Here is a 115,343-nt window from a genome sequence, read left to right as displayed (position 1 = left end):
GAATGCGTTCCGGTACAGGTAAAGCACGCTGAACAGCGTGGCATTATTCGGTCCTCCCGCAGTCATGATGAAGCCTTCGGTGAATACCTGAAGCGCGCCAATGATCCCTGTAATCAGATTGAAGAAAATGACAGGCGACAGCATCGGGATCGTAATGTGAAAAAATTGTTTCCGCTTGTTTGCGCCGTCGATCTCAGCCGCTTCGTATAAATCCGTTGGAATACCCTGCAAGCCTGCCAGATATATCAGCATGCTCCCTCCAACTCCCCAAAGACTCATGATAATGATGGGCGGGAGCGCCCACTGCTCCTCGATGAACCACTTCGGTCCGTCAATGCCCACAAATCCGAGAGCCCAGTTTGCCAATCCGAAGTCGGGGTTAAAGATCCATTTCCATAGCAGAGCGACAGCGACGCCGGACATGACCGCGGGCAAATAGAAGATCGTCCGGAAGATGAAGATTCCACGCAAGTTGCGGTTCAGCAATATCGCCAGGAATAAAGCAATAATGAGTCCTGAAGGCACACTTACAATCGAGTAGATCAGTGTCACCTTGAGCGACTGCCAAAAAAGCGGATCCTGAAGCAGCTCCTTGTAATTGTCCAACCCGATCCACGTCGGAGATCCCAATATGTCATATTCCGTAAAACTGAAATAAGCGGATGCTGCAATTGGCCCAATCATAAAAATCAGAAGGCCGAGAATGGCCGGACTCATAAATACATAGCAGTCTAATGCTTCTCTGCGTGTACGGGTCATCCATTTGCGCCGAGATCTCATATTTCGCCACTCACCTCCAAAATTGTATACGCTTCCATTAGTGGATGTCATAAAAATGTCGTTAAATGGTGACTAAATAACCTGATCCTTCATCACGGCGTCCTCCACTGATTCAATCCCAATTCCGGCCACACGGTCCGCTGTCAATGGCTTTTTGGTCCAGTAAACACCTGCCTATTGGTAGAATTTTCACAAAGTATACGATGGATTTGTAATATTGTCAACAATCTTATTGGTAACTGTATTTTTGACATGAAGGAGCCCCATATCTTATGATGAATGCATTAAAGACGAGGAAGGGAGAGATTTAATGGAATGAAGCCATTCAGCTTTAAAGAGCAGAAACCCGTTTCTCTTCGGCATCGGATAACCAATGATATCCGCGATGCCATTCTGAACGGGCAATTAAAACCGGGTGACCGGCTGCGGGAGATTACGATCTCCAAAGAAATGGGCGTAAGCCGCGGACCGATCCGGGAAGCAATACGTACGCTGGAACAAGAGGGCTTGCTCCTCTCCTCCCCTTATAAAGAAACGGTAGTTGCCGAATTCTCCAAAGCCGAGGTTATCGAGGTTCTTATTCCCATCCGGCTCAGTATTGAATTATTTGCGATCCGTTCTGGACTGTCCCTGATGAATGGGGATGATTTTCAGCGCTTGTCCGAATTTGTCGAGGGGATGAAGGAAGGTATTCTGAAGAAAGATTTAACCCGAATTGTAGAGTATGATATCGCCTTCCATGAATATATCATTCAGGCTTCCAACGCCAGCAACTTAATGAACATCTGGTCAAGCATCGTTAACCGGATCCGATTGCATTTCTTTATGCAGGGAACCATGTATGCTGATCAGAAGCAGATTTATGAAGAGCATGTTGTTCTTCTGCAGGCCATGAAAGCCAAGGATGTGGAGCAGGTCTGCCACCTGATGAAGAAACATATATATGATGAAAATGTTTGTATCCTGCAGCCGGATGACATATAGGCAATCTTTCAAGCTTTGATCATGAGAGGGCGCAACCAAAATTAAGCTGGCGCCGATAGATTCCGGCGCCAGCTTGTTGTCGAGGGCTTATCAATTATCCACTAATGCCTGTTCTCCACTATATATCGTAGTGCTGTCCTGAGGAATGGGAACACCCAGACCGGCAGCGCCCAATTCGGATGTCTTCAATTCAGGGGCATACCGCTTCAGGAGCTCAAGTCCCAAATAAGCGCGTCTTACCCGCTCCCTGCTTAGCGAAATGTTAACCGGTTCCAGATGGGATCCGCTGGGGTAAACATCGGGATGATTGCGCAAACCGAACTTGATATAGATCGGAGACAGAATCCTGATCAGTTCGGGGATTTCGTAATGACGGATAAATCCGCCAAGACCGTCCGGTGCTTCTACATAAACATCCAATGGGATGTCGATGGCCTGCCGGGCAGAGGCAAGCTTGGGCAAGGTTAATCCGGTCGGCACATTATACGTATCCGCTCCGAGATCCTGCATAAGCTTGATGGAGACCGGGTTAGCCGCCATCATCTGGACAGAGACCTTCACGACAAAGCCGGGATCCAGCATGGATCTCTTTTTCATTTCGCCGGTCAACAGGAGCAAGCCCTCATCCGCGACCAGCGCCCCCCTTACACCAAGCCGGTTCGCCCTTTGAAGGTCTTCCATCGCATATACGAGTTGATCCACGCCTTCATGCCGGAGCGCGATCGCCTTACCGGCAGGAGTCAGCGGCTGCGCGCTGATATCCCAAGTTCCCCGCGGACCTACGAATAGACTCAATTCAACCCCTCGAGAGGCGCATAGATTCACCATCTCGGTAATCTCTTCATCCGTGAGCAGCATAATTCCGCTTCCCTGTGAGACGCGGTGTATCGTTATGCCATAACGGTCTGCTTCTTGAAACACGGCCTTCAGCGACTCCGGACCTTCTACACTGGGAATCTCTACCCGATATTGGGCCCCATCAGGAAATCGCTTATCTGAATCCGGCAGATCATAGGCTTCCCGGTCCAGAAAGCCCAGTTCTCTTAACAATGCTCTCGACTTCTCCATACTCATCGGCTCCTTCCCATTTTACGCTTCCCTCACCCAATCCCGGTCCGCTTCCAGAGCAATTCCCATGGGAACGACCCCTCGGGACGCATCTGTGCAGTCCCGCATGCGGTTAGAAGCGGCAACAAGCTTCTGTCTCCCCCGCATCCGGAGCAATCTCTCCTCTCCAAGATCACTGCGCCCGCTTCGTATATCGCCTTGATAGCCTTCGATCAAGCCTAGTTCAAAAGCCTTCTGATCCAACAGATCGATCCTGCGGGCACGGAATTGCAGATGAAGCAGGTCGCCATGCTGAAGATACAGCAGACCCCCGCCATGAAAGGCTTCCGGAGTCATGTGACCCACAGCGGCGCCGAAGGTTACCCCGGAATATCGCCCGTCGCTGATTAACGTGGCCAGCCGCTTCAGCTTCCGATGTCCGTTGATGTACTGCATCGGTGTGAACATCTCCGGCATCCCGAACGCTTCCGGCCCTTGTCCTGCGATGATCACTGCAAGCCGCATCCACTCCCGGTCGGTCATCAAGTCAAAGAGCTCCGGATATGCGATGTCTTCCAATTCCTGTACGCTGCATTCGGATGAGTTGTAGATGGCCATACGCTTCATATGTTCCGCCGGAAATACTCTGTTTGCCTTCAGCTCCTGCATGAAATCCACGTCAAGGAGCTTCCGGTTCGCTTCTTCCTCGTTCTCGAAATAGAGAACGAATGCGGCTTTATCGTCAAAATGGTTCAGTTGAGTGGTTGACATTCCGCTTATCTTAACCACGGCATTATTAAAGAAATTCCCCCTAAGCACGTCTACGCCGCTGAACGAGCGCTTCGGCGAGCTGAGGATGATCGGATTATCCGTGACGCCGTCTGCACTTAAACCGGTTGTATCCGATAACCGTTCCCGCCAGGTCTGCCCGGTTACGGTCGGGGCATCCAGATCCATCGGGACACCATTGCGGGTAAGCTCGTAGATCAGCGTCTCCATGCCGCGGATTTGTCCCGAGCAGCACTGCTGGGCCAACGCATAGATATCCCGTCCCTCCGTCAGGCTGTAATCAAACAGATCGGGTATTTCACATTGCCTTGCAATCGCTTCCAAATGATCAAGTGTAAAATTGTAGCCGGCATACACCATCGCACCGATGATATGCATCATAAGGTTGGAGGAGCCGCCTGATGAGCTGTGGATGCGGATGGCATTTGCGATGTTGGCCGCCAGCAGTTCACTTACGCCGCATTCCTGCCTGTGCATGATGGCAAACAGCCCTTCAACCGCCTGCTCCACCTGATGCATTGCCGGGGGTTCTGTCAGAAGCTCCACGGCAGGGTGAACCAGACCGAGTCCTGCCGTAATGTCGCGCGAGCTGTTGCCTGTTCCATGAAACGCACAGATGCCGCCTTTGGCGTCGCATGTACTGATGGCGAGCAGCTTCTCAAAATCCTTGTGCTCCACATCACTCAGCAGACCATATTCGACTGCACGCTCCAGAACACCCTGAAATGTAGTGTTGGAAGAGCACTGGAGAATATAACTGACCGCATCCCGGATATCTGCCGCGATATCGGGGTGACCGGCGAATTCGGCCTTCGCGGCAAGCTCAGCAAGGCCTGCCTTAACGTCGTCGGGTATCGTCCCCCCCTTCAATACATGAGATGGGCTGAACGTAGCAAACACATGATGTTCTCCCCGATAACGGCGAAGCCGGTCCAGCAGAGCCAGACCGCTCAGCACGCCAAGCGGCTGTTTGTCGCAGCCTTGAATGACGAACGCGGCATGATAAGAATGCGCTTCCATTTGATTGACCACGACTTCGGCTATAACATTGCGGCTCTGCAGCGAATAGGACATGCCCATATTGTTCTGCGCAGTCCCGTCGCAAAGTACAGGAGTACTGAAATAAAAAGGAATGCCCCCTTTATTCCAGATGGTCAGTGCGGCTTTATAAACGGTTTCGTGGTCCAGTATGTGGGCAGGATGGTCGGAGGATCCGCCTATGATGGCAATGCGGGGAGCATTGTGTTCCAGACGGTCATAAATCCTGTCGAGGCTCCAGTCCGGAACCGCGGCTCCATAATCGGAGCCCAAGCCTTTCTTGGCACGATCCAGCAAGCCTGCCACGGTAATGGGTTCGTTGGCCTTCCCCTGCACATTGCCGCGGTAAGGATTAACCGAATTTGGAATTGCGATCATCGTCATCGTTTCCCTCACTCCTTCGATCTGTCATTTGCTTTCGGTGATTCCTTGACCCGCTGCAAGTCTTCCCTCACGTCCTTGAGATGAAGCTTCATCGTATCTCTGGCAAGCGCGGGATTGCGCTGCTCGATCGCCAGGGCGATCAGCATATGAAAATGCGAAGCCCGCTGCGCGCTTCCCGGAATCCGCATCGTTTGTCTGCGGCTCTCCAGCATCAGATCAGAGATGCCCTGCATCACGCTTTGCATCACTTCGTTGGAGCTGGCCTCCGCAATATGCGCATGAAAGGCTAAGTCAGCTGTAAAATAATCCTCTCTATTGGCCAGGTTTTCGATCATCATTGCCGCGGCGGCTTTGATGTTGACGATCTGCCCCGGTGATCCGCGTTCCGCTGCCAGCGCAGCGAGTTCCGGTTCCAGCAATTCACGAAACTCCAGCAATGACGCCAGACTCCCCTCCTGCAAATTCCCGATGTCCATTGAATCATCTCTGCGCCAATGCGAGGGACTCCTGACAAACATCCCCCTCCCTTGCTCGATGAGAAGATAACCCCTGTTCTCCAGGATGCGCAATGCCTCGCGTATTGTCGATACGCCAGCACCGTATTCCCCGGCAAGTGAGGACAATGACGGCAGCTTATGCCCCGGCTTCCATTCCTCTCCCTCAATCCTTTGCTCAAGATTGGACAAAATGGCTGCGCTAAGCGGTTTTTTTGAAATGATCCTCACCCACTCATCTGATAGGTTAATATACTCATCGTATCACTTTATCCAGTGGAGAACAACCAGATATTTCCTCTCCGCTCTATAAAAAAAACCCGGCACCGCGAAGCGGTACCAGGTTTCCTCTATCATGAAACGGCTCACAATCCTGGTGATCCGATCTTTCTGCGGATCAGTTCACGATGTGCTTCTCAACGGAATCCGGACCGTACCTGTAGGGACGCGCCGTGACCGGCAGAGGCTTCTCGACTGTAAAAGAGGGATCGTGTTTTTGCTTTCTCAGGGCAGCAGTCACTTCCTTTAATGCAGCGAACAGACCCGGCCGGGCAGCCGGACAATCGCCCTTCATCTCTTCATGCAGCCTATGAAGCGCATGATACGGAACCATCGGGAACATATGGTGCTCGATGTGGTAATTCATGTTCCAGTACAGAAACCGCAGGACCGGATTCATGTAGATGGTGCGGGTATTAAGCCGGTGATCCAGTACATCTTCATGGAGGCCCAAATGCTGGGTGACGCCGAACAGAATAACGACAATTCCGCCGTAAAAGGAAGGCAGAAAGACGAACATGGCCGGCAGGATAGTGCCAAAATAAATACAAGCGGCGATGACCAACAAAATAATCAGCAAATAAATGCGGGCTTCGCGATACGTTTTCCGGCGCTCCGTCGGAGGAATATATTCCTGTTCCGCAGAATCCAGCCTGCCGAAGCAGTGCATGATGAACCGTTTGATCTCAATCGGACCGCCGTAGAGGTGGAAGATCTGCATGAGCAGTATTCGCCATACCGGCGGACGTTCCGTAATGATCTCCGGGTCGCGGCCGACAATAATGGTGTCCGTATGATGGCGGGAATGGCTCCAGCGCCAGGGTGTCGCCGATCTTAACACCATGAACGAAGCGATCTGATAGACCGCCTCGTTCATCCACATGGTCTTGAACGCGGTGCCATGTCCGCATTCATGCCATCTGGAGTCGCCCGGAGTGGCATATAGTATCCCATAAGCGAGAAACGCCGGAACGGCCCACCAGCTCCCCCAGGACAGATACGCGATATATCCGACAACAATCAAGAGACCGAACCAAATCAGCGTATCGCGGATGGCCGGACCGTCCCTCCGCTTCATCAGCTCCTTCATCCGCTGGCGGGGAATGGGGCTCACATACCATTCCGCAGTCGCAAGTCCCCTCTCCTGCGCCCGCTGATTCTCCGGACCGCTAATACTGTAATCCCTTTTTGCGCGGGCTTCTGCCATGATTTCGATTCCTCCTTCTCCTGCTGTTAGCCGCCAATAGCCTTTAACTTCCCGTCGATAAACCGTTTTGCCCGGGGGATGTCAGTCTCATCCAGATGCTCAATAATAATCGGAATATTCGGGTGAATCCTGGATAAGCGCTGCAAATACAAGTCGTAATTCAGGATGCCAAGCCCGGGCGCGGGCAGTTCAACGGCACCTGCTCCACGGAACGTGTGCGACTCGCTGGCATCGATCGCGGCATGCTTCTCCGATTCATCCTGTGCGGGCATGCAGTCCTTGGCGTGGGCGATTTTGATTTTATCCCCAAGAATATTGAAGATCCGGTCGATCTCCTCGTCGACGCGGCCGATATTCGTATCGGTGAAATAGTTCGTCGGGTCCATCAGCAAGCCAAGGCCGGGATGGGATACATCCGCAAATAAACGGGTCAATTGATCCACGGAACCGATGACATTGTTGACGTAATTTTCTACGAGAAACATCGAGCCATGATCGTATGCGAACTTCGCCAGGTCCTCCAGCTGTCTGCACACTTCCTCATACGCTTCCTCGGTGCCGTTTTTCGGATCCCATACCCAGTCGCTCTCGGGGTTGAACGTGCCGGTTTCGCTAATCACATAAGGGGAGCCGAGATCGCGTGCGAACTCCAGAAGCTTCTTCAAATTGAAGATATTATCCGCCCGTTTGACCGGATCCGGATGAATGATATTCGTGTAGCCGGAGATGCAGACGATCGGCAGATTGGCATCCCGGAACGCATCCCGAATCCGATGGGCTTGCTCCCGGTTCAGCGTTCCCGGCGTTACGTCCATGTCCTTGAACGACAGATCAAGCTGGACGCAGGACATGCCGTCCTTCTGGATTCGGGCAATGCTCTCCGCCAGCGAATAAGGATAATAACCGTTAAAAATACCTACTGATATCATGGACGATTCCTCCTTGGAATTGGGTTTTCTAACAAATCAGGAAAGCGCTTCCGAAAATGTGACCGTACGCCCTTCGGCAATCGACTTGTAGCAGGCTTCAACCAGTGCCATCGTCCGCAAATTGTCCCTGCCGCCTATTTCCGGCTCCGAATCCGTCTCGACGGCGCGGAGCAGCTGTGCCATCGTCCCTTGGAATGCATCGGGAAACCATACGCCCTCCCATGTTGGCCGGAACCATTCCTTCGGCGACTGTTTGGTGGTGAACTCCATTGTGCTCTGCGTTCTCTTGGGATAATCCGGCCAGCCAATCGTACCTTGAGCCATGCCCTCCAGCCCTTCGACCCTCCATTTGATGTAGATATCCTTCTCGGCTCCTTCTCCAGGCCAAGCCCATGTGTCATCAAGGCTTGTCGCCATCAGCTCGCTGCCATACTGGAATGAGTATTGAGAAATGCCGTCGATGTGCTTGAACTTTATCCGGGGATCCCGCCTTGTAACGGCTGTAATCTTCTCCGGGTCGCCGAACAGATAGCGAAAGGCATCAATATGGTGTATGCCCATATTAAGAATGCCGATGGTGTCGTAATTGGCGAGGAAATCCTGCCAATGCGGTATCGCCCGCATTTCAATCGTCGCCAGAACTGGTTCGCCCAGGTAGCCGCGCTCTAGTACCGTCTTCAAAGCGCGAATCGACTGGTCGTATCTCATATTGGAATTCACCCCGAGCTTGATCCCGGCTTCCCCGCAGAGCTCGACAATCTCCCGTGCCTCTCCGAAATTCATCGCGAGCGGCTTCTGGCATAAAATCCCTCTGATGTGAGGGTACTTGACCGCATACCGCACGATCTCCAGCTGACGGTCCGGCGGAACCGCGATATCCAGTATCTCCACCCGGTCGTCCTGAATCAGTTCTTCCCAGGTCCGGTACACATGAGGAATTCCTCTAAGCTCCGCAGCCGCCTTGGCATTCTCAAACGTTCTCGAGCTTATTGCAAAAGGGTGAAAGCCCGCATCGCGGTAAGCCACAAGATGGCAATCCCGCATGATAAAGCCGGAGCCGATGCAGCCAATCCGATAATCCTTTCGCTCAGGCATTTCCGGTTCGACATTCAGATTCAAATCGATCATTCCCACGATTCCTCCTACTGATTGATTTTCAAACGGAATCAACCCAAATGCTGGCCGACAGCTTGATGACTTCCCCCGGCTCGATCCCTCGCGCTCCCGTCAACTCCTCTCCATAGGGCAGGTTAAACGGGTCCGTCAGGCATGTGTAGGGTTCTATGGAGTAAGCTGCTCCCCAGTCGGGACGGAACAGGACAACATACGGAAAACCTTCACCTATACGAAAAGCGATCGAATAACCCTGTTCCCCGATTCCGATCCGGCATGTTCGCTCCCCTTCGCTTAAGGCGATTAATGAACAGTCGAGCGGCGGAATCTCGGCGAGCGCGGCTCCCTCATTCAGCGCAGCGGCGAATGGCGTCACGGAAGGCAATCCCGTTACGAAAGCCTGATTCGTTACCGGCCATTCTTCCTTGGCGGGAACGTTCAGGGTCAGGCGTTCACCCGCATCGAAGGGGATGTTGAAATAGGGATGAAGTCCGAACGCGAAGGGAGCCGCTTCCTTCCCTTCGTTCACGATCGTGCCGTGAAAATACAGCCGTCCTTCATAAAGGCGGTACTTGACGGTGAAGACGAGCTCATGCGGAAAGTACGCCAACAAATCCGGATGGTCCGCATATCGAAACCGGCTGATCAGATAAGCCCCTTCCTCCTGCGAGGCCCCGCTCCCGACAACCTCCCAGGCTCTTGAGCACAGCTCCCCATGCAGATGATGATCGGGCGGCTCGTTGATCGGCAGACGGTAGCTTCTGCCCCGGAAACGGTATGTTCCATTCTTGATCCGGTTGGGCGGGAACAGAATCGGCGTACCGTATTTGAAGCTCGCCATAGGCTCGCTTTTCAAGGCGGACAGGCTGTCCGGAGACAGCATAACCTGGCGGCCGTCACATTCGAAGCGGTAGAGATTATTGCCCGCCTCCGGTATGATTTCTACGGTTGAACGGCTTTGGGAATCGCTTAATTCATAAATCTGCAGGCCCATTTTTTCCAACGGTTTTGCTGAATACGTTTTCATTTCATGGCGCTCCTCCTTTGCATGAAGTTAACTGCCTATCTGTATCCAAACCTTGCCGTCCTCGATCTTCACGGGGTATGTGCGCAAATCAACGCAGACGGGAGCGCGCTTGGCCTGGCCCGTGGGAATATCGAATTTGCCGTTATGCTTCGGGCATTCGATGATTTGGCCGATAACGAGCCCGTTCGATAAATGAATTTGCTCGTGGGTGCAAAATCCGTCGGTCGCGTAGTAATCTCCCTTATCCGTACGATAAATCGCATACGTTCCCTCTCCATGGTCAAACCGGATGACGTCCTCGACCTCAATGTCGTTATCCGCGCATGCTTCAATCCAATTCTGCAGGCTCATCACATTGGCTCCTTCTACTAAGTTGAAATGATGCTTTTTTATTCCGTGCCCGGGCACGATTTGAGGTAAAAAAAATCACATACTCTCCGGGATAATAATATGTGTCTCTGTAAAATAGTATTCCTGCTCCGGAGGCTTGCCCAGGAAGCGGTGATCGAACAGAATTCGCAGCGCCCGGTAGCCCTGCATGGATGGATTCTGAACGATGGTAAAGTCGATGATGCCTTCCCTCATGCCCCGCTCCGTTTCCGGCAGCAGATCATTGCATACGACTCTCACTTTCCCCTCCCTTTTATGGCGTTTTATGGCATCTATACATGCGCCGACATCGCCGGTTGCCATATAAATTCCTGCAATTCCGGGTTCCTGCACGAAAGCCTGGTCGATCTGCGAAAAGGTAAGCTCGTATTGATCGAACCCTTCGGCTACTCTCACGATTTCGATGCCGCTCTTCTCCAGGTTGTTCTCAAAGCCCTCCACTCTGGAACGATGAGCGTGGAAATTCAAGCTGCCGGTGACGACGAGAACCTTGGAATGCGTTTTCAAAACCCTGCTCATCAGGCCTGCTGCAATCCGTCCGCTTCTGGAAAGATCCTGGCCGACAAAGCAAATTCGCCTTGAGTGCTCCACGTCCGAATTGAACGTGACGACCGGTACTCCCTGGCTGGCCGCGCGATCGATGCTGGCTCTGGTAAGATCGTCATCCATCGCCGCAAACAAAATGCCGTCCGCCCCCATGTCTACCAGCTTGTCGATGGCGGAAGCGCCCTCTTCATGCTTGCGGTTGTCCACATATTCGTATTCCAGACGAATTCCCAAGTCCTTCAATTCCTCGGCGGCTTGCTGAATCCCATGTCTGACTTCGTCAAAAAAGCTGATCTCCCGCGGCGGCATCACCACCCCGAATAATATGGGCTTCTTGCTGTAAGCCAATGCTTTCGCGGCCACGTTCGGCGAATAATCCATCTCCTTGGCAATCGCTAGTATTCTCTCTCTAACGTCCGGCTTGACGCCTGCGCGTCCGTTGAGCACCCGGTCTACCGTGCCCCTCGAAACTCCGGCCTTGTCGGCGATATGCCTGATCGTGATTGTCATTGTTTCTCTCCTTGGTTGTCTTCGTGCCCGCGCACATTTCCAATTATGAGGGAGGTCCGGAAGGATTTCAAGCATTTTTTTCGTTCGCCGTTATTTCCGGCCAGAACTGCCAATCGAGACTATCCGTACTAAAGCACGCTGTATTCTATCGGCAGGGATAATAAAAGAAGAAGTCCGGGCGCATTCAGGCCGCAATCGGACTTCTTCCAATTCGTGTTCAGCCGCGTTCAACGATGAGACCGTAGTCCGACGTTTCCTTCCATTCATACGTCAGCAGCGAGGCAAGGAATACAAGCGCCAATCCCTGTCCCCAGCCTTGAACTCTTCGGCGGGGCACCTCTTTATAGCCGTCGGCGTTATTCATCACAGCTGTTCCCGCAGAAACATCCGCAACAGAACCGTTTTCCGTAATGCTGCCGAGAATGCCCGCAATCGACTTTTGAATATAGGTATTGTAGAGTGGGCTGCCTATTGCTTCGTTATAGCGCACCAACGCTGCCGCAATTCCGGACGAACCCGACATCTCGGCATAGGAGCTATCATCCTGCAGAACCGTATGCCACAAGCCTTCGTCCGACTGCAATCGGACAAGCGTGCTTAACTGGTCTCGAAGCGAATCGTAAATTCTCATATAGGACGGATGGGTGACTTCCACCTCCTTCAAAGCCATAACCATCGTATAGGCCGCCCAGCTGTTGCCTCTCGCCCAGAAGACAGCCGACATATTGCTCTTGGCAAGATGATCCCAGCCGTGATAATACAAATTCGTATCGGCATCCTGCAGAAAGTCCTCATGCCCGTGATACTGCAGCAGGCCATCCTCCATATAATCGCTGTTCTTCAGCAGCGCTCCCATCCGCACCAGAAAATAACCGGCCATAAACATCGTATCCACCCAGGCTTGCTCCGGAAAGCTGTAGTTCTGGGAGACCGTATGCTGAAAAATGCCGCCCGCAAAGCGCGGTGCTTCCGTCCGCAAATATTCCGCCATGCTGATTGCAGCATTCAAATATTTTTCCTGCTTCGTTTCTTTATACAAGTGAATCAATGTATGCCCGATGGAGACGGCATTGACCGTTAATCTCGGGATGCCCTCTTCCAGCTGCTCATCCGTCCAGCGGACCAGGGACTCCAGATAATGCTGCTGCCCGGTGGCTTCATGGACCCTGGATACCCCATATAATGCAACTCCTGCAGGCCAATCCCATGTGAAATCCATGCGGAACACCCGCTCCGTCACCCGGTTGATCGCCTCTTTAACCGCTATCTCGTTGAGCTGCAGCTTTGGCAAACTCCAAACCTCCCTTTCGAAACCCGGTCATAAGCTTTCCCGGTCAATCAGACTATTTTTGGAAATCTGTAGTTTTCGGGCAGCACAAGCTCGGGCAGCTGCGTGATATCCTCGGGAATATCCGCCAGATAGAGATTGCCGTAGCCGTTCTTGTCGCTTGTGTACAGAAGCTTGTTGCCATCCGGCGTAAATAAAGGATGCGCATGAACCTTCTGCACATGGAAGCTGCAGCGGTGATCGAGCAGGACGCGCGGCCCGGCGAAGCTGTCTCCCTCCCTTTGCCACAGGCACATGGAAGTGACCGTATCCCTGCTGTCGACAACGACGCGGGAGAAATCGCTGGAGTACGAGTGCCAGGTCGTAAACGGGAATTCCACTTCTTCCAGTCCTGTATTGTCCGGTCGGATTCTGCCGAAGAAATTAACGCCGCTTTCCCGCATGCCGTGGTAGCCTACGTATTCTCCTCCAGCCAGCCAGTATTCATGGCCCACCATCTCCATCGGCTGGGTCCGGCTGCGGATTTTCCATTTCCGGCCCGTATCCAGATCCAGACCCCAGATCCGGTGATCGACGATATTCCAGGGGCCCTCATGGCAGAAGGTCAACAGATTCGATGCGGTGGGGGAAGCGTTGATATGGCCGATGAAGCATTCATCCTCGAACACCGTCTCCACTTCTCCGGTTTGCAGCGATATGCGAAGAATGCGGCTCAGCGGGCGTGCCCGCATGACTTCTTCGAACCCGACATAGCCGTTCTTCAAATCCGACTCCACCCTGGAGGAAATATCTTCGCCCAGTGCCAGCAGCAGGTGGCCGCCATCCGCCGTACAATTGAAGCTGCCGATATTGAAGCCCTCCGGCTTTTCATATAAGATCCGCTGCTCCAATGTCTCCAGATCAAGGGCAACCAGGGAATGGTTATGGTGAAAATAGACCTCGCTTCCTTGCGGATGAAGACAAGCGCTCAGGTAGGAAGGTCCTTTCCCCAGATCGGTCAGCTGGAGAATATGGCCGGTTTGCAAATCGATGCTGAACAGGTTCGAGGTATTGTCCCGGTCAGACCGGAAGACCAGATTTCTTCCCTCGTTATACCACCCCTTCTCCGTAAAGTAAAGATGATAGCTGTGGCCCATATAATTCGTTAATTGGCAGATGTTCACGCCTGTCGTCCGGTCCTTGGCGAAGGACCATTCCGGCGCCCATATTTTTCCTTTGCCCATATTCGTCAAACCTCCTGTAATTATAATCGGGATCATATCTTCTCCTTATTTCTGCTGGCTGGCGGCATAGGCTTCATTCATTTCTTTCACGTACTCATCCCCGCCGCTTTTCTTCCACAAATCCATATCGGCTTGAAATCCCGCTTCGTCGATTTTGCCGACGATAAACTTGATTCTGGCATCGGCCGCGATCGTATCCAGTTGTGCGCCCTTCTCCGTGTAAGTTGCCGAGTATAACGGCTCGCCGGGATTCGGCACGACGATGTCCAGGTTGGCTTCCTGCACCTCCTGCACTTTGCCGCGCAGCGGAGTAGCCGGTTTAAAGGCGGTTGTGAGCACATCCGGAACTCCGATCAACAATTGGTTGAAGCTCTTGATATTGATATTTGCGGGCTGCGGGTCCGTATTCAGCAGGATCGGAATCATTTTGCCGTCCTCTACCTTGTAATGCTTGCCTTCAATGCCGTATGAAATCAGAATCTGCATATCCTTGTCTTCGATTTTGTCGAAGAAGCTCAGCACCTTTTTCAGATCCGCTTCTGTCTTCACCGATGACTTGGATATAAGGAAAACGCCGCCGTATCCGGTTGTCGGGAGGTTGTGCAGCCCTGTCGGTCCGCTCACGGCCCCGAACAGATCAATCGAGGCGGTCGTGTCGGGCTTAGCCGTCTTCATCGCTTCTTCGATTTGATAGGAGCGGTCGGCAACGTCAACGGCAACCCCGGCCTGGTCATTAATGATCGGGTCGTTCCACTTGGCGGAATCATAGACGGCAAAATCGGGATTGACCAGCTTCTCGTCATACAGCTTCTTGAAAAATTTAAGCGCTTCCATATACTCCGGCGTAAATTCCGCTTTTACCAGCTTGCCGTCCCCGCCCACGCCCCATTGATTCGGAACGCCGAACCAGGTCTGCATCATATCCCACGGTCCCGCATATTTCGTGACGACCATGCCATACGTATCGTTCTTGCCGTCCTTATCCGGATCGTTGTTCGTAAAGGCCTTCAGCATGTTATAAAAGTCGTCTATCGTCTTTGGTTCCGTAAGCCCCACATTGTCGAGCCAATCCTTGCGGTAGGATACGCCCAGTCTGCCGAGCGCCCTGGAGGTATATAAGCCGTAAACCTTGCCCTCTGTGGAAATGTTGTTGAGAATGGTCGGATTCATTTGACTGAGATTCGGATAATCCTTCAGGTAGGGACCGACTTCCCAGAAGGCGCCTGATTTGATCGCATTAGCTATGCTCGAAATTTTCACGTTGGGAGCGAACATTACCATCGGCATCGAACCCGAGGCCAGCGTAATATTCATCTTGTCCAGATAGCCGGCATCCGGCGTAAATGAAATAGACAGCTTGGTATTGGTATATTCCTCCGTCTGCTTCCAGATGGTACTCTGCGATGTAATCATGTCATTATTAAAGCTTCTCATCATTACGCTTATGGGAAACGGAGCTTCTTCATTCGCCTGCGTTCCGCCCGCCGCCTGGTCCCCATCGGGTGTACCCGCTGTATTGGCGGTCTTCCCCGAGCTGCAGCCTGCCGCGGATACAGCAAGCGCCAGCACCAGGCTTGCGAGAACAATAAATGATCGTTTGGACTTCATCTTTTTTATCATTTTCATCGTTCCTCCCTTTATTATGGATCAAGCAGCTGCTGAGCCCTTCTAACCTTTCACGGCGCCAATCAGCACCCCTTTGGCAAAATGCTTCTGCAAAAACGGATACACCAGCAGAATGGGCAGGGTGCCCACGACAATGACCGCCATTTTGATCGATTGATCCGGTGGTTTGACGTAGTTCGGATCCATCGTCGAGATATCAAGCGCTCCGGAGGAAACAAGAATGATTTGCCGGAGCAGCACCTGAATCGGCCACATTTTCGGATCGTTCAGATAGAGCAGCGCATTGAAGAAATCATTCCAGTTCGTCACCGCGTAGAAAAGCGCGAACGTGGCGATCACCGGCTTGGATAACGGCAGCACAATGCGCCATAGAATGCCGATATCGGAGCAGCCGTCTATTTTTCCGGAATCAATCAGCTCTCCCGGAATCTCCTGAAAGAACGATTTCACAATAATCAGGTTAAAGGCGCTGATCGCAGCGGGCAGCAGCACGGCAAAATATGAATTCAAGAGACCCAGGCTCTTCACGACCAGAAAGGTTGGAATAATTCCGCCGCTGAATACCAGGGTGAAGATTATCATATTCATGAATACGGTTCTCCCCAGCATATCCCGGCGGGACAGCGCATAGGCCATCGTAAAAGTAAAAAAGAGATTGATCAGCGTACCCGTAACCGTGACGAATACCGATACAAGCAGGCTTCTGGGGAAGGTAGCGTCGTGAAAGACGTACTTGTACGCATCAAACGAAATGGTCTCCGGGATGATGAAGAAAGCCCTCTTGATCATATCCGCTTCGGTTGCAAACGATCCCGCCGCGATGTACATAATCGGTATGATCATTACTGCCGCAATAACCGCAAGCAGCGCATAGTTGGCGGCATCGAATATTTTCCCGCCTATCGTGTTGTTTCTCATGATCCTCTCTCCCCCGATCAGTAGATGCCCGGATGGCCTGCCCGTTTGGCAAGATAATTAGACAGCAGGACAAGCATGATCCCGATCGCCGCTTTGAACAATCCGGCAGCCGTACTGTAGCTGAACGCGCCCTGCGTGATCCCGACCGTATAGACATACGTATCGAATACATTCGCGACTTCCCGGTTCAGCGCATTGCCCATCAGCAAAACCTGCTCAAAGCCGCGGTCCAAAAAGTTCCCTGTGCGCAGGATCAGCAGCACAACAATCGTTCCCCGGATGGCGGGAAGCGTAATATGCCATAATTGGCGGAGTCTGCTTGCGCCATCCACAATGGAAGCCTCATACTGCTCCTGGTCGACTCCTGCAAGTGCGGCAAGAAATATAATCGTTCCCCAGCCGGCTTCTTTCCAAATCGTCTGGCCGATGATCATCGGACGAAACCAGGCTTCGCTCGTGAGAAAGTCAAAACGGTGACCCAGCAATTTGAAAAGCAGCTCGTTAATGACGCCTCCCTCCGTCGTCAGGAGGAGAAAAGAAATGCTGGCCACGATCACCATGGAAATAAAGTGGGGAACATAGATAAGCGTTTGAATGAACCGCTTGTAGCCGGAGATGCGGATTTCGTTCAACATCAAGGCCAGAACCAGCGGAGCAGGGAAGAAGAAAATCATGTCGTAGAGGCCAAGCAGGAATGTATTGCGCATTAAATTCAGAAAAATCGGGTCCTGTATAAATTGTCTGAAGTTGTCCAGTCCTACCCATTCGCTCTTGAAAAACCCGAGAAACGGCTGGTAATTCTTGAAGGCGATCAAGAGCCCCCACATCGGCAAATACTTGAATACGATAAAATAGATAAGTCCCGGCAGTACAAGCAGCAGCAGCCATTTATCCTTCTTCACCCGTGAAAGCAAGCGCCGCCGGTTTTTATGGGGATCGGCTCTTTGGATCAAGCTCCCCATGGGTTCGATACGCCCACTCATTGTTATCACTCCTTCGCATCTTATTTTGGGATTGCTCTGCCTTCGGTTTCACCATACGCACTGGCCGTTTTTCCCGCAACCGTACTTTTTTGATCAGGTGATTACTGGCCTGAACAGCCCGATAGGATTATTTTTCCGGACTTTGCCTTTCTTGCAAACGCCATTATATTTCCCTGCTGGACTCCCGGTACTGGCCGGGTGTAATGCCCTGCTGCTTCTTGAAGATGCGGTTAAAATAACTCTGCTGGTAGCCCACGCCCTCGGCGACGTCGTTGATTTTCAGCTGCGTATCCCGCAGGAGCTCTCTGGCCTTGTCCATGCGCAGCTCCGTCAAATAATCGATGAAATTTTTGCCGGACACCTGTTTGAAAATCTTGCTTAGCGTGACCGGATTCGTCCCGATGTGCTCGGCGCAGCTGTCAAGCGAGATATCCTTCATATAATGGTTCTGCAAATAAATCATGCCTGCCTCGACCATTTTCTTTACATGCACATCCGCTCTGGCTTCGAATTCGCGCACAAAGGTTTGCACCACGTTAAATTTGAACCAGTTGAACATTTTTTGCGGCTCGCGGATTTGCGACAGCTGCTCATACATATTGACCGACTTGAAGATACGGCCCGGACTCATCCCCGCTTGGCGAATCGCATGCTGAATGCTGCCCAGCAGCTGCAGCATTCCCTGCTGCACTTCGATCTCATTCGAGCCTGTCAGTATAAGCGCGTCCATAAAGGCGGTAATGAACTCCTCCGCTTCCTCCCGCTTGCCGGTCCGGATCGCCTGGATAATTTCCCGTTCCAGCACAAAAGGATAACGGAGCTCGCCCGAATCCTCCCAGACATTCTGTGATTTTAAATCGATGAGTTGATTCTGGCTTCCGAATCTCCGGTAGCCCGAGGCCTGCTTCGCCTCTTCAAAAAGGGAAGGAATTCCAATAATCGAGTTGGAGGATTGTCCGATGGTGATGCAAACATGCAGTTTCAACAGCTGATTAACTGCCTGCGTCAGTTCTTCGCTGAAAGCGCTGACCGCGTTATGGAAGGGCTGCTCATCCGGCAGCATCATGATCAAGCCGATCGTTAAGTCGTGAAAATTAATAACATCCGCCTGCTCCAGCATATTGGTCGCCACCTCAGCCGTAATATTGGCGGCCGCGAAGGTAACCAGACCTTCATCCCCTTGCGTGAAGCGGTCCTCCAGATTCTCGAAGCCTGTCAATTGAATATGCAGCACGAGGAATTGGCGGCCATCTATTGCCCAACCGTAACTGCGCATCCTCTCCCGTATGTCCTCTTCGGAGTAGGAGTACAGGAACCCCTGGAGCAGCTGCAGCAGAAAACCCTCCTTCACGTGAGGCAGCTGCTGCGCGAGCTTATGCTGAAGCGTCGTGCTCTCCCGGGTCAGATGCTGCCACTGCTTTTCAATCATCAGAAACTCGTCCCGGTGCTCCAGCATTTCGCCGGCAAGCGGCTTGCCGCCTGTCAACAAATGAACCAGCCGGTTCACGGGAGAATATATTTTTCTGGAGGCCAGCCAGGACAGCAATGCAGCAAGAAGCAGCGAGGCCATGCTTAAGGAAATAATAAATTTGGAAATCAGCACAACCGGCTTGGTGATAACGCCGATCGGCGCTGCCGAAACGTATTTCCAGTTGACGCCAATTCTTGAGAAGGTTCCATACGATACGGTATAGGTATTGTGATTCCAGCTGTAGAGAAACGAACCTGCCTCGCTGTCCTGCAGGAATACCTGCTTTTTCAAAGCTTCATCGAAGGCGGAGGAATCGACTGTGCTCGAGTTGGAAATCAAGGTGCTCCCGTTTTCCTCCATCATGAAGGTGTCGCCGTCGTTATACGGCGTTAACGTTTTTAAGAGGCCTGCCGCCTTGTCCTGATCCAGACGGACCATGATAAAGCCGATCGGATGCAGATCATAACCCGGTATTTTATGAATGAGGGCCAGATCGGAGGTGCCGGGATTGTCCGGACTCGCCGCCTCCATCGACCAGAAGACCTGGTTTCCTTCCGTCAGCAGCGCATTATAGCTCTGCGCCAGCGGCTCATCGCGCATTACATCGTATTCCGGCGTGAATCTTACCGGCTGATCCTTGTTAATATACAGCTCCACCTGCCTCGCCAGGGGGTTCGAGCCCTGCATAATCTGAAGCGTCTTGGTAATATCCCGGGCCACTTGGAAATCCCGGATGAAGTCAACATTTTTAATGCTGTTGGAGAACTTGGGATCGAAGGCCCAGTGCGCCAGCGATAATTCCAAATACGAGAATTGATCGTCCATATTGGAGGCTCTTTGCCTGATCTGATTGGCATGCAGCTTCAACAGCTCGGTCTCCATCCGTCCGCCGGCCAGCCAATAAATAATGCCCCCGATAATGAGACCGGGTATGCTGGAAATAATCAGGATCAGAATCAAGCTTTTACGATAATGCCTGCTTTTTAACAATTCATCTCACCTCCGGCTAAAATGACGGCATGATTTTCAGACGGATACATGTTGCGGGAACAGGTCTACAGTAAGCGTTTACATTTATTCATTTGACAAGCATCTAATCACACTTTTTGCAGCTTCATCCGGAGCCTCCTTTCTTCTCACAGGCTGTCAGTCGCGTTTGTTAACCTCCAGTATGTAATGCAGCGCTTTTTCCTGCAAGTGGACTTTTTTGAAAACTCGCATTATCTTGTCCATTCCTTCCCTGCGGGTTGATTCAGCGGGCATTCGAGCCCTTGGGATACTACCGCACTCAAGTTCCTGAAGAGGGGTACCAAATAGTGAACAGAAAAAGGCGCCCCCTTAAGCACAGGGAGCGCCAGCCATATAATTGCAGCCTTCTCACAGAAATCCGGGCAAACCGGTCAACTAAGTTCGCCGTCAAGGACAGCGATAGCCGTTTCTTCTTGCCGAGGTTCATTCAGATTGTTGCAGGTGTGTAGACATCCGACGGTTTCAATGCATTAAGCATTGGCGCTCCAGTGCGATACCGCCTGACGTTCTCGCAGATAATATCCAGAGACCGTCCAGTGCGGTCAGGAACCTGCGGCGAAGTATGAGGTGTAATAAGCGTGCGCGGAGCATCCCATAAGGGATTATCGGCCGGAAGCGGTTCCTGTGCGAAGGTATCCAGACCGGCTCCGCCCAGCTTGCCGGCATTCAGTGCAGCAATCAGGGCAGCTTCGTCGACTACTGCTCCGCGGGCCATATTGATGAGGTATGATCCAGGCTTCATCAAAGCAAGCTCCCTCTCGCCAATGAGATGATGTGTGGCGTTCGTAAGCGGCAGCGCGAGCACAACAAAATCGCACTCCGGCAGCATATCCTCCAATCTCCCGCCCTGCTCCTGGCAGAACAGACGATCAACTCCCGGCGGAAGCTCGCCCGGGCTTCGGCGATAACCGAGGACCTCCATGCCCATCGCCTTCGCCCGGATGGCCAGTTCCGTGCCGGTATGACCCATGCCGACAATTCCGACTACCCTGCCATACAATCCGCGCAGCTGTTCCTGATCCGCAATGCCCCACCGGCGGGCCCGCTGCGCGTCCAGGAAATCCGGATACCGGTACGCCAGAGCCAGCATGAAGAACAGAGCATGCTCCGCCAATGCCGGCGCAGACCGTCCAGCAGAGCTGGTCACCAGGAGACCGCGCTCGAACAATTCGGGCCATGCGCATTTGTTCAATCCCGCATGGTCGCAATGAATCCACCTCAGCAGCGGCGCATTCAAAAACCGCTCATCCAGATCGCCGCTCAGAACGGCCGCGTCCGCCCGTTCCAGGGCCGCTTCGATTCCTGAAGAATCGTCCGGACGAAGCCGGATGATTTCGGCTGGCGCGAATGCTTGGCAGAGTCTGTCCCAATGCTCATTCTCATACGGCACGGTTGTCAGGACAACATGAATAGGATTCATTTTTTACCTCCATTAGTAAAATTTATTTTCAGCCTCTTTATATACTATACTAGCTCCGCTATCCGGCATCATATAGTCATTTAATGATTTCGTCCTTTTCGTGCTGATTATATTACACGCCGGAAAGTATAAAATTTGGCCTATAATTGCCGCCGGCAGGCCATTACGGGGCACATATTCCCTGCAATACAGGACTTTTATCCACTTCACCTCGCCTATCCAGGACCGTTTATGACCTTTCATCCCTGAAACCTGTTTATTCTGACAATGTCATAGGAAGTCCATTGAATGCCGAAGGGTTAAACCAATATGCTTATTATGCGGACTTGATCTACGACCAATAAAACGAGTCAAGGAGGGATCCCGCCTGCTTTTGGACGATCGCAGGAACAAATGTCAGGGATTTATTCTTCGCATGATGGTGCAGCGGACCAAGAGTTTAGTCACTAAGGAACAATAATCCATGAATGTATCGGAGGTATTCGTTCAATGTCCAAATCAATAGAAGCGGAAAGCAGACCGAATTGGTGGGCCATGCGCCCATGGAGACAAATTCAGACGAACTTGCGGGAAATCGATATGATGGATATCAATGCCGAACAGTTCGTCGCGGATCTCCAGGAATTTAAAGCAACCTCTGTATTGCTTAATGCAGCGGGCATTATCGCCAGTTATCCGACCAAGCTCCCCTTTCAGTTCCAAAGTCCGTTTCTGCAGGGAGACAGTCTGCAGGACATCATTGAAGCCTGCCATAAAGCGGATATAGTCGTGACGGCCAGAACCGACTTCTCCAAGGTCCGCAGACCGGTCTATGAGCAGCATCCCGAATGGGCATACAAGAGCGTCCAGGGGAATATCGTCGATTACAATGGCGATGTCCATGTGTGCCTGAACAGCGACTACCAGCAGGACTATGCTATCGAGATCATCCGCGAATTGCTGACCACTCATGACTTTGACGGTATTTTCTTCAACATGGGCGGGTATCAGGTGAAGGATTACAGCTACAATTATCATGGAATCTGCCAATGCGACAACTGCCAACGAAAATTCAAAGCTATGTTTGACCTGCCGCTGCCCATTAAGGAGGACATGAAGGATCCGGTATTCCGCAAATACAAGGTATTCAAAAACATTACGCTGCAGGAGCACTCCAAACGAATTTATGACGCGATCACAAGCATCAATCCCAACCTGCTCATCTCCAACAACCTTAATCAGCGCAGCGTGTACAGACAGGAATCCAACACGGCGATTGCCCGCTCTTTGCCCCATTGGCAATATGATGCTTCCGATAACACCAAATTTGTACTCGGCTCCTATAAGCCCATGATTTCATTAAATACTACGGTTGATTTCATAGATTATCAATACCGTCATGTCGCCGTATCCCCTCATCAGCAGGAGCTCAGGCTGTACCAAAACCTGACCAACGGCGGCGGACTCGATTATTATCTGATTGGGCGGCTCGACAACCACGAGGATAAATCAGGCTATGAACGGATCAAGAAGGCTTTTCATTACCATGCCGAGCATCAGGACGAATACAAGGATATTACCTCCAGGTCGACCATTGCATTGCTTAGAGGTCCTGACGGCAGCACAAGCGAATATCAAGGCTGGTTCCGGTTCCTGGCGGAAAATCATTATATGTTCGACGCCATCATGGTGCCGGTGGCCGCCGAGGTGCCGTGGGACAAATTCAAAGCGGTCATTGTCCCGGATTACCAGGCGATCAGCGACGAACTTGCACGCAAGCTCGACGCCTTCGCTGAAGAAGGAGGCATTGTCATCTCGGTATCGCGCGGCGGCTTTTCCGATGACACCTACGAGAGACGATCTTCTCCCGCTCTCAAGTGTCTGGGTATTGAGAGAGTGAACGAGATTGTAGAGGATATGACCTCCTCCTGCTTCAAGCTGACCGACAAAACCGGATTCAGCCGTTTCCCTGTGACGGACCTGGCTTATATCGACGGAAGCTATATTTACGCTGACTATGAAGACAAGGTGGAGAAGCATCTGTCCCTGATTCCCCCTCATATGTTCGGACCTCCGGAACGCTGTTATTATACGCTGGTTACGGATCATCCCGGATTTACAGTCAATCCGTACGGCAAAGGAAAAGGCATCTTCATTCCCTGGCGGCCAGGGTCTCTGTTTCACCGCCAAGGACATACAAACACGATAGATCTGATCGCGGATTTGCTGGAGCATACCGCCGGGTTGAAGCGCATTGAGGGCAATCTTTCGCCGATGGTCGAAGCCGCCTTGTTTGCCAAGGAGGACGGTTCTTCGGAGCTGCTTCATCTGGTGAACGGGTCGGGGCATTTTGGCGTAACCTTCTATGCTCCGGTTCCGATGTACAATCTTGAAGTCACGATTCCATATGATAAGGAGCAAAAACCGCAATCCGTCAAAAGCCTTGTCACCGGCAAAGATTACGAGTTTTCAGCAGACAGCGGGTCTTTATCAGTTAAGGTCCCGAGTCTTGAGCTGTTCGAGGCAATAAAAATCAGCTGATGAAGAGGCTGGCCGCAAGCCGCTATTGAACGGACTCCCGGCCCGGAGATCTGCTGCAGAGAGGGCTCCTTCGGGTCGGGAAACAGGATCCGTCGTGGATCACACTAACTCAATCGAGGTGTTCCGAGATGACAAGGAAATGGGTCAAAATCAGCCTCCCGTTCATTCTCAGCCTGCTTGTTCTAAATGGCTGCAGCGGAGGCGCAGGCAAGGAGACTGAAGAGACAGCCGACGGGACGGGTACGGCGGCTGAAGCAGAAGCAGGGCCCTTGCCCATCGAAATCATGACCAATTTTACCAATACCATACCCAAGCTGGATAACGCGTATTATTCCGAATTGCAAAAGCTCACAAACACCAAGCTCAATATTACTTTCGTTCTGGATGGAAGCGATTACAATTCGAAGCTGGATCTTGTGCTTGCTTCCGGTGATATTCCCGAAGTATTGAAGGCGGATTTTACCCGGCCAACTTTGGTCAACGCGATCAAAGAAGGCGCCTTTTGGGATTTGACTCCTTTTCTCGGCGATTTCTCCAGCTATCCGAATTTACGTGACAATATGGTTCCAGGCTCCTGGAATTACGTCAAGTATGACGGCAAAATTATGGGAATTCCGAGAAGCAGGGCGCAGATTGACAATACGATCATGATCCGTAAGGATTGGCTGGATAAAGCCAATATTCCGATGCCCGCAACCGTCGACGAGTTTAAAGAGGCGCTGAAAGCGGTCGTGAAAAGCAACCCGGCCGGCGGCAACGGTACGATCGGTTATGACATTGCCGATGCGGTGAGCTCCCCTTCCCTGAATGCGGCATTTGGCGTGCCTGAACCGACCTATGATGCGGATGGCGGTCTGATGTATTCGTACTTGACTCCGCAGTTCACCGAGCTGGTGGAGTGGTTCAGGGAGCTTTACGCGGAAGGGCTGATCGCGAAGGAATTCTCCGCTCTCACGGTCACGCAGCAAAAAGATTTGTTCAGCTCGGGCAGAGCATTCGCATTCGATGCCAGCGCCTATTACAGCTTCGTATATACGGATAATGTGAAGAAAACCCAGCCCGAAGGAAACGTAGTGTCCCTGCAGCCTTTGAAAGGTCCCGGAGGCGACGGAGCGATGCTTGATATCGGAACCCGCGGCGGCCAGTACATCAGCAAGAAGGTACCCGAGGAAAAGGTATCGAAAATATTGGACTTTTTCGAAAAAACCGCATCCAGGGAGATCACTGATCTGGGTTACTACGGAAAGGAAGGCGTGCATTACAACAACGTCAATGGCGAGAAGGTCTTGACCGACCTGGGTAAACAGGAAATTACGGTCGACAGCATTGCTGCGCTGACTCCCGCATACTCCAAATGGGGAAAAGTGGCTTATGCCGGAGCATCCAAGGCTGCAAATGAGGCGAAACAAAAGGATATGGAGATTTATGGCCAAATCGGCAGGACCGACGTGTTCGGCTATTTATATTCCCCAACCTGGGTCGATGTATGGCCAACCTACGAAGCGGAATTGAAAAGCACCCGAATCAAGGCCATTGTGGGCCAAATTACAATGGATCAATATAAGCAATATGTCGATAAGGTTAACGCCGATCCGAAAATCAAGAATGCCTATCAGGAATTTGCCAAGGATCTTAAGTCGCGTACACAGCAATAGCCAAATCATGATCTCAATTTAAAGACTTCTGTAAGAAGGGTTGGATCTGTCAAGGTCTTTTAAAGACTCAAGCTTATCCAACTCTCCTTACCGTTTCGAATGGAGGCTTGTAATGGAGCGAATACTGCCAAATCACAAACGATGGGCCAGAATAAAAAGGAACCGCTACATTTACCTGATGATGTCGGCGGGAATCATCTATTTCTTCCTGTTTAAATTTATACCTGTCTGGGGCCTTCTTCTCTCGTTTCAGGATTACAGCCCGTTCAAGGGCTTCCTCGGCAGCAGCTGGGTTGGATTCAAGCATTTTTCCGATTTATTTCAAAGCGGGCAATTCTATATAATGGCCAGAAATACATTTGTTATCAGTATATTAAACCTTGTTTTCTTCTTTCCTTTGCCTATTCTGCTGGCGTTAATGCTGAATGAGGTGAGACATGAATTATTCAAGAAAGTAAATCAGTCGATTGTCTATCTCCCCCATTTTTTATCATGGGTCATATTGGTCAGTCTCACTTTCTTTGTGTTCTCTTCGGATATCGGCATCGTCAACAAGCTGATTGTCGCTTCAGGTAACCAGCCCGTTTTATTCCTCTCCGAGCCCAAGTTCTTCTGGATCCTGCTGACGCTGCAAAATATATGGAAGGATGCCGGATGGGGCACTATTATTTTTCTGGCTGCCATCGCCGGGGTCGATCCTGCCCGCTATGAAGCTGCCGTAATTGACGGAGCCAGCCGCTTTAGGCAAATCTGGCATATTACACTCCCGGCGATCCGGCCCACCATTATCATTTTATTGATTCTCCGTTTTGGAAACATGGCGGATGTCGGGTTCGAGCAGGTTCTGTTAATGATGAATCCATTGGTCAGCTCCGTGGCGGATGTGTTTGATACGTATTCGTATACCCAGGGCATTGTGGGCGGAAAAATCAGCGTAGGCATAGCCGTCGGGATGTTTAAAGGAGTAGTCGGACTCGTTATGGTTGTAACCGCGAATAAAATTGTCAAAAAATTGGGATATGAAGGAATTTACTAGTTTTTCATGGATCGACCATTTAACGCGAAGAAGGTGGATTGGATGAGCTTCGTTTACAAAAAAAGGCTGACAGCAGCAGATTGGGTCAACTACAGTGTGCTGACTGCCCTCTCCTTGATATGCATCTTTCCGTTTATCTATATTTTCAGCGTTTCATTCACGGACCCTGCCGTTTACGTGCCTTTGAAATTTTATCTTTTTCCTCCCAAATGGTCACTTGATGCTTATCAATACATTTTGTCTACGCAAAGCTTTATAAATTCCATCAAGAGCACGGCTTTTATTACAGTGGTAGGCACCATTCTGCAGGTTGCCGTTACGTTTACAATGGCTTACGGATTGACGAGGAAAGATCTGGACGGAAGAAAGATCATGCTTGGCTTCGTCATCTTTACACTTGTTTTTCACGCAGGCATCGTGCCGAACTATCTGGTTGTGAAAAGTCTTGGCCTGCTCAATTCCTACTGGTCGCTGATCTGGCCCAATCTGACCAATGCATGGACGCTGATTGTCGTAAAAAGCTTCCTGGATTCACTGCCTCCAGAGCTTGAGGAATCGGCAAAGATTGACGGAAGCAATGATGTCGGCATATTTTTCAAAATTGTTCTCCCCCTGTCCATGCCCGCCATTGCAGCCTTCACTCTGTTTTTTGCCGTTTCGCAGTGGAATATTTATTTTAATGCCCTGATCTATATATCCGACGCCAACAAGTGGACATTACAGGTGCTGATTAAAGCGCTTGTTCTGGATTCCACACCGCTCGGCGCTTCCGGGACAGCCGCAGACGGCATTCCCCCTTTGGAAACCGTCCGTATGGCCGCGGTAACCTTTGCGATGGCGCCGATTCTGATCGTTTACCCGTTCCTGCAAAAATATTTCGCCAAAGGCGTTATGCTCGGCTCGGTCAAAGGATAAAGCCAGCCTAACGGTGATGGTTCCGGTAATCGCTGGGCGACATCTCGAATAAACGCTGGAAGACGCGATTGAAGGAACGGTGCGAAAACCCTGTTTTTGCGGCGATTTGACTAATGGTTTGGTCGCTGTCGAGCAGCAGCCTTGTGGCTTCCTTTAATTTGCATTGGGTCAGATAATCATGAAAGGAAACACCCGTTTCTTTTTTAAACAACCGGCTCAAATAGGAGACATTGATATGAAACAAGGAAGAGCATTCCGTCAGGGAAATATCTTTTTCCAGATTCTCGCCAATATATCTGCATACTTCCTTCACTGCTGCCTTGCCTGCCGTATTATTGCTCTCTCTCATGATCTTCAGATACAAAGGCAGCACCGAGTCGATGAACCATAAGCATATTTCTTCCGAGCTCTGATACGTTCTCAATTGATCAAACAGATCATACTCCAATATTCCCAGCGCTGTGCCGCATTTTTTCTCCGCCGAAGACACTAGGGCAGCCAGCAGAACATGATAGCTTTGGTAAACAAAATAGTAGGACTCGGTTCTGAGCACGGTTTCGTTGAATTCCCGTACCCCTTGTTCGAATTGGCCGGAGTCGCCGTTAAACAGCGCTTCCGTAATCATCGCTTCAACCTCATGCGGATACTTGGGGAACGTCTGCTTGTCAGTCAGGTTGTCATCATAGGACAGAATGGATTCCGAATCCTTCAGCAAACGAAATTGCAAGGCAAGCTGGGCTTCACGGTAGGACAACGCGATATCCGCAATATGCGGATAAGACCTCCCAATGCCTATGGATGCACGGATATTCAGGTAGGTTTGCAAAGCGGACTGAACCCTTCCGGCATATTTCCCGGCTTCTTGAAGCACGAAATCCGGCACAGCGTCGTGATCGAAGCATAGAACAGCTATGCCATAGCCGCGGAAGTCATGCAGGACGTATCCCTTCTGAGACAGCAGCTCATTCATCACATTCGATAAAGCATAGATCAGCAGCGGTTTATCCTTAGACTGAAAACGTCCGCTTTTCCCGAAATCCTCAACTCTGACGAGCAGCACAATATAGGTACAGTCGGCATGAATGCCGTATTCGCTGCAGTCTTTGTGCAAGGTGCCAGAGGACAAATAATCTCCTTCCAATAGCTGCTGCATGAATTTTTCGATCAGGGAGAGCTCCGATTTGGCGATCCGCGCGCTCGATAATTGCAGCTGAGTGTTGAAATATTCAAGGCATTCGCCAATAAACGATATTTCTTCCTTGTGAATGCCGATCTTGTTTTTGCTCAGCCGTTTGCCGAAGTCTACCAATTGGCCAATCGGATGGTAAGCCCGCCTGGAGTTGAAAATAGTCAGAATAATGCCCAGCGCCAGAAATATCGTAACCGCAAATATCGTTGTCCAGAATATCCAGCGCAGATCCTTTACAATCTCGGAGCGGGAAATAATGGACACGTACGTAATCCCAAGACTGGACTTTCGATAGGAATAAAAGTATTCGTTTCCATTGACATCCATAACCGAGGCATTGCTCGATTGCAGCCGGCTGGAAGCGATCGAACGCGTGACCTCCTCTCCCACCAGCCTGTCAGTGCTGGTCTGCCTATTGGACTGAAACAAGATTTGGTCTGTCCTGTTCACAACAAATATGGACTCATTCCGGGTGAGCGACAAAATCGTGGAAAGATAGTCATTTATTTGTTCGACTCCCACTTGCGCCACGAGCATTCCCTGGGGATTCAGCGACGTTGTGGGCAATGTCATAATTAATGAGATATAACCGTCTCTTTGGCTTGCCGGAAGATAGCGCCAATATGTAGTCTTATGAACATTGCCCAGAACAGCAAGATCATCTCTATACTTGAAATACGACTCATGCACATTACCCTGCTCGCTGGATAGGATGAGCCTTGAATTCATGTTCATGTAGTAGACGTTTTTGATGAATTTGTTGCGGTTAAGCAGCGCGGAGACCTCCGTTAATATGGAAATATTGTTCTGGACTCTCGATGGTTCATCCAGCGTTAAGAAGGATTCGTATATGGCAGGGTCCAAAGCGCTCTTGGACAATTCCTCTACCACGTCGAACATGGCATCATCGATAAACCGTTCAATGATGTCCAGCGAATCCTGGTTATTCGTCTGAATATGTGCAATTTCCCGCTTCATTGAAGTGTTGTAATAGACGATGCTGGCCAGCACAAGAGGCAGACAGACGGATAGACAGCCGAGCCAGATCAGACGATACAAGTAAGATTTCATACCGCACGTCCTCCTTTAGCACTTCATGCTACACAGCTTGATTCTATTCCCGGCAGTCGTCGGACTTCAATGGACAATTATTTACCTTATCCCTTAATAGCGCGATTTTGGCGGATTTATTGGTTTTTTCAACGCCTGGCCAGCCTGTCTCCTTATATATATTAATCTTCACCTTTTAATAACACGCGGGTGACGCAGCCGGTAAGCGGCAATCGCTGCTCCCAGACAAGCCAGAAAGCATAATCCGAACAAAATTCTCAGGCGCAGCTCTCCCTTTACGGAGGCTCCGGCCTCCAGGTTCAATTGCCCCAGCAGCAGAGCGGCCAGGCCGATTCCGGCGATTTGCCCGAAATAACGGACCATGGCCAGCAGGCTGCCCGCCAGGCTGATTTTGCCGTCCGGGGCTGCGCTCATGATATCGGCGTTGTTCGCGGAATGAAACAGCCCTGTGCCGATGCCGAATAAAACCAGCTGCAGGACGATCGCCCACACGGTTATTTGCGGCATGCAGGCGATGAACAGCATGGACAAGGCACAGCAGGCCGCTCCGCCAGCGATCGGTATCAGACTGCCGTGCCTGTCGCGGAATGAACCGGCAAAAGGAGCGACAATTCCCACCAGCAGCGGCTGCGCCATGAGCACTCCGCCCGCAGCGGCCACCGGCAAGCGTAACGGCCCCTGCAGATAAAAGGTGATCGGGATCAATGAGGCGCTCAGCGCCATATTGATGAGAAACGAGCTGAGGTTGCCGAGCCGCACCGTCCTCACGCTCAGCAGGGCGCGGTCCAGAATGCCGGATTGGACGCGTCTGCCGTACAACGCCAGCACAATCAACACGGCGACGCCCCCCGCAGCCTCGACCGCAGCCATCGGGGATGTGCTGCCGCTGGCGGTGTCGGCAGCAAGCAGCAGCAGTATGGTGCCCAACGCCAGAAGCAGCGTTCCGGCAATATCCAGGCGGGCGCCGGCGGATCTGACGCTCTCGCGGGGAAACAGGCGCAGCCCGAGCAGGAACGCTGACAGACCGATCGGGACGTTGATCCAGAACAGCCACTGCCAAGCAGCCCAGCTCAGCACGAGGCCGCCGGCGGCCGGACCCATTAATGTTCCCGCGGCAATGACAACGGCGTTAAGTCCGAGCGCACGTCCCCGTTCATGCTCAGGGAACACCTGGCGTACCATCGCCTGGCTGTTGGCCATGATCATTGCCGCACCGATGCCCTGCAGGCAGCGGGAAGCGATGATCGCGGCAAGACCGGAAGACAGTGCTGCGCATAAAGATCCTGCGGCGAACAACAGGAAGCCGAGGCCGTATACCTTTCTCCGGCTCCAGATGTCTGACAATCTTCCGAAGAAAGGCAGCAGTGCGGCCATGACGAGCAGGTAGCTGGTCGCGATCCACTGGATTTGAGCCAGGGAAATTCCAAGCTGCAGTGACATCGTCGGCATGCTGATATTAACGATGCCGACATCCAGAGTGGACATGAATGTACCCATGTTGACGATCAGCAGCACGGTCCATTTGGAGGAGTCAGATGGAATGACCGTTAACGTTTTCTCCTTGCTGGTCACATTGTATTGACCTTTCTCCAACAGGTATCACCCTCTCCATTACCTTGTTCACACCTTGCCTCAAGAGAATTCAAAACAACCCAGCACCGGATTGGCGCTGGGCATACAGCTTGCAGGCTTGTACGGTTCTCCGTCTTATTTCTGGGCGCTCAGGGAGCGGTCATAGGCCGTTTGATAAACACTGACGATTTTGTCGACGCCGATCTCTTTTAATTCCTCCACATAGCTGTCCCATTCGCTCAAATTCCGCTGGCCGGTAATAAATTTGGCCAGATTCTGGTCGCGGGTTTTCTGCAGCGTTTGGCCTACGGTCGAAATCGTCTCCAGCTCCTCCTGCGTCATCGCGGGCCGCGGCTGCTGCTCGCTGTCATATTTGGGCGCCTGCTCGTAAGCATCCTGAAGCTCCGGCGACGAAAGCGAGAGATGCGCGTCATAATCGAACCACGTATACGTTCCATCCGTGGAGAGACCGGTTTTCTTGCGCATGTCGGACACATCCGTATAGCCTCCGGTAAATTGCTTCTTGCCGTTGTCGTCCTTGTACGTTTCGCCAGCCTTACCCCAGCTGACCAGCGTCTTGCCTTCCTCGGAGTAGAAGAAATCCATATAATGCATGATTTCTTTAATTTTTTTCGAAGTCGTCGTCACCATTATGCCATTCTCCAGGAACTGTGTATAAGCATTTTTCTGCGGACCGTCCGGCCAGCCTGCCGGTGTCGGCATGAACAGCAGGTTGTACTGCGGATTCTGCTTGCGCATCGGCAGATTGAAGAAGTCGACACGGCTGATATAGTCGGCGGTGACAAAGGCGCGGTCGGTGGACATGAGGTCCTGCCACTGCTTCGTGTCGATGGTGAGGAAATCGGGCGGTATCAACCCTTCTTTATAAAAGGTGTTCAAATACGTAATCATCGTCTTGAAGTTGTCTTCGATTGGTCCGTAGCGCCATTCCTTCTTGTCGAAATCAAAATACACATCATTGGTGCCGTCGTTGCTGTTGGTGCCGAATGCCGGAGCAAAGTTGCGCAAATACTGGAGCCCCTGCCGCCATGCCATGGGGAAGCTGTCCGGATACGCCTCTTTCAGCTTCTTCAGAGCGGCGTGCAGCTCGTCCCAGTTGGCCGGCGCGGTCAGGCCGTTAGCCTCGAAAATATCGGCGCGGTACATCCAGTTCATCCGGTTGGTTTCGCCGATGCCGTTATTCGGAAAAATATACATTTTGCCGTCGGCTGACATGGCGTTCTGCGAATCGATCGGGAACTGCTCCATCCAATTTTTCAGGTTGGGCATCTCGTCCAGATAATCCAGGATGTTGACAAGCGCCCCCTGCTGCCCGAATTTATCGGCTGTCTGCTTGTTTTGCGTATACAGCATATCCGGCATATCGCCTGATGCCACGGTCAGGTTAAGCGCGTTGTCCAGCTGCGCGTCGGGAGGAACCTGCACATCCAGCGTGACCCCGGTATTTTCCTTGATGTATTTCCATACCGGCCAATCCTTGTTGTACGGCCAGCTGGCGTTGGAATAATCAAGGAACGTGAACGTTTGCTCCTTGGGGGCAGCTGCCGCATTGTCATTGCCTGGCGCCGCCGCGTTGCCTGACGATGGTTCGTTGCTCCCGCTTTGATTGGCGCAGCCTGCCAGCATGGCTGTCGTGAGCGAGGCGGCCAGTACCCACATCTTCATCTTCTTCATTGCGATCAATCTCCTTTTTGGTTTCATCTGCACCTCTACCCCTTCACCGATCCAATTAAGGCTCCCTTGACAAAATACTTCTGGAGAAACGGATAAACCAGCAGGATGGGAACCGTTGAAACGATAATGGTCGCATACTTGAGCGGCTCGTCCAGAACCTGGTTGTCTCCCACATTGGTGCCGCCGCTTGTGACCATCTGCGAAGCCATGACGATATTGCGCAGCACCACCTGAAGCGGATACAGCTGGTCGTTGCGCAAATACAGCAGAGCCGAGTAAAAATTGTTCCAGATGCCGACGGCGTAGAACAGCCCGATCGTCGCGAGAGAAGCGGTGGACAGCGGGAGCACGATGCGCACGAAGATGCCGATATCGTTCAGGCCGTCGATTTTGCCCGATTCCTCGACCTCCCTCGGCAGGCCGAGAAAGAAGGTGCGCATAATGATCAAATTCCACGTGCTGATCGCCGTCGGCACAATCATCGACCAGAACGAGTCGACGAGGCCCAGGCTCTTGACGACGAGGAAGGTGGGAATCATCCCCCCGTTGAAGAACATGGTGAATACGACGAGCATGGTGAACGATTTGTGGAACACCATTTCCTTCTTGGCCAGCGCATACGCCCCCGCCGCCGTAACCAGCAGGGAGAGCGGCGTCCCGACTGCTGCATACAGGATCGTATTGCGGTATGACGACCACAGCCGGGGATCGGTCAGCACGGCATCATAGGCACGGAGGTTAAGCCCGCGCGGCAAAAAATTGATCTGGTTCTTGATCACATACACGTCGCTGCTTAGCGAAACCGAGATCATATAAAGAAAGGGATAGACCGTGGCAAGAATGATGCCAAGCAAGAAAATAACAATCAACACACGGGATACGGACCAGCTGCGATTCACAGGTTACTCCCCCTCTCTACCACAAGCTCGTTTCGCTGATTTTGCGGCTTATATAATTGACCGTATAGATGAAGAACAGGCTGATTATACCCGTAAACAAATCTACCGTCGTGCCATAGCTGTAATTGCCCAGCGTCAAGCCCGTCCGGTACACGAACGTGCTGAAAATATCGGCGGTCTCATACGTGGCAGGGTTCATCAGCAGGAACACCTTCTCGAAGCCGATGTCGATAATATGGCCAACGTTCAGAATCAGCATAATGACGATGGCCGGGGTGATGCCCGGAATCGTCACATTCCAGAGCTGCTTCCAGCGGCTGGCCCCGTCAATCTCCGCCGCTTCATACAGCTGAGGGTCAATCGCGGTAAGCGCGGCAAGGAAAATGATGGACCCCCACCCGGCATGCTGCCAAATATCGGCCAGCACATAGATCGGGCGGAACCATTCCGGCTGCACCAGCAAATTCACGGGCTGCAGGCCGAACATTTTCACGAAGTGGGCGACGATGCCGGTTGTGGGGGACAGAAACATAACGACCATCCCGACGACCACAACATTGGAAATAAAATGAGGCACATAGCTTACGGTCTGCACGAACCGTTTGAACAGCACCTGCTTGACTTCGTTCAGGCACAGCGCCAGGATAATCGGCATCGGAAAGCCGAACACGACGTTGAAGACGCCAAGCAGGAACGTGTTGCGGAACAGCTGGAAGAATTCGGGGCTTTCGAAAAACATATGGTAATACTTCAGCCCCACCCAGTCGCTGGCCCAAACCCCTTTAAACAGATTGTAATCCTTAAATGAGATAACGAGGCCGAACATCGGCAAATATTTGAACAGGATGTAATACACAAGACAAGGCAGGAATAACAGCAGCAGGTATTTGCTCTGGTTCAGCCTCTTGAAGAATAGGCTCCTCCCGCCACGCTGCGAAGCGGGTACCGTCCATGATTGATCCGCCGGTTTGACCTGCTCCATATGCTTTCCTCCCTTTACGTTGATGAATGCTCCTCCTGATTGCCAGGAACTCATTGTGCGGAGAAGACGCTGCGATAATCATCGAAGCTGCTCCTGCCGCATGTGCCGCTGCAGCTGTGCCAAGCTTTTTGCTGCCGGTTATATAACCCCTTCTGCAGCTGCCGCTCACTTTCACGGGAGCATATCCGAATTTGAGGCATTTGCTTATCGCTTGTCACCTTCCGGCTCGTTGTTCCATGCCGAGTTCGCCAAGCAGAGCAAGCAAGCTCTCTACACACTGTGCGGAGGCTTCCCTGCCGCCGTCCGAGAACGAATTGCCCATGGGGCGCTTCAGCTGTTCCTCGGTCAACTTCGAGTGCAGGCGGTAGTGGGTCTCGACCATGACACAGCCTTCATACCGGTCCTCGGCCAGCCTCCGGAACAATGCCCTGTAATCGACTTGCCCTGTCCCGATAGCTACCGCCTCCACGCCATTTGCTGTCTTCACTGCATCCTTGAGATGTATATGGCCAATCTTCCCCGCCAAATGATCATAACCGTCCGGGTAAGGGAGCTCGCCGTCCGGGTCCCACATGTCGTTGCCCGGATCATAGAGCGCCTTCACGGCAGGGGAGGCAACGGCGTCGACGAGCAGGCCGACCTTGCGGGCATTACAGGCGTGCACACCGGGATCGAACTCCAGCACGAATGTAATGCCCGCTTGTTCGAAGCTAGGCGCAATCCGCTTGATCTGTTCGGCGACCCGCGGCAGCGCCTCCTCGAATGGAGCGCTCGTCCAGAAGCTGAAGCCTCTCACCAGCTTCACCTCCAGTTGACTGGCAATGGCGATATACCGCTGCGCCAAGGCAATATGCCGCTCTACCTCTGCCGCTTCGTCCAATTCACATTTGAAAATCGGAGCCGACAGCGCGCAGACCGTAAGGCCGCTGTTATCCGCCAGAGCCTTGACAGCCCTAATCGCCTCATCGTCCAGCTCGTGAACAGGCTTGTCGTTCACCGAGCGGAGCTCTATCGCTTCCAGTCCGTACTGTTTGGCGAAGGCTATCGCATCGCCTGCGTCCTGGGACACCTCATCTGTCAATATCCCCAGACGAAACCGCCTCATAATGCCACCGTCAGCCCACTTGCACGGCTTTCATTGGCGGCTTCGAGGAAACGGATGATTTCCAGCGTCTCTACGACGGCGACGTCGGGGCTGCCGTCCTTGAACATCTCCATCACATGTTCAAGCAGACTGGCGTAATAGGGCTTGCTTGAAGCGTTGTAGTCGACGAAGGATGTGCCTTTCTCGCGATGCACCAGCCCGCCGAACGTCTTGTTCCCTTTGCGGTTGCCGCGAATCGTCCCGACTCTGCCGTCCGCCCACACTCCGACCACCTGGTCGTGATCGTCGTTCGTCGTTACCGTCACCCGGGCGCATCCCGTTCCGAGCGTGCGGTACAGCATCTCTGCGGTATGAATGCCGTACCAGAAAAATCCCGGCTGAGTAGGCTGGATTTCCATCGGACCATAATAATCGGCGCCAATGATGCTTCCCTCCCCTTCAGCCAGAAGCGCCTGGCTGAGTGCTTCGGCATACCGCAGCGCCGAGCAGCTCATCAGGGGAAATCCGTATTCGGCGGCGAGTTCAGCCATCCCGCGGGCATCCTCCGAGCTCACGGCAAACGGTTTGTCGACGAAGACCGGCCGCCTTAAGGGGGCGATCCGCCGCAGCTGCTCCAGATGAACGCGGCCGTCCACGGACAGCAGCAGCACCGCGTCGCTCTGCTCGGCAGCCTGCTCGGGAGATTCCACAATATTGACGCCGTAAGCGTCAACAAGCTCTTTCTTAAAGCCCGGCAGCCGCGACCAGCTCATCGCAAAATCGGGCGAGCCCCCCGGGAAAGCAGCCGTCACACGTCCTCCAGGGACATGGTGCTGCTGCCCTGGATCGTTCAGAAGTCTGGCAAAAGCCGTTACATGCGACGTATCGAGGCCAATCATACCGATATTCAACAGCTTCTCCAAACGGCTCACTCCTTGTCTTTTTAGTTAAGTTTGATCTCTCTTCCCGTTCTTGCCGATTCGTAAATGGACAGAATGAGGTCAACCGATTTCCTGGCTTCCTCCCCGTTCACGAGCGGCTCGCGGTTATATTTCACCGCGCTTAGAATATCGTCGACAAAGATATAATGTCCGTCAGTCGACATATCCTCCGGCTTCGTGCGTCCCATGGTTGCCAGTGATTCTACATGCGGAGCCTGCTCGTCCGTATCTATCATTTTCCACTGCAGGATGCCGCTGTCGCCCACGATGATCGTCCCTTTCTCGCCGTGCAGCTCGAAGCGCGTTTCCTGATTCGGATACACCGACGTTGTACCCTGAATGACGCCGAACGCACCGTTGTTGTACTTCAATACGGCTACTGCCGTGTCCTCAACCTCGATATCACGCACGAGCGGAGCGGCATAGGCAAATACGGAAGCCGCGCCTCCCATCAAATACTGAATCACATCGATGCCGTGCACCCCTTGATTCATGAGCGCGCCTCCGCCGTCCCACTGCCACGTCCCCCGCCAGCCTGCGCTTTTGTAGTATTCCGGACTCCGGTAATATTTGAGATAGGCATCGCCAAGCACCAGCTTGCCGAGCTTGCCCTCGACAATCGCCTGACGAGCCGCCGCTACCGACGGCATAATCCGGCGCTGAAAGACGCAGCCCAGCTTCACGTTATAGCGGCGGGCGGCGTCAATCATCTGCGACATCTTCTCCTTCGTAATGTCAAGCGGCTTCTCGCACAGGATATGCTTCCCCGCCTGCGCCGCAGCGATCGCAACCTCCGCATGCATGCCGCTTGGTACGCACACTGACACGATGTCGATATCGTCGCGCTTCAGCAGCTCCTCATAATCGGCATATACACTCGGAATGCCATATTCCCCGGCCATTTGCCGGGCTTTGTCCGGGACGACGTCGGATATGGCCGCAAGCTCCGCTTCCGGATGGTGAGCAATCGCTCTGGCGTGAAAGGGAGAGATAACCCCTGCGCCTATTACAGCAAATCGAATTTTGGACATCGTGCTTTCGTCACCTCATCTTTCAGACTAAAATCTCATTTTCCGTTACTGCCAATTGCGGGCGTCACTCCGCTGCAGTGGCGCTGACCGAAGCTCAGGAATGCTGCGTTACCTCCCCTTTCGCATGACCTTCATAACGCTGCGGACTGCAGCGTGCATGTACCTCGATTGTACGCACCAGGGAGCCTGGCGCCTATCGTCTATATTTCGGAATATTCTCTCTATTGCGAAAAATCCGCAAAATAGTGAAGTTTTCGTAAAAGAGAGGATCCGCAAATTTTTCTTCCTATGGTATACTTTGTACTAAATTAAGTTGAAGGGTGGGTTTTGCGTGGAGCTGATAAAACCTTTCCTGAAATTAAAAGCGAATTCGTTATTTATCAGGCTGTTCACAAGCTTCTTAATCGTGATCGTCATGCTGGTGTCCTTCAACTTCTTCTCGATGACCTTCTCCAAGAACAAGATCCACGACGAAATTATCAACTACAATATGCTGAACCTGACGACCACAACTGACAGCTATGAGAAAGAATTCGAGCTGATCCGCAACCAGCTGCTCACCTTCTTCTTCAATGAGAACGTGCAGCAGATTTATTTTGATCAGCAGGCCGTTAATTACGACACGGCAGCCAAAACGGTGCAGGACATTCGCCAAATGACCCTGAATCCCCTCCTGTACGTAAACAACGTTATTCTCTATTACAAGAAAACCTCGCTCGTGCTGGACAAGAGCTCGGTATCGAAAGACAGCACGTTTTTCAGCAAATTTTACGCCAGCTACGACTACCCGTCCGAATTTTGGAGCAGACAGTTTGACAAAGACACACGCTTTGAAGTATACCCGCCCGCTTCCTTCTACGAAATCCCCTTCCAGGGCGAATACAACCCGCTTGGACAGCAAATCCCGGTCGTGGTGAAAGCAAGCCTGTATCAGGATTTCTATATGGCCGCCTTCCTGGATGTACAGAAAATGTTCCAGGCTTTTCACTTGTCCATCAACGACAACTTCTTCATCCTTGACGGCAGGGGCAGAAAGCTGTTCTCCTCTTCGTCAGCCTCCGATATCGGGTCCTTGCCGGCGTTCGATAACACGAAGACCTACCTCAAGAAGGGGAATTACTATTTCTTCTATAAGAAAGGCTCCTTATCGGGACTTACGTATGTAAACGTCGTTCCCGATGCCTATGTGGCGTCTCAGGTACGGCTCAACGTATCCCTTGTAACCCTGCTCATTTTCACAATCGGCATCAGTATCGTCACCTCGCTATTGTTCAGCATCAGCTTCAACAATCCAATCCAGCGCATAATCCAGTCGATTAAACAGCTTAACGCGCTCGTTCCGATACGCAGCCGGATCAGTGAATTCAATACGATCAGCAGTCAGATCAACAATATTCACAAAGACTTGAACCATAAAAATTCGCAGCTGAAGAGCTTCGCCTATATCAGCAGCCTGAAAAGAATCCACAATAACATCGAGATGGACTTTACGGACCAGTCGTTTGTATTCGTTGTTTTCGAATTAACGTATAAGGGGCGCAGCGGCGACTGGAAGCGGACGGAGCAAAATTGGGCGTACTATGTGAAGGAGTTTGTCGATTACAACTTCAAGCTGCATTTCCGGGAGCCGCTCACCTTCCAGATCGAAACCAATCAGGTGCTGTCGTTTGTTTTTATGGATGAAACGGACAAGCCGGCGCTGCAAGGCCTGCTTGAGAAATTGAAGCAGGTGTTTGAAATCGACAAGGAGGAGGGCTTCATCACGATCGCGGTCAGCTCGCTGTATGCCCATGCGGCGCCAATGACCGAGGCATACGAGGAAGCGCTCAGTCTGATCAGGCAGCGCAGCCTGAACGGTGATACCCAAATCATTACAAGCGGGCAAGCGGCGGAGCCTGCGCCCATGCTGCTGTCGCCGCAGCAGGAGCAGGAGTTTTACTTGAATTTACAAGCCGGCAACGAGAGCGAAACGCTTCAGATCGTACAGCGTCTGCTGCTGCAGCTGAATAAACGGTCGGCTTCGTCCGCCCAGTTTTACCACTTCGCAGAAGAAATTATCCAGAAAACGGTGAAGACGCTCACCAGCATGCAGGTTGCCTTCCATCATCTGACGACGCCGGTCCCGCTGCAGGAACGGCTGAGCTGCTGCTACAGCTATGAACAGCTCTCTTCCTTTCTCGATGAATTTCTGAGAGCGGCGACAGAGCTGGTTAACAAGAAGAAGGGGGAACGTGATCCGATCACGGCTTTCGTGGTGGAATATTTGGAGCAGCATTACGACGGAGATATTACGCTGGACCTGATCGCCGACAAGCTCGGCATCACGAGCGGCTACTTATCGACCTACTTCAAGGATAAAACGGGGGTTAACTTCATTGACTTCCTGAACGACCTGCGGATACGCAAAGCCAAAGAGATGCTTCTTTATTCCAATTGCAAAATCCAGGAAGTCGCCCGCAAGGCGGGCTACCAGAATATGAACTCATTCAACCGGATGTTCAAAAAATTCTCCGGCATTACGCCTGGAGAATTCCGCAAATCCCCGTCGTATGGACAGGGAATCAGAGATTCAATCGTCAAAAAAGAGGCGTAATCGCTCACGCCTCTTTTACTGAAAATAGTTTTCGCTATGCAAGAGCATAGTCCTTCAAGATGTCTTTCACCTTCACAGGGGCGCCAAGCTCCATGCTTCGTTCCATGGCCGCCATAATTGCCAGCGTATGACAGCCTTCTTGCAGATCAGGCTTCGGCACCTCGCCCTTATCCAGACACTCCGCAAAATATTCAATGTAATTCTGATATTCGCCCGCATGATGGCTCTCCCGCTCGAAGCGGAAATAATACGGATGCTTGTCTTCGAACGAATGCGTAACAGCCGGCTCCGGCGGAAAATGAGTATGGTACAGCAGCTTGGAATAGACCGCGCGGCTTGTTCCCTTCGTTCCCCGCAGCGTGCAGCTGATTCCCGGATCGACGTTGCGGAGCGCCGGCTTCGTATAGGAGCCGCTCACCTGGGCGATGCGTCCCTCGGTGTCCTTCAGGAGAAATCTCATTGTATCGGGAACGGTCAAGCCGAACTCCTTGTTTGTCGTGCTGGAATGCCCATAGCCGAATACCTCCTCAATATCCGGCAAATACCATGCAGCCAGATCCACCGCGTGAATCATAAAGTTGTACATCCAGCTGAAGCCCTGTTGCCGGCTCCAGCCCTTCTTCAGAAACCACCGGGAGTCCGAGATATAATACGTCTCGACCGTATCGATTTCGCCGTGACGGCCGGCCAGATAGTCGCTGCGCTGATGAAGCATCGGCTCGAAGAAGCGGCTGCTTTGCCCGACAAACAGATGTTTTCCGGACACCTCCGCACTCTTGAGCAGCTCCCGGGCCTCATCCAGCGAAGTCAGCATCGGCTTCGTCACAATGACGTGCTTGCCCGCATCCAATGCCTGCTTGATATGCCGGCCATGCAGCTGGTCGGGCGTGTATATCGCGATGACATCAATATCCGGATCATTCAGCAATTCCTCATAGTCAAGGGTGTAACGGTCCAGCCCGAATTCGGCAGCGCGGGTTTTGCAGGCTTCTTCATTAATATCGCACATGTTGACAAGCTCCCAACGGCCGCTCTGGATCGCCGCTGACAGAATGCTGCGCCCTTCCCCAAGTCCTATGACGCCCAAACGGTATTTTTTTAGCATCGTGTCCATTCATCTCCATTGCATAATAGGTTCAGCCGTACAGCCAATCCAGGGAACGGGCGCTCTCGCTTAGCGGGGATACGTCCCGCTCATTTACAGGCTGGTCGGCCGGGATGATCCCGACAATCGTATAAGCGCCTTTGCCGAGATTAAGCGTATGCCGCCCGGCTTCATACAGGAATGCATGAACGTTGACGCTCGGGTAGAAGCCCGGCTTCACGCCCTTGCGCAGCAGCGGCGCGAGGCCTCCGCGGTCGTCGGCATGCGTATTCTCGTCAAGCGTCGGCACCTGCAGCCATTGCTGCTCTGCCGAGTTGAAGTACCCCACAAGCACGCGGGCCGGCACGTTTATTTCAAACTCGACGGCAATGCCCTTCTTTGCCGCCTCTTCGCGGCTGAACCGGATTCCGGTCAGTCCGCCCAGCTCCTCTGCGCAGCTTTGCGCAAACACATCCCCGTCGGTAAACAGGCAGCTGTTTTTTTGGACTGTATACGTTTCGGCATACGGAGACAGCAGCGTGAAGGCTGCCTGCCGGTACGGCTCGATTGTTTCCTCGCTCGTCACCTTCATCGGAAGCTTGCCGGCCTTCAAGTCATTCACGCGGGCGGCAAAATGGTTGAACTCGTCCTCATATACGGGGAGACAATCCGTCCAGTGCTTATACTTCTGCCCGTTCGGAACCGGAATTTTGCGGTGCGGCGTCTGCATGCTGTTCGCATACAGATAGGTTTTCCCGGTCAAGTCCGTCAGCTTCCGGTACCACTCCAGGCTCTCCTTCAAATAGACCGCAGCCTCTTCCAATATATCCACCCGCTCCGTGTAACTGCCGTTGACCGTATTCTTGAACAGCAGCACCTTGACGGCGGCCCGCACCTTGGCTCCGTATGAGGAGACCATGTATCGGATCGCCTCAATATCAGTTGCGATTCGCTCGAACTCCTCCGCGTTGCGGCTGACGTGAGGACGTGCCCGTACAATCGCCTTCCAGGCGATATCGGCAAACATCTCGGCCGCCTCCACCACATCAAGCGGCGTCTCCCCGATATGCGGCTCTCCCTTGACCTCCCTCTCGGCGTATAGCTCCAGTCTCTCGCCCTGCGGCGCATGGTCCTCCCACAGCGCCTTGTAGGGCGAGTACCGGTCCGGATTGGTCAGCTGGCTCATCGTCATGCCGAGCGACAGCGTCTGCCGGTTGCCCTCCGTAATGCCGAACCGGCGCAGCAGCCGCGGCGCGCATTCGCCAAACGCATCATAGGCTTCCAGCAAAGCGGCCCCCGCTTCCCGCGAACCGAACCTGTCGGCCAGCTCATCTGTCCAGTAATACTGTTCGGTTTCCGCATCGCGGTCCGGATTCCAGGCATATCGTGCCCAGGCGGCGTACCAGATCCAATCGCGGTCCGCCTGCTTGAGTCTTGGCGTTACCTTATCCGCGCTGTACGGCCAGTCCCAATAGAACAGCGGGTAAACATGCAGGCCGTTCGCCTGCTGCCGGTGCTTCGCCGCCTGCATGCTCTTCTGAATGAAGGACGGCGCTCCGTAGCGGAACGGCTCCAGATTGGCCAGAATGTGAATGTTGACGATATGGACCGACTTCATGGAGCTGAGATTATTATGCGTCTCCACCCACCCGCCTCTCGGCGTCCAGGTCGTCAAGGATTCCCCGTTGTATTTCGCTTCGGTATACAGATTCGAGTACAGCGGCAGCGCCTCCTCGATAATCGGCTCGGCTTTGACCGCATGCGCCCTGAGAATAATTGGAGGATTCTCCTTCACGCTCACATCCTTGAGCCCCTCCTTCATTCCGGCAATGATCGTTTCCCTGAACCATTCGGAGCCGTATACGCCCCCATGAAGCGCTTCGCCCAGACAAAGCATGATGCCGACGTTCGGGAACGACCGGACGAATTCGGCGATGGATTTGCGCGTATAATCCGAGGTAATCGGGAGCGGTTTCGGCTGATGCAGATCGAGCCTGTGCTTCTCGGCAAAGGGGAGGGGGATATGAATATTATAGAAATTCAATACGACCCAAATCCCGCGTTTGTCCGCCTCGGCCGTCAGCCAATGGAACATCGAAACATTGAGCCGGTACTCCTCCTCCGTAACCTCCAGCGCCTCCGGATAGTCCTTCAGCTTCACAAGCGAAGCGAACGGGTGTCCCGACCAGATATAGACGACGTTGCTCCGCTGTCCGCAAAGCATATCCAGATAGTCCAGCCACATGTCCTTATCATAAAACCACGGGAAGCGCTCCGGCGTAATCGGGTACTCATAGGTTCGGCGCGGCGGCTCGATCTGCGTCTTCTGCAGGCCCAGCACCGGCCCGCGAAGCGTGAATTTCGGCGTTTCTCCCTGCGCGAGAAGCTCCGGAATCCGCCCGGCCCTGCGGATTTGCCGCGCCAGCTCCTGTGCGCCGTACAAAGCCCCGGTATCGCCTCCTCCCGCCACGACAACAATATTCCCCGGGAGCGTCGCCAGGTAGAAGCCTTCCTTGCCCGGCGCTTCCGAATGATAAATGAGAACCTCCTGTTCCTCCAGCGCGCGGATGAACGCCGACTCTTCCCGGCTGCCGACATAAATCTTGATTCCCTGCTGCTCCCGGTATGAATAGGCCGTCCATGGCGCATCCGCCCGCTCTGCCCGATAGCCGCAATCCTGCAGACCTTCCGTCAACAGCTTCAAGCCGTGAATCAATCGCGGCGAAGCATTGTCCTGTACGTTCAGATATACCTTCTGCATGCCTAACCTCCAGCGTTATGATTGAACTTCCGTACCGGCCAAGATCCAATATTTGGGCCGGTTTATACGATTCCCCGCATCAGCTGCGTCTGCTCCCAACAAAATCACTATTTGGCGGTATGCACTTCGGCGTGCAGGGTCCGCCCGGTCTCATCTGCTTTGCAGAAACGGATTTCGGTATCGCCAAACCGCTGGCGCCAGCTGTCTGCTGTCCCCAGATAGGGGGCGGCAAGCTCGCGCACGTCATCGCTCAGAAAATCCCTGGCGGCAAGCCATACGCCGCCGTTTGCGAAGCGCCGGCTTTCCTTCATGGAAGCGGGGAAAAGCCACTCGGCGGCGATGACGACGGCCCCTTCCTCCGACCGGCGTCTGATTGCGGCGAGCGTACCGGCCGAGAGCCGGGAACCTGCCGCGATGATCAGCTTCGGGCTGCCAAGCTGCTCTTCCCGGACATGCTCGTCGAAGACAAGGACATTGTTCACGGGATGGAACAGCGGATGCATGGAAGTCTGCGGCAGCTCCGCGCAGCCGCCGGGGAGCGGATAGTTCGCCGACGGTATCCGCGTCTTCAGCTCATGACGCGGAAACGAATAACCGGGGATATGCATGCAGCTGCCGTGCGGCGGAATCGTCCCGTGGCTGAGCAGATGCCATACCGCGAACAGGCTTGCCGACGTCTGCGGCGCGGCAAGCTCCCGGTTGCCGTACAAGCGGTCGTTCTGGCCGTAATTACTGTCCTCCGAGACAATGACGGCAATATCCGCATCGGCTTGGCTGTGCCGCCAGGCAAGCGGATGATTGGGTACATAATCCTTCACGAACCGCTCCCATACCTCACCGAATTCCGTCAGGGCAAACCGGTTGTCCATGCGGTGCAGCAGTACGTCGACGTTCTCCGTGAAGAGATGCGTCGGGGCCATCAGGTATCCCATCCGCAGAGCCGATTCGAACTCCTGTGGAGAATGGCCGGGAAAGCCCGATATGCGGGTAAACCAATGACCGATGTCGGGTCCCCACAAATCGGCGCAGATCCACATCGGACAGCCGTATTGCTTCGCGGCCCCCAGTGCGGTTCCCAGCTGGAGCGGCTGAAACGATTCCTTCATGATCTTCGGACATACGGCCATGCCGGCCCGCGCCTTCGCATGAAACAGAACCGGAAACACATGCTCTGACACAAGCGGTGCCGCTCCAGGATCCAGCCCCTGCTCCGCCAGCAGCTGCCGGACATGCTCTGTCCGGCGGCTGACCTCTGTCACCACATGGGTATACGACTCTTCAAGTCCCATCCCGTCGGTCGCTCCCCAATGCGGGAACCAGCCGTCCTTCCGGTACTGCCTTGCATTGATTTGCAGATGCTCAGGCTCATCGTAGAGGAGCCCGATCAGCCGTCCGCTCCGGGCCGCTTCCAATATGGCTTCATCCGGCACATCCCACCGGTTCGTCCCTTCCGTCCACGGACCGTTGATATTGCCGTATTCGTTGCCGAGGCAGACGTCCATACCGAGCCTGACCATGTCGCGGAGCATATCCGTATGGCCCTCCAGCCCCGGCAGCATATGGTGCACATAGAAATCCGCGCCCAAACTCTGGAGAGCCCTGACAAACTCTTCCCCAGTCGGCGCCGGATCCTGTGACAGATAAATCCTTCCCGTTCCGGTGCGCATAATCCGGTCGGAAGCCTCCCCCGCCCACGGATCCTGCCACGCCAGGACGGGACCCTGGATGCCAAGCTTTGGCCGCCGCTCCGGCTGAGACGGTAATTGCACCATAATTGTCCTCCCTCCTATTATTGGGCTGCTCCCTCGAATATCACGGTTTCGCCGGCACGAAGCGCAAGCACGATCCGCTTCTCCGCAGTCCCGACCATAACGCCGTCCCGATGCCAATTCGCCCTGCCCTCGAACGGATTGACCAGCCGCAGCGTTTCGTCCCGTTCACTGAATACCGTGACGGTACGGACCCGACCGCCTTCCTTCAAGCCGGACAGCAGGAACGCGCCTTCCGTGCGGATGCCGGAGAACGAAGCGTCCCCGAAGCGCCGGGCGAGCCCGCTGAACACGCGTACCTCCCCCCGGACGCACTGCACATACATTTCGAGAACGGCAGCCGCTGCGGCGATTGAAGCCTCGACCTGCATGGTATCGCCGCCGGTAAATTGGCAAAATCCGTTATAATTCGCATTGTGCCGCGTCGCGTATCCCGGCATCATGTAGACGTCCCTCAGCAAATGCAGCGACATAAGCGCCATATCGGAGCTGCCAAGACGGTTGTGCAGAATGGAAGCCCATGGCATCGACCAGCCTGCCCAACGGCCCATCCCCCGATCGACCCACGACTTGTAGGAATTCGATATAAGCTCCCGCTGCTCCGGATCCGACGGATCCATCGTATCGAACGGGAATATCCCGGCAAGATGCGAATGATGGCGGTGGGATTCAGCGAGAGGCTGCCCTTCCCACAGATACAGCTCGAGGCCCGGCCTGCCCCCGAACTCCTGATACTGCCGCGGTCCTGCCGTGTATGGGGGCAGCTTCGTCCGAATGTCGGCGACGAACGCCGCATAATCCGCGTCCAGCCGGTATTTGTCCTCAAGCTCCAATAGCTTCTCGCACAGGAACCGCACATTAACGAGGAAGAAGGTGGAATTGCGTCCAAGCCCATTGGGCGATGATCCGCCGTATTCCGGGGAAACCGACACCGGTAGCGAATAAACCCCGTCTTCCTTGTCCATCATTGCATGAAACACATTGAGTGTTTTCCTCATGAACGGATACACCTCGCTGATGAGGTATTCCTCGTCGCCCGCATATGTGGCGTACTGCCACATCATCTGCGCGACCCACGAGGTGTTCGCCTGATCGATCGTGCCCGTCCACATCCCGCCGACCGGCCGCCCGCGGTCATCGACGGAATGCCCGAGCATATAGCCGTCGTCAATGCCGGCGAACTGCCTGGCATTCAACCCCAGCACGGGCTTCCAGCCGTCGATCATCCTGAAGAGCGGCTTCAGGCTGTCCAGCAGATTGGAGCCGTATGCCGGCCACAAGCATTCCTGGACATTGATATTAAAATGGTAATCGCAGCTCCAGGGAGGATTGCGGTACTCCTCGGCCCATGGACCCTGAAGCGTCGGGGCCAGCTTCCCGGGCATCGAGCATCCGAGCATCCGGTATATTCCCAAATAGTACATGTTCTCAATCTCGCGGTCCGGCAGCGCGATGTCAGCCGCCTGATCCCACAAGGCGCGCCAATGCCGCTTCGTTTCGTATAAAGCTTCTTCATAGCCGGCCCGCTTGACGGCATCCAGCTGAGACTGGGCCGCCTGGACGGCCTGTTCCGCTGTTTCCCCGTATTCGGCGGAAATTGCCATCAGGTTTCCTGACAGCCCCGGCAATACCGCGCACGCCGGATCCTCCGGCAGCTCCTGTACCCATCCGTTCCCGTCCTGCAAATGCAGCACCTGCGGAGCCGGAATGCCAAAATCGTCGAAATAGGCCTTGACCTTCGCGAATGAATAGGACGGCATCGCCTCAACGCACTCAACCATGCCCGCGTCAGCCGTCAGCAGCAGTACCGGCCGGTCGATTGGTATGCTGATGCGGATGGTTTCCGCCTTCCCGTCCAGGAGGCAGCGAATGACTGCCTCTCCTTCATCCAGAACGAGCGAGGCGGATTCAATCTTCACTCCCGGCCGCAATTTAATGTCGTACCGGCCCATCGCGAGCCTTGTCGGCCGTTTTTCTTTGCCGTTCATCTCCATCGTCGGATAGAGCCGGCGGGCACCCTCGAAGTCGCCGCTTTGCAGCAGCGTTTTCAAGCGGTCGTACGTACAATCATCAGCCCGGACGGTTCCTCCGCGATGGTCCCAGTAATCGGCCCTGTTGACGGTGAGCCTGACGGTTTGCTCCTGAAACCAGACCAGGGCGCCGAACACGCCATTGGACAGCGGCATCCCTTCATGGCAGTGGCCAGTTGCGAGCGGCCATTGTATTTCATAAGCCGGTTTGATCGGTATGGCCTTCATACCGCTCCACTCCCTTCCAATCCTTTCTCTACAAGACAGACGGCAGATAAGCTCAAAACAAGCCGGGCTTCAGAAACAGCTCGATCACCGGCACCGCGACATCCGGCTTCTTGACGGGAATGCTCAGCGAGACGGTCCCGGCATCCCGGCCTTCGCTGAATGCTCCCGCTGTCATCGTGCTCTGTCTTGCGCCCTGCTTCATACGGATTTCCGAAGCGTCGTTAAGCAGCTGCGCATATTCGATTTTTCCCGCCAGGCCCTTCAGATGGATCGTCTTGAACGGCCAGCTTAATACGTGCAGGTAAAGCCGATTGGTCACGGGATTATATGTAAACCGGCAATCGTCTGGAGATTCAATGCCTTCCGGTGCGGCCGTACAGCCATAGATCGACCGGCTGTGACGTCTCATCCAGGCGCCTATTCCCTTCAACCGGTCCAGCGCCCGCTCGTCAATTTCGCCACGTCCCGTGGGACCGATATTAAGCAGCAGATTGCCGCCCTTGCTCACGCTTTCGATCAGCATTTTGACGAGCATATCGACACTCTTCCACGACTCCTCGTCGCGGTAATATCCCCACGAGCCGCTAAACGTATGGCAAGCCTCCCAGACGACGGGACGGCCGTCCACCTTCACCCACTCCTTCGGCATATACTGCTCAGGCGTGGTGATGTCGCCCTGCACTTCCAGCCGGTCGTTCATCAGAATGTTCGGCTGCAGCCCGCGGACCATCTGCACGAACTTCTCGCTCTGCCACTCGTTCTTGCCCTTGCCGGGGAAGCCTTCCTCGGCGGCAATGGAGAAATCGAGAAACAGCAGATCGATTTGCCCGTAGTTGGTAAGCAGCTCCCGCGTCTGCCCGAACATATAATCGACATAGCGCTGAAATTGGCGCTCCCGGTCCAGCGCTACATATTCGCTGTTATAGCGCAGCGGATGCTTGACATCGACGGTGTAATCCGGATGATGCCAGTCGAGCAAGGAGTAGTATAGGCCCGTCTTCATATTCCGGGCGCGGAAAGCGTCCACCATCGGCCTCAGCAGATCACGCCCCGCCGGAGTGCGCGTCGCTTTGTACTCCGTCAGCTCCGAGTCCCAGAGGCAGAAGCCCTCGTGATGCTTGGTCGTCACGACGAAATAATTCATCCCCGCATCCGCCGCCGCCTGCGCCCAAAGCTCGGGATCGTACAGGTCGGGGTCGAACCTCCGGAAATACTTGTCGTACTGCTCCGTGCTCATGAATTCACGCGACTTGAGCCATTCATGGCGGGCGCCAAGCGTATACAAGCCCCAATGGATAAACAGGCCGAACCGGTCATGCGTGAACCAGTCGGAACGTCCGGCCGTTTCAATATTCGTACTCGCAGTCATCTTCTAATATCCTCCTTCATTGCCGCTTGTTCTGTCCTGCAGCTTCGCTTTCTTCTGATTTTCCCAATTGATACTGCCAATACGCCGGATCCGCTTGGCCTGCTGCCCCGTCGATGTCCATTCCAAGCCCGGGCATTGAGCTATTGGCACAAGCAGGATGCAAAACTTATTCCGCCTTCTGCAGCGCGGACCGGCCGCCGTCGACGACAAGCGTCGTCCCGGTAATGAACGCGGCCTCGTCCGACGCCAGGAAGGCGGCTGCCGCCGCTACGTCCTCCGGCTGTCCGAAGCGGCCGATGGGACACGTCGCAAGCATCGCCTTCGTCTTCTCCTCGCGGTTCGCAAACTGCCGCATATGCGCTTCCGAGAGCGGCGTTTCAATAAAGCCCGGGCATATGCTGTTCGCCCGGATGCCCTGCCCTCCGAAATCGACGCATATTCCGTAAGCCATCGCAATCATGCCGGATTTCGAGGAATGGTACGGAAAATGATTTGCCTGCGTGCGGTAGGCATGCGTGGAGGAGATGTTCAAGATGCTCCCGCCGCCGCACTCAATCATGAACGGAATGGCGTATTTGCTGCAGTACCAGCTCCCCTTCAGATTAATCTCCATGATCCGGTCCCAATCCTCATCCTCGGCCATGACGACCGACTTCCCTCCGGATACTCCGGCGTTGTTGACGAGAATATGCAGAGCGCCGTAATGATCGTACGCCGCCTGCATCAATGAAGCCGCTTCGTTCTTCCGCCGCAGATCCGCCTTGAAGAACAGCGCGCTGCCGCCGGCTGCAGCTATTTCGCCGGCAACGTCCCGACCGGCATCGGCAATGTCGTTCACTACGACATTAGCCCCTTCCGCGGCAAAGCGGAGGGCGATCGCCATGCCGATACCGGAACCCGAACCGGTCACGACGGCCGTCTTGCGTTCCAGTCTCCCGCCGGACATAGTCTTCCACCTCTTTCTCCAGCCTTTATTTCGTCCCAAGGAGCAGGGCATCCCCCCGAATGGAGCGGATGCCCTGCTTCATCGATCGCTTCTGTTTATTTCATCGCTTTCTCATAGATGGCCATCGCCTTGTCCAGACCGACCTTGTTCAGATCGGCAAGATAATCCTTCCAGACATCATCCTTGTTGATGTCCACAACACCCATGATCGCCTTCGTCGCGAACTGGTCCGCTTCGCTCCAAACGCCGGTCATGACCGAATTCACCGTATTCGTCTCGTCCTCGGTCAGATTGGCGCTTTGCGCATACAGCGTCTCCATCGCTTTAAAGGCCGGTGCCGCCTCCTGGTCAAGCTGGAAGGCGGGGTCGCCCTTCTGCGCATCGTCGTTCTTCGTCAGGTAATAGTCAAATCCGTACTGCTCGAGCACCTTCTTGCGGTCCAGACCCTCCTTGTAGACGGGAATTCCGTCCTTCATCTCGTAAGTCAGGCCCTCTACGCCCATCTGATTGAAGAGTGTGCCTTCCGGCGTCGCTGACCAGTCGAGGTATTCGAGCAGACGGTTCAGCTTATCCGGCTGATCGACCAGCTTGCTGCTGAAGATCGAGCCGAACAGCGCGAAGTCCGGTCCCTTGAACATGACGGGCGTCCTGCCGCTTGCCTGATCCTCGACGAAGTAAGACGAATATTCCCAGTCGGCGGCCGCATTGTCTTTCTCCAGGCTGATGATTTGGCTCACCCATTGGAAATCGATGACGTCCTTGCCGTTTTGCCGGTTCTGATTGAACTGGTCTTCGGTCGCTGTGGCGAAATCCTTCTGGATCAGGCCCGCCTTGTACAGCTTCGCCAGATAAGCGAGCAGCGCCCGCTGCTTGTCGGTTGCCGGGGCAAACACGAGCTGACCGTTAAAATCGGGATCATGCCAGAAGCCGGTCCAGCCATTCGAGCCTCCGAAATCCGGCGGAATGCGGAACGTATTGCCGAACGCCATTTCCAGATTTTTGACGCCTCCGCGCACCCCGATTCCAATGAAGCCGGGATTTTGCTCCTTGATTTTCTGCAGCGCCTCATACAGCTCATCCGTCGTTTTCGGGAAGGCCGTGATGCCTGCCTTGTCGAACACATCCTTGCGGTAAATCCAGGTCATCGGGTCGAAGGTCGTCGTAATAAACGGCATCATATACACTTTTCCATTCACATTCGTGAATTCCTGGAGCATCTGCCACTGGTCGTCGGTGTACAGCTTGCGGTAGTTCGGCAGCTTGTCGATGTAGTCCCCGATCGGCAGCAGATAGCCGGCGGCGGCCCATTTCTTGACCGCATTCCATTGATTCATGTTCGGGATAAAATCGGGATAATCGCCTGATACGAACATGACATTGTACTTATCCATGCCGGCCGAAAGCGGGATCGCCTGATAATCCCATTTCATATTGAATTTCTGCCCGGTCTGTTTCGTATATTCGTTTGGAACCGAATTTGGCGCGTATTTGGTTTGGCTGACGACCGTAAGATTGACCGTTTGGTCCGCGCTGTCCGCATTCGAGGCGGCGTTTGCCGGGCTGGTGTTTTCTCCCGTTCCGCCGTTATTCGTATTCGAGCTGCATGCGGCTACTGCGATCATCGCCGACAGGGCCAGCACTGTGGTGACCCATTTCCTTTTCCTCATTGTTCTTCGCCTCTCTTTGATTGGAATGAATGCCCGACTTCCCTTTGAATGTTCCTTCCCCGCCGCCGCACCGGAGTGCTGCACAATCCTGACACGGAATCGGCGGCTCCCGCTATAAGCGACGATCCCCCCTTTCTCCCCAAGCGTCCGGAATAAGCCGCGAAGACTTGCTCCAAATTTGCGCGGACGGCCTAGCCCTTGAGCGAGCCGATCATGATCCCCTTGACGAAATATTTCTGGATGAAGGGATAGATGATCAGCATGGGAATAATGGAGATGACAAGCGTCGCATACTGCACGCTTTGCGGGGTAATCGCCGACTGAACATCCTGCGCCAGCGTTACGTTCCCCTGAGCGGCCAGCTGCTCGGCCAGCGAGTTCTCCAGCACGATGTCCCGCAATATAAGCTGGAGAGGGTATTTTTGGAAATCATTCAAAAACATCATCGCCGAGAAAAACGAGTTCCAGTGAGAGACGGCATAGAAAAGCGAAATGGTGGCTACCGGAGCGGCAGATAGCGGCAGCACGATGCGAATCAGCGCGCCGAAGTCGCTGCAGCCGTCGATCCTGGCCGCCTCCTCCAGCTCCACCGGGAACGACCGGAAGAAGGAAATCATGATGATCAGCCACCAAGGGCTCATCAGATAGGGAATAATGAGCGCCGAATAGGAGCCCACCATGCCGAGCGCCTTCACGACCAGGAACAAGGGGATGATTCCCCCGCCGAAAAACATCGGAATGACGACGTAGGTCATGAAGAAGCCGCGAAGCACCAAATATTTTTTGGATAAGGAATAAGCGGTAATCGTCGTCAGAATCACATTCAGGATCGTTCCGGCAACCGTGATGCCCACCGAATTGACGAATGACCTCGGAATGTGGACGTCTTCGAATAAAATGGTATGGTACGCGCTTAAATTGAACCCCTTCGGAAGCAGCGTGACTTCCCCGCCGGCCACGCTTTGCGGATCGCTCAGCGACACCGCCACGATATTCAATACGGGAAGCAGCGTTGCGATAACGACAATAACCATCACGATATGGATAACAATATCAAGCACCCTGGAGCCCAGTGTCGTGTCTCTGACCAATGTCCTCTCTCCTCTCCCGCATGCTTACCATAGACTTTCCTCCGTCACCTTCCGGGCCAAGAAATTGGCGCTGACCAGAAAAATGACATTGATGACGGAATTGAACAGATCAACGGCTGCGCCGAGGCTGAAGTCCATGCTGACCAATCCTTGGCGATAGACATAGGTCGAGAACACATCGGCGGTATCGTAGGTAAGCGGCGAATACATCAGCAGCACCTTCTCCGCGCCGACGCTGAGCACGCCCGATAAGCTGAGAATCAAGGTAATGACAATGACGGGCTTGATGGCCGGCAGCGTAATATGACGCATCTGCTGGAGGCGGGTCGCCCCGTCGAGAACGGCCGACTCGTACTGCTCGGCGTCCACCTTCGACAAGGCGGCCAGATAGATGACAGCCCCCATGCCGAGATCCTTCCATATATGCGAGCCGATGAATAAGCTGCGGAACCACCCCGGAACGCCGAAGAAGTAGATCGGCTCAAGCCCCAGCTTGATGAGCAGAAGATTGACGATTCCGGATTCGGGAGCGAGCATCAGCTTCATCATCCCGACGACGGCGACAATGGAAAGGAAGTACGGCAGGTAGCTGACAGTCTGGACAAAGCTCTTGTAATACCGGCTGCGGAGCTCGTTCAGCAGCAGGGCAAACAGGATGGGAACCGGAAAGCCGAAAACGATGGAATAGACGCCAAGCAGAAACGTGTTGCGCAATAGCTGCCAAAAATACGGTCCGTTGATAAAGGTTTTGAAATTGTCCAATCCAAGCGTCCCCGCCCAGGGCGAAGAGAGAATGCTGCTGACAAAATTTTGTCCCGCCTGCAGCTGAAATTGTTTGAATGCGATCAGGACGCCGTACATTGGCACATACGAAAAGAGAAAGAAATAGAACAGTCCCGGGACGAGCAGCAAAAGCAGCACTTTCTGCTGTTTCATCCGTTTCCACATATTCGCTTCGCGCCTTGCCTTACGGATCGTTCCGGCAGCAAGTGTATTCTGACCTGTACCCATGAACCAGTGGTCACCAGCCCTTCCAGTAGATTGAGCGTGAATGAAAACGCTTTATTGGCCCTAACTCTACCGGAACAAGGCTGAAATCGTAAAGGAACAGTTCATTTCGGGCATACATTGTTTGCAAAAATCGGGCAGAAACCCAATAATGGCGCGGTTTGTTAGAGGTTGGGCCGCATATATGCCCTCACCTGCCGGAATTAGTCCATTAATGGGGGGAACAATTCATTTGCGGCATCCATTTCATTGTTAGCGCTCTCTTTTTTCCAGTTAAGCCTCAGGATTTAAGCGATTCCCGGTACGTGGTCGGCTGCAGCCCGACCGCGCGCTTGAAGGCGCGCCGAAACGTCTTGTCGCTGTTATATCCGACCTCTGATGCGATATCATTGATGCTCTTCTCCGTTCCGTGCAGCAGCTGACATGCCCGGTCCATCCGCAGCTTCTCCAGATAGTCGGAGAAGCTCTCTCCGGCATGCTCCTTGAACAGCACCGATATAAAGCTCTCGGACAGCTTGAATTGCATGGCAAGCTCGGTCAGGCAGAAACCGGAATCCGTAAAGCGGTTATGAACGGTTTCCAGCATGGCATCCGCCATCCTGCCCTGCTTTTGTTTCTTGTTTGCGGCGACATGACCGCAAACAATACGCAGCGCTTTCTGCAGCGACGGCCAGGCAGCTTCGGCCTCAAGCTCCTGCAGCCAAGGCGCAAGCTTCGCGCTCAACTCTCCGAAGCTGTCGGAGCCGAACTCCATCTGCTCCAGCAGCTTCTGCAGCGTACCATGGACTTCATGGGAGAACTGCTTGGCCGTCGCAGCGTCCAGACGGCGTCCGGTAAAATTCTCTTCGCCCAGATGCCGGAGCAAATGCTCCAGCCCGTCCACATCCCCGTTCTTCGCGGTATGAAGCAGCTTAAGCTCCAGGTCGATTGGATAGTAATAATAGCCGGAGCGCTGCCCGCGGTCCCCGTACCAGATCGCACGGCCCTGGTCGCCCATAACATGATAGTCCGCGGCTTGTCTAGCTTCATGATGGGAGCGCCATATTTCGATCAATTTGTCCGTCCATCTGCCGACTCCAAGAATGAGCCGCATGCCGTTATTGCCCTGCAGCAGACGGGACTCCTTCAGCCATCTCTCCTTCAATCGCTCCCGTTCGGCATCCGCGACCGGAGCGGGGAGCGAAACGATCAGGTCGGCATTGTCCGCATTCATGTTCAACCCGTAATGAAAGCCCTCCATCAGACGTTCGATGCGGCTTAAGATAAGCGCCTGGGCTTCATCCGTATCGATGAAGCTGCCGTGATCCATCGTTTCCTTGTGGACGGACACCGTCACGGCAAAATAAGCGTCTTCCGGAAGCAGGATCCTCCCTTCCGCCAGATCAGCCCTTGCCTGCTCCTCCTCCTTGTAATAGCCCTTGAGCAGACGCTCAAGCACGGACGCCCGGAGCAGCGGCAGCTGCCGCTCCATTCTGCTGCTGAGCTCCCTCAGCGATGCGGTCAACTCCGAAAGCGGCTTGCTGTTTCTGTAGGCCATCCAAAGCGCTGCGAGGATGCCGATCCCCAGAATGACGGATGTGATGGCCAGGATCATCCGCTTGATATATTCCGCTTTGGCCAGCACGACGCTTGCGGGCACGGCGGCTACAAAGGTCCAGCCATTCTGGTCGGATTCCATATGGGAAACGAGCATTTTAGTATCGTTCAGGGTTTCGAAGGAGGAGCCGGATTTCTCCGGGTAATTCCCCGGCAGCTCCGCCATATCCACGCTCATTCCCGCAGAGAAGGCCGGAGCGATCATGTGTCCCTGGTTGTCCCGGATGTAGGCGAAGCCCCCGTTCTTGGCGACCAGCCGGTGAAACAGGCGCGCGATATCATTCTGATTGATAAAGACGATAATCGAGCCCTGCGCCTTGCTTTGAAAGCCGGTCGGAAGCGGATCCACGTAAGCGATGAGCTTCTCCGACGCATCTCCTCCGAAGGAGACGTCGTTCAGATTAAAAAACTGCTTCTGGTCAATATGCCTGACCGCGTTGTCGATCCAGGACTGGAAGGGCTGCCCGTCGATCCGCATATAGTTGTCAGCCAAATCGAATGTCGTTCGGGTCGTCACGACCCACCGGCTGTTGTCCATCACGATATAAATATCCCGAAACAATTTGTTCGCGATCACATACCGGTTCAGACTGGTCCGCAGGAGTGAAAAGTTGTACATTTGCTCGGGAGTTGGCGGAATGCCTGCGGTCTGGGTCAGGTTAATGATTTCGTTGTCTACCGAGAGCGCCGACACGAGATCGTCCGTCTCCAGCAGCAGCCGGTCCACGATATCCTGGCTCATTCTCAGCACCTCAAGATTCAGGTCCGTAGCGTCTTCAACCAGGACCTCCTGCGTCCGGTAGTATTGATAGGCTCCAATCGCGATGGGAATAAACAGGATGAGCAAATACGACAGCGCAAATTTAACGAACACCGATTGTTTCGCTTCTCTCTTCGACAAACTGGGCCAACCTCGCATACGGAACGACTCCCCTTTTCGAAACCCTTTTTAAACCGCTTACATAAACCCGTTCTAAAATATCCGATCCGGGTTTAGCGGGCGATTTTGAAAATCCAGGGTTATTTCCTTCATTATCCATGCTATCATTGGATGATTTTGAGAGTCAATTTGTTTTAAGCTTAAATCTCTCCTGTTTTTAGCTTTCTTTTAACTAAATTTAACTAAACTATTCTAAACGATTTATTCAACTCAAACGCATTGCCCGCAGTACACCCGGTTTGCTGTTGTCCAAATGGGGATGCCGACATTATCAGCGCGGTCGGTTACTCCGGCAGCTTCCGGGAAGCCGCTACCGTTATCGTGCGGAATTCCGGAAAAATATTGCATGTCCGGTCGCCTTCCTCCGGCCGTCTGCTGGCCGTATAGTAGTGATAGAGTATACCGTTATCCGTAATGACCGACGGCTTATGTGCAAAAATGGAATCAAGCTCCCCTTTCCCCCCGACTGTAATGATCGGCTCCGGATATTTACTCCAGCTCAGCAGATCGTCCGATAAGGCGATTCCCTCCTGTGCCTGCTTATAATCGTAGCCGAAGAAGAACATAACCCAGCGGCTGCCGTCCCGCAGCACGCAGGGATCGCTGACGAAGCCGCTGTCCCAGCGGTCCGGCGTCACCCGGATAACGGGATTGTGCCCATGCCGCTTCCAGTGGACAAGGTCGGTCGAGGTGGCAAGACCGGTCTGCTCGACCCAGCGTCCGTGATTCCGGTCCTTGGCATTATAGAACAGGTAGAAGCTCCCCTCATGCTCAAGCAGGCATTCCTTGTACAATCCGCCCCGTTCCCACGAATCGCCGTCCTCCGGGACCAAAATCGGTTCCTTGACCCGGGTCCATTCAAGCAGACTTTCATCCTCTGTCCAGGCCAGGCCGATTTTGGCCGAGCCTTCCTCATAGCCGTCTCCGGGATAGGAATGATAGGCGAGCCAATATTTCCCGTTCCATTTTTTGAGCGTGCCCTGCCCATGCATATCGTTGTCGCGCATGATCCAGGTTCCGGCGATATTCTTCGAATCCCAGTCCGGGCCATTGTCCCTGCGCAATATCGTGGACAGATGCTTCCAAATCAGAAGATCGTCGCTTATGGCGAGCGCCGTTTGATAGCCCGACCCGTCAAAGCCGACATACATCATATAAAAGCGGCCCTTATGGCGGAATACGAACGGGCAGTCGACCGCGTGATAATCGAAGGCGCCCTGCACGCCGGAGCCGACCAGCACCGGCTTCTTCCATTTATAGGGCGTCAGGCAGCTGGCGATATCCATCTTCATTACTCCCTCCCATACATTTCTTGCACTGCTATCCAGCGAATGCAGGCTCCGTCCCGTAACGCAGCCGCAGAGCATTGGACAGAACAAGCGCGATAATCCAGGAAGGATTCCATACATTGCTGTGGCCGCGCTGATGGTAATGAGTCTGGTAGAATCCTTCTCCCTGCTCCCCGACAACCGTAAAACCCCATTCCCCCGGCTTCGTGCAGATGCCCTGTCCCATCGCTTCCATTACGGTTTTGGCGATTTCCGAATATGCCTTGTTCCCGGTCATCCGGCCGAACCACCACAATTCATAGGTGGGAAAGAACACATCCAGATGATGATTCTGAACACTGACACCCGGCCAGCCGACGGCGTTGAATTGGTTCTCGCGAAGCGGCGCGCCCGGGTCGTACCCTGGACTCCAGACATAAACAAACGTAAGCAGCCAATCGGCAGCCACCTCCGCCCACTGACCGTAACGGGCATCTCCGGTGAGATCGAACAATTCAAACGCCGCCAGAAAATAATACATTCCGGCTTCCTTGTCCTCGCACCTTGCGTCCAGCGTCGACCTTGCAAACGGCCGTTCGAATGTGCGGGCATGCAGATCATAATAGCGCTCCAATACAGCCCCGGCGTGGTCCAGATACTTCCGGTCGCCGGTCGCCCTGTATGCTTTGGCCGCCGCAATGACGCACGGAACACCTGCCCCCGTCACCATTGCGTCGCATGCACTGCCGTCCTTCAGCCAGCCTGTCGGATAGATCCCGGAGGGCAGCGCAGCGCGGCAGAAGAAATCTGCGGCCTCGCGCAGCTCTGTGATCCATTGCGTGGGCACGTCCCTGCCATGCTCGCGGTACAGCAGGATGATATCGGCCAGATCCGAAATCGTCTCCCCATAGGCCCGGCTGGCAACAACTGATTCACCGTTCAAGGTGAAATTCCCCCATGTCCGGCTCTCCAGCTCATACGAGCAGCTTCTCAATCCCGGCACCCCGGTCCCACTCCCCTGCAAATAAAAACTGACCGTCTGCCCGCACCGGGCAATGCGCTCCTCGTCGCCCTGAACAAAGCCGAGCTTCGCGTCGCACCAGGCCAGCTTCAGACATTGTCCCGTCCATCCGTACAGAAAGTGAAGAGGATGCCGGTTCACTTTGCCGAAATCATTGGAATCGTTGAATTTGATATAACCGGCGGCTCCTTCGGAGCTGCGCCAGCGATCATCCAACGCATTCGTCTTCAGCCGGATGATCTCGTCCAGCGTCAGCGGGCTTGCTCCCTGCGGCTCGAACAGCTGCCAGCCCTTCCGCACGGCCTCGCGGAAACCCCAGCCCGTCTGCGGGAGCCTGCCCCAATCCAGCATATAATGCTTGGATAAGCTGTATTCTGCAGGAAAGTCAAGGTAACCGCCGGAATAGGGCTCCGTCTTGCTTTTGCCCACGTAATAGATGTCCTTCCCGCCATTAAACATCAGAACGCCGCTCATGGCAGTAATCGCTGTATGGCCGTCATCCCGCAGGACGCCAAGCGAGCCATAATTGCCATCTCCCTCCTCCGTGTACGCGAGGGAAGGTTCGGAAAATAAGGAAATATAGCTTGATTCCTCCTTCTCCGTCCATTCCACGTTGACGCAGGGTATCGGCAGCCGGTGCTCCTCACATATGAATCCCTCTTCCGCACCCAGTTTGGGGACAATTCTCCGGGGATCGGATGACGGATTATTGTTATAGATCATATGGGGAATCGTTATATTCTCCTTCTCCCGCTCCGGCAGCTCGAATACGATGCCGACGGCCGTATCGGCCAGCAGCTTCCCGCTCCTGTTCGTCCAATTCACAATCAGATGCAGGACCCGATGCAGGCCGAACGATAATTCGACCGTCACGTCAAGATCCCTGATCTGGCCGTTTATCAGAATCGATGCAGGAGTGGAGGAAACGCGGGGCTGATTCAGAAGGACGGGCTCGGCATCCCACGGTTTGCCATATGAACAGATCAGCATCCGGCTCAGCATTCCCGCAAAATAAGGGGTTGTGAGCCCCACTCCGCGCAGGATGAACCGGATGCCGTCCGGACTTTCTATAATTTCCGCAATTTTGCCGTTATCTTCGCTTGTTAAGGCATGAATGGTCATAAAATCTCCTTTGGGTTGTAGAATTTCCGCTTGTCTGGCAGAGCCGGATTTTCTACTATTATACGGTGCATGCGAGCGGGCTCTATAGGTGATAACGGCTTATTCTATAGGCGAAATGCACTCCCCGCCCCGCCGCAGGAACGTATTAGCCCTATTCTGTATGTAAAATGATCTATATCATTCCTTGCCTATCCTCAATAGAATAAAAGGGAGCTTAAGCCTTTATTCCATTAGCGGGGTGAGATTTATGAATGGACGATTGCGGCATCTGAAGGGGGATCGTTTTTTCAAAGAGAAAACCGGTATTTATTTAAACCGGATCAGAGAAGCGTTTATGACGCCCAAGCATACGCATGATTTCATCGAAATCTGTTATGTCGATGAAGGCTCCGGCTATCATCATGTCCATAACCAGGTATACCGGGTCAAACGCGGAGATTTGTTTGTCATTCCGGTCGGGACCTCTCACGTCTTCCGGCCGTCATCGCCGAATCAACGCGAGCCGCTCGTCGTGTACAACTGTATTTTCAGGCTGGACGTGCTGGACAAATGGAGGCATCTGCTCCCCTGTGACTCCAGCGTTCACTACGTTATTTTTCATCCTTCAGGGATGGAGATCCCGTATCTGCACATAGGCGACAAGCATGATCAGATCCGGCCCCTGATTACCAGCATGCATATGGAATACCTGCGGAAATATGAAAGCTATGAAGCGATTTTGTCCAGTATGCTCATGCAGCTGCTAACCTTGGTTCACCGCATCGGGCATGAAGAAGCCGTTCCACAAGACGTTCCGTGCCGAAAGACAGGCAAGCTGGACGATGCGATGCAGTTTATCCGGGAGCACTACTGCGAATTTCTTACCGTCAAACAGCTGGCAGACTTTATGTATATGAGTCAGAGTCATTTTCAGCGTTCGTTCAAGAGGTCGACAGGTCTCACCTTCACGCAGTACCTGCAAAATTTACGTATTCAAAAATGCTGCGAGCTGCTGGAGACGAGCGATCAGCCCGTTCACCAAATCGCAAACATGATCGGGTACAAGGACATGAAATTCTTCCATGCGCTGTTTCTGAAAAAAATAGGAATGACCCCGCAGCAGCACCGCCGGATCCATCAGACGGAGGGTTACCGCGCTATTTGAGCACTGGAATGATGCGCCGGTCCAGCAAATCCGCAGGTATAAGATATTCATTCTGTCCTTTGCCAGGAAGATAGGACGAACGTTTGCCAAAGGATCATTCGTTTCCAGGCCGGTTTTTCCCGCTTACAGCATGCCTCCACTGCTATTCTGCCGATCCAGCAAGGTAAAACCTTATTACAGCGGCTCCCTGATTGTTTTCACCTGTCGATTCCCTGTCCAGGCCGGTTTTTCCCGCTTACAGCATGCCTTCGCTGCTATTCTGCCGATCTAGCAAGGTAAAACCTTACTACAGCGGCTCTCTGGTTATTTTCACCTGTCGATTCCCTGTCCAGGCCGGTTTTTCCCGCTTACAGCATGCCTTCGCTGCTATTCTGCCGATCCAGCAAGGTAAAACCTTACTACAGCGGCTCTCTGGTTATTTTCACCTGTCGATTCCCTGTCCAGGCCGGTTTTTCCCGCTTACAGCATGCCTTCGCTGCTATTCTGCCGATCCAGCAAGGTAAAACCTTATTACAGCGGCTCTCTTGTTATTTTCATCTGTCGAATCCCTGTTCAGGCTCTGCTCACAACGCCTGCAAAGTCCTAATGACCTTTCCGGCAAGGAACCTGCAAAAAACCTCATCTTATACTTTTCAAGAAACAGAAAACACCATCATCTGGAATCATATTATGTTTCTTCCTTCAAATTCTATAGAAATTTATAAAACAAAAGCAGGCTGCCCAAAACTTCTTGCAGGCAGCCTGCTTCCTTTGTGATGCCTAGATATTCAATATGGCTGCCTATCCGCTGGTCTGTATGCCCTACGGCTTAGAGGCCGGTAAAACTGAGCTTACTGGCCCATTCCTCGCCGACGCGGACATATTTGATCGTTTTACGCAAATAGGAAAAGGCGATATGCAGCTTCCCGTCGCCGGTGGAAATAATGCTGGGATAGGAATAGCCTACCTCCCTTTCCTTGTATTCCAGATCGGCCGTCTGGACGTTTCGGATGTGGGGCCACGTTCTTCCCTCATCCTCCGACACGGCCAATGTGAGCGGCGTCCGAAGCGTCTTGCGCCGGAAACCGTCCCCTTTCTTCACCCAGCGGAACTGGTCGCGCTCGATCGAGGAATTGTTGAAGATGAGCGCCCAGCGTCCGTCCGGCAGAGCAGTTGCCTGCATGGAGGAGTTGTTGTTCGGCAGCATGCTCTTCTCGGGAACCGACCAATTGCGTCCATCCGGAGAGACGCTTGTATAGATCCGGTCGGCATGGCGGCTGCGGAACATGGCGTAAAGACTGCCGTCACTCCGCTCGATAACATTCATCTGCACGCAGTGAAGGCTGTTCGGCACCTCATGCTCCTCCCAGGTGCCGCCCTGATCCAGGCTGATTTTGACGACACTGTAATGCCCGCCGGATTTGCAATAATAAGCCGGCAGCAGCCAGGCTCCGTCCCTCAGCACAACAACCGGATGCCGCAGGAAAATGCCCGGTCCGTCAAACAGCGTTTCCGCCGGTCCCCAGGTATGACCCCGGTCCTCCGAGATGCGGCTCACAACTCTTGAAGTCTTCTGATCATGGGGCTGATTGGACGTATGGAACAGCCATACCTTCCCGCCTCCCGGCTCCTGAAACAGGACGGGATTCTGCTCCGAGCGCACCGGGTCGCTGGCCAGCACCTCTGGTTCCGACCAGCAGCCCGTGCCAGAGGGCAGTCTCGACATGACGATATTCGTATCCGGGTTCCCTTCCCCGCTGCCTGAAAACCAGACGCACAGCAAATCGCCGTTGTCGAGCGCCAGCAGATTGGCCGAATGGCTGTCCGCTTCATATTTGATCGGAAGGAAACCTTCCATCACTTCCGGATCGTTCTCCGATGGCGCAATGACTCCGTTAAACCGTTCCATTCCGCTCACACTCCTTAATGTTTCGCCCTGCTGCCGAAAATCCGCAATCATTCCGCTTCCCGCTCCTCTCCTGTATAAATCCGAATTTGCGATGTATCTGTTTCCGGTGCGCATTCCACCCTGTATGGTGCCGCTCCCGTGCCGTGGATCTCCACATTGGACGTTCCGGCACCGCCTACCTCCATAAACGGCTGGTCCGTAACTTGGGGCGATACCCTCTCCAGCCGGATTTCGCCGCATTCGCGAAGCGACAGCAGCGGACCCTGGCGAGTCGTGACCGTCACATCGGCAAAGCTTGCATTTCGTACGAATTCCATGGAAATCCCTTTCTTCGAGACGATATTCACATCGTGAAACCGGATATTTTCAATCGGCATTTCCGCAAGCCCCTTCATATGAACCGCCTGGTGGGCGCCCGTGCAATAAATATGCTCGAACAGAAAATCGCGGAATACCGGGGTTCCCTCCGATACGGGCACGACAACCGGGTGTTCCGAGCCAGCATGGCTGTAGAACATGCTGAAGGTAATCGCTTCTTTGGGAATGCCGACCATCCTGATGTTTCGGACCCGGATGTTCTCCACTACACCGCCGCGTCCCCTTGCCGTCTTGAACCGCAGTCCGTTGTCGGTGCCCATGAACAGACAATCCGTGATGGAGACGTTTCTCACGCCGCCGGACATCTCGCTGCCGATGACGAAGCCTCCGTGTCCGTGATATACGGTGCAATCATGTATGCTGATATTCTCGCACGGCGCACCGAGCTCCCGTCCGTCCGCATCCTTGCCCGATTTGATGCAAATGGCATCGTCGCCAACGTCGAACTGCGAGTCGGCAATCTCCACATAACGGCATGAATCGAGATCCAGACCGTCCCCGTTCTGGGAATACCACGGATTTTTGACGGTTATGCCGCGGATCGTGACATGCTCGCAAAGCCATGGATGCAGGCACCAGCTGGGGGAATTTTGAAACGTTGTCCCCTCCAGAAGTACACGGCGGCACCGGTCCAGCTGCAGCAGCGCCGGTCTCAGGAAGTCCCGCGCCGGCAGGTAAGCCTCCGGTTCAGCTGCGCCACTCTCAATCAATTGCTTGGCGATTGCTGCTCCCCGAATTGCCTGCTCCGTCGGCCACCACATCCGCCCACTTACGTCCGTCACGCCGCTGGAGGAGGTGAGCGCCTTCCACTGATGCTCGGTCATCTTCATCCGTTTGACCGGACGCCACGCATCCCCCGATCCGTCGAATACGCCTTTTCCCGTTATGGCGATGTCATGCAGATCGGCTCCGTAAAGCGGCGAGATGCAGCGCATCGTTCTCAAGCCTTCATAGCTTGTATGGATGAGCGGATAATCGTCGAAGCTCCTGCTGAACAGCACCAGCGCTCCCCCCTCCGCATGGAGGTTGATGCCGCTTTGCAGTCTGAGCGGACCGGTCAGCCATATGCCCGGCGGAATCCTCACCGTTCCGCCCCCAAGTGAGGAGCAGGCTTCAATCGCGCTGTTAATGGCAGCGGTATTCATCGTCGCTCCGTCCCCGACCGCGCCGAAGTCGGCGATGGAATACACCTTATTTGGAAATGACGGCAGCTCCGGGTGATTGTTTTGGATGTCGGGCTCCGACAGGGACCAATGTGTCAAGTGAAACTCCTCCTCATGTCTTGTCTGCCTGGCGGCACAGGGGTATCCGGCAGAAAGCGATTCTTTCTCTTTTCCATGTATACGTCACATACAGATGATCTCCTCGAGCTACAACGGCCGGATAGGAATACTGCTTCTCGCCCTGATCGAGCAGGAGCTCGGAGTGCCATGTTTGTCCGTTGTCTTCCGATAATCGGATGACCAGCGGGGTTCGGGGTCCTTTGGTGCTGCCCTCCTCAGGGCGCACGGGATTGTAGACTAGCGCGAGCAGCCCGTCATCCGCCCTCACCAGATCGATTCCGCTGTTGTTATTGGGGAGGTCCGTCGGATACGCCGGACTCCAGGTTTTGCCGCCGTCCCGGGAATCGCTCCGATAGATGGCGCCTTCCGTACTGCGGGTCAGCATATGTACAATGCCCGGATGAGATTCCCATATTGCCGGCTGGATGATGCCTTTGCCAAGCAGAACGCTGTGGTCAAGAGGAACTGTTTCGCTGCGGACCCATGTCTCGCCCCCGTCCCGGGACAAATCCACAAAGGCATCCCAGGCTGGCTCCAGCGATGCCGGTGCCGCAATCGTGCCGTCGGACAGGATAACCGGTTTATTTTTCACCGGCCCTCTTCCTCCGACATCCCCCTCGACGAGCTGCTTCGGAAGACTCCAGGTAATTCCGCCATCCACAGAGCTCATGACCATCGTCGTCCATGACGATATGGTTTTTCCAATTTTATAATAGAGCAGGATCAATCCGTCGTCCCGGCGGAAAAGCACGGGATTCCAGTGCGGCATATCGTCTTGATCCGCCAGCTTCTCCGGGGACGACCAGACGCCGTCGGTTCTACGTGCTGCCCAGATGGCCACATCTCCGGCTCCCTCCCGCGAACCGCCGAACCATGCCGCAATGACCGTTTCATCCGGCAGCACGACCAGCGTAGATGCGTGGCAGCTCCGGAACGGCCGCTCTTCTTCAAAAATAAATTCCCTCGTCAATTCTCCATATGGACTCATCGCATTTGCTCCTTTGCCCGGTCCAGGGTACGCGCCATGCGGCCCCTCGACCTTCTGGAGTTCATTATAACGCGGGGTAAAATCCTATTTTTAGGCGGAATCCGCTTCTTCTATAGGGATATCCTGCGCAAGACGGCGAGCCGGAGATGGCGGCTGGCCCCTACTGATGCCGGATTGACGATGCTGCACGGTTTTTCCCGCTTAAAGCACCTGAACCTGGGGGCAGCCGTTCTGTAAGAAGGATTTTGCTTGCTGGAATTGGCGGCTGGCCCCTGCTGACCCCGGATTGGCGATGCTGCACGGTTTTTCCCGCTTTCAGTACCTGAACCTCCGGGCAGCCGTCTGCAAGAAGGATTTTGCTTGCTGGAATTGACGGCTTGCCCCTACTTGATGCCGGATTGGCGATGCTGCACGGTTTTTCCCGCTTAAAGCACCTGAACCTGGGGGCAGCCGTTCTGTAAGAAGGATTTTGCTTGCTGGAGATGGCGGCTTCACCGTGCCATACTTTCGCTTTCTGATATTGTAAGAAGAAACAGCGTCGTCGCGGATTTATGGCAGCAACCGCAATTTTCTTCATCTTATTCCAAATACTGTATGAATATTGGGCCTGATTTATATTTTCACAGTGTTCAAAAAAGATCGGCAAGACCATTTTCTATTCCAGGCTCATGAGATACATCCTGTAAAATGGATCTTACACACGCGCCGCAGCAGATCCGCCGTCTCCCATCATGACTATCCGGTTCGATCAACCACCAATGTTTCGGGATTCCACTCTTTACAATCCGCTGTAATCCACTGTCATTGCATCGGGATCCCATCCATCGCTTCCCCCCAGCGCGGACGACTTCAGCCCATCGGCTTCCGGCCCCGGCAGCCGTTTCGCCCAGGCTGCGCGGCTTTCCGTCCGGGCACCGGGACCGGTGCTGCCGAATTCGGCGAACGAGGCCGTCTTTTCCCGGCTCGGATCGCGCCAGTTGTCCCAGCCCGCCGGCCGGATGTGGCGGTCCATCCACGAGCGGACAAACGCGACCTTGGCGTGCGGCCGCCAAGGTCTGCCGAGACTGACGCTGTGCTCCGGCGCCGTGCCGGTCAGCTTGCAGTTGACAAAGACGTAGCCATAAGCCTGCTCCTCGGCTGTGGAGGCAGCGGTCACATATCCGCTATGTCTTCGGATGCTGTGAATTTCACATCGCTCGAACACCGCCGTCGCCGATCCGAATATAAAATCGACCGTTCCCTCGATGTAACTGTCTGCGTAATATTGTCTTCCCTGTCCGGGCGTGTACAAGGTATCCTGGTTGCCCCGGATGCAGACGTCGCGGAAGACGGCCCGGTCTCCGGCGACGGCCAGCGCCAGCGCCTGCCCTTTGTACAATCCGGCCTGATTGGAGAAGGTAAGTCTTTCCGCGTGGAAATCATCGGCGTAAACATAGGTGCTGGCGCTGTTGTCGTTGCCGATCTTCATGCCATCCTGTCCGATCATGTTCGCGTAATCCGAATAAACGAGCACAGTGCCCTCGCGGCTTTCCCCGATCAGACTTAGCCCCTTTTTGCTTGCCGGAACGATAACCTTCTCTTCGTAAATGCCCTTGCGGATATAAATAACCGTCCTCCCGCCGGAATGCTCCGGTGCAGCCGCCACCGCCTCCTGCACGGTCCGGAAATCGCCTTCCCCGCGGCTATCCACCACTATTGTCGCCACTTATCCTGTCCCCTTTCCCGATCCCATCCTCTAAATGCCTAACCCGCTTACTCGCATTTTCCGGACAACGGAACATCCCCGGTTATCCGACTCGAATTTGAATATGAAGCTGTATCCTGTTGTCATTCATTTATTGACAATTACAATTCCTCACGTATGCAGCCCAGCTCCCGGTAGTATCCGAGCACATGATCGAGCTCTGCGGAAGCATCCGGATTAAGCGGAGCGATCGGTGACCGGCATGGACCTGCCTCAAGTCCCATACGGTTCATCGCTTCCTTGAATACCGACGGCAGCGTCGCCTTCTGGTACACTTGCGACAGTGGAGCCAGCAGCGCCTGCGCCTTCTCGGCCGCCTCCTCATCGCCGTTTTGCCAAAGGTTATAGATGGATACAAGCAGCTCCGGCAGCACGTTGGCCGACCCGCTGACGCCGCCTTTTCCCCCAGCTCTCAGCGTCTGCAGGAGCAGAGCGTCCGAACCGGAGAGGACGGCAAATTCCGGCCCCGCAGCAGCAATGTACTGCTTAATCAAATCCAGGCTGCCGCTGCTGTCCTTGATCGCGACGATATTGCCGACTTTCGCAAGCTCCGCGACCGTCCGCGGCTCGAGATTGACACCTGTCCGTACGGGAAAATTGTACAGCACGATCGGCAGCGATACCGACGCGGCGACACTCCGGTAATGGTCGATCAGCTCCTGCTGGGTGAAGGGAAGAAAGTACGGCGCGATGATCGACAGCGCATCCGCTCCGATCTCCTCCATCCGCTCGGACAGCGCCGCGACCTCTCTTGTGCTGATGCCGCCCGTTCCCGCATAAATCGGAACCTTTCCCTTCGCTTCTTCCACGACGATCTTCATGATCCGGATTTTCTCCTCTTGCGTAAGGGAGAAAAATTCCCCGTTCGTGCCCAGACCAAACAGCCCGTGTGCGCCGGCGTCCAGAAAACGGCGGACAAACCGGCGCAGCGCGCCCTCATTTATTTCCTGGTCCTCCGTAAAGGGCGTCATAATTACAGGAATAACTCCTTGCAGCAGCTTCACTTGCTTCAACCTCCATCATTCGATTCTTGGAACAGATCAATTGGCCCGGTTAAGATCAGCTTCGACTGCGGCGGGTTCCGCTTCCCGCTTCAAACGGCCTTCCGCCTCCAGCCACCGGTCCATGTCCGGCAGGTCAAAATACCGCAGCATGCCGGGAAGTATATAGCTGAGCGAGTCTTCAGGCTCGCCCCATGGACTGCGGATCCATTCCGCCAGGCTGCCGAAGGAGCGGTCCATCCTGACGCTTTTTACCTTCGGCTGGAGCATTGCGGCCCAGCCCGCATATACCGCATACCTGCCGCAGCCGTATAATTCGATATCCTCTTCGTCGATCACATCAGCCATTCCCGCTGCCAGATCCACGGCGCGCAGAACATCATAGACGCGCATGGCCGCCAGACTGTCACCAAGCCACATCAATTCATCCGTATGCTTGTCGAGAACACCGAACAGCTTATACGGATCTTCGTCCGGTTCGTCCAGATGCGGCAGAAGAGGGCCAACCGCTGTAGGATTGAGCACCATAACGATTCTACCCGCCGAACAGGCCTGCCGGATCCATGAAGCATGCGGCTCCAGGCAATGTGTCCCGCGGTCCCAAACTGCTATGGTTACCGGACGTTTGCCGCTTTCCGGACAGTCGTCGCTGAAAAACAGGGCATGATTCAACAAGCCGCGCTGGCTCCACCATACGGCGCGGCTTACCAGCATCCCGTCATACACGCCGCCTCCGGCATGGCGGGGATTCAAGTCAACGGGGCACCGGCCCGCATAAACGGCTGATCGCAGCCATTCCACAGCCTTTTGCTTCAGCATACCGCCCTGAAGCTGCCGTCTCTCCGACTCGATCTCTGCAAGCCGCTTTCCATTCTCATCGTATATGCCCATTGCCCCATCCAGCTCTCCGATCACCTGTCCGCTCCGGGTGCACCACAGCTGCTCCGGCGGCAGCAGCTCAATGCTTTTCTCAGCCGGAGGCCCGGAAGTCTCCAGCAGATGCTTCGAGAAGAACCGGACGGCCGCGCGCACCAGCGGGACAGTGAAGCGGTGCGCGTTCTCGTCCTCGTACAATTCCAGACGGTCGCCCTGTCCGAACAGCTCCCAGAACCTTTTGTTCACTCCGACCGTATGACGCGGCCCCTCGATCGGGACGGAATCGTATGTTGTCGCAAGCACAAGAACCGGACGGGGCGCCATGGCAAGCACAATATCCTCATGATCGAAGCCGGACGCCGAGAAGCCGGGCCATTTCTGCTCCGCGTCCTGCGTCTTGCCGGTAAGCAGAAAGTACGGGCGGTTCATGATGAATCCGCCGGGTGCGGCAGCCGCTAACCGGCGGTCGTACATCATCAGGAGCGAGGTCTGCATCCCTCCGCCGGAATGGCCGATTGCTCCGATCCGGTTCGGATCGACCTCCGGCCGGGTGCATAAATAGTCGATCGCCCGGATTGCGTCGTGCAGCATGAAGCGCGCCAGGCTGTCGCCCATCGGCATGAGCCTGCGGCCGGCATTCTCATGATCCCGCACGCTTGACATGAGGGCCTGCCTCGTGACCGGGTCAAACAAGTTCAACCGCTCTCCCTGGCCGATCGGATCAATCGCCAATACGACAAGTCCGGCATGAACGAGGTGATGGCAGGCGGTCTGATATTCGTCGCAATGCTTGGCCTTCTCGCGGTGGCCGCATAACAGCAGCACCGCGCCGCGCGGCCGTTCGATGCCCGCTGGAACGTATAAGTTCGCGGTTACATGCACATTGGGCCTCGATTCAAATATCACTTTCTCGATACGGAAGCCGCTGCCCTCGACGATCCCGGAAATCCATGGATTCAGCGGAGTGTCCATTGGCGGCATGCCCCCGACGGACCGCTCGATGCCTTCGCGGACGGCCATCTGCCGGCGCTCCACGTCCGCAATCGTTTGAAGCTTCGCCCGCTCCCGTTCGCCTTCCGCCGCCGCGCGCATCGCTGCTTCGTATACCAGCCGCGGCAGCTGGCTTCTCACATCGAAGCCTGCAACCCGCGAGTTCTCGAGTTTTTCCCACATGGCCGAATAGTCGCCTCCTCCTTGAAATCGCTGGAAACGCTTGAATCGCTGCACCGGAATTATGCCTGCCTTTCCTGACTGGACACCGACTGCACCGCAGAGGCTTCATGACCGCGGCCGGAACTCCCCAGCAAGGAAATAAGGAACCGGTCAAGCACCGGATTGCAGCCAACCCGTCCGGCAAGCGGCAGAGCGATGAAATAGATGACGCCCTTCCCGAGAAGCTTGCTTGCAACGACAGGCAGCTTAACCTTCTCGCCGGCCGAGCGCCTGTACAGATAGGTGAACACAATGGTCTCCAGCCCTTCCCCGGCCAGCTGACTGTCGGCAATTCCCTCGATCCGCCCGCAGCTCTTGTCATAGAAGTAAGAGAAATCGTCTTCTCTCATCCATTCCAGGCCGGGCGTTCCTCGTTCAATCGCCAGCGTGTATCTGGTTTTCATTCTGACCGCTTCCACATCGGCCCCTTCAATCTCCCAGGCATCCTGCTCGCCTCCGCTGCCGCTGCCGCGGATCAGCAGGAGTGAAGCGCCTTCCCTCACCCGCTTCAGCAGGGAAGCCTTGCGGACCGCGAATTCCTTGCCTGACGAGACGATAAGCGGAATATCGCCGCGCCAGTCCGCACCCTCATCCGCCCCGGTCTCCGCAACCGCCTCCGCGGAGAGCCGCAATGAGGCGGCAAGCCGCTTGGCATCCTCTCCGATATAAGCGGCCTTAACCGGAAGACCCCCGGCTGCAATATCCGGAAACGCTTCGAATGCCAGGCGTTCCCGGTTCACGGCATTTCCCCTATCGTCAAGCAGGGAAGCGTCCACATACAGACAACGCCTTTCCGTGACCTGAGGAACGGTGAAGCGGATCGTGCCCGCATACTTCGAGGCCGTATGCGGGACGGACTCCGCAGGCAGCTCATAATGCCCATAATCGCCTGCTTCGTCCCGCAGCGTCGCGAGAATGCGGCAGTTCTCAAGCGCATTTGCCGTATCATTCAGAAGCCACACCTCGATCTCCAGCTGTTCCCCCTCGTACGCCTTCAGCCTGTCGCAGCGCAGATGAACGCGGACCGGCTCCAGACAGGAGCGGTAAATGAAATAGGCCGGCTTCGGGACCCGGTCGACGCCGACCAGCGCCTTCATCCAGCCGGAAGGCCATGCGTCAATCAGCAGATGCACGGCTGTGGAAACGACATAATCGGCTCTTCTTCTCCATGCGTCCGTCATCCATTTCGTCGCCAGGCTTTGATGCCGCTGGCTGGCGCGAATCCATTCCCCGATCGTCCGCTGCTCCGTATACCAGTCGCCGTGCATGCCGTATGTCTGCGCACGGACGATTTTCTCTGGGGTCCAGAGCTCATTTTCGCTTTCGCCGGCTGGAAGCCATTCCTTGGGATAATAAGCCCTCATGACATCCAGATTATCGAGCCCCTCCGCTCCGTATTCGCCGCAGCCCGCCTTCCATCCCTCCCGGATGGGCGGCAGGAAGCCATGGTGCATTTTGCCGACGGGCATAATATTGTCGGTGTACCACATGGTGTAGCAATGAAAATCGGGAAGCCCCTCGCGGGTAGGCGGGTCGTAATCTCCGTCGGTATTCTTGACGACGCGATCCGGATTCTCGATATAAATCGCCTGCCTGGCCGCGACGAAGAACGCTTCCAGTTCATCGCGGAACAGGAAGCGATGGCCTTTCCTTCTCTTCTCCGTCCGCGAAGGCTCATTGATCAGCGATACGATGACGGAGGACGGATGGCTCCTGATGAGCCGCTCCATCTCCGCCGCCTGCCGCACCGCTTCGACGAACTGATTGCGCCGGATATGGCCGAACGTCGGCAAATCGCTTTGGTGCAGCATGCCAAGACGGTCGAAATAATCGTAAATCTCTTCCTGCACGGGACGCTGCGTCATCCGGAAAAAATTCATATTTGCCAGCTTGGCGATCAGGATGTCGTCGATCAGCTGCCCGTCATCAGCGCGCATCACACACTGCTGGAGATGGCCCATCTCATTGGCGCCGCGCAGTATAATCGGGCGGTTATTGAAATAGAGAGACCCCTTCGGCAGCGACTGTTCATCCAGTTGAAATTTACGCATCCCGAAATGGCGGTCCTGACAATCGGTCCACTGGCCGCCGCTCCTCAGCGAGACGCGGGCTATATACAAGCAGGGCGATTCCAGCTCCCACAGCCGGAAAGCAGGCAATTCGATCCTGTACCGGAAATAGTTCATACCCGGACCGGCATACGCTATAACGAACGGAAAAGGACCGTATGTCTCACCGGTGAAATTGTCCGGCAGGATTTCGATGCATATTTCCCTGTCCTCGATCAGTCCGTCCGTCGCGTTCTCCGCATCGACCCATATCTCCGCATACGCTTCGTCTATATTAGGCCTGACGAATATGTCCTTGATGAACAGCGGCGGCCTTTCCTCCACATACACCTTGTTATACAAGCCGGCGCCCGGAGGGCAGTGATGCCAGCCGCTGTCCGGATCATCCCACCCCGGACCGGTCGCCGCATATATTTTGTCCCCGTCCAGCAGCGTTCCTCCGACACCCATCATGGGATAATCGTTTTGCACTTCGATCACAAGCGTATTGTTCTCCTGCAGCAGCTCCGTCACGTCGAATTCGAAAGGGGCGAAGAAGCCCTCATGCGCGCCTACGCATTTGTCATTGAAATAGACAGCCGCCTTGTAATCGACTCCCTTGAATGCGAGATAAACGCGATTGTCCGGCGAAGCCGGGCGGAAAGCGAATTCGGAGCGGTAATATCCCGTCCAACGCCCTTCTTCATCCGTCGGTCCCCGAAAATCGGGAATGCCCGCCGTCTCCCATTCGCCCGCGCCCTCCAGGATGCGCCGGAACCGGCTGTCCTCCTCCGCCTTGTAACGGAATTGAAATTCGGCCAGTTCTATCCGTGTTCGCCGCAGGCTGGCCGCAGGCGCAAGCTTCCGCAGAAATGGAGCATAACGGCCGCGAAGCTGCTCAAGCTGCTCCTGGAAAAGGGCAAGCTGCTGCTCATACGAGGCTTCCTCCGGTTTATCCGATGCTTGCCGGCCGGGCGCAAAATAGGTTTTCTGATAAGCTAACGGCGGGATCTCCTTAAAATGTTCCCCATTAGACGGATGCTCGCGGGAAGCGATTTCCGCAAACGGGTCGTGCTGACGATGTCGCTCCATTTCATGCCCCCTGGCGGAAAATTATAATTCCGGCAGCACTGCGCCGCCGGATTTCTGCGTTATAGAGCTTCACTCCTGTCCATCTCGCCTGCGTTTCCCATAAACGCTGAAGCGCGCAGCTCACGGCGCACCGGGGTCAGGAAATAAGTTCTGCCCGCTTCTGCTTCGAATTCCGTGATGAACCCGTCTGAGGTTCGTGCGACCTCCGCCTGATCCGCAGCGATATGCAGCGTCATCAGCGGATAAGCGTATACGACCCGGCATAATCCGCTCTTCGTCGCGATAATCCGGCAGCCTGCAAGCTGTCCATCAGCCCATTCCAGATCGACTGTATAACCGCCGCGCGCCCTTAGTCCCTGAACGCTGCCCTGCTTCCAGGCGCCCGGCAGCGCCGGCAGCAGATTCAATTGTCCGCGGTGAGACTGCAGCAGCATTTCCGCAACGCCCGCCGTTCCGCCGAAGTTGCCGTCAATCTGGAACGGGGGGTGATTGTCGAACAGATTCGGCAGCGTGGAGTTGGCAATCAGCAGCTTCAAATGCTCATAAGCCTTCTCCTGCTGTTCCAGCCGCGCCCAGAAATTCACAATCCATGCCCGGCTCCAACCCGTATGTCCCCCGCCGTTTTCCAGCCTGCGCTCCAGCGCCCGCGCCGCCGCCGCCGCCCATTCCGGCGTATCGCGGACATGGATCATTTCCCCGGGGTACAGGGCAAAGAGATGGGAGATATGCCGATGTCCCGCTTTGGCCTCATCCCAGTCCTCCAGCCATTCCTGCAGCTGGCCGTATTTGCCGATCTGCGGCTGAGGCAGACGGCGCAGCGTATCCTCCCATTTGCGGCAAAGCATCTCGTCCGTCGGCACCGTCTTCGCCGCCTCCAGGCACGCGCTTAGCAGCGTATACACAATTTGCGTATCCATGGATGGAGCCATGCAGAGCGAACCCACTGCTCCATTGGAACGAATAAAGCGGTTCTCGGGTGAAGTGGAAGGTCCGGTTATGAGCCGTCCCTGCTCATCCTCCGTCAAGTAGTCCAGGAAAAAATCCGCCGCTTCGCGCATGACCGGGAACGCCTTCTCACGCAGAAACGCCTCATCCATGCCGAACCGGAAGTGCTCCCATAAATGCAGGGAAAGCCAGGCCGCGCCCATCGGCCATACCGATGCCGGCATATGATTGCCTTCGATTTGCGTCGATCCCCACATATCCGTATTATGATGGGCGACGAACCCGCCGCAGCCGTATATTTCGGAAGCCGTTCTTCTGCCATTGGGCCTCATCCGCTCGATCAGATCGAACAGCGGTTCATGGCATTCGGACAGATTGCATGATTCGGCAGGCCAATAATTCATCTCCGTGTTGATGTTGATCGTATACTTCGACTCCCAGGACGGGGTATAGCTCTCGTTCCATATCCCCTGCAAATTCGCAGGATTGCTGCCGGGGCGCGAGCTGGACATGAGAAGATAGCGCCCATACTGGAAATAAAGCGAAATAAGCGGAAGATCCTCTTTTCCCTCCTTGAAGCGTTCCAGCCGCACATTGGTCGGGACCTTCTGCGCAAGGGCGCCGCTGTCAGGGGACCCGAGCTCAAGCCGGACCCGCCGGAATTTGGCGGTGTGCTCCGCAGTATGGTCCCGCTTCACCTCCATGAAGCCTTTGCTTGCCGCCGCCTCCACCTGCCGGAGGCATTCCGCTTCGGGGTTGTCGAAGCGGAATGTCGTGGCCGCCGACAGATAGAGCGTGACCTCCTCGGCATGGCGGACCAGCAGAAAATCCCCGATCGTCTGCACCGTTCCTCCCTTGGCGGAAGCCTTGAGCGCGGTGCAGAAGGAGATGCCGTTCTTCCCGCATTCCCCCTTCATCAGCAGGCTGTCGCCGGTGGGCGTAGCCGTGCCTTCGTCGAAGGGGCGCCGGCTCAATTGAAACCGGAGGTTCAATTTGCCCGGCGTCTCGCTGGCAATCCGGATGACGATCACCTGATCAACCGAGCTGCTGAACATCTCGCGCTCATAGCGTACGCCGTTCAAGCGGTACCTTACATGCGCGATTCCCTGCCCGATATCAAGATCCCGGTAATAATCCGAGATCATCTCCTTCTCCCCATTATGGTAAATGTTCAAATCCCCGAGCGGCTGATACGGATTCAGCGATTTCGGAATCGACATCATCCCCATCTGGGCCAGCTCCTCCGCCTCCTGCTGCCGCCCTTCCCTGAGCAGCCGCCTGACTTCGGGCAAATTCCGTTTCGCCTCGGGATTATCTCCGTTCTTCACGCCTCCGTACCACACGGAATCTTCATTCAACTGCAGCCTTTCCAGATAGACCTTGCCGAAAATCATCGCTCCCAGCCGTCCATTGCCGATCGGCAGCGCCTCATCCCAGATTTTGGCCGGCTTGTCGTACCAGAGCTTTGATGAATAGGGTGCGGATTCCATTGTTTTATCCAAGGCCGTGTCACTCTCCCGTTATAGCGTTACTATCCTCATTGACCCTTTGAATCCGTAAAGCATAATAAAGCTCCGATGGCAGCTCGATGCGCGATCTTCCTTCAAACCGCCCCTCTAAAGGGGTTACCGTCATGTTCCAGGTGTCGATCAAATCCGCTTTGTACGTTCCTTCGGGGAAGGCAAATTCCCGGAAAGCGAAGCGGTGCGGTCCGAAATACTGAAAATAAAAGTCGCCGGCGATTTCCAGCGTCGAAGCGTCGTAGCGAGCGGTGCAGTATTTGATCGAATCCGGCGCCTCCGCGAGCAGCCGCGCCAGAAAAGCGATCCGCGGCACGCTTGCTCCATGGAGCTCTCCTCCATGCGACCACCAGAGAATATCGTCTGGATGGACGTAGGTTTCCCCGTGCGTCACATAGCCGCCGCGGAACGTCCCTTCCCAAATCCGGCATACCATCTCTTCCGGCGTAAGACTGCCCCATCGGGTATGGATGTTGCCTTCATAACCGCATTCGTCGATCACGACCGGCTTGCCATAATTGCGCGTGCATCCGGAAACGGCCTTGACATCATTGGTTTGGATGCTGGCATGGGTAACCCAGGGCTTCCCGTAATCGTACCGCTCGCGGCAGTTATGGATCGAACGCAGATGATTGCCGTAATCGCATTCCTGAACGATGCGGAAATACCGGTCCCAATCCTCCGGCTTTTTCTCTGTCATCAAATCATATTCATTGGCGAGCGACCACCATACATTCCGGTAAGCGGCCAGTCTGGCGAGCGTATAGCGCAGATAGCGCTCATCCTGCTCCGCGTTCATCCGGTCGAAGCCCCAGCGCCCCTTGTCGTACGGGTGAAGCAGGATCAGATCCGCCTGGATGCCGAGCTCCGACAGCGCCAGAACATGACGCTCCAGCTCCCCGAAATATGCGGGATTGAATTTTGCAAGATCGAATCCGTCCCTTGGAGATCCATCGAACGGATAATGCTTCGGCTCATCGGGATTAAACAGGTACGACTTTGGAAACAGACACATGCGAAGCTTGTTGAAAGGTGAAGACTTCAGTGTCTGCAGCGTCTTCTCCCGCAGCTCCCCGTCTTGCAGATGCCAGACATAGCATGTTGTGCCCAGCGGAAAATAGCGGGTACCGTCCGCATATCCGAATAGTGTCTCGTCCTTGACCCGCACTGGGCCGTGATTGCCGGCCGAAGGCGGGGTGCAGTGAAATTCCCCGACAATTTTGTCCAGGTACCGGCAGCCGCTTACGGTCGTATATGTCCAGACGCCCTCCGTTTCAGGCATAAAACGGACGCGGTACACGCCGTCGCCATCATAGAAGCCGTCGGCCTCGAACTCCTGCGTTCCTATTCTGAACCTGGCTCCAAACTGTATGTCGACAAACGGATTGCCATCGTCCGGCCCCGCCAGGCTGAGCTCAAACACGCCCCAGCGCTCTACCTCTTTCGTAACCTTCAAGCGATTTCACTCCTTGCGAAGCCATGATTGTTTTTGCGTATGCGCAGGGCCATATATGGGCGGCCGGGAAGCTCGACACGGAAGCGTCCCCGGATCGAACCGATAACCGGAGTTACAGTCATGTTCCAGGCATCGATCAGCTCGATGGAATACGAGCCTTCCTCCGGCAGGGCTACTTCATAATAGGCATGCTGATGCCGTCCGAAATAATACAGGAAATACTCGCCATTTCTTGCGGAGCCCAGCCAATCCTCAGGTCCTTCCTCCATAATCCGGCGCAGGAAAGCGATTCTGTCCATGCTTTCCCCGTACAGCGCGCCGCCCGACGATACCCAGGCCCGCGTTTCCTTATCGGTGAAGGCTTCACCGTGGGTGACGTATCCCCCACGCGCCGCCGTTTCCCAGCAGCGGTGCGCCATCTCCTCGCCGGAGATGTTGCCCCATCTCCGGGAGCTGTTTCCCTCATAGCAGATTTCATCGATCACGACCGGTTTCGCGGCCATGCTTCGCCACTGCGTCGTCAACTCGGGGTCCCAGTGCTGAATGCTCTGGTGGGTAATCCAGGATTTCGTATAATCGTACAGCAGCGAGGATTCGTACATCTTGGTGCCGTTGTGGATGGAACGCAGATGCTGGTAAGGATCGATGCGCTGGACGAATTGAATAAGCCTGTCCCAATCCTCCACCGTCTTGAATTTATTGAAATCGTACTCATTGGATAAGGACCACCATACATTCCGGTAGGCTGCCAGGCGTGCAATGATATACCGCAAATAGAAAAAATCGGCTTCCCGGTCCATGCCGTCGAACCCCCACTCGCCTTTATCGTAAGGGTGGAACAGTATCAGATCGGCCTCGATGCCAAGCCGCTGCAGATCTCCGAGCCTTTGCTCCAAATGGGCAAAGAATACCGGGTTAAACCGCGAGCGGTCCGCATCCTCCGGACAGGTTCCGGCAAAAGCGATATGCGGCGGTCTCATCCCCCGTGTCGGCAGTATGCACATCCGCACTTTATTGAAAGGGGAGTCCCGCAGCGTCAGCAGCGTCAGCTCCTCATTCTTGTCATCCCCATGGTGGGTCCAATGATAGCAGGTCGTGCCAAAAGGCATATACGCGCTGCCGTCCTCATAGACAAACCGGTAATCGTCCTTCACCCGTACGGGGCCGTGATTGCCAGGTGACGGCTGGATGCAGAGAAACTCGCCGCGATGGCCATCCAGCCCGGTGAGGCTGCTTGATGTCTCGTATCTCCACGGCCCGGTTTCATCCGGCATGAAGCGGATGCGGTAAACGCCATCGCCGTCATAGAAGCCTTCCGGCTCAACCGTGCGGTTTCTGTATTGAAAACGTGCGGAGAACCGGACGTCCCGGTACGGATTTTCTTCCCCTTCGGACGGGACATTAAAGCTTAGCTCAAACATTGCCCATCGTTCCACTTCCTGCATAGTTTGCCGGACTTCCATCAATCGTTTCGCACTCCTTTCATCCCGATCGTTGCCCTCATTATACTGCGATCCTTTTCGCCGATTATAGGTGATGATCACTTAATCTATAGGTGATTTATGCTATCAGCCCGCGGCAGGGACATAAGCTTTTCCACGGGCTAAAGGAAGACACGCTGCAGGGATTCGGTTCCTGATGCCAAATTTCGATAAAACCCGAAAGACAACATAGGTGGAATCAGTCTCATAGGGCTGCCTTATTGGTATTGGGTTCCATCGCCCCCTGCCTCCACGGCCGCCTTCGTTTCCGCAAGCTGCTTGTCGATCATTTCATTGACGACCCGAAGCGCCGTAGAGCTGTCCTTGGACTGGTCAAATATATTGGGCTGAAACACCTGCTGCACCGGAGGGTTGATAAACGTCAGACCCGGCTTGCGGGATGCTGGCATGGCGCTTTTCAGAGCAAAAATACCTGCGGTATGCTTATCCTTCATCTGCGGAATATTTTGCGCGAAGGCCTGCTGGACAGCCTCGCTGTTCAGCGGGCTGATGAGCGCGTCCCTGGATCTGGCCTCCTGAACCTCATCCGACAGCAAATACTGGATCACCTGAAAAGCAAGATCCTTATGCTTCGACTCTTTCGTGATAAACAGACCGTTCGCGTTCGGCTGGTATTTGTACGCCGGCGCTTCCGGAAATACAGGAACTGATGCGATGTCGAAGTTCAAATCGGGATAATCGACAGACCAATTCAGCACATTCTCGATCACATCCACCGACATCGCCATCTGCCCTTTGGGGAAGTCGGTTGTCGTGGTGAACTGGTTGCCGGGGATTTCATAGAAGCGTCTGATGTTGTTGACGATTTTCAGCCATTCCGGCGAATCAAGATCCCCCTTGTCTTCATTCGGATCCAGCACGGGCTCGGACAGCTGATTGTAATACATATAATGGCTCGGATGCTGCTGGTAGCCCTTGTAGGTGATATCGCCATCCTGACGGGTCATCTTCTGGGCCAGCGCATAGATTTCGTCGTAGGTCATGCCGTCCTTCGGATAATCCACGCCGTATTTATCGAACAGGTCCTTGTTGTAGACGAGAACATAATCGTTTAATTCGAATGGCAGCGCGTACAGCTTGCCGTCCGATGCCGTTTTGGTCTTTTCCATGCTTCCCGGGTCCAGCTGCTTGATATCGAAATTATATTTTTTGACCATATCCGACATGTCATATTCCAGGCCGAACTTCTCGATCATGCGGTGGGTATTGCGGTACGTTTCCTCGAGTACGATGTCGGGTATGGTTCCTTTGGCTATCAAATCCTCGTACCTCGTGCCATCGTTCCAATGGACATGCTTCAGCGTAATATCGGGAAACTTCTTCCTGATATATTGGCCGATCAGGCGGTCGAAGCTGGCTTCGTCCTCATAGGTTTTATTCTGGGCCGTATAGAAGAACAGCTCGTTGTCACCCGAATCTGTCCCGTCTGAGGCATTGCTGCCTTCTGCGGTCCCGGACGTCTGGCCGGCAGTGTCCGCGGACTCGGTATTATTGAAGCAGCCGGCGGCTCCAACGAGCACAATAAGTGATGCAAGCAGCAGCATAATCTTTTTCATTTTGTGTATCCTCCTGATTGTTGGCAGATCGAATTTTATACTTTCTTATATGGATATAAAGACCTCCCCATTCAGGAGAGGCCTTCGCAAACTGTTATTGATAGGCGGTTCCGTCGCCTCCGGCTTCTATCGCCGCCTTGGTCTCGGCCAGCTGTTTGTTGATCATTTCATTGACGACCCTAAGCGCCGTCGCGCTGTCCTTGGACTGCTCGAAAATATTCGGCTGGAACACCTGCTGCACCGGCGGGTTAATGAACGTCAGGCCCGGTTTGCGGGGCGCCGGCATCGCGCTTTTCAGAGCGAACAGCGCTTCGGTATGCTTGCTGCTCATCTGCGGAATGTTCTGGGCGAAAGCCTGCTGGACCACATCGGAGCTCAGCGGCCCGATAATCGCCTCCTTCGCTCTTTCGGCCTGCACTTCATCGGAGAGCAGGTATTGAATAACCTCGAAGGCAAGCTCCTTGTGCTTGGACTGCTGGGTAATGAAGAGCCCGTTCAGGTTGGGCTGATATTTGGCGCCGGGCGCTTCCGGAAATACGGGCACCGACGCGATGTCGAAGTTCAAATCCGGATTTTCGACCGACCATCTCAGAACGTTCTCCAGCACATCGACGGACATGCCCATCTGCCCTTTCGGGAAGTCGCTTGTCGTGGTGAACTGATTGCCGGGAATCTCATAGAAGCGTCTGATGTTGTTGACGATCTTCAGCCAATTGTCCGAATCCATCGCGCCTTTATCCTCATTGGGATCAAGCGAAGGCTCCGACAGCTGGTTGTACATCATATAATGGCTCGGATGCTGCTGAAGCCCTTTATAGGTGATATCCCCGTCCTGGCGGGTCAATTTCTTGGCCAGCTCGTAGGCTTCATCGTAGGTCATACCGTCCTTTGGATAGTCCAGACCATATTTATCGAAGATATCCTTGTTATACGCCAGTACAAAATCGCTCAATTCAAAGGGCAGCGAATAAATTTTGCCGTCCGAAGCCGTTTTCACAACCTCCATGCTTGCGGGGTCCAGCTTGCTGATGTCGAAGTTGTACTGCTTGATCAGATCCGACATATCGTATTCCAACTTGAATTTCTTGACCATTCTGGAGGTATTGCGGCGAACCTGCTCGAACACGATATCCGGAATCGTGCCTTTGGCGATCAAATCCTCGTATCTCGTGCCGTCGTTCCAGTGGACATGCTTGAGCGTAATATCCGGGAACTTCTTCTTGATATACTGGCCGATCAGCCTGTCGAAATTCGCTTCGTCTTCATAAACCGGATTTTGTGCGGTATAGAAGAAAAGAGTGTTGTCGTCCGCCTCACCGCCCGTATCATCGGGGGTCGTCGGTGTATTCTCTGTTCCGGGGTTCTCTGCGGTATTGGATTGCTCCGGCGTTCCGCCGCCATTATTGCTGCCTGTGCAGCCGGCTATGCTTGTGAGCGTCAAAATAACCAGCAGAGCCGAGATGAACAATTTGTTCATGAACATGGATTCCTCCCTTATAGGATCAATCTGATTTAGAAGCGCTTTCATTACAAAGTGCGTGCCGCGCTCAACTTGGCCGCATCCCCCCCTTAATCATAGATAGAAAAGGCCAAACTCCATTCATAGCGAGCTCCTTACTAAAATTACCATGGAACAAGAGCAGAATTATGGGCTTATATTTTCACCTTTATAGGCGGTTTGCTTCATCTGGGGGCGGCTTATTCAGCGTCCGCCGCCCAATGGATGGCCGCATCGAAAAGCTTCCAGCCCTCGTCGGTATGATAGATAATGTCCTCCGGTGACAGATAGAAAAACACGCGGCGTGCGGGTGCTGCATTCCCGATCATATTTTTCGCTCCCGTATCGTAGGCGCAGATGAGCGCTTTCTTGTCGTCATCCGGAGCCGTTGCAATCACCGACACCTCTCCGCCCGGCACCACGAACTGGAAGCTGCCGTCGGATTTGTAGACATCCACGCTGCCGCTAAGTCCGGCGGCCATCGGATGCTTGCTGTCCTTAATCGTAATGGTCTTGCCGATAAATTTGCCGTAGTCGGTATTCTCCTGTGTGCCGGATACATCGTTATAGCTCATCACCTTCGGGGAAGAATAGATGACGGGAACGGGGGTATTATACAGCTTCGTGCCGATATTGCCGGCGCTGCTGATGGAGGAGTTGATATAAACAAGCGAGTAGTTCTTCGCTTTCTCATCCGTAATCTCCCGGTCGGTCATCTCTGTCACTTCATAGCCAAGCTCCGTCAGATGGCCTTTCGTCAGCGTATCTCCAATGGTGTCGTTGCCGACATAGATAACCGTTTTCTTCTCCGGCTCATCCGAAGCGGAGTTTGAGCATGCTCCCAATGCCACCGTCATCAACACGGCAGCCAGCATCAGAATCATACGTTTCATTGATTCGATTCCCCCATCCCAATTCGATATTGACTAGCTTATTCCAGTGTATTTCTGCCCTTGACGCCAGTTATTGCGGCGGCGACAGCACGATCCTTCCTTCCTCCAAAGTCACCCGGATTTTGTTCTTGTTCTTCATGCCGATCGCATCGAGATAGGCAGACGGAATTTGCAGACGGCACGCCCTGTCCAATACCGCATATTCGATATGCGACTGCTCCGGCTGCTCCGCTCCGGCGCCGCTGCCCAGCTCCTCCAGCTCCTGCGCATAGGATTTGCGCCGGATCATTTCCGAAGACGTCTTGCCGTCGCGGATCGCGATGACGCGGTCCACCTTCCCGGCCAGCAGCGGGTCGTGGGTGACGATCACGATCGTCAGTCCGAGGCTGCGGCACAGATTCCGGAACAGATCGAGGATCTGATTGGCCATATTGGAATCGACCGACCCCGTCGGTTCGTCAGCAAGCAGCAGCTTCGGATGATTGGCCAGCGCAATGGCGATGGCCACCCGCTGCTGTTCGCCGCCGGAAAGCTGGTTCAGCCGGTTTTTCCGTCGGTGGCTCAGACCGACTGCATCGAGCATCTCAAGAGCGCGGATCTGCTTTCGCCGTCCCTTAAGCAGAATGGGCAGCTCGACATTCTCCTGCGCGGTCAGGTACGGAATCAAATTCCGGGCGTTGTTCTGCCAGACAAAACCGACGCTTTCCCGCTTATACAGGACCAGCTCATTCTCCGATATTTGCAGCAAATCCTTCCCGTCCACAGTCACCTGTCCGGCGGTGGGGCGGTCAAGCCCCCCAAGCACATTCAGCAGGGTCGATTTGCCGCTTCCGCTGTTGCCGATAATCGCTGTCAGCTCGCCGGCCTCCACATGCAGATCAAGACCCTGCAGGGCCACCACTTCCAAATCGGCCCGTTTATAAATTTTCACCAGATTTTCACACCGGATCATCTTCAATCCTCCCCCAGTTTGACTGCCTGGTGAATCCGGATGCGGGACACGGTATACCCAAGGATGAAAATACCGATGATCACCATTCCTGTAACAATGGCATACAGCCGCAGCTGATCGCGCGCATCGAAGGTCACTTCAAACGGCAGCACCTGCGTCTTGGGATCGAAGGACATTTCGAACAGCCGCACAAACAAGCGGCTCGTCACATTGCCGCTCAGCATCCCCATTCCGATAGCCGCACCCGAAATCAGCAGCTGTTCGACGATCAGCATGCCGATCAGCTGGAAATATGAGATTCCCATCGCCCGCAAAATGCCGAATTGCAGCGTCCGCGAGAGAAGCGAAAGCACCCAATAGAGCAGAAATCCGAGAAACGTAATGACGATCGAAATCATAAAATCAAGCGTCATCACGCCGTTGATGGCAAGCTGGAAAGGGTCATTAAGCTCCTGGATCCGCTCCTGATTGGCATCCCGCAGGGAGAGGATATCATAGCCTTTATCCACAACGTCGTTGTACACGGTTTCGCTTGAAGTCCCCGGCTTCAGCCTCAGCCATACCTCATAGGGCTCAAGCCCAAGACTGTTCTGGATATAGGACAGATTCCCAATGACGAGATTCGGCCTGCCGGATTGGTTGGAATCGCCGTCCTCTGCAGCCGTCTGCGTCTGGGCGCCCGCGCCGGGATTCCAGGACGGCCAGTAATCGACGATGCCGTATACGATGAAATCAACGGCTTCCACGCCATACCAGCCAAGTTGAATGAGATCTCCCGGCTGCACGCCGTGCTGCTCCGCCATGGAGCGGGAAATAAGCACGGCAGACGGATCAGAGGCAATCAGATTCAGATATGAGCTGAAGGAATAGTCGAGCAGACCGTCTCTCATCCACCCGGTTTGACCGAATTCATAGGTGTCGATCCCCATCATTTCGACCTTATCCTGTTCCCTACGCTGCGGATTGGCGTCGCCTCGTCCCTTCTCCTGCGTATAATAAGAGACTTCCTTCTTGATAAACACCTTCGCCGCATGCTCCACGCCCGGTATTTGGGTGAAGGGGAGAAAAGAAGGCTCGCTGTACTGCGTCTTTTGCGGCGCCGCAGCCGATGCGGCGCTTTCGGGCGATCCCCCCTCTTCCCCCTCCTCGTTATCCGTCATCCCGGATAACAGAATGGGAGGCGCGTCGTTCTCCCAACGGATCTGCAGAGCCATATCGGCCCCGGTCCCGTAATTGATTTTATCCGCCACATTTTTGTTGATGGTGCGGTTTGCGCTCGCGCTGAAAATGCCGGTCGCGATTGTAATGATCAGAAATACCATAATAAACTTGAAGGAAGCGGACGTGCGGCCGATCTGGATCAGCGTGTAATACAGCGACGCCGGCCACCACCGCCGGCCGATCAGATAAATCAGCTTGATCAGCCATGGATAAAGCCGCAGCAGCGCAAGGCCCAGCCCCAGCACGAAAAACGCCGGAATGAGAAACAGCAGCGGATCGACGCTCAAATCGGAGGTGTTGATCCCGGAGGCAAGCAGACGGCTCAGCCGCGTTTCGTAGCTCTGCAGACCATATAGCGAAATGCCGATCAGTATGATATCAATGAAGTATTTGTGCCAGAACGACGGCTTGTTGGCCTGCGACTGCTGCTGTTTATGCGCCACGATCGAGAAGCGGGTCGCGAGCAGCACCGGGAGCAGTGTCATCAGCAGGGAGGCGATTACGGCGAGCGAGGCGTATCCGAACGCCTCCCGGTTGACCGAGGCGTCCAGCCTGGCGCGCTGCACGAATTCCAGAAACCCGCTGGATGCGCCCAATACCCGGGTGATCAGGACGCCCAGATACGGTCCAATGAGAAAGGCAATCACCCCGAGCACCAGCCCTTCGGCCGTGTAGCTTAATATGATTTGCGTGCGGCTGGCTCCCCGGCTGCGCAGTACGGCGATCTCCGTCTTCTGCCGGTCCGTTATCAGGTTCGCCACCATGTACAGATAGAAGCCGAGCATCAGAAAAACGGGCACATTCAGCGACCAAAGCAGTATCCTCAGCTTCGCCTGCTTCTCCTTGTACTGATTCAAGGTCGTCAACGCGGGAACATTCTTGGAATAGCTCTCATAATTCCCCGCCATATGGGCGCTTATCGACCGGTTGCCGGCAATGAAATCGTTCATGGACCGCAGCGTCATCTTCGTGTAGTCGAGAGCGAAATACCAGTAGCTCGCCTTGATCGCCAGCTTGCCCCCGGCCGTAAATTCCCGGTCGAACAGATCAAGACCGATCAGAAAGCTGCTCTTGTAGCTGCTCGATGTGTTGTACCAGAACAAATCCCCGGCATCCTTCGGTTCGATGACGCCGACCGGCTTCACGCGGATGCTCTGCTTGACCTTGTCATCCCTGATCGTAAAGACATTGCCGAGAACAAGGTTCATCTCGGACAGCGCATCCGGTACGACAAGCGCCTCATATACGCCATCGACGGGCTCATCCTTCGGCATCCGTCCGTCCACAAGCCGGCTGTGGCTCCCGGCATCGCTTATCGCGGTGAAATTTGCCCAGCGCAGCTTGTTGACATCCATTTTCGCGGTATCGGAGGGCAGGAAGCTGTACACCTCGGTCGACCGTTCGCGGACAAATTGCTGCACCGGTATGCCAAAGCTTGCACCAGCCTTGTCTTTCATATAATCGTCGGTAGCCCGATAGCCGGAGCCCTGCTGTGCATCCGGGCCGCTCGCGGTCAGCCAGTAAGTGCCTGGATACTGCCCGCTGTCCGTCTGCAGATTCCGCAGCTGCTGGCTCAGCATCCGCTGCAGAATGGCGCTCGTATAGATCGGCATGCTGCTGGTCAAGGCGACGGATAAGACAAGGCCGAGCAGCAGGCTGAGCTCCAGCCATTTATTGCTGACCATTTTGCGCAGGATCATGATCAATAACGCCATTGCTTCAGCCCCCCAGAATCACCTTCTGCCCTTTCGTCAGGCCTTTTCTGATTTCCACCTGCGTATCGGTAACAATACCCTTCTCCACATCGATCTCTTTGCGGCTTTCCCCTTCCAGCACCTGCACATAATCGCGCTCCATGTAGGTACGGAGGCCCGATCTTGGAATAATCAATACCGCATCCCTGTTTTCCGTGACGATGGTGATGTCCGCCTGGTCGCCGATGTTCACGTCCGATGGCAGCCCGGCCACATCGATGAGAACCGATTTGGCATTGCGGGCTTCGATCGCTTCATTATCGTTTTTTGGCGCCGTCGCCGGGATTTGCACCACTTTTCCCTGATAGGTTTTGTCCTTGATCTTGACGCTGACGTTCATATTGATCTGTACCCCCGCCAAATTGCCGCGGTCAGACGCCTCATACACGAGCTTCATCTTGCCCGGATCGGAAATCGTCACCAATTTCTTGTAGGCGGTAACCTGTTCCCCAAGCTCCATCGGTTCGATATACGTGACAAGACCGCTGACGGTAGATACGAGTCTTGTATTCTGAAGCTGCTTGCGAAGCAGATCCATCTGGATTTGGGCGCTCTTCAGATCAAGCGTAATGGTCCGGACCGACGGATCCTTCGCCCCGTTTGCTGCGGTCGCCTGCTCCAGTTCAATCTTGATTTTCTCAATGGCGATTTCCTGCAGCTGCACCTTCGCTTCCAGTTCGTCTGTTTCCGTGGACAGCAGAATATCGCCCGCCTTTACCGTTTTGCCCGAACTGACATTTATTTGCGATAATCTGCCGCCGGACTCCCTGAAGAACAGATAGTCCATTTTGTCCGAAACGAAGGTCGCCACTCCCGTAATTTGTTTGACGATATCGCCTTGCGCCACATCCGCCGTTTCGAGATTCTGCTTGACGGGCTTGGCAAGCGGCGGCTTGAGCACCTGTTCTTCGGCCGGAATCAGCGAACAGCCCGACAGGCACAAGCTGACGACGAACACGCCGAGTACGGCTCGAAGCCGGTTTCCTCTAATCGACAATGCGACCATCCTCCAATGCATAGACATGATCGACGATTTCCATAATGGCAGCGTCATGCGTCGTCATTATAATCGTCATTCCCTCGTGCTTGACCAGATCCGTAAAAACCCTCATGACCTGAAGACCCATTCGGCTGTCGAGCTCCGCCGTCGGTTCATCCGACAGAATAAGCGAAGGCTTATGGGCGATGGCCCTTGCAATGGCGACCCGCTGCTGCTCGCCTCCCGACATTTCGAACGGCCGGTGCCTCATCCGGTCCTTGAGCCCCACCAGTTCAAGCGCCTCGACCGCATAACTCCGGTGGCTGGCGGCGGGAATGCCCGCAATGCGCAGGGCGAACTCCACATTCTCATAAGCGGACATCATCGGCACAAGAGCGAACGATTGGAAAATCAGCCCGATTTTGCTGCGTCGCAGCTTGTTGCGTTTGTGCTCGGACAGCCCGCCGATTTCCGCATCCCCGTAATACACCGCTCCTTCCGTCGGCCGGTCAAGCGCTCCCAATATATTCAGGAGCGTCGTCTTGCCCGAGCCCGACCTTCCTTTGATCGCCACAAGACTCTGCGGCCGGATCGCAAGGCTTGCTCCCTGCAGAACGGTCACCGCACCGGTTCCGTGTCCGAACACCTTGGTGATTCCCTCCGCTCTTACCAGCGGGCCTTCATGACGCGGCCCCGCAGCTGTTTTCATTTATCCTCCCCCTGACTGGTAAATTTCGTGCCCGCTTGGAATTCCACTTCCTTCCACTGCCCTTCTAATTTATCGCGAAAGCGCTTCCTGCTTGTAGGCGGATTATTTCACCTTTATAGGCGATATTTCTCAACAATCGCTTATTCCACAAGCCCCGTTCTCTCAACCCCTTCAATGAACCAGCGCTGCGCGAACATATACAGCACGATCGGCGGCAGGATCATAAGGAACGTCGTCGCCATACTGATCGGTTCAGTGAAGATCGAAGGCCCGCTGAGCTCAGCCTGATCCCGGAGCATGGTGGCGATGCGCGATATCCCGAGGGACAGGGGCGGGGTTTCCACATTGGACAGATACATGCTGGGCAGGTAGAAATCATTCCATGTCCAGACGAAGGAGAACAGGAATACGACGAGAATGGCCGGCTTGGCCAAGGGCAGCATGACCCTGAGGAAGACCTTGTATACGTTTGCCCCGTCGATTCTCGCCGCTTCCTCCAGCTCCTTGGGCTGGGTGGAGAAGAACTGCCGGTAGATGATGACAAACAGCGCTCCCTTAAGCCCCAGCCCGAAAATCGCGGGAACGATAATCGGAATGATCGTATCCAGGACCCCCGTCACTCTGGCAAAAACCAGATTGGGCAGGACCGTCAGCTGGAGGGGAACGATGAACGTCAGCAGCAGAAAGAAGAACAAGACCGATTTGAAAGGCACTTTAAGCCTGGCGAAGGCATAACCCGCGACCGCGCAGGAGCATGTCTGCAGCAGCGCCACGGAGCAGGATAGCAGCATGCTCAAGCCCAGCGCCTGCGGATATTTCAGCCACGTCCACGCCTCCTGCAAATTGCCAAGGTAGATGGCATTGGGTATCCAGTTCACCGAGGGATCCAGCAGATCCGACCCGTTCTTGACCATCGTTGTCACCATGTGCAGGACGGGCTTCAAGTAGATATAGGCAGCGTCGATCAGAATGAGATAAATAAACGCTTTGTAAATCAGACCTTTATCCGCTTCTCTGCCGAAAATCAAATAACGGATCCTGGTCAGCCGGTTCAGGAAGGAGGATGCGTCCGGGCGTTTTGTTCGCAGAGCGATTTTGGCCAATATTTTCTCCATCTTGTCTCACCTCTTCAATTCGTTTTTTTGCAGGCATGTTTATACGGACCGCCGCTGCGACCTGGTTGCTCTGCTGAAGAACAGGAAAATAATAGCCAGAAAGAAGCTGATAATAATGAAGTAAATCCAGATCAGCGCACTGTACTGCCCGTATTCGCTGTCGCGGACCTGCATGATGATCGGGTTGGTGGGAAAAGTGAACAGATCGACGACCGTATAGATCATATTCAGGAAAATAAACGGCGTCATGGCCGGAAGCGTAATTTTCCAGAATGTCGCCCAGGGGCCGGCCCCGTCGATGCGTGCCGCTTCGTAGGCCGAATTGGAGATGGTCTGCCGGCCGCCCAGAAAAATCAGAATCTGGACCCCGGAATACCACAAAATCAGCACGAACGAGCTGAGTATCCACAAGAGCGGAGTCGACCAGGTGGAAGACAGGTTCCCGCTGATCAGACCCGAAACATTGTATTTGGACATAAAGCCGAGACCGCCCTCGCCCTGCGTCAGGAGCTCGCTGACGACCTGCCCCGTCGACAGAATGACAGGAAGAAAGAAAATGGCCCGGAACAGCGAGCGTCCGGCGAATTTCTGGTTCAGCATAATCGCGATCAGCAGCGCGAAAATAACGATGATGGGCACCATGAACAAGGTTTTCTGCAGGAAAGGGATCAAATCGTTATACAGGAGACTGCCGTCCTCCAGCAGTATCGTTTTGTAATTTTTCAGGCCCACGCTGGAACTTGTGATCCCTGTTGCCACCACCATCACCTTGCGGAAGCTCATATACAGGGAGAAGCCGAGGGGGAAGGCCATAAACAACAGGAACCCGATAAACCAGGGAGCTATAAAAATCGTGCCGTCCACATATTCCATCAAAGTCGCCTTAAGCTTGATTCTCCGGTTCATCGGCCTGCCGCGCCTCCTTCCATGACAATGAAGTTTTGCGCCGGGACGTCCACATTTCCGCTGCGGAACGGCTCCGTATTATAATTGACGATAATCCGCTTGCCGTTCTCGTAGGTCGTTTCCTTCACGTTCGGCGCAAGCGATCTGTGGCCTACGATGAAGAGGTTCTGCACATCTCCCAGCGCTTCGTTGAACCGCTTGTATTCCTCCGCCGCGACCGATGCCCAGTCGGAAAACTTCGTGCTGTAGAAACGGATGCCGTACGCATTCAGAAAATCGCTTGTTTCCGCATGGGTGAACACATAAGAGGGAACGGAGCCGTATTCGATTTCGCGCAGAAAGCCGTTGATATTCTCGTCGCGGTTATTCGAATAATCGAATGAATAGGTAATCAGGCCATGCGTCGCAATTTGCGCGAAAGGAACCGCCTCATCGGAGAACAGATCATAGGAATAATCCGAGACCATGTTCTGAATATGATGCACGTAAGGCAATGCGTAGAAATTCGAGCTGACTCCCTCAACACCGCCCAAATTGTCCTGAATGGACTTCAAAATATCGGTCTGCACGTCCCTCGCTTCGTCCCGGGATGAGCCATACTGGGTGTTGTAGTCGCTGTACAGCTCACTTCCGATCCTGTTGACGACAAGGCCGTCCACACCCAGCTTCCTGTAATCCGCCAGATCATCGTTCATGGATTTCATGGCGAATTTGTCGCTGACGGCAGATATGCTGTCGGTGTTGTAGAGCATGCGGACATCGATATTCTGGCCGGCAAGATTCGCCACGCCGGCGAATTTCTTCTCGAAGCCTCCCGCACCTGTATTGTTCAAGCCGTATTCGGTGTCCAGGTATACCGGAGCCCCAAGACTGTGGGCGTAGTCGACAAACTTCTTCATCCCGTCGCCGCCGCCGATGGCCGGATCGACCGGCAGCGTCCGTCCAAATTCGCTGTAGCCGCCCTGCTGCCATCCCGAATACGTGACGGACATATTTCCGATCCCCTTGTCATGCAGAGACTTAAGCATCTGCTCCGCTTCAAGCGTGGTGGTTCCTTTAATATAGCGGTTGGTCAAGGTTCCCTTCTCCTGGTCCCCGCCGATAACGGTAACATGGAGCGGTACGCCTGACTTCCCGGCCTCGGTCTTCGCAAGTCCCTTCTCTTCCATTAAATACTGGCGGTATCTTGCGGCCATGCCGACATAATCCGTGCTGCCCTTGCCGAGGATGTAATACCGGACTACGCGGTCGCTTCCAAACAGCTCGTCCTTGTTGAAATCGACAAAGCCCGTATCCTCGGCATTGTTCCTCCTGGTATATTGCAGGAAGCTGGACCGGTAATTCATCTGAGGGGCGATCCAGTTATAGCCGCTGAACACCCCGGCCGGCGACGCCACGATATTGGCATATTCTTCGCCCTCGTGAAGGACGGCGACGAACCCCTTGTCATCCGATTTCATTCCGAAGACAGGCATGGCGACCGGATTCCGGTTGTTGTCCAATCCGTTATAGACCATATCCGCCCCATACACGCTCTCGTCATAGACCTTATTGACGTTCAACGTATTGTCTTTGAATTTGATTAGCGCCCCCGTTCCGTCGGGAATGAGCATATAGCCTTCCCGGCCGTCCGTATGGACTGCGCCGAAGAAGGGGAACAGCCGGATCCAGATGAGACCCAGGTGGTCTTCTTTAATGCCCTCCCTTACAATCTTCGTCTGGACGTAATCGCCCTCAATCGTGACCTGCACCGGAATCGCAAAACCCGCCTCAGGCAGCACATACGTGAGCTGGAATCCTCCGGGAATCAATTCGAGATTATCAATCCGGTCGATTCCCGGCGAGAAGCTCATATCCTTCGGATTTACGATCGGCTCCGAGAAGTCCGCGTATTGAAGCATGAAAGGTGAAGACAAATGCTGCTTCCACGTGCTCGACACCTTCTCCTCCGACCAATATTCCGGATCGGGATACGAGTAGTACTCTTCATTGCTTCGCTTGTCCTCCACAATAAAATGTCCGGTAGCCCGGTTCATCTTAAGACGTAAAACATCCGTCTCCGCCGCCAGCTCGAACCCGTCCTGCTCCGGCAATACGGGCGGCTTGGCCTGAGCGGTTCCCGCCGCCGTATCCGTCGGCACCGCCACGGTTGGCGCAGCCAGCCCCCATTCAATCTTGACGCGGGCCGAAGCGTACAGGATGAAGGCCGCAATAAGGACGGCAATGAGGATGGCGAACAAGCTCCGCTTGCCCGACAGCGCTTTAAGCCCCATCATCTTAGCGACACCTCCTGATAAATTTCATAAAGGAATGATATAAAGTCACTTGTCAAGCCAAGCGTAATGAAGAGCAGAATGCCGATTACAATCATCGTAACGAGCGTCAGGAAAATATTGATCAGCGTTTCCCCCACGCTGTAATTGTGGATCCACTGCGTATTCCAGAACATGAGCAGACCGATCCAGATGACCAGACCCTGGGAGATGAAATGATAAATGGACGATTCGGATAAGGTCATCGCATTCGACAGGAAAGCGAGCGGAATGCCGATCAGAATGTAGGGGACGAGCGCATAAGCGCTGCCGATAAAAATATCTCTGAACCGGCCTTCGCCCCGGTAGATCGAGCTGACCAGATAATTGGCGATGACCCAGGTGATCCATACGATGAAGAATTGGGTGAACACCGTATAGACATTGACGAAAGCTGTGAGCTGAAAAGAGAAGCTGGTCACGTATTCGCGGATCAGCAGCGCCGAATAGGTGCCGGCAATGAGAATGGCGGCGCTCCAATAGGTGCCCTTGCCCTCATAGCGGATGGCGGTAAAGCCGTCGACCGGATGGCGCAGGATATAGAAGGCATGCTTGAAATGCGTAATGAGCGGGTTGCGCGAGCGTTCCCGGCTGCGCCACTTCGCCCGCAGCCTTCTCGTTACCGGCCATTTCTCCAGCCCAACCATCAGCAGGAAGCCTATCAGGATGATGCTGGCAATCCACGAGAAGTTTTTCTGGAACCACTGCAGGCGCGTTTGCCAGAACGACTCGGAATATCCTTCCTGGTTGCCGACTGCCTTGAATAATTTTCCCGCTTCAATATACTGCTCCTTCTTGAAGGCTGCCTGCGCCAGGCCTTCGATCGCCGGAGGAAATTCGGCATTCATCCGCAGCACTTCCCTCCACAGCTGCTCGCTCTCCGTATAGAAGCCGGACAAGGTCAGCTTGTTCGCTTGAATGACCTTGCCGCCAAATTCCGACATCCGGAATTTCTGAATAATATTTTCCTGGTCATCCAGCACATACAGCTCGTTCCTGGAGTTGAAGTCGAGCGCTGCCGGACTCTTCATGAGCCCGATCTGGGAGGTTCCCGCCGATGACGGCCCGCCCCAGAAATAAAGCAGGTTCCCGTTGCTGTCGTAGTGGCTGATATACTTGAATTGCTGATCGACCACGGCAATATTTCCGTCGCTGTCCACAGCCACGTCAATCAGCTGAGGCGTCTTCAGAGCGGTCGGCGCCAAATCCCGCGTATCGGCCGCACGGAATTCTCCGAACGAGCCCTGGGAGCTGCGAAGCATATTATCCCCGCGCGAATTCAGCTTCTTCAATTGATTGCCCGAAATTGCGCCTCCGGTGACGGTATAGATGAATCCGCTGCCGTCGGTGGCCAGACTGTTGATCGTTTCCGGCCTTTTCTGCACTTCTCTCGCATACATTTCCTCGGTATACAGCCATCGCTTCAAGGCATCCAGGGCGGACAGCACGGTCTGGTTCGTTCCGAAATATCCCTGCAGACTGCCGTCTGGATCCAGCACCAGCAGCCCTTCGTAGCTGCCCTGCGAAGCGACGTACAGAAAGCCGCGTTCATCGACGATCAGCTTCACGGGAGTGAATACGAAGGTGTCGGAGATAAAGGGCGAAGAAGGCTTGGCGATCTCCTGGACCATCTTCCCGTTATTGTCCAGCTTGACGATTCTGCGGTTGCCCGTATCGGCAATGAATATGTCGCCAGCCTCGGTCACAAACACCCCTTCGGGCTTGTTCAGCGGGCTCTCCGGAACCGTGATGTAGCGGATAAGCTTTCCGTCCCTGTCCAGATGAACGATCCGGTTGTTGCCCGTGTCGGCAATAAAGATTTGATCGTCTGAATCGATATAGATGTCCTTGGGATGCTGCATGGACGATACCGTTCTGACGGACGGGTCCTGCGGATCGGCAAGGTACAGATCTTCTCCGATCACATCGATCGGGATGTAGGCCGGCTGCAGCCAGACCAGGCTTCCTGCACTGTTCTTCGTAAACGTGGCGTATTTCACATTGGCGTAAGCCGTTGCCGGCAATAATGCGGCGCTCAGCATGATCAGTATAAGGGCCGACCACAGCCTGCCGCGTTTGTTATTCATGCTTTAGACCTCCGTATACTTCTTGTCACTTGATGCCCGAATGAGCCATGGTGGCAATAACCTTGCTCTGGAAGAGCAGGAAAATAATCAAATTCGGCAGGAACATGATCAGCGCCGCCGCTGTCGCCGCTCCCTGTCTGGCCACATTGTTGGCCATGTTGGAGGTCAGCGTCGAAATAAAGAAAGGAAAGGTCTTCATCGTCTCGTCCTGCATGAAGAGGCTTGATGTCTCCGTATTTCCCCAGGCGTCCTGGAAAGCGATAATGCTGATTGTCGCGACTGCCGGCATGCAGATCGGAATGACGATTTTCAGGAAGATGGTAAACTCCCTTGCCCCATCCATCTTGGCCGAATCGAGCAGCTCGTTCGGGAGCTGGTCGATGAACTGCTTCATGAGGAAGACGCCGACAGGCACCGCCACCATCGGCAGCAAATGGCCGAAATAAGTGTTCATGATACCCAGTTTGCTGACAACCAGATAGCGCGGAATGGCCACGGTTTCCGGTGCGAACAAGAGGGTGAGCAGAATGGCGCCGAAGACAATCTTATGTCCCGGAAATTTATGCTTGGAAATCGGATAAGCGCACATGGCGCTGACACCTGTCACAAGAATAACCGTGAGCACGGCTACAAATACGCTGTTGAAGATGTATCGCGACATCGGGATAGCCGAATTTTTCGTAATCGCCCACAGCTCGATGAAGTTTTGAAACGAAGGGTTGCGCACCCACAGCGTTGGCGGATAGATGAACAGCTCCTGATAGGGCTTTAGGGCATTATTGAAAATATAGACAAGCGGCATCAGCATGAAAATGCTGAGAAGGACAAGAAGGAACGCCGAAATTTTCTCCGTCGGACTCAGGCGAAAATGCTTCGGGCGTCTCTTCCACAGCCGCAAATTCCAGGCCGCAGCTTGTTTCATCATTCATCCTCCTTGGTGCCGAACAATCTCCAGCAAAATTTGTTGGCCAGATACATCATAAACAGAAGAAAGACGGATAACGCCGTGGCGTACCCAAGCTCCATGCGGATGAACCCGTAATCGTTAATGTGGTTGACGATCAAATGCCCCGAATACTCCGGCGTCGGATTCATGCCGGACAGCTGTGTGCCGATTCCGCCGGCCTTGAATGTGCCGACAATGGCCATGACCGCGCCGAACAGCATTTGCGGCTTCATGGAAGGAATCGTAATGTACCATATTTCCTCCAGACGGCTTTTAATTCCATCCAGCTTCCCTGCCTCGTACAGCTCGGCATTCACATTCAGGATCCCGGCCAGCATAGCGAGAAATCCGATCCCCATGCTGGACCACAGCGTCACGCCGATCATCGAGGTCATCAGATATTCCTTGCTCGTCACCCACAGCTGCGGCTCGCCGATCAGCCCGAGCTTGAGCAGGAAGCTGTTCAGGTATCCGATGCGGTCCCCGGTCAGCATCGGCTGCCAGACGATCGCCATGGCGACGCCCCCCGTCAGGGACGGGGAGTACATCGCCAGCGCGAACCATTTGCGGGATCTGCCCGGCAGGATCGAGATCAGCCAGGCAAGCATAAAGGCGGCTATATAGCCCCCCGGTCCGACGATCACAGAGAACTTGAACGTATTGGGCAGCGCAAATTTGATAAAGAGCAAATCCTGCGAAATCATATAGCGGAAATTGTCCCACCCGACAAACCGGGGAGGCTCCAGGGAGTTGAAATACGTAAAGCTGAGCCCGAAGGCCGCCGCGACCGGAATCATGATAAATACGGTGAAGCAGATCATGAACGGCGCAATGAACAAATAGGAGACGCGGTAGGACCATACGGTGGCGAAGAACGTCTTGTTCTTCCGCATCATCTCCTGAACGGCAGTCTGAGAGAGACCCGCCTTACTTGCTTCCGCCTTTAACATACGGCTCCACTCCTTTCCACGGCTCTGTTACGGCCGGCAGGTTCAAGGAATGGACGGCCTTGCCGCTGCCGTCGATGAACTTGAACTCCGCAAGCTTCCGCGTCATTTCCCGCTCGATCTCCTTGATCGCCGTCTCCAGCGAGCTGCGGGAGTTGATCCCGTCCAGCACCGTCCGGTTCCATGCGTTCTGAAGCTCGCGGGCCAAATAATAGGAACCGGGCACATTCGGCACCTCCTTGAACCATCTCCACTGCTCCAGAATGCTGTCGACATCCTCCGGCTTCCAGGGCAGCGACATAAAGGCTTCGATATTGGAAGTATTCCACCGGAAGGTCACGCCGTTGAGCGTTTCGATATCGTTCCCGAACCGCTCCTGAACGGCAGCAGAGGTCCACCATTTCAGGAATTCCCAGCCTTCCTCGGCCTTTTTCGAGTTTTTGAAAATAACGCCGCTCTGCACGCCCCCGCTCATCCAGCGGGTGATCGTGCCATCCTCCTGCTTGACGCCGGGAACCGGCGCTATTCCCCAGAGACCATTCAATTCCGGTGCTGCCACCATCAATTGAATATAGGTGGTAATATCGGAAATCCCCATAGGCACCGTTCCGCTGCGGAAGCCCTGGAAGAAGCTGGCCAGCGACTGGTCTGCGGCATGGACGTTGTACAAATCCGTCCATTCCTTGAAGCCCTGGAATCCCTTCTGCGACGATAAAGCCGTCTTCAATCCGTCCGGCGTGAAGAATTCGGCGCCGTTCTGGTAGAAGAACGGGGTATAAGGCACCGGAGGCATATTCATGTTGTTTTGCTGCAGCGTAGGCAGCATCTTGTAAACTTCCTCCCAAGTGCCGGGAACCTTCAGTCCCAGCCGGTCCAGAATATCCTTGCGGTAATAGAGCATTTCGAAGGTTTGCGTTTCCGGGACGCCGTAATAACCTCCGTTGTAATAGAACGGTATCCACGTACCGGGAGCAAAGCGCTCATAAAGCTGATTGAAGTCCGGAAATTGGGCAAGATTGTACAATCCGCCCCGCAGGGCGTATTCGAACGGCAGATCCTGCGACAATCCGAGCGCCACGTCGGGCGCGATTCCGGCGGCGTTCATCAGGACAAGCAGATCGGAATCGGGAAGCAGGTTAACCTTCACCTTGATTCCGGTCTCCGCCGTAAACATTTCATCGGTCAGCTGCTGTATCAGATTGACGTAGTCCCTTCCCCGCTGCACCCAGACGTTCAGCACTCCGTCGTCCACGCTGCTCAGCTCCGATTTGGGTTTGAACGTATACAGAAAATCGGAAATGGAACCTTTGAGCTCCTGGAAGAAGGTCGAGGTCATTCTCGGGATCTTCTTGCCTGACGGCACAACATAGATCCGGTCGAGCTGGAGCGGCTGAGCATTGAGCTGCTGCAGATAATCGGCCAGCTTGCCCTCCATATTCACCAGCTTATCCGCTTCATAAGGAACACGATTGATATTGGCAAGAAGCTCCTTCAAATCCTTCACGACCGTGACGATCCCCTGCGTTACCGCATCGGAACGGCCGTTCACAGCCACAAGGCTCTGCTGGACTCCGGCAAGACGGTCGTACAGCTCCCCGAATTGGCCGACAAACCCTGGCAGGTCGCGTTCAACATTCCAGGTCCGGTTCGCGTCCACAGTGCCGCCGGTCAGCGCCTGGATATCCAATCCCCGTTCCTTCATATCGGATATGATATTCTCCAGCTCGACCAGAAGCGGCTTGAGCGGAGCCTGTGTCACACGCATCGTCAGCGTATTCGTACCTTTGTTCAGCGCAAATTCAAACGGCGCTCCCTCCTCGTCCTCAAGCGTAATACCCTGCCAGCCGGTCGCATAAGGGAACCGGTAAGCCGCAAGCTCCGAGAACGGCACCTGTCCGTTAACGGAGATAGTCCTGAACGTGGAGCGGTTCGACGAATAGGACTGCTGGGCGCGCATGGCGATTTTGTACATGCCGCTTTCCGGAACATCGAAGGTCCACGTAATCTCCTGATTGCCTGTCGACCAGCGCTCTCCGTTGATGACGTTATAGACCATCTTGCCTCTCTCGTAAGGAGTGGACGAAATATTGTTGTCGTAGGCGAGCGGAATGGAGGAGTCGTTCTTCCAGGACGCCTGTTCCGCTTCTATGACAATGGAATCACCGGAGGGCGATGCCGCATTCTCCGGCTGTTTGCTTCTGACCGTCTTGTAATCGTCAATTTTGAGCGGCGCATGCAGCTCAATCTTCTCGATTGCCACCGGATCGCTGCCCGAGAGCCGCATAATATGCTTCCCCGCGGTCAAATGCCACAGCAGCGGGCTTTCGTAGGAGCCTCCCGAATCTCTTAACGGCTCCGTCTTCCACCCGCTGACATCGATCGACGGCGGTCGGATTTCATCGCCGTAGTCATCCTTTTTCGCTGGCATCTGGTCCTGCCATTGCCGGTAGAGCTGCACGGACCTTGACTCCAGATACGGGCTGACATGATCGAAGGTCAGACCAAGCGTAATCGGCTTGCGGTATTTTTCGCCGATGAACGGATGGTAGGATACATCGATCGCATACAGCCCATCCTGCGCAATGTCTACCTCATATTCAATCCATTCGTCGGACACGGCGCTCCAGATGAGAACATCGTCCTTGTTCTCGAAGGAGCCTGCTGCAACCTTCGCCTGCTCCGATTGTCCCGAATAATCGGTACCCGGTATGGCAATCGTTCCGCTCTGCCCGGCAACGATTCCCTTCTGCTTCCACTGCTCCAGCAGTTCGATATAATATGGCTCCGGGGCATCCGCCGCCGCAAGCGCTGAGCCGGCATCCCCTGAAGCAGGGTTAGCTCCGGCATCGGACCGGGCAATGTCCGGTTCCGGAGACTCCGCATCCGGATCGCCGGAAGCGGCGGTGTTCTCGCCGGACAGATCCGGCGATCCGGCGTAACCGTCAATGGCTGAGCCGAATAACAGAAGCAGGAACAGCATGATCACGATCCCTGCCCGAAAACGCAACAACGTTTTCAACTTGCATCCCTCCACATGCTAATCGTTACTGCATTAAATTTTCACCTGTATCGGTATCGAAATAAAGCGCTTTCCGCAGATCCAGAGTAAGCGTTACTTTCTCGTTATCATCATAGGACTGATCGAGATCAGCGCGTGCGATGAACAGATTGGATGCCCCGATATCCGCATACAAAAAGAGATCAGCTCCCATAAACTCGCTGATTTTATGGCTGCCTGGAATTTGCGAGCGCGGGTGCGCATCGCGGTAGGCCGGGTCCAGATGCACATGCTCGCTGCGGATGCCGATCGTGACGACCCGGTTGACTTTTCGCTTCTCGATCAGCCTGTTCGACTGGCTTGCCGGGATGGCGAGCGCATACTGCTTCGTATGAAATTCCAGCAGGCCTTCCGGACTCTCAAGCAGCTTCCCTTCGATGAAATTGATCGGAGGGCTGCCCATGAATCCGGCCACGAACATATTTGCCGGATTTAAGTAAATCTTTTGCGGCGTATCGACCTGCTGAACGATGCCGTCCTTCATCACGACGATGCGGCTGCCCATCGTCATCGCTTCGACCTGATCATGCGTCACATATACCGTCGTGACGCCGAGCTGCTTATGCAGCTTGATCAGCTCGGTCCGCATCTGCACCCTCAGCTTCGCATCGAGATTGGAGAGCGGCTCATCCATCAGAAAAACCTGCGGGCTGCGCACAATCGCCCGGCCAAGCGCGACGCGCTGGCGCTGGCCGCCGGACAGCTCCTTCGGCTTGCGCCCGAGAAAATTTTCGATTTCAAGCGTACGCGCCGCTTTCTTGACCGCCAGATCGATCTCATGCTTGGGCAGCTTGCGCATGCGCAGACTGAACGCGATATTCTCATAGACATTCATATTCGGATACAGCGCATAGTTCTGGAACACCATCGCAATATCGCGATCCTTCGACGGCAAATGATTGACCAGCCTGTCCCCGATAAAGATTTCGCCCGAGGATATGTCCTCAAGTCCCGCGATCATCCTTAATGTCGTCGATTTCCCGCATCCGGACGGACCGACCATAACGAGAAATTCCCCGTCCTCGATCTCCAGATTAAAATCCTTCACGGCATATAATTTGTCCTTGCCGTAGCGTTTCTCCACATGGTTCAGCACAATGCAGCCCACTGCTCGCACACCTCCGTTTTTTCTTGCTTCGTACCCATCCGCCCTATATGGGAATGCAGCCCGGTAATGAGAACGGTTTCAAAACTTCCATTATGTGTTCTCATTATATATGGGCCGCCTGCGCGAATTATAGGCGATGCTTGCCCATTCTATAGGTGAATCGCGCTTTGCAGGGGATGTTAATCGATTTTCGGTTCCTGGTAGTTCTGCCGGTACTGCCTCGGCGTAACCCCGGTTTTTTTACGGAACAACGCATGGAAAAACTTCATATCCAGATACCCGACCAGATTGGCCGTTTCGTGAATGGAGATATCGGTGGATTCCAGCAGATCGCAGCATTTCTGAATCCGGATATTCTGCAAATACTGGATGAACGTCAGCTCCGTCGACTTTTTGAACAGCCGCTGAAAATGGCTCACGCTCATATAGAAATGGTCCGCAACATGCTGGGCCGTAATATTCTTGGAGTAATTATTCTTGATATAATGCAGGACATCCTCAAGCTTGTTGTTCGGAGAAGGCGTGAAATCCCGCTCCATCTCCAGACGCTGCAGCAGCATCAGCATCTGGATGAGCGAGGTGGTCAATATGATTTCACAGCCCTGGTTCCGTTTCAAATACTCCCAGTGCATATTATGGAACATGGCCTGCAGCGTGTTGTGCTTGTCGTGGAACTGCAGCCATCTTCCCTTGCGCTCATGGGGGTAATAGATCATGCGGAGCATCTCTGAATCCTCGGCGAAATAATGCCTCCAGTTCTCAATCGCTCTATTGCGGAAAATACAGTTATACACGACGAGCACTTTGTCGCGCTCCGGAGAGGATGGGCGGAATACATGGGAGGTGCCGATCGGGATCAGAAACAAATCCCCCTGCTTGACGGGCAGCACTTGATCCTCAATATAATGGAAGCCGCATCCTTCTCCGACGATGCAGATCTCGACAAAATCATGCGTGTGCTGGCAGAGGGAGAACGACTCCTGTTGACGGTTCACGAATATATCGATGTCGAGGTCAAAGAACCGTTCGCCCCTGAGCTCCTTCACTCTTCCATTCACCTTGCTCGCCCCTTTTCACTTACGATCGGATTTCCCGTAAAGGCAGTTCGAACCGGCAAAGCCGGCCGCTTGAGAAAACAAGCTTGCCATTAACAAACAAACGGTATCCTTCTTCGATATCTGCCGCATCCGGCGCGCTTCCGGGCTTACGGTACGTAATCCGAATTTCCGCCCCTGCGGCCCGGACCCGCTCCAGACAGAAATAATCCAGCCCCGTATCGATTGGATCCAGAACGAGCCGGTCGCTCTCTACGGACAATCCGGCCACATGCGTGATCAGCAGATCAATATAAAAGGAATGATTGTATTCCTGCTCGTCGCTGAGCGGCTCGCCGGTGGCACTGTTGTAATGCTCGACAAGCCCGGGCTGGCTCAAGTCCCGGTTGAAGAAATGCAGGAATGAATATTCGCGCAAATAATGGGCGAACTGGCGGTCAAACAGGTGATCGCGCCGTTTGCTCTCCTTCGCCAGCGCATCAAGGACGATGGAATTGGTATACGGCCATGTCGGCCCGTCCCATACGCAGCCGTTGCGGCCTTTGACAAAATGGCCCATCCAGCCGCCATCCTTCGAATAGGCCGGGCAATCGGCGGATACGGACGGAAACGGGCAGCCCGTATCGAACTCGCCCCGCTCGAACAGATGACCGATCAGCGCGTCATGATCAGTGTCAATGATTTGCGCCCATGCCGGATAGAAGCCGACGATATTTTTGACCAGCGCCTTCTCGTCGGTTTCGTGATGAAGGTCGTAGAAGAAAGCGCTCTCTTCATCCCACATTTTTAACAGAATATCGCTTTTGATCGCCTCTGCCCGCCTATGGAACTCCTCCGCTTCGGGGTCCTCAAGCTCTTCGCACAGCCTGGCTACCGCAAGCGTATTCAAATAATGGTATACCGTCCGGTCCACTCTCTTCACATGCGTATAGGTTGCCGGATCCTTGGGGTTTCTCGGGAATTGGTGGAAGTACCAGTAGCTCGGCTGATATTCTTTTCCCGTCCTGGTGTGGCGGTATTCAATCATCAATTCGTCGCGGTCATTCCCGTGCGCCCGGCTCCAGGCCGGCAGCTGCGCCTTCAGGGACGGCAGCAGCGCCGCCATGGCCTCCCGGTTCCGGTGCACCAGATAGAGCTGATAGGCGGCCCAGCAGGAGAAATTGGCAAAGGCGTGCATGACGGTGTCGACGGTCATACAACAGAACATCCCGTCCTCGTTCGGATTTTCCTTCATATTATTGAAGGGGCCTTCACTGTAAGCGGAGTCATGGTACCAGCGGGCATCCATCACGTGCAGGGGGACGGATAAATTGATCAGCTTGCAGAATTCCCAGCCCCCTTTGCTGAATGGGGATTTGCTTTTCTTGTGGGATCTGCCTTCATAGAACAACGGGGATTGCAGATTCCCGTACTTGGGTTCGGCCAAATTATGGCGAAGCAGAAACCAGCGGTAAGCCCAGGTTCTGTTCAGCAGCTCATCGCTGCAGCGGAAGGCCGGCGCCCGGTCGAACCACTGGCTGTAAGCCTGTATATAATCGGAGAAGGCCTGCTCGACTGGCCTGTCGAGGGCATAGGCGCCAGCCCTCCGCCTGAGCAGCTCGGGCTCATCCTGCCCGTGGATGCCGAGGGCGGCCGCGATTGCGAAGGTTCTCGTCTCTCCCGGCTTCAGCCGGAGCCCGGTTAACAGCTTCGCATCGCTAAGTGTCAATGCCGCGTCGATATCGAAGCTTAGGTGCGGTACAGGAAATGTGCCGTAAAGCCCGCCCTCCGGCGTTGTATGGAAGAGGTCACCATACGTGGAGAGGCGCAGAACAAGCTCCTCGGTATCCTTGTTGGTCCAGGTCTGAAAGGATACGGCACAGTCGTCCCATGAAATAAATTTCCGTTCTTGCAGCGAGAAGCGGACACCTTCGTATTCCATCCGCATATGGCTCGGATACCAGCGGGCGCGGCAGGGCTCGTAATTGTCGGCAACGTCTGCCGATACGGTGTACAGCAAAGGAATATTGATCTTGTGAATAAAATCAAACCGGCCGCTAAAGCCGGGCCGGGGCTCCAAATAATCGGCCCATAAACGGGCTCCCGTCGAACCGAGCAATAAAGACCCGGGAAGCGTGCGGAGCGATTTGCTGACGCCGCCCAATTGCTCGTCCAAGCCGCTTGCGTTCATGAAGAATCCCCCATTTCACATTTTACAATGTCGTACATATCTTCAAAATCAGTATATATCACTTGCTTCCCTCTTCATTGGTGGATTCTGCTCGAACTATGGGGGAATCCTGCTTTTCATGGCGGATATTCGCCCCGATTCTGTCCCTATTCGCCCTATATCACATGTGAAATACCCCTGCCGGATGCCGGCAAGGGTATGATGGCCTTTCCTTAACTTACTGGACGGATATGAAGGTTGAATACGTTTTGCCGTCAGGCGTAATGGCTGTCAGCGTGAAGTCTTCCACATTATTGTCAATCGGGTTGCCGCTGCCTGGCTGGTAGACAATGCGGCCGCCGCCGTCGATGTAGAGAACATCCTTCATGGCCGGAGCGGTATTCGGCCTGAAGTGGATGTCGCCAATCAGATAGACAATGCCGAAAATATCGTTGTAGCGCGCCAGTTTGTCATTATCGAAGCTGTCTCCGAATTGGTCCTTGACCGTGATCTTCTTCATCAAATTCGCGTCCCAGGGCAGCAGACCGTTCAGCTGCGCGCTGTCGACGACATTCGCCGACTTGTCCACCTTCACTTCCTGGATCGCCGGGCGTTCATATTTGACTTCCACTTCCTTGCTCAGCGTCCTCGCCCCTGTCGGCGAATCGAAAATGACAGTGACTGTCGATTTGCCCGCATTCAGGCCGATAATCCGGTTCACATCGTCGTCTCCGATCATATCGGGATTGGCCGATCCGATGCTCCTGACAATATTGGACGGCAGAGTCACCTCACGGCCCAGCTCATCCTTGGCGCTGATTTCAATTTCTCTGGCAAATACGTCTTTATTTTCAAGCAGGTAGGTGGCATCGGTAACGCTCCTGATCACCCCATGCTCGTAATAATATCTGCCTGCCGCAAACAATGCGTCATCCAGATCCATTTCATACGTTAACGCCTGGCTGCCGCCGAATACCTCGGCAACCGACGAAGCTGCGGCCAAGGTGCCGATAACCGCTCCGCCGGCGTCAACCCGCACCAATGAGGCCTTAAGCCTGTAGGTTCCCATCTTGAGCGTATCTGCAACGAAGGTGACGCCTTTGCCCGAGCTATCATTGATTTCACGGCGGATTGCCGGAGCAGCATCGGTCAGAACGGCAGCGCCCTTGGTCGTAATCGCGCCGGACTCACCGCTGACCCGCTCCAGCTTGTAATCGACTTTGTAATCAGGGAGCGTCGTATTCAATTGGTCTCCGTACTGGTCGAGAATCTTGAATTTGATCTGGTGCTCGGTACCGGGAAAGAGCAGATTATTGCTGTCTCCGTCAAGCTCGACCGAAGCCGGCGTCCTCTCCCTCGCCTGCTCAATATTGAGGTTGAACGTCTCCATTTTGGAGGAATACGGCAATAGAATGGAAATAAAAGCTGGTCCATAGTTCATGACGCGGGCAATCCGGATTTTCCCCCTGTCGGAGCCGGTTGCCTGCACAGCCGTCTGGCGAACCGCATTGGGCGTCACGCTGTAATCGGTCCGCGTCGGCGGATCGGATTCCAGCACCAGCTGATTCGAACCGGTTACCTGGAGCCGGCCGGTAGTCTCGGCATTCACGATATCCTCGGGAGATAATTCCTTGCCTTCCGCATCCTTGACGATAATCGGGATATATTCGTCTTCGTCACCGATCGTCAGAGTGTCGGAATAATCGAATTCGACCGAAGCCGGTATTTTGGACAGCACGACTTTCAGGGTAACGGACGCGGGCTCGCCATATATCCGGGAGAGCAGCATCAGGTTTACTTGCTTGTCGACCTTCACGTCGGGAGAAACCTCAAGCGACAGATCGACATAACCGTCATCGTCATAATCGAAAAACTTGTCCAGCGACGGTTTGTCGTTGAAAATTCCCGGTTCCGAGAACACCGTATCGATGCCTCTCTCTCCGCCCAGAAGCTCGGGATCGGTTACGCGGAAGCCGTACTGATCATAAGCGGCAAATAACAGATAGGCTCGGCCGCCGGGCTTGAGCGCGGTATCCGCTCCAAAAAACTTAAGATCGCCTGCTTCCACCTTCGAAACGACAGGCAGGTCCCCGACGGTGAAGACTTTCGTGACAGGCTTCAGAGAGGTGTCCGTTAACGGCTTCCGGAACAGAATAATCGAGATCCCTGCACCTTTGGGCAAACGGCTTACATCCAGCTGAAAAGCCTGTTTGCCCGGCAGCTGAACCGCATTCACGTCCGCTCCGGTCGCCTTGATTTCAAAATCGCCGGCAGTCCAATCTGATGTCTCCCCGTACTGGTTCGCCGCTTTGAAATCGATGATCGCCTTCGACCGCGGCAATATATCGGAAGGAGCGGCAAAAGCCAGCGTTTCCAGCCGTTCGTCCTCCGCGTCGAATTCCGCTTCCGCCCGGTCAACGGTCCCTTCGTCCAGATCGGACAGCTTAACCTGATATTTCCCGTGAGCCAGTTTCTCGTCCAGCGTAATGGTCGCGGACATGTTGTCTTCCGCCCACTCGGTTTCCCCGGAAACCTCATCTCCGCCGGCAGATGCGGTCAGCTTCGCCTTTTCGGTATCGACCCCCTGGCTGAGCTTGACGGCTACCTTCCTGGCACCGGAAGCTTTCGCTTCCAGAATGGATACTTTGCCCGCCTCCTGAATGCCTGCGAGGAATATATTCCGCGCCTCGTAAGCGGCCAACGCCAGCTCATAACGGGTAACGGGCGATGTGCCCTCGAATGTGCCGCTTTCACTGGCGGGAAGCAAATTCTTCTCCAGCGCAAATGTGGCATACGTTCGCGCCCATGGACTGACTGTAGCGTCATCGGACGGATCGGCCTCCCTGGCCTCGGCTTCCATGCCAAGTCCCCGGATCAGAAACGCCGCAAGCTCCTGCCGGCTGACCTTGCCGGACGGGTTGTAGCGTGTGGTATCGGAGCCGTAGCCGTTGGTCAGCTCCGCTATTTTGAGGGCTTCAATATAGGGCAGAGCGTACCCATTGGCTTTATCGTCCGCTTTGACATCGGAGAAGCTGGAGATTGCCAGCTTATCGTCGACTGGCAAAGCGAATATAAGGGCCGCCACTTTGGCGAACTGCGCGCGGGTCATGTTGAGGTCCAATCCGAACAGGCCGTCGGATATCCCTTTGAATACACCCGCCTCGATCAGCGTGCCGAACTTCTCCTTAACTTCCGCGGGAAGATCCTTTAAATCCGTAAAACGGTCTGCCGCGTTCTCCGCCGTACCCGCTTCCGGGCTTGCGGCAGGCGCCTCCTCCTCCACCGCACTCGGTTCCGGGCTTACGGCAGGCGCTTCCTCCTCTGGCGTGTCCTCTTCCGCCGCTGCGGGCGAAGCAAATACGGATAACAAAAGCATGATAGCCAGAAGCCAGTTGATACTTTTCATCGATTTCTACATCCTTTCAGGCAAAATATCGTCAGATAAGCGCTTACAAAAACCTTTTTAAAAGAATCCCCCCTCAGGTACTGCAGGCCTCTTGAATTCCGCGCTGCTGCAGAATCTCGCATTGGAATGAATATAGGATAAATTGTATATGTCCCGTTCCGCGGCATTATAGGCTGACTCCATCGTTATTATAGGCTTTTTCACTCTCCCGCCGCTGCTGGCATTCTTTCATTTTGCCGGCTGGCGCGAGGAACGGATACATGATGGAATACGCCTATAATTTGCACAAATAACCCATTGCCGGCATTGGCCAATGTATATATGTTTAATAGACTTCCACTGCCGTCCCTCGCTTTTTCAGGATATCGCGCAGCTGGTTGAACATGAATTCATGTCAGGGGGTGACCGTGATGAAGCTTTATTTTTGTAAGCGCTGACATATCCCGTCTATCAATCTATGACTCCGCTGGCGGTTGCCCGATGAGGAATCTTCCCGATGCATACAAACATTTTGGAGGTCTGAACGGATCATGAAAAAAATTATCAGTATCGCGCTCTTGACGGTAATGACGATAATGGGGGCGGCGGCTTGTACCGAAGAAAACGGCGCGGAAGTAAACAAAGCCAACATCGTTAACGAGGTTTCTCAAGAAACGGCGGAAACATCCGCTAATGAGCTGACTATCTTTACGGCATGGCCTGCATTCTATGTCAACGAGGACATTTACGAGAAACAGGTCGGCCAATATATCAAAGCCAAATTCCCCGATGTTACGTTCAAGCATATTGCCTGGAACGATGGTACGCGGTATGAGGATTTGATCGCCAAGGGCACGATACCCGACATTGTATTCGATGAGGTCGGCCGCAATACGTACAGGCAAATCCGCAGATTCAAGATGGAATACGATATGACCGATTTGGTCAAAAAATACAACTTCGACACCGGCACATTGAACCCTGCGGACTTTCAGCATTCCGTCAATACATCGGACGGCAAATTGTACTCGCTTCCGTTCAATTCGAACGACTGGGTGCTCGTATATAACAAGGATATTTTCGACCAGTTTGGCCTGGACTACCCCAAGGACGGCATGACTTGGGATGAAGCCTATGAAATGACCAAAAAGCTTACCCGTCAGGTCGGTGATATCACCTATAAAGGCTTTCAGATGAACCCCGCACACTATATGAGATTCAATCAGCTCTCGGAGCCCGCGCTTAATCCCAATGAAGACAAATCTTCCATGGTCTCGGACAATTGGCTGAAGATTGTAAGCAATATCAGGGCGTTCTACGAAATTCCCGGCAATCAGCTGGTGAAAACGAATGAATTCGTCACGGGGAAAATTGCGATGATTGTGGATTCACTGGAGAACGTCAATAAATTGCTCGACGAGAACAAGGATTTGAACTTTGACATCTCATCGGTTCCCGTATTTCCCGATGCGCCGAAGTCCAAATTCCAGCCCGATACGAACGGCATGTTTATTACGAATCAGTCCGCCGACAAGGATCTGGCGTTCCAGGTCATCCAATACCTGCTGTCGCCGGAGTATCAAACCGAATTGTCCAGGCAGGGTGTCATCTCGCCGCTTGCCGATCCGGCTGTTCAGGAGGCATACGGGAAGGACGTGCCCGGTTGGGAAGGCAAGCATCTTCAATCGATTTTCTATTTGAACGGTGCTATGCCGCCTGCCCGCAAGCCGAACCTGACCTATATCTATGCCAATACGGATATGGTTTGGAAGCTCATTTCAACGGAATCCAAGGACAATCAGACTGCGCTGAGGATGGCTGACGAGGCCATGAACAAAGCTATCGAGGAGACGATAGTGATCCATAAGGAAGGCGGAATCAGCCCGCATGAGTAATGGGTAAACAGGTTGGCATTCCCCGATAGGGAGCGTGCGAATAACGAGGTTAGCCGGCATCATCCGGTTAACCTTGTTTTGTTTCTGCATAAATTTCATGCGGCGGCAAATAATACCAATGACGTCCAGACGATCACAATGATCGGGGGAACAATTAAACCATGATTTCACAAAAGCAGCTGGTGTCTCTGCTGGTACTAATCATTTGCTTCAACAACTTCGGTGTTTTCAAAATGATGACAATGATCCATGGACAGCGGGATGCCTGGATTGGCGTACTCCTGTCGTCCATACCCGCCTTGATTTGGGCTTTCGTACTGGCCTGGATAAGCCATCGCATGTCCTCAGTCACGGTTCAAGGCTGGCTGAAACAACGTGCGGGCACATTCATAGGCGTGTTGATTACGGCGGTTTTGGCTGTCATCCTGATGTTGAATCTGTATGTCAACATGACTGATCTTATACATTGGGTCAACATATGGTTTTTGCCCAATACGCCGAACTTCATTGTTGTATTCATTATTAGTGTTTCGGTCTTGCTGGGCAGTTTGCTTGGGCTGCGTACTTTGGCAATTGCTGCTGGCATCCTGCTCCCGATCGTTGTCGTCCTCTTTGTAATTCTGCTCTTCGGAATATTCAAATTCCTTCACTTTTATGAATTGGTTCCACTCCTGGAGCGGGGTTGGATACCGGTAAGAGGGTCCCTATTATCCTCACTGGCCGGCATGTCGGATTGGTTTATCCTTATCGTCCTTGCCCCCTTCGTCGACACCAAATCCAAAATCAATTTTAAAACCATTTATGCGCTCCTTCTTGTTCATGTCATCACGCTTGTTGTGCCAATCGTGATTTCCCTTGGCGCATTCGGGACTATTGAGTCGATTCAGCAGCGTACCCCTGTTTTCGAGCAATGGAGACTGGCAAAATTGGGAATGAATTTCTCGCATATCGACTCCCTATCCATCATTTATTTTTTTTCAGTCAGCCTCATCAGACAATCTCTGTTGTTGTTTGCCGTTTGCTCGCTGATGCCGAGAAAGACAATGAGCCCTTCTGTTGGCGTCATGATAGTCATATGGTTGGCCATCTCGTGCGTGTGCTTGATGTCCACCAATGATTTGAAATTTATTCAGCTTTCCGTTCGTTGGCATGATCTTGCGCTGGGTCTGGGATTGGGCGCTGCCGCAATGGCATTCTTTATTTTAAGTTTCCGGAGATTGAAGGTGAAACCAGGTGCCGGATAAACATCAAATCACGGAAGAAGCAGCCCGTTCTTTTTTTGCGCACTGCCAGGACGTTACTGTAAAAAAAGCTGCAATCACAGACCATCCCGCTGAGGATGGTCCGTTTATCATGTACTGTGACGGGTTGATCGACGCTAAACAGATCAATGAGGTGGTTCTGCCGCTGCTGCACACATTGTCTGAAAATCGGGAAGAAAAAATCCCGGTATGGATGAATGCGGAGATACTGGATGACACAATCTCCTTCACCCGGATAGCGGAAGATATCTTTGCAGGCCATCTTGTGATCGTATTCCCTGACTCCGATCCTTTTGCTCTATCCGTTAATATCGCTATGCGCCCGGAAAGATCAACCGAGGAATCGAATACGGAATCTTCGGTCAAGGGGCCCCGGGACGGCTTTACGGAACAGCTCGGCACAAATGTTGCTTTGATCCGCAAACGGCTGCGCTCCCCCAAGCTGGCCTATAAACGCTATGTCATCGGTACGAGAAGCAAAACCGAAGTAGGGCTTTTGTATTTTCAGGACTTGGTATCACCTGAGATTATTGAAGAGGCGCAGCGAAGGCTGCTTTCGATACATACCGAAGGCCTGATAGGCTGCAATCAACTGGAAGAAGCGCTGTCAAATTCCCCTTATTATTTACTGCCGCTGGTCGATTATATCGGCAGACCTGACTTTGCGGCTGAGAGTTTGCTAAACGGAAGGTTCGTCGTATTGATGGATGGATCGCCGATGGCGATTATAGCCCCAATCAATATAGCGTCATTGTTAAAGTCGCCGGAGGATGAAACCGTATCGTTCTATTTCGCCGCATTCCAGCGCATTATTCGCTACAGCGGACTGGTAGTTTCGTTGTTTTTGCCAAGCTTGTTTATTGCATTAACGGACTATAACATCGAACAAATCCCACTCTCCTTTCTGGCCACCATAGCCATTTCCCGGATCGGAATCCCGTTTTCCACGCCGTTCGAAGCTTTTCTGATGGTTGGCATGTTTCAACTGTTCAGAGAAGCAGGTGCTCGGCTGCCAAAGGCGGTAGGCGGTACTGTGACGGTGGTGGGCGGTCTTATCGTAGGGGATGCGGCGGTTCGCTCAGGATTAACTTCTCCGACTATGATCGTCGTGATTGCGACTACCACAATCGCTTCGTATACGTTGGTTAACCAAACATTGGCCGGTTTCGTTGCCATTCTCCGGATACTGTTGATGATTCTTTCATCGCTATTTGGAATGGTGGGATTTTATCTGGGGTTTTATTTAATTATCATTTATGCATCCTGGTGCAAATCATACGGTATGCCGATTCTTTCCCCTGTCTCTCCTTTCAAATCCCGGGATATCCTCGCAGGGCTCCTTAAAAAACCATGGAGCAGGAAGAGGAAACCGCAGGATGTGCAAACCTATGTACCTGAAGGAGGCGGCGAGACTTGAAGTGGAAATGTAAAATGGCTGTCTGCATCCTCGTACTGGTGTTATCGACAGGCTGCTGGGATTCGAAAATCATTCAAAATTACATGTATATCTCGGCGCTCGGAATTGATTACAAGGATAAGGAATATACCGTTTACTTTCAGTTCATGGATCTTGCCGGGATTTCAAAATCGGAAAGCGGCAGTTCAAGCCAACCCAAAAACACCACATGGACTGGAAAAGCAGCGGGTCCGACCCTCAACATGGCTTTTTATAATATGATTAAACTATCACAGCAGCCTATTCTCTGGAGCCACATCAAAATGATGGTTTTCACGCCCGCTGCCTTGGAAATTGGAATAATGCCTCTGTCTAAGGGAGTAACCGGCCAAAGAGATTTACGTTATACTTCCCAGCTTTACGGTACACAGAGCAATCTGGAGGAATTGTTTTCTATTCCCACAAATTCCAATACAACCCTGATCAATTCCTTGCTCATGAGACCTGGACTGGTTTTGAAGCAGTATTCCTATTTCAAGCCTGTGAACCTGCAGGACTTCTTGTTGAATGCGAATAAAAATTACGCCACCTTTGCCATACCGGTTGTTGCTATCAAGGAAGGAGCCTGGTCCAAATCGGAGTCCGGCAAGGATCAATCTACCCCCGTAATTGACGGCGTCATGATGCTGCGCGGAGAAAAATATAGAGGTTCTTTTGACGGTGCGACGGTATCCGGCATGCGTTGGTTGAACAAAGAAGCAATCATTGACCCCCTGCTTCTAAAGAAGGGCGACCGAAATGTTGCCATCCTGCAGATAGAAAGACCGAAAGTGAAAATACAATTTGCCAACCTGGATAAGAAGCCTGCCTTCAGTCTGCATCTAAGGTTTTCAGCGACAGTAGTCGAGATGTTAAGCAGTGAGAATGAAGCCGAATTAAAACGGCTCGCTGAGCAGCAAATCAAAGCAGATATTTTGGACACATTCAAGGCGACAATCGTAAAAGACGTGGATTTGTTTAACGTGGAAGAGATTTTTCATAGAAAACATCAGAAGCAATGGAAGGAATGGTTTCAGAACAACCATTTCAGATGGAACAAGGATTCCCTGACATCCATAAACGTGACAATCAAATTAAAGCATGCCGGCACGAATTATTTGGGAGAATAAGTACCTGCACCGCAATAAACAAAAACAGGACGTAGCGGCGCCAATGCCCTGCATCGTCCTGTTTTTTGTTTGTTCAAGCCGTTCAATATACTGAAACGATCCAGTTCTGCTGGTCACGCAGCGGATTCATGGTCCATAGGCTGTCTACTGCTTCCGGTCAGGCAGCTGGATGACGTAGCTGTCGGACATATTCAGCAGCTTGAGCGCCCGGTCAAATTGATCCCGGGTAGCTTTGGAGGCGGGATCTCCGAGCCCGGGAACCGGATAATTGGATCCATCCTCGAACCCTTCGCCTGGCAGGAAGATCGACTGGTCGTTGATCAGCGAGCCGGAGGGCAAGTAATAGCGCTGAGGCAGCAGATTGGAAGTCTGGTTCAGCAGATCCTGTCCAAAATGAATATGATCCGCAAGCGGCGCGCCGGTCAGATTGGCTACCGTCGGCAGAATATCCGACTGCGCCCCTGTCTGATTGAATACCTCCGGCTTTGTGACGCCAGGAGAGGCGATAATAAGCGGAATGTTCATCATATCGGCATAGCTGTACTCATGGCCGTAAATTTCCTGCATCAGATCCTTGTCGTCATGATGGAGCGAGTACATGGGAAGGCCCATATGATCGCCGTACACGACGAGAACGCTGTTGTCCCAGACGCCGCGTTTTTTCAGATCGTCAATGAACAGGCCCACCGCGTAGTCGGCATAATTCTGCGCGCGGATATAATCGCCGACGAGGGTGCCCTCATACCGTTCGGGCAGCGTCATTTTGTATTTCCGTTCCGGAATGGTAAAAGGATGATGCGCCGTCATCGAGATGACCTGCGAGTAAAATGGCTTGCCGCTGTCGTTCATCCGCTCCAGCTCCTCGGCCGTCTTCGAGTACAGCACCTCGTCCGATGAGCCGAAGAAAATGGTATCGTCAGTTCCGAAAAAGCTCTGGTCGTAATAATGCTCGAAGCCAAGCGCCTTGTACAGGTTGTTGCGGTTCCAGAATTCGATGACATCCGTATGGAAGGTCGCCGTCTGGTAGCCCTGCGAGGCCATAAGCTTCGGCAGGCTCGGCAGCTCCTTGTTCGCGTACATCATCGTAGCCGGCCCCTGCGGCGGGATGTAGAAGGAAGTGTTCACGACGAACTCGGCGTCTGACGTGTTGCCCTCCCCCACCTGCTGGAAGAAATGCGGAAAGTAAAAGTTGTCATGGGCCAGCTTGTTCAGATTCGGCGTTATTTCCTGCCCGTCGATCTTGAGGTCGATCAGGAAGTTCTGGAACGATTCCAGCTGCAGAATAATAAGATTTTTACCTTGTGCGGCGTTCCAGTACTGCGGGGCGGCAGGCTCCTGCACATTCTTGAGCCTGTC

78 protein-coding genes (1 of these 78 running past the window's edge) are annotated in these 115,343 nt (G+C 53.9%); 11 read left to right on the top strand and 67 right to left on the bottom strand.

Annotation, left to right across the window (positions count from 1 at the left end; genetic code table 11):
* A protein-coding gene (locus tag ACFOLF_RS35620; protein ID WP_379113203.1) for a carbohydrate ABC transporter permease crosses the window boundary here: on the bottom strand, positions 1 to 780 show its 5' portion. The gene continues 135 nt to the left of window position 1, outside the view; 780 of the gene's 915 nt are visible here — the first part of the coding sequence; the start codon lies at positions 778 to 780; its stop codon lies beyond the left edge, outside the window.
* A 315-nt stretch (positions 781 to 1,095) separates the two neighbouring features.
* On the opposite strand from ACFOLF_RS35620, the gene ACFOLF_RS35615 reads away from it, so the two are divergent.
* Positions 1,096 to 1,764, top strand: coding sequence for a GntR family transcriptional regulator (locus ACFOLF_RS35615; protein WP_210040256.1), 669 nt, complete (start codon positions 1,096 to 1,098; stop codon positions 1,762 to 1,764).
* Between the two features lie 90 nt (positions 1,765 to 1,854).
* Here ACFOLF_RS35615 and ACFOLF_RS35610 read toward each other — a convergent pair whose 3' ends face one another.
* The 16 genes from ACFOLF_RS35610 to ACFOLF_RS35535 all read right to left on the bottom strand — a co-directional run bounded on the left by ACFOLF_RS35610 (position 1,855) and on the right by ACFOLF_RS35535 (position 21,475).
* The gene (locus ACFOLF_RS35610; RefSeq protein ID WP_379113205.1) at positions 1,855 to 2,832 is read right to left on the bottom strand and encodes a U32 family peptidase; all 978 of its coding nucleotides are present in this window, start codon (positions 2,830 to 2,832) and stop codon (positions 1,855 to 1,857) included.
* A 21-nt stretch (positions 2,833 to 2,853) separates the two neighbouring features.
* Positions 2,854 to 5,022 (bottom strand): dihydroxy-acid dehydratase domain-containing protein, encoded by a 2,169-nt coding sequence (locus ACFOLF_RS35605; protein WP_210040258.1) that lies wholly within the window; start codon positions 5,020 to 5,022, stop codon positions 2,854 to 2,856.
* An 8-nt stretch (positions 5,023 to 5,030) separates the two neighbouring features.
* The gene (locus tag ACFOLF_RS35600; protein ID WP_210040259.1) at positions 5,031 to 5,747 is read right to left on the bottom strand and encodes a FadR/GntR family transcriptional regulator; all 717 of its coding nucleotides are present in this window, start codon (positions 5,745 to 5,747) and stop codon (positions 5,031 to 5,033) included.
* Between the two features lie 166 nt (positions 5,748 to 5,913).
* Positions 5,914 to 7,002: a fatty acid desaturase family protein gene (locus ACFOLF_RS35595; RefSeq protein ID WP_210040260.1), complete on the bottom strand. Its 1,089-nt coding sequence runs from the start codon at positions 7,000 to 7,002 to the stop codon at positions 5,914 to 5,916.
* Positions 7,003 to 7,028: 26 nt separating this feature from the next.
* Complete coding sequence (locus ACFOLF_RS35590; RefSeq protein ID WP_210040261.1) at positions 7,029 to 7,931, bottom strand: sugar phosphate isomerase/epimerase family protein; 903 nt, start codon at positions 7,929 to 7,931, stop codon at positions 7,029 to 7,031.
* 36 nt (positions 7,932 to 7,967) lie between these two features.
* Positions 7,968 to 9,059, bottom strand: coding sequence for a Gfo/Idh/MocA family protein (locus ACFOLF_RS35585; RefSeq protein ID WP_379113207.1), 1,092 nt, complete (start codon positions 9,057 to 9,059; stop codon positions 7,968 to 7,970).
* A 28-nt stretch (positions 9,060 to 9,087) separates the two neighbouring features.
* Entirely contained in the window at positions 9,088 to 10,071 is a 984-nt protein-coding gene (locus ACFOLF_RS35580; protein WP_210040263.1) for an aldose 1-epimerase, read from the bottom strand.
* A 27-nt stretch (positions 10,072 to 10,098) separates the two neighbouring features.
* Entirely contained in the window at positions 10,099 to 10,422 is a 324-nt protein-coding gene (locus tag ACFOLF_RS35575; RefSeq protein ID WP_210040264.1) for a MocE family 2Fe-2S type ferredoxin, read from the bottom strand.
* A 75-nt stretch (positions 10,423 to 10,497) separates the two neighbouring features.
* Complete coding sequence (locus ACFOLF_RS35570; protein WP_210040265.1) at positions 10,498 to 11,517, bottom strand: LacI family DNA-binding transcriptional regulator; 1,020 nt, start codon at positions 11,515 to 11,517, stop codon at positions 10,498 to 10,500.
* A gap of 217 nt (positions 11,518 to 11,734) precedes the next feature.
* Entirely contained in the window at positions 11,735 to 12,808 is a 1,074-nt protein-coding gene (locus ACFOLF_RS35565) for a glycoside hydrolase family 88/105 protein (protein WP_210040266.1), read from the bottom strand.
* A gap of 47 nt (positions 12,809 to 12,855) precedes the next feature.
* The gene (locus ACFOLF_RS35560) at positions 12,856 to 14,028 is read right to left on the bottom strand and encodes an oligogalacturonate lyase family protein (RefSeq protein WP_210040267.1); all 1,173 of its coding nucleotides are present in this window, start codon (positions 14,026 to 14,028) and stop codon (positions 12,856 to 12,858) included.
* Positions 14,029 to 14,073: 45 nt separating this feature from the next.
* Complete coding sequence (locus ACFOLF_RS35555; RefSeq protein WP_379113209.1) at positions 14,074 to 15,648, bottom strand: extracellular solute-binding protein; 1,575 nt, start codon at positions 15,646 to 15,648, stop codon at positions 14,074 to 14,076.
* Between the two features lie 48 nt (positions 15,649 to 15,696).
* Positions 15,697 to 16,572, bottom strand: a complete 876-nt coding sequence (locus tag ACFOLF_RS35550; protein ID WP_210040269.1) for a carbohydrate ABC transporter permease — start codon at positions 16,570 to 16,572, stop codon at positions 15,697 to 15,699.
* Between the two features lie 17 nt (positions 16,573 to 16,589).
* The gene (locus tag ACFOLF_RS35545; protein WP_379113271.1) at positions 16,590 to 17,534 is read right to left on the bottom strand and encodes an ABC transporter permease; all 945 of its coding nucleotides are present in this window, start codon (positions 17,532 to 17,534) and stop codon (positions 16,590 to 16,592) included.
* 184 nt (positions 17,535 to 17,718) lie between these two features.
* Entirely contained in the window at positions 17,719 to 20,016 is a 2,298-nt protein-coding gene (locus ACFOLF_RS35540; protein ID WP_379113211.1) for a helix-turn-helix domain-containing protein, read from the bottom strand.
* A 466-nt stretch (positions 20,017 to 20,482) separates the two neighbouring features.
* Complete coding sequence (locus tag ACFOLF_RS35535; protein WP_210040271.1) at positions 20,483 to 21,475, bottom strand: D-2-hydroxyacid dehydrogenase; 993 nt, start codon at positions 21,473 to 21,475, stop codon at positions 20,483 to 20,485.
* 489 nt (positions 21,476 to 21,964) lie between these two features.
* Between ACFOLF_RS35535 and ACFOLF_RS35530 the strand changes: the two genes are divergently transcribed.
* The 4 genes from ACFOLF_RS35530 (at position 21,965) to ACFOLF_RS35515 (ending at position 27,601) form a co-directional block, all read left to right on the top strand.
* Positions 21,965 to 23,995, top strand: a complete 2,031-nt coding sequence (locus ACFOLF_RS35530; protein WP_210040272.1) for an alpha-amylase family protein — start codon at positions 21,965 to 21,967, stop codon at positions 23,993 to 23,995.
* Positions 23,996 to 24,123: 128 nt separating this feature from the next.
* A complete protein-coding gene (locus ACFOLF_RS35525; RefSeq protein WP_210040273.1) occupies positions 24,124 to 25,650 on the top strand; it encodes an extracellular solute-binding protein in 1,527 nt (508 codons plus the stop codon).
* A 112-nt stretch (positions 25,651 to 25,762) separates the two neighbouring features.
* Positions 25,763 to 26,686, top strand: a complete 924-nt coding sequence (locus tag ACFOLF_RS35520) for an ABC transporter permease (RefSeq protein WP_210040274.1) — start codon at positions 25,763 to 25,765, stop codon at positions 26,684 to 26,686.
* A gap of 6 nt (positions 26,687 to 26,692) precedes the next feature.
* Positions 26,693 to 27,601 (top strand): carbohydrate ABC transporter permease, encoded by a 909-nt coding sequence (locus ACFOLF_RS35515; protein WP_379113213.1) that lies wholly within the window; start codon positions 26,693 to 26,695, stop codon positions 27,599 to 27,601.
* A 7-nt stretch (positions 27,602 to 27,608) separates the two neighbouring features.
* Here ACFOLF_RS35515 and ACFOLF_RS35510 read toward each other — a convergent pair whose 3' ends face one another.
* The 8 genes from ACFOLF_RS35510 to ACFOLF_RS35475 all read right to left on the bottom strand — a co-directional run bounded on the left by ACFOLF_RS35510 (position 27,609) and on the right by ACFOLF_RS35475 (position 38,065).
* A complete protein-coding gene (locus ACFOLF_RS35510) occupies positions 27,609 to 29,861 on the bottom strand; it encodes a helix-turn-helix domain-containing protein (RefSeq protein ID WP_210040275.1) in 2,253 nt (750 codons plus the stop codon).
* A 168-nt stretch (positions 29,862 to 30,029) separates the two neighbouring features.
* Positions 30,030 to 31,454, bottom strand: coding sequence for an MFS transporter (locus ACFOLF_RS35505; protein WP_210040276.1), 1,425 nt, complete (start codon positions 31,452 to 31,454; stop codon positions 30,030 to 30,032).
* Between the two features lie 114 nt (positions 31,455 to 31,568).
* Complete coding sequence (locus tag ACFOLF_RS35500; RefSeq protein ID WP_210040277.1) at positions 31,569 to 33,128, bottom strand: extracellular solute-binding protein; 1,560 nt, start codon at positions 33,126 to 33,128, stop codon at positions 31,569 to 31,571.
* Positions 33,129 to 33,163: 35 nt separating this feature from the next.
* Positions 33,164 to 34,027 (bottom strand): carbohydrate ABC transporter permease, encoded by an 864-nt coding sequence (locus ACFOLF_RS35495; RefSeq protein ID WP_379113215.1) that lies wholly within the window; start codon positions 34,025 to 34,027, stop codon positions 33,164 to 33,166.
* Positions 34,028 to 34,043: 16 nt separating this feature from the next.
* On the bottom strand, positions 34,044 to 35,009 hold the full coding sequence (locus ACFOLF_RS35490; RefSeq protein ID WP_210040278.1) for an ABC transporter permease: 966 nt from the start codon (positions 35,007 to 35,009) through the stop codon (positions 34,044 to 34,046).
* Positions 35,010 to 35,223: 214 nt separating this feature from the next.
* On the bottom strand, positions 35,224 to 36,114 hold the full coding sequence (locus ACFOLF_RS35485; RefSeq protein ID WP_210040279.1) for a sugar phosphate isomerase/epimerase family protein: 891 nt from the start codon (positions 36,112 to 36,114) through the stop codon (positions 35,224 to 35,226).
* A complete protein-coding gene (locus tag ACFOLF_RS35480) occupies positions 36,111 to 37,025 on the bottom strand; it encodes a Gfo/Idh/MocA family protein (protein WP_379219764.1) in 915 nt (304 codons plus the stop codon). Before ACFOLF_RS35480 ends, ACFOLF_RS35485 begins: the two co-directional genes overlap by 4 nt.
* An 11-nt stretch (positions 37,026 to 37,036) precedes the next feature.
* A complete protein-coding gene (locus ACFOLF_RS35475) occupies positions 37,037 to 38,065 on the bottom strand; it encodes a Gfo/Idh/MocA family protein (RefSeq protein ID WP_210040280.1) in 1,029 nt (342 codons plus the stop codon).
* 331 nt (positions 38,066 to 38,396) lie between these two features.
* Between ACFOLF_RS35475 and ACFOLF_RS35470 the strand changes: the two genes are divergently transcribed.
* Positions 38,397 to 40,658 (top strand): helix-turn-helix domain-containing protein, encoded by a 2,262-nt coding sequence (locus ACFOLF_RS35470; protein WP_210040281.1) that lies wholly within the window; start codon positions 38,397 to 38,399, stop codon positions 40,656 to 40,658.
* A gap of 34 nt (positions 40,659 to 40,692) precedes the next feature.
* On the opposite strand, the gene ACFOLF_RS35465 is transcribed toward ACFOLF_RS35470, so the two are convergent.
* The 12 genes from ACFOLF_RS35465 to ACFOLF_RS35410 form a co-directional block, all read right to left on the bottom strand.
* A complete protein-coding gene (locus tag ACFOLF_RS35465) occupies positions 40,693 to 41,772 on the bottom strand; it encodes a Gfo/Idh/MocA family protein (RefSeq protein WP_379113219.1) in 1,080 nt (359 codons plus the stop codon).
* Positions 41,773 to 41,794: 22 nt separating this feature from the next.
* The gene (locus ACFOLF_RS35460; RefSeq protein ID WP_210040282.1) at positions 41,795 to 44,503 is read right to left on the bottom strand and encodes a hypothetical protein; all 2,709 of its coding nucleotides are present in this window, start codon (positions 44,501 to 44,503) and stop codon (positions 41,795 to 41,797) included.
* Positions 44,504 to 44,610: 107 nt separating this feature from the next.
* The gene (locus tag ACFOLF_RS35455; protein ID WP_210040283.1) at positions 44,611 to 46,275 is read right to left on the bottom strand and encodes a hypothetical protein; all 1,665 of its coding nucleotides are present in this window, start codon (positions 46,273 to 46,275) and stop codon (positions 44,611 to 44,613) included.
* 17 nt (positions 46,276 to 46,292) lie between these two features.
* Entirely contained in the window at positions 46,293 to 48,530 is a 2,238-nt protein-coding gene (locus tag ACFOLF_RS35450) for a glycosyl hydrolase family 95 catalytic domain-containing protein (RefSeq protein WP_210040284.1), read from the bottom strand.
* Positions 48,531 to 48,582: 52 nt separating this feature from the next.
* On the bottom strand, positions 48,583 to 49,899 hold the full coding sequence (locus ACFOLF_RS35445; RefSeq protein ID WP_210040285.1) for an alpha-L-fucosidase: 1,317 nt from the start codon (positions 49,897 to 49,899) through the stop codon (positions 48,583 to 48,585).
* A gap of 166 nt (positions 49,900 to 50,065) precedes the next feature.
* Positions 50,066 to 50,845 carry an SDR family NAD(P)-dependent oxidoreductase gene (locus ACFOLF_RS35440; protein ID WP_210040286.1) on the bottom strand — a complete coding sequence of 260 codons (780 nt, stop codon included), beginning with the start codon at positions 50,843 to 50,845 and terminating at the stop codon, positions 50,066 to 50,068.
* Positions 50,846 to 50,940: 95 nt separating this feature from the next.
* Positions 50,941 to 52,512 (bottom strand): extracellular solute-binding protein, encoded by a 1,572-nt coding sequence (locus tag ACFOLF_RS35435; protein WP_210040287.1) that lies wholly within the window; start codon positions 52,510 to 52,512, stop codon positions 50,941 to 50,943.
* A 191-nt stretch (positions 52,513 to 52,703) separates the two neighbouring features.
* Positions 52,704 to 53,603 carry a carbohydrate ABC transporter permease gene (locus tag ACFOLF_RS35430; protein WP_210040288.1) on the bottom strand — a complete coding sequence of 300 codons (900 nt, stop codon included), beginning with the start codon at positions 53,601 to 53,603 and terminating at the stop codon, positions 52,704 to 52,706.
* Between the two features lie 24 nt (positions 53,604 to 53,627).
* A complete protein-coding gene (locus ACFOLF_RS35425) occupies positions 53,628 to 54,614 on the bottom strand; it encodes an ABC transporter permease (RefSeq protein WP_210040289.1) in 987 nt (328 codons plus the stop codon).
* A 277-nt stretch (positions 54,615 to 54,891) separates the two neighbouring features.
* The gene (locus ACFOLF_RS35420; RefSeq protein WP_210040290.1) at positions 54,892 to 57,126 is read right to left on the bottom strand and encodes a helix-turn-helix domain-containing protein; all 2,235 of its coding nucleotides are present in this window, start codon (positions 57,124 to 57,126) and stop codon (positions 54,892 to 54,894) included.
* A 305-nt stretch (positions 57,127 to 57,431) separates the two neighbouring features.
* The gene (locus ACFOLF_RS35415) at positions 57,432 to 58,439 is read right to left on the bottom strand and encodes a hypothetical protein (RefSeq protein WP_379113221.1); all 1,008 of its coding nucleotides are present in this window, start codon (positions 58,437 to 58,439) and stop codon (positions 57,432 to 57,434) included.
* A gap of 28 nt (positions 58,440 to 58,467) precedes the next feature.
* Positions 58,468 to 60,558: a hypothetical protein gene (locus tag ACFOLF_RS35410; protein WP_379113223.1), complete on the bottom strand. Its 2,091-nt coding sequence runs from the start codon at positions 60,556 to 60,558 to the stop codon at positions 58,468 to 58,470.
* 247 nt (positions 60,559 to 60,805) lie between these two features.
* Here ACFOLF_RS35410 and ACFOLF_RS35405 point away from each other — a divergent pair, with 247 nt between their 5' ends.
* Entirely contained in the window at positions 60,806 to 61,702 is an 897-nt protein-coding gene (locus ACFOLF_RS35405) for a helix-turn-helix domain-containing protein (protein WP_210040291.1), read from the top strand.
* A gap of 808 nt (positions 61,703 to 62,510) precedes the next feature.
* On the opposite strand, the gene ACFOLF_RS35400 is transcribed toward ACFOLF_RS35405, so the two are convergent.
* The 29 genes from ACFOLF_RS35400 to ACFOLF_RS35260 form a co-directional block, all read right to left on the bottom strand.
* Positions 62,511 to 63,590: a sialidase family protein gene (locus ACFOLF_RS35400; RefSeq protein ID WP_210046028.1), complete on the bottom strand. Its 1,080-nt coding sequence runs from the start codon at positions 63,588 to 63,590 to the stop codon at positions 62,511 to 62,513.
* A gap of 47 nt (positions 63,591 to 63,637) precedes the next feature.
* Entirely contained in the window at positions 63,638 to 65,230 is a 1,593-nt protein-coding gene (locus ACFOLF_RS35395; RefSeq protein WP_379113227.1) for a glycoside hydrolase family 28 protein, read from the bottom strand.
* 13 nt (positions 65,231 to 65,243) lie between these two features.
* Entirely contained in the window at positions 65,244 to 66,239 is a 996-nt protein-coding gene (locus tag ACFOLF_RS35390) for a sialidase family protein (RefSeq protein ID WP_210045949.1), read from the bottom strand.
* 160 nt (positions 66,240 to 66,399) lie between these two features.
* Positions 66,400 to 66,891: a hypothetical protein gene (locus ACFOLF_RS35385; RefSeq protein ID WP_210045950.1), complete on the bottom strand. Its 492-nt coding sequence runs from the start codon at positions 66,889 to 66,891 to the stop codon at positions 66,400 to 66,402.
* Positions 66,892 to 67,017: 126 nt separating this feature from the next.
* On the bottom strand, positions 67,018 to 67,944 hold the full coding sequence (locus ACFOLF_RS35380; RefSeq protein ID WP_210045951.1) for a pectinesterase family protein: 927 nt from the start codon (positions 67,942 to 67,944) through the stop codon (positions 67,018 to 67,020).
* A gap of 140 nt (positions 67,945 to 68,084) precedes the next feature.
* Positions 68,085 to 68,987: a 4-hydroxy-tetrahydrodipicolinate synthase gene (gene dapA, locus ACFOLF_RS35375; RefSeq protein ID WP_379113229.1), complete on the bottom strand. Its 903-nt coding sequence runs from the start codon at positions 68,985 to 68,987 to the stop codon at positions 68,085 to 68,087.
* Between the two features lie 36 nt (positions 68,988 to 69,023).
* Positions 69,024 to 71,033, bottom strand: a complete 2,010-nt coding sequence (locus ACFOLF_RS35370) for an alpha/beta hydrolase family protein (RefSeq protein ID WP_210045952.1) — start codon at positions 71,031 to 71,033, stop codon at positions 69,024 to 69,026.
* Between the two features lie 59 nt (positions 71,034 to 71,092).
* Entirely contained in the window at positions 71,093 to 74,212 is a 3,120-nt protein-coding gene (locus ACFOLF_RS35365; RefSeq protein WP_210045953.1) for a glycosyl hydrolase 2 galactose-binding domain-containing protein, read from the bottom strand.
* A gap of 59 nt (positions 74,213 to 74,271) precedes the next feature.
* Positions 74,272 to 76,647, bottom strand: coding sequence for a glycosyl hydrolase family 95 catalytic domain-containing protein (locus ACFOLF_RS35360; RefSeq protein ID WP_210046031.1), 2,376 nt, complete (start codon positions 76,645 to 76,647; stop codon positions 74,272 to 74,274).
* A gap of 19 nt (positions 76,648 to 76,666) precedes the next feature.
* A complete protein-coding gene (locus ACFOLF_RS35355; protein WP_210045954.1) occupies positions 76,667 to 78,133 on the bottom strand; it encodes a DUF5060 domain-containing protein in 1,467 nt (488 codons plus the stop codon).
* Entirely contained in the window at positions 78,130 to 79,596 is a 1,467-nt protein-coding gene (locus ACFOLF_RS35350; protein ID WP_210046032.1) for a DUF5060 domain-containing protein, read from the bottom strand. Before ACFOLF_RS35350 ends, ACFOLF_RS35355 begins: the two co-directional genes overlap by 4 nt.
* A gap of 236 nt (positions 79,597 to 79,832) precedes the next feature.
* Positions 79,833 to 81,191 carry an ABC transporter substrate-binding protein gene (locus ACFOLF_RS35345; RefSeq protein ID WP_210045955.1) on the bottom strand — a complete coding sequence of 453 codons (1,359 nt, stop codon included), beginning with the start codon at positions 81,189 to 81,191 and terminating at the stop codon, positions 79,833 to 79,835.
* A 94-nt stretch (positions 81,192 to 81,285) separates the two neighbouring features.
* Positions 81,286 to 82,668 (bottom strand): ABC transporter substrate-binding protein, encoded by a 1,383-nt coding sequence (locus ACFOLF_RS35340; protein WP_210045956.1) that lies wholly within the window; start codon positions 82,666 to 82,668, stop codon positions 81,286 to 81,288.
* Between the two features lie 221 nt (positions 82,669 to 82,889).
* Positions 82,890 to 83,582, bottom strand: a complete 693-nt coding sequence (locus ACFOLF_RS35335) for a hypothetical protein (protein WP_210045957.1) — start codon at positions 83,580 to 83,582, stop codon at positions 82,890 to 82,892.
* A 70-nt stretch (positions 83,583 to 83,652) separates the two neighbouring features.
* On the bottom strand, positions 83,653 to 84,534 hold the full coding sequence (locus ACFOLF_RS35330) for an ABC transporter ATP-binding protein (protein WP_210045958.1): 882 nt from the start codon (positions 84,532 to 84,534) through the stop codon (positions 83,653 to 83,655).
* A 2-nt stretch (positions 84,535 to 84,536) separates the two neighbouring features.
* Positions 84,537 to 87,470 (bottom strand): ABC transporter permease, encoded by a 2,934-nt coding sequence (locus ACFOLF_RS35325; RefSeq protein WP_210045959.1) that lies wholly within the window; start codon positions 87,468 to 87,470, stop codon positions 84,537 to 84,539.
* Between the two features lie 4 nt (positions 87,471 to 87,474).
* Positions 87,475 to 88,506, bottom strand: a complete 1,032-nt coding sequence (locus tag ACFOLF_RS35320; protein WP_379113233.1) for an efflux RND transporter periplasmic adaptor subunit — start codon at positions 88,504 to 88,506, stop codon at positions 87,475 to 87,477.
* Positions 88,496 to 89,197 (bottom strand): ABC transporter ATP-binding protein, encoded by a 702-nt coding sequence (locus tag ACFOLF_RS35315; protein ID WP_210045960.1) that lies wholly within the window; start codon positions 89,195 to 89,197, stop codon positions 88,496 to 88,498. The genes ACFOLF_RS35320 and ACFOLF_RS35315 overlap by 11 nt, the downstream gene beginning before the upstream one ends.
* A 140-nt stretch (positions 89,198 to 89,337) precedes the next feature.
* Positions 89,338 to 90,312 carry a carbohydrate ABC transporter permease gene (locus ACFOLF_RS35310; protein WP_210045961.1) on the bottom strand — a complete coding sequence of 325 codons (975 nt, stop codon included), beginning with the start codon at positions 90,310 to 90,312 and terminating at the stop codon, positions 89,338 to 89,340.
* Between the two features lie 39 nt (positions 90,313 to 90,351).
* A complete protein-coding gene (locus ACFOLF_RS35305) occupies positions 90,352 to 91,218 on the bottom strand; it encodes a carbohydrate ABC transporter permease (protein ID WP_210045962.1) in 867 nt (288 codons plus the stop codon).
* On the bottom strand, positions 91,215 to 93,494 hold the full coding sequence (locus ACFOLF_RS35300; RefSeq protein ID WP_379113235.1) for a DUF5696 domain-containing protein: 2,280 nt from the start codon (positions 93,492 to 93,494) through the stop codon (positions 91,215 to 91,217). Before ACFOLF_RS35300 ends, ACFOLF_RS35305 begins: the two co-directional genes overlap by 4 nt.
* Positions 93,491 to 95,617: a YIP1 family protein gene (locus tag ACFOLF_RS35295; protein WP_210045963.1), complete on the bottom strand. Its 2,127-nt coding sequence runs from the start codon at positions 95,615 to 95,617 to the stop codon at positions 93,491 to 93,493. Before ACFOLF_RS35295 ends, ACFOLF_RS35300 begins: the two co-directional genes overlap by 4 nt.
* A 25-nt stretch (positions 95,618 to 95,642) precedes the next feature.
* Positions 95,643 to 96,542 carry a carbohydrate ABC transporter permease gene (locus tag ACFOLF_RS35290; protein WP_379113237.1) on the bottom strand — a complete coding sequence of 300 codons (900 nt, stop codon included), beginning with the start codon at positions 96,540 to 96,542 and terminating at the stop codon, positions 95,643 to 95,645.
* Positions 96,539 to 97,459, bottom strand: a complete 921-nt coding sequence (locus ACFOLF_RS35285; protein ID WP_379113273.1) for a carbohydrate ABC transporter permease — start codon at positions 97,457 to 97,459, stop codon at positions 96,539 to 96,541. The genes ACFOLF_RS35290 and ACFOLF_RS35285 overlap by 4 nt, the downstream gene beginning before the upstream one ends.
* A 31-nt stretch (positions 97,460 to 97,490) precedes the next feature.
* A complete protein-coding gene (locus ACFOLF_RS35280) occupies positions 97,491 to 100,529 on the bottom strand; it encodes an extracellular solute-binding protein (protein ID WP_379113239.1) in 3,039 nt (1,012 codons plus the stop codon).
* A gap of 25 nt (positions 100,530 to 100,554) precedes the next feature.
* A complete protein-coding gene (locus ACFOLF_RS35275) occupies positions 100,555 to 101,676 on the bottom strand; it encodes an ABC transporter ATP-binding protein (protein WP_210045965.1) in 1,122 nt (373 codons plus the stop codon).
* A 179-nt stretch (positions 101,677 to 101,855) separates the two neighbouring features.
* The gene (locus tag ACFOLF_RS35270; RefSeq protein ID WP_210045966.1) at positions 101,856 to 102,734 is read right to left on the bottom strand and encodes a helix-turn-helix domain-containing protein; all 879 of its coding nucleotides are present in this window, start codon (positions 102,732 to 102,734) and stop codon (positions 101,856 to 101,858) included.
* A gap of 19 nt (positions 102,735 to 102,753) precedes the next feature.
* Positions 102,754 to 104,901, bottom strand: coding sequence for an MGH1-like glycoside hydrolase domain-containing protein (locus tag ACFOLF_RS35265; RefSeq protein WP_210045967.1), 2,148 nt, complete (start codon positions 104,899 to 104,901; stop codon positions 102,754 to 102,756).
* A gap of 217 nt (positions 104,902 to 105,118) precedes the next feature.
* Positions 105,119 to 108,286: an S-layer homology domain-containing protein gene (locus ACFOLF_RS35260; RefSeq protein WP_379113241.1), complete on the bottom strand. Its 3,168-nt coding sequence runs from the start codon at positions 108,284 to 108,286 to the stop codon at positions 105,119 to 105,121.
* A gap of 530 nt (positions 108,287 to 108,816) precedes the next feature.
* On the opposite strand from ACFOLF_RS35260, the gene ACFOLF_RS35255 reads away from it, so the two are divergent.
* From ACFOLF_RS35255 to ACFOLF_RS35240, 4 genes are all read left to right on the top strand, one after another.
* Entirely contained in the window at positions 108,817 to 110,160 is a 1,344-nt protein-coding gene (locus tag ACFOLF_RS35255) for an ABC transporter substrate-binding protein (protein WP_210045968.1), read from the top strand.
* A gap of 161 nt (positions 110,161 to 110,321) precedes the next feature.
* Positions 110,322 to 111,404 carry a GerAB/ArcD/ProY family transporter gene (locus ACFOLF_RS35250; RefSeq protein ID WP_210045969.1) on the top strand — a complete coding sequence of 361 codons (1,083 nt, stop codon included), beginning with the start codon at positions 110,322 to 110,324 and terminating at the stop codon, positions 111,402 to 111,404.
* Positions 111,394 to 112,839, top strand: coding sequence for a spore germination protein (locus ACFOLF_RS35245; RefSeq protein WP_210045970.1), 1,446 nt, complete (start codon positions 111,394 to 111,396; stop codon positions 112,837 to 112,839). Before ACFOLF_RS35250 ends, ACFOLF_RS35245 begins: the two co-directional genes overlap by 11 nt.
* Positions 112,836 to 113,987: a Ger(x)C family spore germination protein gene (locus ACFOLF_RS35240; RefSeq protein ID WP_210045971.1), complete on the top strand. Its 1,152-nt coding sequence runs from the start codon at positions 112,836 to 112,838 to the stop codon at positions 113,985 to 113,987. The genes ACFOLF_RS35245 and ACFOLF_RS35240 overlap by 4 nt, the downstream gene beginning before the upstream one ends.
* Positions 113,988 to 114,131: 144 nt before the next feature.
* Here the strand turns inward: ACFOLF_RS35240 and ACFOLF_RS35235 are convergent.
* Positions 114,132 to 115,343: LTA synthase family protein (locus ACFOLF_RS35235; RefSeq protein ID WP_379219761.1), on the bottom strand; the 1,212-nt coding region annotated here is incomplete at its 5' end.

It is taken from the genome of Paenibacillus sepulcri (genome assembly GCF_042647105.1).
GTDB lineage: Bacteria > Bacillota > Bacilli > Paenibacillales > Paenibacillaceae > Paenibacillus_Z > Paenibacillus_Z sepulcri.
The sequence above is the reverse complement of the archived record's forward strand: the minus strand, read 5'-3'. Positions and strand labels throughout refer to the sequence as shown.

Bases quoted from the DNA above. Each gene is read 5' to 3' on its own strand.
- ACFOLF_RS35615 (WP_210040256.1), top strand. From the start codon at position 1,096: ATGAAGCCATTCAGCTTTAAAGAGCAGAAACCCGTTTCTCTTCGGCAT.
- ACFOLF_RS35610 (WP_379113205.1), bottom strand. From the start codon at position 2,832: ATGGAGAAGTCGAGAGCATTGTTAAGAGAACTGGGCTTTCTGGACCGG.
- ACFOLF_RS35605 (WP_210040258.1), bottom strand. From the start codon at position 5,022: ATGACGATGATCGCAATTCCAAATTCGGTTAATCCTTACCGCGGCAAT.
- ACFOLF_RS35595 (WP_210040260.1), bottom strand. From the start codon at position 7,002: ATGGCAGAAGCCCGCGCAAAAAGGGATTACAGTATTAGCGGTCCGGAG.
- ACFOLF_RS35590 (WP_210040261.1), bottom strand. From the start codon at position 7,931: ATGATATCAGTAGGTATTTTTAACGGTTATTATCCTTATTCGCTGGCG.
- ACFOLF_RS35585 (WP_379113207.1), bottom strand. From the start codon at position 9,059: ATGATCGATTTGAATCTGAATGTCGAACCGGAAATGCCTGAGCGAAAG.
- ACFOLF_RS35580 (WP_210040263.1), bottom strand. From the start codon at position 10,071: ATGAAAACGTATTCAGCAAAACCGTTGGAAAAAATGGGCCTGCAGATT.
- ACFOLF_RS35575 (WP_210040264.1), bottom strand. From the start codon at position 10,422: ATGAGCCTGCAGAATTGGATTGAAGCATGCGCGGATAACGACATTGAG.
- ACFOLF_RS35570 (WP_210040265.1), bottom strand. From the start codon at position 11,517: ATGACAATCACGATCAGGCATATCGCCGACAAGGCCGGAGTTTCGAGG.
- ACFOLF_RS35560 (WP_210040267.1), bottom strand. From the start codon at position 14,028: ATGGGCAAAGGAAAAATATGGGCGCCGGAATGGTCCTTCGCCAAGGAC.
- ACFOLF_RS35555 (WP_379113209.1), bottom strand. From the start codon at position 15,648: ATGATAAAAAAGATGAAGTCCAAACGATCATTTATTGTTCTCGCAAGC.
- ACFOLF_RS35550 (WP_210040269.1), bottom strand. From the start codon at position 16,572: ATGAGAAACAACACGATAGGCGGGAAAATATTCGATGCCGCCAACTAT.
- ACFOLF_RS35545 (WP_379113271.1), bottom strand. From the start codon at position 17,534: ATGGGGAGCTTGATCCAAAGAGCCGATCCCCATAAAAACCGGCGGCGC.
- ACFOLF_RS35535 (WP_210040271.1), bottom strand. From the start codon at position 21,475: ATGAATCCTATTCATGTTGTCCTGACAACCGTGCCGTATGAGAATGAG.
- ACFOLF_RS35530 (WP_210040272.1), top strand. From the start codon at position 21,965: ATGTCCAAATCAATAGAAGCGGAAAGCAGACCGAATTGGTGGGCCATG.
- ACFOLF_RS35525 (WP_210040273.1), top strand. From the start codon at position 24,124: ATGACAAGGAAATGGGTCAAAATCAGCCTCCCGTTCATTCTCAGCCTG.
- ACFOLF_RS35520 (WP_210040274.1), top strand. From the start codon at position 25,763: ATGGAGCGAATACTGCCAAATCACAAACGATGGGCCAGAATAAAAAGG.
- ACFOLF_RS35515 (WP_379113213.1), top strand. From the start codon at position 26,693: ATGGATCGACCATTTAACGCGAAGAAGGTGGATTGGATGAGCTTCGTT.
- ACFOLF_RS35510 (WP_210040275.1), bottom strand. From the start codon at position 29,861: ATGAAATCTTACTTGTATCGTCTGATCTGGCTCGGCTGTCTATCCGTC.
- ACFOLF_RS35500 (WP_210040277.1), bottom strand. From the start codon at position 33,128: ATGAAGAAGATGAAGATGTGGGTACTGGCCGCCTCGCTCACGACAGCC.
- ACFOLF_RS35490 (WP_210040278.1), bottom strand. From the start codon at position 35,009: ATGGAGCAGGTCAAACCGGCGGATCAATCATGGACGGTACCCGCTTCG.
- ACFOLF_RS35485 (WP_210040279.1), bottom strand. From the start codon at position 36,114: ATGAGGCGGTTTCGTCTGGGGATATTGACAGATGAGGTGTCCCAGGAC.
- ACFOLF_RS35475 (WP_210040280.1), bottom strand. From the start codon at position 38,065: ATGTCCAAAATTCGATTTGCTGTAATAGGCGCAGGGGTTATCTCTCCC.
- ACFOLF_RS35465 (WP_379113219.1), bottom strand. From the start codon at position 41,772: ATGGACACGATGCTAAAAAAATACCGTTTGGGCGTCATAGGACTTGGG.
- ACFOLF_RS35460 (WP_210040282.1), bottom strand. From the start codon at position 44,503: ATGCAGAAGGTATATCTGAACGTACAGGACAATGCTTCGCCGCGATTG.
- ACFOLF_RS35455 (WP_210040283.1), bottom strand. From the start codon at position 46,275: ATGGTGCAATTACCGTCTCAGCCGGAGCGGCGGCCAAAGCTTGGCATC.
- ACFOLF_RS35450 (WP_210040284.1), bottom strand. From the start codon at position 48,530: ATGAAGGCCATACCGATCAAACCGGCTTATGAAATACAATGGCCGCTC.
- ACFOLF_RS35445 (WP_210040285.1), bottom strand. From the start codon at position 49,899: ATGACTGCGAGTACGAATATTGAAACGGCCGGACGTTCCGACTGGTTC.
- ACFOLF_RS35440 (WP_210040286.1), bottom strand. From the start codon at position 50,845: ATGTCCGGCGGGAGACTGGAACGCAAGACGGCCGTCGTGACCGGTTCG.
- ACFOLF_RS35435 (WP_210040287.1), bottom strand. From the start codon at position 52,512: ATGAGGAAAAGGAAATGGGTCACCACAGTGCTGGCCCTGTCGGCGATG.
- ACFOLF_RS35425 (WP_210040289.1), bottom strand. From the start codon at position 54,614: ATGGGTACAGGTCAGAATACACTTGCTGCCGGAACGATCCGTAAGGCA.
- ACFOLF_RS35420 (WP_210040290.1), bottom strand. From the start codon at position 57,126: ATGCGAGGTTGGCCCAGTTTGTCGAAGAGAGAAGCGAAACAATCGGTG.
- ACFOLF_RS35415 (WP_379113221.1), bottom strand. From the start codon at position 58,439: ATGAAGATGGATATCGCCAGCTGCCTGACGCCCTATAAATGGAAGAAG.
- ACFOLF_RS35410 (WP_379113223.1), bottom strand. From the start codon at position 60,558: ATGACCATTCATGCCTTAACAAGCGAAGATAACGGCAAAATTGCGGAA.
- ACFOLF_RS35405 (WP_210040291.1), top strand. From the start codon at position 60,806: ATGAATGGACGATTGCGGCATCTGAAGGGGGATCGTTTTTTCAAAGAG.
- ACFOLF_RS35400 (WP_210046028.1), bottom strand. From the start codon at position 63,590: ATGGAACGGTTTAACGGAGTCATTGCGCCATCGGAGAACGATCCGGAA.
- ACFOLF_RS35390 (WP_210045949.1), bottom strand. From the start codon at position 66,239: ATGAGTCCATATGGAGAATTGACGAGGGAATTTATTTTTGAAGAAGAG.
- ACFOLF_RS35385 (WP_210045950.1), bottom strand. From the start codon at position 66,891: ATGGTCTTGCCGATCTTTTTTGAACACTGTGAAAATATAAATCAGGCC.
- ACFOLF_RS35370 (WP_210045952.1), bottom strand. From the start codon at position 71,033: ATGTGGGAAAAACTCGAGAACTCGCGGGTTGCAGGCTTCGATGTGAGA.
- ACFOLF_RS35365 (WP_210045953.1), bottom strand. From the start codon at position 74,212: ATGGAGCGACATCGTCAGCACGACCCGTTTGCGGAAATCGCTTCCCGC.
- ACFOLF_RS35360 (WP_210046031.1), bottom strand. From the start codon at position 76,647: ATGGAATCCGCACCCTATTCATCAAAGCTCTGGTACGACAAGCCGGCC.
- ACFOLF_RS35350 (WP_210046032.1), bottom strand. From the start codon at position 79,596: ATGGAAGTCCGGCAAACTATGCAGGAAGTGGAACGATGGGCAATGTTT.
- ACFOLF_RS35345 (WP_210045955.1), bottom strand. From the start codon at position 81,191: ATGAAAAAGATTATGCTGCTGCTTGCATCACTTATTGTGCTCGTTGGA.
- ACFOLF_RS35340 (WP_210045956.1), bottom strand. From the start codon at position 82,668: ATGAACAAATTGTTCATCTCGGCTCTGCTGGTTATTTTGACGCTCACA.
- ACFOLF_RS35335 (WP_210045957.1), bottom strand. From the start codon at position 83,582: ATGAAACGTATGATTCTGATGCTGGCTGCCGTGTTGATGACGGTGGCA.
- ACFOLF_RS35330 (WP_210045958.1), bottom strand. From the start codon at position 84,534: ATGATCCGGTGTGAAAATCTGGTGAAAATTTATAAACGGGCCGATTTG.
- ACFOLF_RS35325 (WP_210045959.1), bottom strand. From the start codon at position 87,470: ATGGCGTTATTGATCATGATCCTGCGCAAAATGGTCAGCAATAAATGG.
- ACFOLF_RS35315 (WP_210045960.1), bottom strand. From the start codon at position 89,197: ATGAAAACAGCTGCGGGGCCGCGTCATGAAGGCCCGCTGGTAAGAGCG.
- ACFOLF_RS35310 (WP_210045961.1), bottom strand. From the start codon at position 90,312: ATGGAGAAAATATTGGCCAAAATCGCTCTGCGAACAAAACGCCCGGAC.
- ACFOLF_RS35305 (WP_210045962.1), bottom strand. From the start codon at position 91,218: ATGAACCGGAGAATCAAGCTTAAGGCGACTTTGATGGAATATGTGGAC.
- ACFOLF_RS35300 (WP_379113235.1), bottom strand. From the start codon at position 93,494: ATGATGGGGCTTAAAGCGCTGTCGGGCAAGCGGAGCTTGTTCGCCATC.
- ACFOLF_RS35295 (WP_210045963.1), bottom strand. From the start codon at position 95,617: ATGAATAACAAACGCGGCAGGCTGTGGTCGGCCCTTATACTGATCATG.
- ACFOLF_RS35290 (WP_379113237.1), bottom strand. From the start codon at position 96,542: ATGATGAAACAAGCTGCGGCCTGGAATTTGCGGCTGTGGAAGAGACGC.
- ACFOLF_RS35285 (WP_379113273.1), bottom strand. From the start codon at position 97,459: ATGATGCGGAAGAACAAGACGTTCTTCGCCACCGTATGGTCCTACCGC.
- ACFOLF_RS35265 (WP_210045967.1), bottom strand. From the start codon at position 104,901: ATGAACGCAAGCGGCTTGGACGAGCAATTGGGCGGCGTCAGCAAATCG.
- ACFOLF_RS35260 (WP_379113241.1), bottom strand. From the start codon at position 108,286: ATGAAAAGTATCAACTGGCTTCTGGCTATCATGCTTTTGTTATCCGTA.
- ACFOLF_RS35255 (WP_210045968.1), top strand. From the start codon at position 108,817: ATGAAAAAAATTATCAGTATCGCGCTCTTGACGGTAATGACGATAATG.
- ACFOLF_RS35250 (WP_210045969.1), top strand. From the start codon at position 110,322: ATGATTTCACAAAAGCAGCTGGTGTCTCTGCTGGTACTAATCATTTGC.